We start from the raw sequence: 115,343 nt of genomic DNA on the forward strand, positions 1-115,343 counted from the left end.
CGCCGCGCTGCAAATGGGTAACGAAGGTCATTTTGTCTGGGTTCTGAACGATGAGAACAAAGTCAGCAAGCACACCGTCACGCCGGGTATTCAGGACAGCCTGAAAGTGGTGATTAACGCCGGGCTTTCCGCCGGCGATCGCGTGGTGACCGACGGTATCGACCGTCTGACCGAAGGCGCGAAGGTTGAAGTGGTGGAAGCCCAGGATGCGGCTACCGCCGCCGAGCCGGCGAAAGCCACCAGCCGCGAATACGGTAAAAAAGGAGCGCGCTCCTGATGCAAGTGTTACCGCCGAGCAGTACGGGCGGCCCATCCCGTCTGTTTATCATGCGCCCGGTCGCCACCACGCTGTTAATGGTGGCCATTATGCTGGCCGGGATTATCGGCTATCGTTTCCTACCGGTTTCGGCGCTGCCGGAAGTGGACTACCCAACGATTCAGGTGGTGACCCTCTATCCCGGCGCCAGCCCGGACGTGATGACCTCGTCGGTGACCGCCCCGCTGGAGCGGCAGTTTGGCCAGATGTCCGGCCTTAAGCAGATGTCTTCCCAGAGCTCCGGCGGCGCGTCGGTGGTCACGCTCCAGTTCCAGCTCACGCTACCGCTGGACGTCGCTGAGCAGGAAGTGCAGGCGGCCATCAACGCCGCCACCAACCTGCTGCCTTCGGATCTGCCTAACCCGCCGGTCTACAGCAAAGTGAACCCCGCCGATCCGCCGATTATGACCCTCGCGGTCACCTCTTCCGCCGTGCCGATGACCCAGGTCGAAGATATGGTCGAGACCCGCGTGGCGCAGAAAATCTCCCAGGTTTCCGGCGTCGGGCTGGTGACTCTGGCGGGCGGGCAGCGCCCGGCGGTACGCGTCAAGCTCAACGCCCAGGCGATCGCCGCCCTCGGTTTGACCAGCGAAACGGTGCGCACCGCGATTACCAGCGCTAACGTCAATTCGGCGAAGGGTAGCCTCGACGGCCCGTCGCGGGCGGTCACCCTCTCCGCCAACGATCAGATGCAGTCGGCGGAGGATTACCGCCGCCTGATTATCGCGTACCAGAACGGCGCGCCGATTCGCCTCGGCGACGTCGCCACCGTGGAGCAGGGCGCGGAAAACAGCTGGCTCGGGGCATGGGCCAACAATCAGCGGGCGATCGTCATGAACGTCCAGCGCCAGCCGGGGGCGAATATTATCTCGACCGCCGACAGCATCCGCCAGATGCTGCCGCAGCTCACCGAAAGCCTGCCGAAATCGGTTAAAGTGCAGGTGCTTTCCGACCGCACCACCAATATCCGCGCGTCGGTCAGCGATACCCAGTTTGAACTCATGCTGGCCATCGCCCTGGTGGTGATGATTATTTACGTCTTTCTGCGCAACGTCCCGGCGACAATTATTCCCGGCATCGCCGTGCCGCTATCGCTGGTCGGCACTTTCGCGGTAATGGTGTTTCTCGATTTCTCGATTAACAACCTGACGCTGATGGCCCTGACCATCGCCACCGGCTTTGTGGTCGATGACGCCATCGTGGTGATTGAAAACATCTCCCGCTATATCGAGAAAGGCGAAAAGCCGCTGGCCGCCGCCCTGAAAGGGGCCGGGGAGATCGGCTTTACCATTATCTCCCTGACTTTCTCGCTGATTGCGGTGCTGATCCCGCTGCTGTTTATGGGCGATATCGTGGGTCGTCTGTTCCGCGAATTCGCCATCACCCTGGCGGTGGCGATTCTGATTTCCGCGGTGGTGTCGCTGACCCTGACGCCGATGATGTGCGCCCGCATGCTCAGCCATGAATCGCTGCGCAAGCAGAATCGCTTCTCGCGCGCCAGCGAACGCTTTTTTGAGCGGGTGATCGCCGTCTATGGCCGCTGGCTGAGCCGGGTGCTGAATCATCCGTGGCTGACCCTGAGCGTGGCCCTCAGCACCCTGGCGCTGTCAATTATACTGTGGGTATTTATTCCGAAAGGCTTCTTCCCGATTCAGGACAACGGCATTATCCAGGGCACGCTACAGGCGCCGCAGTCCGCGTCGTTCGCCAATATGGCCGAGCGCCAGCAGCAGGTGTCAGCGGCGATACTTCAAGATCCGGCGGTGGAAAGCCTGACCTCCTACGTCGGCGTCGACGGCACCAACCCGGCGCTGAACAGCGCCCGCCTGCAGATTAACCTCAAGCCGCTCGATGAACGCGACGATCGGGTACAGACGGTGATTGGCCGTCTGCAGAACGCGGTGAGCGGCATCCCCGGCGTCGAGCTCTATCTCCAGCCGACCCAGGATCTGACCATTGACACCACCGTCAGCCGCACCCAGTACCAGTTCACCCTGCAGGCGAACTCGCTGGACGCGCTCAGCAACTGGGTCCCGCAGCTGCTGGCCCGGCTGCAGGCGCTGCCGCAGCTCTCCGACGTCAGCAGCGACTGGCAGGATAAGGGCCTGGCGGCGTATATCAACGTTGATCGCGACAGCGCCAGCCGTCTCGGCATCAGCATGGCGGACGTCGATAACGCCCTGTATAACGCCTTTGGGCAACGTCTGATTTCCACCATCTATACCCAGGCGAACCAGTACCGCGTAGTGCTGGAGCATGATACCCAGGCCACGCCGGGGCTGGCGGCGCTGGACAATATCCGCCTCACCAGCAGCGACGGCGGGATCGTGCCGCTCACCACGATCGCCAAAGTCGAACAGCGTTTTGCTCCGCTATCGATTAACCACCTCGATCAGTTCCCGGTCACCACCATTTCGTTTAACGTCCCGGACAACTATTCGCTGGGCGATGCGGTCGAGGCGATTCTTAGCGCCGAGCAGGCGCTGGAATTCCCGAGCGATATCCGCACCCAGTTCCAGGGCAGCTCGCTGGCCTTCCAGTCGGCGCTCGGCAGTACCGTCTGGCTGGTGGTCGCCGCGGTGGTGGCGATGTATATCGTCCTCGGCGTGCTGTATGAGAGCTTTATTCATCCGATCACCATTCTCTCCACCCTGCCGACGGCCGGCGTCGGCGCGCTGCTGGCGCTATGGCTGGCCGGGAGCGAGCTGGACGTTATCGCCATTATCGGCATCATCCTGCTGATCGGCATCGTCAAGAAAAACGCCATCATGATGATCGACTTCGCGCTGGCCGCCGAACGCGAACAGGGTATGCCGCCGCGCGAGGCGATTTATCAGGCCTGTCTGCTGCGTTTTCGCCCGATCCTGATGACCACCCTCGCCGCCCTGCTCGGCGCGCTGCCGCTGATGCTCAGTACCGGCGTCGGCGCGGAGCTGCGGCGACCGCTGGGGATTGGCATGGTCGGCGGCCTGATGCTCAGCCAGGTGCTGACGCTGTTCACCACGCCGGTTATCTATCTGCTGTTCGACCGCCTGTCGCTGTATATGAAGAGCCGCTTCCCGCGGCGTGAGGAGGAGGCGTAAGTGAAGTTTTTCGCCCTCTTCATTTATCGTCCGGTGGCGACGATTCTGCTTTCGCTCGCCATTACGCTGTGCGGCATCCTCGGCTTCCGCCTGCTGCCGGTGGCGCCGCTGCCGCAGGTGGATTTCCCGGTGATCATGATCAGCGCCTCGCTGCCCGGCGCGTCGCCGGAGACCATGGCCTCGTCGGTGGCGACCCCGCTGGAGCGCTCTTTGGGGCGGATTGCCGGGGTCAATGAGATGACCTCCTCCAGCTCGCTCGGCAGTACGCGAATCATTCTCGAGTTCAACTTTGACCGCGACATCAACGGCGCGGCCCGTGACGTGCAGGCGGCGATTAACGCCGCGCAAAGCCTGCTGCCGAGCGGCATGCCGAGCCGTCCGACCTACCGCAAAGCCAACCCGTCCGACGCGCCGATCATGATCCTCACCCTCACCTCGGATACCTGGTCCCAGGGTGAGCTGTACGACTTCGCCTCTACCCAGCTGGCGCAGACCATTGCCCAGATTGACGGCGTCGGCGACGTTGACGTCGGCGGCAGTTCGCTGCCCGCGGTACGCGTCGACCTCAACCCGCAGGCGCTGTTTAACCAGGGCGTGTCGCTGGACGCGGTGCGAACCGCCATCAGCAACGCCAACGTGCGTAGACCGCAGGGGGCGCTGGAAGACGCAACCCACCGCTGGCAGGTAGCGACCAACGACGAGCTGAAGACCGCCGCCGAATACCAGCCGCTGATCGTGCGCTACAATAACGGCGCGGCGGTGCGCCTCGCCGACGTCGCCAACGTCACCGACTCGGTGCAGGACGTGCGCAACGCCGGGATGACCAACGCCAAACCGGCGATTTTGCTGATGATCCGCAAGCTGCCGGAAGCCAATATCATTGAGACGGTGGACAGTATTCGCGCCCGCCTGCCGGAGCTGCAACGCACCATCCCGGCCTCTGTCGATCTGCAAATCGCCCAGGACCGTTCGCCGACCATCCGCGCCTCGCTGGAGGAAGTCGAGCAAACGCTGGTGATTTCGGTGGCGCTGGTGATCCTCGTGGTCTTCCTGTTCCTGCGCTCGGGCCGCGCGACGCTGATCCCGGCGGTGGCCGTTCCGGTATCGCTGATCGGCACCTTCGCCGCCATGTACCTGTGCGGCTTCAGCCTCAATAACCTGTCGCTGATGGCGCTGACTATCGCCACCGGCTTCGTGGTCGATGACGCCATCGTGGTGCTGGAGAATATTTCCCGTCATCTCGAAGCCGGCATGAAGCCGCTGCAGGCCGCGCTGCAGGGGAGCCGGGAAGTCGGCTTTACCGTCCTGTCGATGAGCCTGTCGCTGGTGGCGGTGTTCCTGCCGCTGCTGCTGATGGGCGGCCTGCCGGGAAGGCTGCTGCGCGAGTTCGCCGTCACTCTGTCGGTGGCGATCGGCATCTCGCTGGCGGTCTCCCTGACCCTGACGCCGATGATGTGCGGCTGGCTGCTGAAAAGCGGCAAGCCCCACGAGCCGACGCGCAAGCGTGGTTTTGGCCGCCTGCTGGTGGCGATTCAGGGCGGTTACGGTAAGTCGCTGAAGTGGGTGCTGAAGCACAGCCGCTTAACCGGCCTGGTGCTGCTCGGCACCATCGCGCTAAGCGTCTGGCTCTATATCTCGATACCCAAAACCTTCTTCCCCGAGCAGGACACCGGGGTGCTGATGGGCGGTATCCAGGCGGACCAGAGCATCTCGTTCCAGGCGATGCGCGGCAAGCTGGAGGACTTTATGAAGATCATTCGTGAAGATCCGGCGGTAGACAACGTCACCGGTTTTACCGGCGGCTCGCGGGTCAACAGCGGGATGATGTTTATCACCCTGAAGCCGCGCGATGAGCGCCATGAGACGGCGCAACAGATTATCGATCGGCTGCGCAAAAAGCTGGCGAAGGAGCCGGGGGCCAACCTGTTCCTGATGGCGGTACAGGATATCCGCGTCGGCGGCCGTCAGGCCAACGCCAGCTACCAGTATACGCTGCTGTCGGACGACCTCGCGGCGCTGCGGGAATGGGAGCCGAAAATCCGCAAAACGCTGGCGGCGCTGCCGGAGCTGGCGGACGTTAACTCCGACAGTCAGAATAACGGCGCGGAGATGGACCTGATCTACGATCGCGATACCATGTCGCGGCTCGGCATCAGCGTGCAGGACGCCAACAATCTGCTGAACAACGCCTTCGGCCAACGGCAGATCTCTACCATCTACCAGCCGCTGAACCAGTATAAAGTGGTGATGCAGGTCGACCCGGCCTACACCCAGGACGTCAGCGCCCTCGATAAGATGTTTGTGATCAACAGCGAAGACAAGCCGATTCCGCTTGCCTATTTCGCTAAATGGCAGCCGGCCAACGCGCCGCTGTCGGTGAACCACCAGGGGCTGTCGGCGGCATCGACCATCTCCTTTAACCTGCCTACCGGCAAGTCGCTGTCGGAAGCCAGCGATGCCATCAACCGGGCGATGACCCAGATTGGCGTGCCATCCAGCGTCCGCGGGTCGTTCGCCGGGACCGCACAGGTGTTTCAGCAAACCATGAACTCGCAGGTGATCCTGATACTGGCGGCCATCGCCACGGTCTATATTGTGCTGGGGATCCTCTATGAGAGCTACGTTCATCCGCTGACTATTCTGTCGACCATTCCGTCCGCCGGCGTCGGCGCGCTGCTGGCGCTGGAGCTTTTCGATGCCCCGTTCAGCCTAATCGCGCTTATCGGGATTATGCTATTAATTGGCATCGTGAAGAAAAACGCCATCATGATGGTCGATTTCGCCCTTGAGGCGCAACGCAACGGCAACCTGCCGCCGGAAGAGGCGATCTTCCAGGCCTGTCTGCTGCGCTTCCGGCCGATAATGATGACCACCCTGGCGGCGCTGTTCGGCGCGCTGCCGCTGGTGCTCTCCGGCGGCGACGGCTCCGAGCTGCGCCAGCCGCTGGGGATTACTATTGTCGGCGGTCTGGTGATGAGTCAGCTGTTGACCCTGTACACCACGCCGGTGGTCTATCTGTTCTTCGACCGTCTGCGGCTGCGTTTTTCGCGAAAAGTCCATCAACCGGTAAGCGAATAACATGACAGACCTCCCCTCCAGCGTGCGCTGGCAGCTATGGATAGTGGCCTTCGGCTTCTTTATGCAAGCGCTGGATACCACTATCGTTAACACCGCTCTCCCCTCGATGGCGAAAAGCCTCGGGGAGAGCCCGCTGCATATGCATATGGTTATCGTCTCCTATGTCCTGACGGTTGCGGTGATGCTGCCCGCCAGCGGTTGGCTGGCGGACCGCGTTGGGGTACGCAATATCTTTTTCTGCGCCATCGTGCTGTTTACCGCTGGCTCCCTGTTCTGCGCCCAGGCCGCCACCCTCGATGGGTTAATACTCGCCCGCGTGCTGCAGGGCGTCGGCGGCGCGATGATGGTTCCCGTGGGCCGCCTGACGGTGATGAAAATCGTCCCGCGCAGCCAATATATGGCGGCGATGACCTTCGTCACCCTACCCGGCCAGGTGGGCCCGCTGCTCGGCCCGGCTCTCGGCGGAATGCTGGTGGAGTACGCCTCGTGGCACTGGATCTTTCTGATCAACATTCCGGTCGGCATTATCGGCGCCATCGCCACGTTGTGCCTGATGCCCAACTACACCCTGCAAACCCGCCGCTTCGATCTCTTCGGCTTTGTTTTGCTGGCCGCCGGTATGGCGACGCTGACCCTGGCGCTGGACGGCAGCAAAGGGCTCGGGATCTCACCTCTGTGGCTGGCGGGGCTGGTGGCGGTCGGCGTGGCGTCCATTCTCTACTATTTGTGGCACGCGCGCGGCAACCGCAATGCGCTGTTTAGCCTTAAGCTATTCAACAACCGCACCTTTTCGCTCGGCCTTGGCGGCAGCTTCGCCGGGCGTATCGGCAGCGGTATGCTGCCGTTTATGACCCCGGTGTTTTTACAGATCGGCCTCGGCTTCACGCCGTTCCACGCCGGTCTGATGATGATCCCGATGGTGCTCGGCAGCATGGGGATGAAGCGCATCGTAGTCCAGGTGGTCAACCGCTTCGGCTACCGTCGGGTGCTGGTGGCCTCGACTATCGGCCTCGCGCTGGTCAGTCTGCTGTTTATGGCCGTCGCCCTCGCGGGCTGGTACTGGCTGCTGCCGGTGGTGCTGTTTATGCAGGGGATGATCAACGCCAGCCGCTTTTCTTCTATGAATACGCTGACCCTGAAAGACCTGCCTGACGATCTGGCCAGCAGCGGCAACAGCCTGCTGTCGATGGTCATGCAACTGTCGATGAGTATCGGCGTGACCGTCGCCGGCATGCTGCTGGGTCTCTATGGCCAACAGCATATCAGCGCCGATGCGGCGACCACGCACCAGGTTTTTCTCTATACCTACTTAAGCATGGCGGTGGTTATCGCGCTGCCCGCGCTGATTTTTGCCCGCGTACCGGACGATACCACGGTCAATACCGTGATTCGTCGCCGTAAAAGGAGTGAGTCTTGAAGTTCTGGCGTCCCGGCATTACCGGCAAGCTGTTTATCGCGATTCTTACCACCTGCATCGTGCTGTTGATCAGCATGCACTGGGCGGTGCGCATCAGCTTTGAACGCGGATTTATCGACTATATCAAGCGCGGCAATGAACAGCGGCTGACGATGCTCGGCGATGCCCTGAGCGAGCAGTATGCCCAGCACGGCAGTTGGACGTTCCTGCGCAACAACGACCGCTTTATTTTTCAGTTGCTGAGAACCTTTGAACGCGACAACGACGACCGCTCGCCGCCGGGCCGCGGTATGGGTCATGGACCGAGGGATGAACTGCACGGTGGCACCGGCCCCGAAGAGATGCCGCCGGGTGCCGCGCCGGACCGGCCGCTCGACGGTCCACGCGGCGATCGTGGCGATCGCGGTCCCGGCCCCGATATGCCTCCCCACGGCTGGCGTACCATGTTCTGGGTGGTCGATCAAAAAGGGCGCGTACTGGTGGGTCCGCGCGAGCGCGTGCCGCAGGACGGGACCCGGCGCAGTATTATGGTCGACGGCGTTGAGGTTGGCGCGGTTATCGCCTCGCCGGTTGAACGCCTGACGCGCAACACCGATATCAACTTCGACCGCCAGCAGAAGCGCACCAGCTGGCTGATTGTCGCCCTCGCCACGTTGCTGGCGGCGTTGGCCACTTTCCCGCTGGCGCGCGGCCTGCTCGCGCCGGTCAAACGGCTGGTTGAGGGGACGCACCGTCTGGCGGCCGGGGATTTCTCCACTCGCGTTGCCGCCACCAGCAGCGATGAGCTGGGGCGTCTGGCCAAAGATTTTAACCAGTTAGCCAGCACCCTTGAGCGCAACCAGCAGATGCGCCGGGACCTGATGGCCGATATCTCCCACGAGCTGCGCACGCCGCTGGCGGTGCTGCGCGGCGAGCTGGAGGCGATTCAGGATGGGATCAGGAAATTCACCCCGGATTCCATCGCCTCCCTGCAGGCGGAGGTCGCCACCCTCACCAAACTGGTCGATGATTTGCACCAGCTGTCGATGTCCGATGAAGGCGCCCTCTCCTACCAGAAAAGCGAGGTGGATATCATCAACCTGCTGGAGGTCGCCGCCGGCGCGTTTCGCGAACGCTTCGCCAGCCGCGGGCTGTCGATCGGCGTTTCGCTGCCGGAAAGCGCGACGGTTTTCGGCGACCGGGATCGCCTGATGCAGCTTTTTAATAACCTGCTGGAAAACAGCCTGCGCTATACCGATAGCGGCGGCGGCCTGCAGATTAACGCCAGTCAGAGCGGCGATAGGCTGATTCTCGATTTCGCCGATAGCGCCCCCGGTGTCACCGATGAACAGCTGGAGCGGCTGGTTGAGCGTTTTTACCGTACTGAAGGGTCACGCAATCGTGCCAGCGGCGGCTCTGGTTTAGGGCTGGCGATTTGCCTTAACATCGTCGCGGCCCACGGCGGCACTTTGCGTGCCGGCCATTCGCCTTTGGGCGGGGTTAGCATTAAAGTAGAACTACCTCTGGAACGTAATTTATCGAGAGACGTATGACTGAATTACCTGTTGATGAAAACACGCCACGCATTCTTATCGTGGAAGATGAGCCCAAGCTGGGTCAGCTGCTGATCGATTATCTTCAGGCGGCGGGCTATGCGCCGACGCTGATTAATCACGGCGATCGGGTTCTCCCGTACGTTCGCCAGACGCCGCCGCATCTGATCCTGCTGGATCTGATGCTACCCGGCACCGACGGCCTGACCCTGTGTCGGGAAATCCGCCGTTTCTCTGAGGTTCCGGTGGTGATGGTGACCGCCAAAATCGAAGAGATCGACCGCCTGCTGGGGTTAGAGATCGGCGCCGATGATTATATCTGTAAGCCCTACAGCCCACGCGAGGTGGTGGCCAGGGTCAAGACCATTCTTCGCCGCTGCAAACCGCAGCGCGATCTGCAGGCGCTGGATGCGGAAAGCCCGCTGATTGTTGACGAGGGGCGCTTCCAGGCCTCCTGGCGCGATAAGCTGCTGGACCTCACCCCCGCCGAGTTCCGCCTGCTGAAAACCCTCTCCCAGGAGCCGGGTAAAGTCTTCTCGCGCGAACAGTTGCTGAATCATCTGTACGATGATTATCGGGTGGTCACCGACCGAACGATCGACAGCCATATCAAGAACCTGCGGCGTAAGCTGGAGTCGCTGGACGCCGATCAGTCGTTTATCCGCGCGGTGTACGGCGTTGGATACCGCTGGGAAGCCGACGCCTGCCGGCTGGCGTAATTGGCCATCTGCCCCATATTTTCCCCGGCTTGCGCTGCGCATAGCCGGGCTACAGACTCACTTCAGTCCGGCCTGGCGGCTAAGCCATAATCTGAGAATACCCTCGCTGATAAGAAATGGCCTGACAGTATGTTATATTGCGCATGGATATTTTCTTATACGTTGGATGGTATAAAAGAATGATAATAAAAGGAAAAATAGGACTTTCCTGTACTCTTCTTCTGCTCTGCGCCGCTGCCAGAGCAGAAATCACCGAGCAGCAGATCGAGGCCGACTGCGCAAAAATCCCGGTCTGGGCCCGCCAGGGCGAGCAGTACTATAAAGCCAAAAACTACCCTAAAGCGCGCAACGCTTTCGAGCAGCAGGCTGCGTGGAGCGAAAGCTGTGCCCTTGATGACAGCGCCATCGCCACGGCCTACAACAACGTGGCGCTGACCTGGATACGCGAAGGCCAATGGCGTAAAGCCCGCGCCTGGCTGATGATAAGGCCGAACGACAGCAAGTCAGTTTACAATCTGGGGCTTATCAAAGATAAGCTGGCCGCCATGCCGCAGCCTGTTTCAGCAGCGGGAGAGTACTGGCGCTATGCCGGGCGCGCCTCCTGGAACGTCCTTAGCTTGAAGCCTTTACCACAATCATCACAGTATTACGTTGATTTTCAAGGCTATTATTTCGGTCTAATGGGAATGTATGCCGGCCCCAACATGGGGGAATTCTCTGAAACGGTTACGCTTAACAACAACCACGCCGTCGTAGCGCTTCGCGAAGGGGATGTTATTCACTGTAATATCTCACTGGCGTTTTCTTCGCAGGCTATCGACGCCAGTACCGATACCCCTGCGGACTGTGGTTTTGGTATGAACGTCAGGGCCGACGGGCGCTATCTGCGCGTTGATTAAACCGGACGGTTTACTCCCCTCTCCCGCAGCGCTACAATGCCCGCCCTTAATGTGGGGGCACTCCCCAACTCGCCGCACCGGGTGCGGCGAATCTGACCTGTCATCAGAACGAGAAAATCATGTTTAAACCGGAACTCCTTTCCCCGGCGGGAACGCTGAAAAATATGCGTTACGCTTTCGCTTATGGCGCAGACGCCGTCTATGCGGGCCAACCGCGCTACTCGCTGCGCGTGCGTAATAACGAATTCAATCACGAAAATCTGCAGCTCGGCATCAACGAAGCCCACGCGTTGGGTAAAAAGTTCTATGTGGTGGTCAATATCGCGCCGCATAACGCCAAGCTGAAAACGTTTATTCGCGATCTGAAGCCGGTAGTGGAAATGGGGCCGGATGCGCTGATCATGTCCGATCCGGGGTTAATCATGCTGGTGCGCGAGAATTTTCCCGACATGGATATTCACCTCTCGGTACAGGCTAACGCCGTCAACTGGGCAACGGTCAAGTTCTGGCAGCAAATGGGGCTGACCCGCGTTATTCTCTCCCGCGAGCTGTCGCTGGATGAGATCGCCGAAATTCGTAGCCAGGTGCCGGAGATGGAAATCGAAATTTTCGTTCACGGCGCGCTGTGCATGGCCTACTCCGGCCGCTGCCTGCTCTCGGGCTATATCAACAAACGCGACCCAAACCAGGGGACCTGCACCAACGCCTGCCGCTGGGAGTATAACGTCCAGGAGGGCAAAGAAGACGACGTCGGCAATATCGTTCACAAGCACGAGCCGATCCCGGTGCAGAACGTCGAGCCGACGCTGGGCATCGGCGCGCCCACGGACCAGGTGTTTATGATTGAAGAAGCCAAGCGCCCGGGCGAGTACATGACCGCTTTCGAAGACGAACACGGCACCTACATCATGAACTCGAAAGATCTGCGCGCGATTGCCCACGTTGAGCGCCTGACCCAGATGGGCGTCCACTCGCTGAAAATCGAAGGCCGCACCAAATCACATTACTATTGCGCCCGTACCGCTCAGGTCTACCGCAAGGCCATTGACGACGCTGCCGCTGGCAAACCGTTCGACACCTCCCTGCTGGATACCCTGGAAAACCTCGCCCACCGTGGCTATACCGAAGGCTTTCTGCGCCGCCATACCCACGACGACTACCAGAACTACGAGCACGGCTACTCCGTATCCGAACGCCAGCAGTTTGTCGGCGAATTTACCGGCGAGCGCAAAGGCCAGCTGGCCGCGGTGGCGGTGAAAAACAAATTTTCCGTCGGCGACAGCCTTGAGCTGATGACCCCGCAGGGCAACGTCAACTTTACCCTTGAGCATATGGAAAACGGCAAAGGCGAAATCATGCCGGTCGCGCCGGGCGATGGCCACACGGTATGGCTGCCTGTTCCGGAAGATATGGCGCTGCAGTATGCGCTGCTAATGCGCAATTTTGCAGGCCAGACGACCAGAAACCCGCACGGTAACTAGTTAATCAGGGTTATTTTTTCACGATGTAAAGATATTAGAAACGGATCACATACCGTTTCGTTCAAAGCAGATATCATCCATTTCGCTGAAAAACATAACCCATAAATGCTAGCTGTACCAGGAACCACCTCCTTAGCCTGCGTAATCTCCCTTACGCGGGCTTATTTTTTATCTCCCCCCCGTCCTTCCCTTTCTTCATGCGGTACACTTTATGCATTACTGAGCAACAAAGGTCCCCTGATAATGTCCACGTTTCCAGCCAGCTTACTGATTCTGAATGGCAAAGGCGCCAATGAACCGTCGCTACGAGAGGCGGTTAAACTGTTACGCGACGAAGGAATCGATATTCACGTCCGCGTGACCTGGGAAAAAGGCGATGCCGCTCGGTTTATCGATGAGGCCCTGAAGCTGAATGTCGAAACGGTGATTGCCGGCGGCGGCGATGGCACCATCAACGAGGTGGCGACGGCGCTGGTTGAGCGCGATGGCGATATGGCGCTGGGAATTTTACCGCTGGGCACGGCGAACGATTTCGCTACCAGCGTCGGTATCCCCCAGGATCTGGCCAGCGCCTTGAAGCTGGCCATCGTTGGCCGCGACGTGGCGATAGATATTGCGCGGGTTAATGATAAGACCGGTTTTATTAATATGGCCACCGGCGGCTTTGGTACCCGAATCACGACCGAAACCCCGGAGAAACTCAAGGCCGCGCTCGGCGGCGTCTCTTATTTAATCCACGGCCTGATGCGCATGGATACGCTTAAGCCGGACCGCTGCGAAATCCGCGGCGAGAACTTTCACTGGCACGGCGACGCGCTGGTCATCGGTATCGGCAACGGACGCCAGGCCGGAGGCGGCCAGCAGCTGTGCCCGGAAGCGTTAATTAACGACGGTCTGCTGCACCTGCGCATCTTCACCGGCGAAGAGCTGATCCCCACGCTGTTCAGCACCCTCGCCAATCCGGAAAACTCACCGAATATTATCGACGGCGTCTCATCGTGGTTTGAGATAACCGCTCCCCACGAGATGACGTTTAACCTCGACGGCGAACCGCTAACCGGCAAAACCTTCCGGATGGAGCTCTTACCGGCCGCGCTGCGCTGCCGACTGCCGCCCGACTGCCCATTGTTACGCTAATCAAGCCTCGCAAAGTAAAGACGGCGCCCGGCTGGTATACAGCAGCCGGGTACGCTCGTTAAGCCGCTGGATGTTCAGGTAAAACGGCACCTGCGGCTGCAGGAAAAACGAGGGCAGGATGCGCTTTATGTGCTCCTCCTGCTCGGTCTCGCCGATGCTGGCCGAGACGGTTTCCGAACGCAGGAAGTAGTGCTGGCCGTCGCGGGTAAAGCTAAACCAGATGTTCTGATTAATGGTAAACGACTCGCCCTGCGGCGGCGTAATTTCCCCGCGAACAATCACCAGCCCGCGGCTGCTATCAAATACGTAGCGTAACGAAATATCGCCCTGGTAACCCGCGTTAAATAACCGCAGCTCCCCGCTACACTGAAAATGGTTGCGCTGCCAGTATTGCCACGATTTTATTGCCACCCCAGTTAATATGCCGATAAATACGATAGTGATTAACCAGTTAATTTCACGCCGGCGCATTGACTACCTCCTTAATGTAATATTTGGTGAGGCATTGATTATCACGCCATTGACTAAATTTTTGCTGACAGCTAATCACAGAAACGCGGGCTTCCCCAGGATAAAGCGTCAAATAAATCCACGAATATTTTTCGCAATCAAATTTGCTACGATTGATAAAAGTCGTATGCCGAACGTGATCTACCACATCGTCATTGGCAAAAAAATGACATTGTTGCGAAAATTTAGCATTAATGGGCACATAAGTTTGCAAATAAGAGTCGAATTCTGTGTGCCACGCAACAAAACCGCCCACCAGACAGCTCAGCAGTGCCGCAAGCCCCCACAGAAGAGAGCTTCGCGGCCTTAACCGCTTTTTTCCAGGCACACTCGCAGCAGCGACCTCCTTATGTACAGGCTCGTCAACATGCGAGCATTGTTCCTCCGCGACCGGCGTCTTTATCGCCTCATCCGGCTGAAATTCCGCCATCGTTAATGTCGCTTCGAGCCTGACCCCCACTCTCGGCACCGTTATAATAATATCTTCCTCGACGCCCAGTTCCTTAAATGCGCGGCGCAGCAGAGAAATATTCTGGTAGAAACCGTTGCTGGTCACCTGAGCACCATGCTTTATCCACACTTCCTCAAAGAAGGTTTCACGGGCTACGGTTTTGCCATCCTGCTGAATAAGCAGCAACAGGCAGCGACTGGCCGGCATATTTAATGATACCGCTTTCGTCTCGTCAGCAATGAGTATTAAAACACTACGTTGCGGAGTAAATTCCACTATTCCATTAATCGTATATTTTTCCATCCTGTTCCCTGAGCGTGGTAATCATGTGGATAAGCGACATGGATACCGTATATTAAATACGATAATCCTCCATGACGGAGATGACAGTTTAAGATTTTTCGCAAGCGAGTTTACTCTATTACTCAGCGGAACTGGAGGCACAATGCGCAGTTTTTCCTTGCTATTAACAAGGTTTAAGTGAATTTACAGAATGGATGATTTTTTACTTTAAACAGAAAATGGTCGTTTATGTCATTAAAAACCATAAATATAAATTATAGTTCCACATAATTTCATTTACACGAAAGATATTATCATTTTAGATCTAAACACCACTTTTACATTAATATACGATATTTATAACTATAAATACATATAGCTTCAATGTTTTATCTAAAAAATGGCGCATACCCCGGTAGAGAATGCGCCATGTTGCCTAGTACATAGACACCGCCCGCGCCATTTCGCGCGTATATTGCTGGCTTGCGTTAACCAGCATCTGCGTATAGGCCGTTTGCGCTTCACCGTTGACCAGCGCGTCCACCGTCAAAGTTTCGAGGATCTTGCCATACTGCATCACCGCCACTTTCTGGCATAAGTGGGCAATAACCCCGAGATCGTGGGTGACCATCAGGTAAGTGAGCTTAGCCTCCTGCTGCAGCTCCGCCAGCAGGTTGAGGATCTCGGCCTGCACCGACACATCCAGCGCCGATGTCGGCTCATCCAACAGCAGCACCTGCGGCTCAAGGATCAGCGCTCTGGCAATTGCCACGCGCTGCCGCTGGCCGCCGGAGAGCTGGTGCGGATAGCGTTCGCGAAAGGCCCGATTTAGGCCCACTTTGTCCAGCAGCATATTCATCCGCCGGTCGCGATCGCGAATGCGATGAATCTGTAGCGGCTCCTCGAGGATGTCGCCAATGGTGTGACGGGGATGCAGCGAACCGTACGGATCCTGAAAAACCATCTGCACCTGCCGGCAGCGCTCGCGGTTAATCTCATGGCCTAAACGCTGACCATCGATTGCCAGCTCCCCCTGCCAGTGGGTAAACAGCCCGGCCAGACACTTCAGCACCGTGGTTTTACCGGAGCCGGACTCGCCCACCAGACCGTAAATCTCGCCGGGCCTGACGTGGAAATTAACGTCGTACAGCACCTGATTGCGCTTCTCCCCTTCGCCGAACGCGAGGTTGAGATGTTTCACTTCAATCATTATCCGCTCCTTATTCCGTTAACCAACTGGCCTGGCGCTGCAGGACCGGCAGAACCGGACGACGCTGCCGAATATCCGGCAGCGAGTTAATCAGCCCCTGCGTATAGGGATGGCGGGCGTTATCGAGATCGCCGGCGGCGATGGACTCCACCACCCGTCCGGCGTACATCACCAGCACGCGGTCGCAGAAGCTGCGCACCAGGTTGATATCGTGGCTGATAAAAATCAGCCCCAGCCCGCGCGACTGAACCAGGTCATCCAACAGGCCCAGCACCTGCAGGCGCACCGACACGTCCAGCGCGGAAGTGGGTTCATCGGCGATCACCAGCTCCGGGTCGGTAATCAGCATCATGGCAATCATGATGCGCTGCCCCTGTCCGCCGGATATTTCATGGGGATAAAGCTGATAAACGCGCTCCGGCTGGCGAATACGCACCACCTCCAGCATCTCCAGCGCCTTTGTTTTGGCCTCATCTTTACGCCCCGGATGATGGGTAAGCCAGGCCTCGGCGATTTGCTTACCCACGCAGACTACCGGATTGAGCGAATATTTCGGGTCCTGCATAATCATCGAGATACGTTTACCGCGTACGTCGCGCATCTGCGCTTCGCTGAGATGCCGCAGGTCGAGGTCGGCAAACTGCATCCGGGCGGCGGTGACGCGGGCTTTTTTCGGATGCAGCTGCAGCAGCGCGCGCCCAACGGTGGACTTACCCGAACCGGACTCGCCGACAATCGCCAGCTTTTCACGCCCCAGCTGGAAGGAGACGCCGCGCACGGCATGGGTCACCGCGCTGCCGTTAACAAAGTCGACGCACAGATCGCGTACGTCGAGCAGCGGAGCATTACTCGCTGCGAGGATCGAGGATGTCACGTAGGCCATCTCCTAAAAAGTTGAACGCTAAGCTGTTGATCAGAATCGCCAGCCCCGGAATCGTAACCACCCACCAGCACTCCATCATGTAAGTGCGCCCGCTGGAGATCATCGCCCCCCACTCCGGCTCCGGCGGCTGCGCGCCGAGGCCGAGAAAGCCCAGACCGGCCGCTGTCAGAATGATCCCCGCCATATTCATGGTGATGCGGATAATCACCGACGGCAGACACAGCGGCACGATATGCCGCCAGAGGACGCGGGCCGATGACGCGCCCTGCAGACGTACGGCGGAGATAAAATCAGCCTGGCGCAGAGAGAGGGTTTCGGCGCGCGCCAGGCGAGCAATCGGCGGCCAGGCGGTAAGCGTGATGGCGATAACCACGTGCTCCAGTCCCGGGCCTAAGGCGGCGACGAACGCCAGCGCCAGAACCAGACTCGGAAAGGAGATGAAAATATCGGTGACGCGCATCAGCACCATATCGACTTTGCCGCCGAAATAGCCGGCGCTGACGCCGAGCAGCAGCCCGAGCGGACCGACGGTCACCGAGACCAGCAGCACGATGTAAAGGGTAATGCGCGAGCCGTACACCAGACGGCTAAAGATATCCCGGCCAAACTCATCGGTGCCGAACCAGTGCTGCGCGTTCGGCGCGACCAGCGCGCTGTTGAGGTCCTGCACCAGCGGGTTGTAAGGCGCAATCAGCGGCGCGAAAATCGCCACCACCAGCAGCAGAAAGATAATTCCGCCGCCGATGGCCGTTAGCGGATTGCGCGCCATTTTGCCAATAAACCCGGCCGCCCGCGACGCCGTGCGCCGCAGCCGCTGGCGGCCTTCGCCCGTGCCGCCGGAAAGCGGCGTATCCAGAGAAACGGTCATGATTTTGTCCTCGGGTCAAAGAATTGATACAGCATGTCGGAGAGCAGGTTGAGCATCACGAAGATCACCCCCACCAGCAGCACGCAGCCCATCACCGCGTTCATATCGCCCAGCAGCAGGCTGCCGGTGAGATAGGAGCCAAAGCCCGGCCAGGAGAAGACGGTTTCAATCAGTACCGCGCCTTCCAGCAGCGCGCCGTAGGCCAGCGCCACCACCGTCAGCAGCTGTACGAGGATATTGCGAAACGCATGGTTCCAGATGACCTGAGGCTCGGTCAGCCCTTTCACCCGCGCGGTAATAATGAACTCCTGCGACAGCTGGGCCAGCATAAAGCTGCGGGTCATTCGGCTGATGTAGGCCAGCGAGTGAAAGCCGAGCAGCGAGGCGGGGAGTATCAGGTGGTTAATGGCGTTCCAGAACACCTGCCCGTTGCCCGCCAGCAGCGCATCGACGGTCATCAGACCGGTACGCCGTGGCACAATACCGTCCAGCCCGAGGTCTACCCGACCGGCGCCGCCCACCCAGCCAAGCCAGGCGTAGAACAGCAACAGCCCCATCATCCCCACCCAAAAGATCGGCGTTGAGTAGCCCGCCAGGCTGATAATGCGCACCACATAGTCGGATATACTGTTACGTCGCGCCGCCGCCAGCACGCCGAGCGGGATGCCCAGCCCGGCGCCGACGATAATCGCCATCGTCGCCAGCTCCATGGTGGCCGGGAACACGCGAATAATATCGTCCACCACCGGTTTCCCGGTCAGCAGCGCGTTGCCCAGATCGCCGTGCAGCAGGTTGACGAAATAGATCCCAAACTGGGTGGTCAGCGATTTATCAAACCCCAGCTGCTGGTAAACCTGCTGATAGGTACTCTGATCAGCGTCCGGGCCGACAATCGCCAGCACCGGGTCGATGGGCATAACGCGGCCAATGGTGAAGGTCAGCAGCAGCAGGCCGAACAGGGTAATGACCACCTGCAGCAGCCGTTTTGATAAGCGCCGGCCGCGTGAGCCGGGCGCAAGGATTGCGGTGCTCATCCTTTCTCTCCTTCGCGGGTTTTATAGACGTCACGCAGAAAAGTGGTGGCGGAGGGGTGCGGCTGATAATCCCGCACCTCGTTGCGCACCACCACCGAATCGACCATCTGCGAAAGCGGAATTAACGCTGGGATCAGCTGGTCGTAGCGCGTCTGAATGGCCTGGTAATCGGCGACCTGCTTTTGCGCATCGCGTTCCAGCAGGGCATGGTCAATCATCGAATTGAGCTGCGGGTCGTAAAAGCCGGTGCGCCAGCCCTGGAAGTTGGTCAGGCGCGCCTCATCGCTGTTATCCGGGTTATAGACCAGCGCACGCAGGCTGGAGTGCGGGTGCGGCTCCATTCCGCTGCCGCCGCGTCCTACCAACAGGTCAAATTTACGCTCGCGCATCGCGCCGTAGATCTGGTTACCGGTGCCGGTGATAATTTTGGCGTTAATCCCCGCCTGCATCAGCGTCGACTGCACGGCGATAGCAATGTTCAGGAACGGCTGATCCGAGAGGACCCGCAGCGTGGTGTCAAAGCCGTTGGGATAGCCCGCTTCCGCCAGCAGCTTTTTCGCCCGCGCCACGTCCAGCTTATAGCCCGGGTCGGGCAGCGTTGACGGCATGCCCGCCTTAATCGGCCGCTGGTGCAGCACCCCGTAGCCCGGCATCAGCGCTTTATTGATACCCTGGTAATCAATCAGATAGCGCACCGCTTCGCGCACTTTCGGGTTAGCGAAGTGCGCCTCTTTCATGCTCATCGCCACGTAGTACATGGTGCCGCGCTGCACCGCGTCGACGGTCAGCTGGGGGTCGCCGCGCAGGGCGTTGATGTCGGAAACCGCCATATTGTTGGCAATATCGAGGTCGCCTTTTTCGATCATCAGGCGCAGGGTTTGCGACTCCTGGAAATGGCGCAGCACCACGCGGCTCATTTTCGCCTCGCCGCGCCAGTAGTCAGGATTGCGTTTCATGCGCAGCACATCTTTAGCCTGCCAGGTTTCCAGCGTGAACGGCCCGGAGCCGGCTTCATGGGTGGTCAGCCAGCGGTTACCCCAGTCGTTATCCTGCTGGTGGCTTTGCACCGTTTTGCTGTCGAGCACTCCGAGGTTGCCCAGCGCCGCCAGCGAGTAGATCACCAGCTGCGGGTCGTTATCTTTCGGTAACACGATTTGTACCGTCACGTCGTCCGGGGCGCTCACCTGGTTATCAATATTTTTCTTACTGAAGCCGTAGGATTTCCACACCGAGGCCTGGGCGAGGTTGAGATGCAAAATACGCCGCATCGACCACACCACGTCAGCGGCGGTCAGCGGGTTGCCGGAATGAAACTTCACGTCGTCGCGCAAATGAAAGGTCAGCGTTTTGCCATCCGGGCTGATGTCCCAGGATTTCGCCAGCGCGGGCCTGACGTTGGTGAGCTGCTCAGGATCAAGCTCCACCAGCGAGTCGTAGAGGTTAACCACGATCCCCACCACTTCGTTCCCGGTCATCGCCGCCGGGTCAAGGGTGAGCAGGTTATTCATATTCATGCCGATGATGAGCTGATCCGGCGGCGTTTTCGCCAACGCCGCCCCGCTCCCCATCGACACGGCGAGCGCGAGTAAGCACGCTGCCAGTCGGGAGGTTTTTTTCATATCTCTGTTTGCCTGTACTGTAGGGTACATGTTGCCGGATGACGGCATTTTCGCCTTATCCGGTCTACCGGGCCGCAGACCCGATAAGCGCAGCGCCATCGGGCATTTATTTTTTTGAATCAGTCGTGGCTAACGGTGTTGGCTTCGATATACGCAAAATTAATGTCTTCGCCGAGACCCGGACGCTGTGACAAATGCACAAAACCCTGGTCATCCATGGGGTCGACAATACTGTTGAGATAGGCCGCCGGCTCATCGTAGTCGAGGAATGGATGCAGCAGGCCGCGCTCGTACCAGCGGCAATTGCGGATCGCGCCGACTACCGCCAGGCTTGCCGCGCCGTTGCCGTGGACTTCGCAATCCATACCGAAGGATTCCGCCAGCGCCGCCACCTTCATGGTGGGGGTAATACCGCCCACGCCGTTGGCCCCGGCGCGCAGGATGTCGCAGGCTCCGGCTTTCACCCACTCGGCGCGCATATGATGCTTGCCGCCGAAGCTCTCCGGTCCGACGATGGGAATTGACAGGTTTTCCGCCAGCCAGGCGTAGGAGGACATCGAATCCTCCTCCATCGGCTCTTCAAACCAGGCGAAGTTGAGTTTTTCCAGTTCTTTGCCAATCCACAGCGCCTCGGCGCGGCTGTACCAGTGATAGCCGTCAATCATCAGGTCGATATCCGGCCCTACCGCTTCGCGCACCGCCGCGCAGGCTTTAATGTCCATCTTCGGATTGGGCGCAAAAGCGATCGGCGGCATCCAGGTGTGCAGCTTGATGGCCTTGTAGCCGCGGGCGACCAGCTTTTCGGCAAAAGCAGCATACTCTTCTGGTGTCGACAGACCGCCAGACAGATCGTCGCCGCACATGGTGCTGCCGTAGGCGGGAACGGTATCGCGATAGCCGCCGAGCAGCTTATACACTGGCATATTGAGCTTGCGACCAATCAGGTCCCACAGCGCCTGTTCCACAAACGACAGCGCGCGCTCGGTCAACTGATGGGCGCTGCCGCGCTGCCAGTGGTTAAGATCCTGCCAGATACGCTCGCGGTTAAACGGGTCCTGCCCCACCATCACCTTGCGAAAAAAGGTGTTCACCACGAACGGGCGTACCACTTCCGGCGGCGCAAACGAAAAACCCCGGGTGCCATCATCGGCGGTAATGGTCAGCATCGCCATTTTCGCCATGCTTTCCGCTCCAGGATGGGAGTGTCCGGCGCTGTCGGAAACCCGACGCGTGGGATACTGGAAAACGGTGACATTTACAGATTCAATTTTCATGCTCGGTCCTTATCACGGCCAAATCCGATCTATAGAGTTAAATCGGTAAAGTGGTTTCACATTATTGAAAATACGTTTCAATATCTAATCTAAGCACAATTACGTAGCAGTGCCTCGGACAAACACCGCTAAGCAAGGCAATAAATTTGGGCATTGGCACAACAGGACGTGACTGTTTTCACAAAAGATGGGCGATATGTGAGAAGGATCGGCATAGTGAAAAAGGGGGCGTGAGCGCAGAAAAGAGAGTGACCGACCGGGTACATCCCGAGATGTTCTGCGCCCACGAAAGAGTCAGTTATTCGACCGCTTCCGCCGCTGCGTTGAGGTTTTCCAGCAGCTCAGGTAAAGCCTGATAGCGGCCAGCGGCGGCCTGGAAGCGCGCATGCTGGCTATCTTCGGCAATAATCACCGTGGCGATACCTGCGGCCTGGGCCGCGCTAAAGCCGTTGAAACTATCTTCAATCACCAGGCACCGGCTGGCGTCGAGATTGAGCTTACGCAACGTCGTCAGATACACCGCCGGATGCGGCTTGCCCTGCGCTTCATCATCCGCGCTGGAGATAACGTCAAAATAGTGCCAGAGCGAGAGCTTGTTCAGCACCGCGGAGATAACCTGACGGGATGAAGAAGTAGCGAGCGCAATCTTATAGCCCGCGTGGCGAAAATAGCGTAACGCCTCGCGCACCCCGCGCATCGGCTCGCCTTCGGCGGCGATCAGGCCGGTGATACGCTGCAGTATGGCGTCTTCAAGCCGCTGCGGGGCGAGGTCAAGCTGACAATACTGACACCAGGTACGGGCAATGTCGTCAAGGCGTTTACCTTTGGTCAGCCTTTCGCACTCCTCATCGCTCGCCGTTGCCCCCCAGCGGGCGAGGGCTTCGATCTGCGCCCGCCGCCACAGGGATTCGGAATCAATAATGACGCCATCCATGTCAAAAATTACTGCCTGAATACTCATCATCCACCTCGTTAAGGCTGGCATGCCGGGCATGCCAGCCGCATTATCTTAAGAGAACTCCACCTGCTCGCCGGCCGGCGCTTCCTTGCGGGTAAAACCCGGCTGCTCGACGTGAATAAACGCGCAGAGGAAAAAGGCCGCCACGTACAGCGCGGTATAGGCGATCACCACCCCGATGGTGCTGAAGAACGGCAGCAAAATCACCGCAATGGCCGGTGCGAGAAAGTTCGACATCCCCGCCGACAGGTTGTAAACCGAAATAGCCGCCCCTTTGTGCTGTGGCTCCAGCGCCGGGAAGACCGCCGCCAGCGGTACGAAGGCGGCGACAAAGATCCCCAGGGCAATGGCCGGAATCATCGCCATCGCGAAATTATGTCCGAAGTGCTGCGGAATGTAGTAAAACGCCAGGCTGGAGAGCGCCATGCCGATGCAGCCAAACCAGCGCACCACCTTCATCCAGCCCAGTTTTTCCCCCAGAATGCCCCACAGCACGTTAGAGAAAATGGTGGTGAAGAAGAATACCGCCCACACCTGCAGCCACTCGGAGGTGGTAAAGCCCAGCTCATCGACAAACATCATCGGCATAATTACCGCAAAGCCAAACAGCGAGAGGGTATTGATAATCCGCACCATGCTCGACAGCAGAATATTGCGGTTGGTATAGAGCAACGTCGCCGCCCGCCCCAACTCGGAAAACTTCTCGCGAGTGGTCAGGTTCTGCATATGGCGCGGCGTTTGAATATGGCGCAGGGAAGCCAGCGCGATGATGCCGCCGGTGACGCAAAAAGCCAGCGCCAGCCATAGCGTCCCCAGCTCGCCGATATGCGGAATGGTAAAGCTCGGAATATAGCTGCCGAAAACGCCGATACCGATCGAGTAAACCGCCCAGAACCAGCCGATCGCCGAGCTAGCGTTATCGCTTTTCACGTTGTGGATAATGGCAACGATAAACGAGTAGAGGAACAGCGGATACGCGAAGCCGCGGATACCGTAGAAAACGAGGATCAGCGCATAGTTCGCGTGGCCGAGGCCGAAGACGAGAAACAGTACGTGGAACACGCACCACAGCACGAAGCCAATCATCATGGTTTTCAGCGGGGTAATGATTTCCGCCACCACGCCGGAGATCCACGCCGACAGCGCGGCGGCCAGGCCGTAGAGGGTAAAAGCAAATGAAGCCTGCGCCGGGGAAAAACCGAGCTCTTTGATGTAATGCGAGAGAAATGCCAGTTCAAAACCGTCGCCGGTCATGAATACGGCAATGGCGATGTATCCCCAGAGCAGGTTCAGGGGTAAGCCGAGCCACTGTTTATTATTGATAGACATAATGACCTCGTTTTAGGGTACAGGAGGCCGTTCCGGTAAGTTCACCGGAACGGTTATCGTGATAAAAATTAGTGCTTCCGGTAGTTCAGATCGTTTAAATACAAGGAGTTAAACTGTGCGTAGCGCTGCATCAGGGTCTGATGGCGTGCCGGGTCAGCGCGCCAGGTCTGCCAGACCTCCGGTTTTTCACACACCGCGGCAAGCGGTTTGCCCGCCGCCAGGCAGGCCAGCCGCGCCGCGCCCAGCGCCCCGCCGGTCTCTCCGCCTTTGTGGGTCACCACCGGCATATCGAGAATATCGGCCAACAGCTGCGCCCAGAACGGACTGCGGGCGCCGCCGCCAACCAGCGAACATTGTTCGATCCGCGTCCCGCTCTCTTTCAGCACCCGCAGGCCGTCATTGATGCCAAAGCTCACCCCTTCCAGCACCGCGTAGCCGAGCTGGGCGCGCAGGCTGGAGTGGGTCATGCCCCAGAACATGCCGCGCGCGTCAGGATCGTTGTGCGGGGTACGTTCGCCGGAGAGATAGGGTAAGAAGAACGGCGCATGGGCCTTCTCCTCCTCGCTAAGTTGGGCAATCTCCTCCAGCAGCGCTACCTCCGTAGTGCCGGTCAGGCGGCAGAACCACTGCAAACAGCTGGCGGCGCTGAGCATGACGCTCATCTGATGCCACAGATTCGGCAGAACGTGACAAAAGGCGTGTACCGCCGACTGCGGCGCTGGACGATAGGCGTCGGTCACCACAAACAGCACCCCGGAGGTGCCGAGCGAAATAAACGCGTCTCCCGGCGAGACCGCGCCGACGCCGATGGCGCTGACCGCGTTATCGCCGCCGCCGCCGGCAACCGCTACCGAGGGGTTCAGCCCCCAGCGCTCGGCCACCTGCGGGTCAAGCGTGGCGGACACCTCGCAGCCTTCGACCAGTGTCGGCATCTGGCTGCGCGCCAGGCCGCACTTATCCAACAGAGAGTCGGACCAGTCGCGCTTCGCCACGTCCAGCCACAGCGTCCCGGCGGCGTCCGACATATCGGAGACTTTCTTACCGGTCATCCGATAGCGCAGATAATCCTTCGGCAGTAGCACCGTGGCGGTGCGCTGAAAGTAGTGCGGCTCGTGGCGGCGAACCCACAGCAGCTTCGGTGCAGTAAAGCCCGGCATCGCCAGGTTTCCCGCCACCTGATGCAGCTCCGGCGCCATCTCTTCCAGCTCCGCGCACTCTGCGGCGCAGCGGGTGTCGTTCCACAGAATGGCCGGGCGAATCACCTCCCCCTCGTCATCCAGTAGGACCGCGCCGTGCATCTGCCCGGAAAGGCCGATGGCTTTAATGGCCGGCCAGTGCTGGGCGCATTTTTCCCGCAGCGTGGCCATCAAATACTCCGTCGCCTCCCACCATGACTGCGGCGATTGTTCTGACCAGTGCGGATGGGGACGCTGAATACTCAGCGGTGCGCTATGGCTGGCGATAACCTCATTGTTCTCATCAATGACCAGCGCTTTGACTTCCGATGTGCCGAGATCGATACCCAGATACATAGCCACCTCTTAGTTAATCAGCGTATAGACTGCGGCGATCTTCTCGCGCATCAGCGCCAGGAAATCGACATTGTCGGCAAGCGTGCCAAACAGCGCTGTATTACGGGCGTACAGGGCCACCGGATCCTGAGCTTCAAACATTTCATGTACCGCCTGAGCGTCGAGGATGCCGTCCTGGTACTGATACGGCAGGGTTCCTTTATGCCACTGTTCCATAAAGACGAAGAACAGCGCGGGCAGCATGGCGGTCGCTTCCGGGCGGACGCCGCGCTGGTAGCACTCCTGCAGGGTTGGCGCGATCATCGCCGGAATTTTCGAGAAGCCATCGGCAGCGACGCGCTGGTTGGTGTCCTGGATATACGGGTTGGTAAAGCGCTTGAGCACCACGTCACGATAGGTCGGCAGGTCAATGCCGTTATCGCCGAGGCACGGAATCACATCCTCGGTGACGTAGCGGTCGGCAATGGCGTAGATGAAGTCGGTCAGCGTACTTTCATGAATATACTGCTGGCCGATTAACGTCCCCGCCCACGCGATGCAGCTATGCGAAGCGTTCAGTATGCGGATTTTCGCCTCTTCATAAGGGATCACCGATGCAACCATCTCCACGCCGACCGCTTCCAGGTTCGGGCGTTCATCGCGGAAGTTGTTTTCCACTACCCACTGGATAAAGGTCTCGCCCATCACCGGCGCTTTATCGTCAATACCGGTTTGCGCTTTGATGCGCGCGGGCAGGTCAGCCGCCGGACGCGGTGTAATGCGGTCGACCATGGTATTCGGACAGGTGGTGTTGACGGCCATCCAGTCAATCACCGCCTGCTTGCCGGTTAGCTGCAGGAACTCAACCATGCCGTCGTGAAAGCGTTCGCCGTTATGGCGCACGTTATCGCAGTTCAGCAGGGTCAGCGGCCCGGCGTTGTCGGCCATGCGCTTTTCCAGAATCCGCGCAAGGGTGCCGTAAATGGTTTTGCACTCCCCTGCCAGATCCGCCTGCAAATCGGGGTTGCTGGTTTCCAGCTGATGGCGGGTATTCAGGTAGTAGCCCCCTTCCGTCACGGTAAAGGCGATAACTTTGGTCTGCGGGTTTGCCCCTTCGTTAATCAGCGGCTGCAGCCCGGCCTGCCACGGCAGCAATTTTTGAATGGAGGTGATTTCTTCATATTCGCGCTCCCCTTCCGGGCTGACGGTTTCCAGCACGTAGCGTCCACCCTGCGCCGCCAGCGCCTGGACCACCTGCTCGGCGTCGTTGCGAATATTCCCCGCCGCGATATGCCAGCGCTTATCTCCGGAAGCGATCAAACGATGCAGATACCACGCCTGGTGAGCGCGATGAAAAGAACCCAGACCAATGTGAAGCCATGTGAATTTATTGTTCATGTTCTGATCTCCTTGAGTTGATGGGCTCACTGTAATTGATCATTTGACCAAAATAAGAGCCATGGATCACAAAAGAACAATTACCCAAACAAATTACAAATGACCAAAAAAGAGCAAAAGCTTGCCAGTTATCCTGACCACGGCCAGAATGCGGGTATTCGCCGGGTGAAATTACGCCGCGGCCAGCAACTTAGGGCGGGAAACCATGAGCAAAGAAGACGATATCCGGCTGGATCAGAAGGTCCGCGCCGCATGGATGTACTACATCGCCGGGCAGAATCAGAGCGAGATCGCCAGCCAGCTTGGCACCTCGAGGCCGGTGGTGCAGCGGCTGATCGCCGCCGCGAAAGAAGAAGGGATCGTGTCGATTAGCCTGCACCATCCGGTGGCTAACTGCCTCGATTACGCACAATTGCTGCAGGAGAAGTACCGGCTCATCGAGTGCAATGTCGTGCCCGCCTTTAACGAAGAAAGCACCCTCGATAGCGTGTCGTTCGGCTGCTATCAGCTGATGGCCCGCTATCTGCAGGATGATAAAGAGAAAATCATCGGTCTGGGTTCCGGCCTGACCCTAAAAAAAGCGCTGCAGCGCATCGATTTCGATAGCCAGAATACCCGCTGCGTGGCGCTAATCAGCGCCATGGACGCCGACGGACAGTGCAACTATTACGATGACGTCCCGCTGCTGCTGACCAGCAAAATTAAGGCCAAATACTATCAGTGGCCCGCGCCGCGCTACGCGCAAACTCAGGAGGAGTACGACATGTGGTGCACCAGCCGGCTGTTCCGCAGCGTTTCCGCCGTCGCCCGCCAGGCGGACGTTATTTTTGTCGGCATTGGGCCATTAGGTACCCAAAGCCCCATCTTCAAAGACGGCTTTATCAATCAGGCGCAGATGGATGAGCTGACCGCCCGCGGCGGCATCGGCGAGATTATGGGGCGCTTTATTGATGCCGAAGGCGGCGTGGTTGACAGCGAAATCAACAGAATGATTACCAGCTATGACATTCGCCAGAACCAGTGCCCGCGCATCGCGGTGGCGTGCGGCGAGTACAAACGTCCGGCGATTCTGGCGGCGCTTAAAGGCGGCTGGATCAATGGCCTGGTGACCGATGAACATACCGCCCGCTGGCTGCTGACGCGCTAACGTCAACCGCCAGAAAGCGGCTTAGCGGCTGCTCATCAACAGCGGCGGAATTTCAATCCGCTGCTGGCTGGCATCGCCGGAATCGATAATCTGAAACACCGCTTCCAGCATCGCCGGTACGTCCTGCTGCACCATGTCGATATCGTGCCCTAGCAGATAGACAAACGGGTCCCAGTCAAAGCAGCCCATCGGCGGCTGTTCGCTACCGGTCAGCCCCGCCTGCGATAGCCAGCGCACCACCCCTTCCAGCGATATCGTCGAGTTGACAAATATCCCCGGCAAGTGGGTCTCCGCTGCGCCAAACCGCTCTTGCAGGCAGGCCTCGACTTTACCTTTCGAATAACCGGGCGCCAGGATGTTCTCCTGCGGCACGCTCAACCCCAGCTCCCGATGCGCATCGTGAAAGCCGCGTAAACGCTCGCTGGTATTATGGTCGCCGCTGCGTCCACCAATAAAGGTCAGCGGCGCAAGCGCCCCCCGGCGGCGAGCGCTATTGGCGAGGATTTTTTGGGTCAGCGCCTTCGCGCCGCCGTAGTTATCCGATATTACCGACGGGGCGACAGACCCCGGCAGGTCGAGATTGACCGTGGGCACGCCTGCCTGCTGGCACAGGGCGGTAATTTTGTCCGGATTGGTTGCCCCGGTCGCCACCACCCAGTCAACCTGCCAGGAGAGCATCGCTTTTACCGCTTCAATTTCCAGCTCCGGGCTACGACGCGTACAGGTGATGATCGGCAGCAGGCCGCGCTCGCGGGCCATCTCCTCAAAGCGCTCGGCGACCGAACCGAAATAGCGGTTATCGTATTTGGGGACAATCATGCCAATGACGTGCGATTTTTTACTGCGCAGCATGCTGGCCTGGCGGTTAATGGCATATCCCTGCTCCTCGGCAATCCGCGTCACCTTTTCGGCAAGCTTTGCGCTGATACGGCGCTTTTTCCAGTTGCCGTTGAGGATAGCGCTCACCGCGCTCGCCGAAACGCCGGAAAGTTCCGCCAGGTCGTAAATCGTGATTTTCTTCATTTTCCCAACTTGCGTCACAAAATCATTTCGCTGTTAATTTCCCCACTTGCTCAATCGATGAAGCTAGCGCAACATGAGCTTCATCGATTGAGCTTCCATTCGACTTTCCGAAGTATTAACGCATTCAGCATTAATATTCCAGAAAAACTCAAGAAATGACGCTCATATTCAATACCTTAACAAGTTTTTGTCTTTAACGTTGAACGCGATGCCCTCGCGCTCGATAGTGCCAACCAAACTCTGTAAAGGATTATAAAATGAACCACTCTGTCTCCTCTATGAATACTTCCCTCAGCGGTAAAGTTGCCGCTATCACCGGCGCGGCGTCCGGTATCGGCCTCGAATGCGCGAAAACCCTGCTCGGGGCTGGCGCAAAAGTGGTGCTTATCGACCGCGAAGGGGAAAAGCTCAACAAACTTGTCGCCGAACTCGGCGAAAACGCCTTCGCCCTGCAGGTTGACCTGATGCAGGCGGATCAGGTTGATAACCTTCTGCAGGGAATTTTGCAGCTCACCGGGCGTCTTGATATTTTCCACGCCAACGCCGGAGCCTATATCGGCGGGCCGGTGGCCGAGGGCGACCCGGACGTCTGGGATCGCGTGCTGCACCTCAATACCAACGCCGCCTTCCGCTGCGTGCGCAGCGTCCTGCCGCATCTTATCGCGCAAAAGTCCGGGGACATTATCTTCACCAGCTCTATCGCGGGCGTGGTACCGGTGATCTGGGAGCCTATCTATACCGCGTCGAAATTTGCCGTTCAGGCGTTTGTGCATACCACCCGCCGCCAGGTTTCCCAGTACGGCGTGCGCGTCGGCGCCGTGCTGCCGGGCCCGGTAGTCACCGCCCTGCTGGACGACTGGCCGAAAGCCAAAATGGACGAAGCGCTGGCCAACGGCAGCCTGATGCAGCCGATTGAAGTGGCCGAGTCAGTGCTGTTTATGGTGACGCGGTCGAAAAACGTCACCGTACGCGACATCGTGATCCTGCCGAACAGCGTGGATCTCTGACCGTTCAACCAGCCTGTGTGAGAGGATTTTATGCAAAGCGATACGCAACATATTATTGGCGTCGATGTCGGTTCGGGCAGCGTTCGCGCCGGAGTGTTCAATCTGCGGGGAGACCTTGTCGCCCACGCGACCCGGGAAATTACCCTATTTCGCAGTGCCGGAAATGTGGTGGAACAGTCAAGCCGAGAGATCTGGCAGGCGGTGTGCTACTGCATTAAAACGGCGGTGGCCAGCGCCGGCGTCGCGCCGTCCTCGGTTGCCGGTATCGGCTTCGATGCCACCTGCTCGCTGGTGGTGATCGGTGAAAACGATGCGCCGCTGGCGGTCGGTCCTTCGGAAGACCCGGATCGCAATATCATCGTCTGGATGGATCACCGCGCCACCGGGCAGGCGGAAAAAATTAACGCCACGGGCCACGCGGTATTGCGGTACGTCGGCGGTAAAATCTCGCCAGAGATGGAAACGCCGAAAATTCTCTGGCTGAAGGAGAACCGCCCGCACACTTATCAGCAGGCGCGCCACTTCTTCGATCTTGCGGATTATCTGACCTGGCGCTCAAGCGGCGATTTAGCCCGCTCGGCGTGCACCGTGACCTGTAAATGGACCTACCTGGCGCATGAACAACGCTGGGACGCCGGGTACTTCCGCCAGATTGGCCTCGAAGAGCTGGCGGATGAAGATTTTGTCCGCATCGGCCAGCGTATTGTCGATCCGGGAACCCCCTGCGGCGACGGCCTCTGCGCCACGGCGGCAGAGGAGATGGGCCTGCCCGTCGGTACTCCGGTGGCGGTCGGTATGATCGATGCCCACGCGGGTGGTATCGGCACCGTCGGCGTGCTTAACGGCGCGGTCAATAACATGGCCTACGTTTTCGGCACCTCCTCCTGCACCATGACCACCACTCAGGAAGCGGTGTTCGTGCCCGGCGTCTGGGGACCATATTACTCGGCGATGGTGCCAGGGTTCTGGCTGAGCGAAGGCGGACAGAGCGCGGCCGGAGCGGCCATCGACCAGTTGCTGAGCTTCCATCCCGCCGCCGCCGAGGCTAAGGCGCTGGCCAAGGCGCGCGGCGTCCCGCTACCGGTTTATCTTGCCGATAGCGTGCTGGCGAAAGTGGAAAGTTCTTCTGCTGCGGTCACACTCGCCGCCGGGCTGCACGTGGTGCCTGAATTTTTAGGTAATCGGGCGCCGCTGGCCGACCCGCACGCGAAAGCAATTATCGCCGGGCTGGGGATGGAGCGGGACCTGGACAACCTGATGGCGCTCTACGTCGCCGGGCTGTGCGGGATCGGTTACGGCCTGCGGCAGATTATTGACGCGCAGAAGGCGTGCGGCATCCGCAGCGAGAATATCATCATTAGCGGCGGTGCCGGACAGCATCCGCTGGTGCGTCAGCTATTAGCCGATGCCTGCGGCGTTACCGTAGTTAGCACCGCCAGCAGCGAGCCGGTACTGTTAGGTTCGGCCATCCTCGGCGCGGTAGCAGGTAAAGTCGCCCCTTCCCTACCGGAAGCGATGAAGCAGTTTACGCGGGTGGATAAAACCTATCGCTGCGTAGAACAATTTAGCGCCGATCATCAGCGGCGCTATGAAGCATATAAAACGCTACAGCACACGGCGCGGCTAATTCGCGAATAAGCGGGATCCTGGAGGCGGCGCTTGGTGCGCCTGTCCGGGCTACCGGCCCGCAGACGGCGTTGAACCGGTAGCCCAGCCAGGCGCAGCGCCGCCGGGGAAGGCAGACGACGCGAGTGCTTAAGCGATCGTGACTTTGCCGTCCAGATAGACATCCTGCACGGCATTGATCAGCTTCACACCGTCGGCCATCGATTTTTTAAACGCCTTACGTCCGAGGATCAGCCCCATGCCGCCCGCGCGCTTATTAATAACCGCCGTGCGCACGGCGTCGGACAGATCGGTTTCGCCGCCCGCCGCGCCGCCGGAGTTAATCAGCCCGGCACGGCCCATATAGCAGTTCGCCAGTTGGTAACGCACCAGATCGATCGGATTATCGCTGGTGAGCTTGCTGTAAACCCGATCGTCGGTATAGCCGAAGTTCACCGCTTTATAGCCGCCGTTATTTTCCGCCATTTTCTGCTTCACGATATCTGCGCCGATGGTCGCCGCCAGGTGGTTGGCCTGACCGGTTAAGTCAGCGGAGACGTGATAGTCGACGCCATCTTTCTTAAACGCCGAATTACGCAGATAGGCCCACAGTACGGTCACCAGACCCAGTTCGTGCGCGCGTTCAAACGCAGCGGAGATTTCTTCGATTTGCCGACGAGACTGTTCGGAACCGAAATAGATCGTCGCCCCGACCGCCACGGCGCCCATATTGAATGCCTGCTCAACGCTGGCGTACAGCGTCTGATCGTATTCGGTCGGGTAGCTCAGCGTTTCGTTGTGGTTTAGTTTGACCAGGAAGGGGATACGGTGCGCATAGCGGCGCGACACCGAGGCCAGCACGCCATAGGTGGAGGCCACGCAGTTACAACCGGCCTCAATGGCCAGTTCGACGATATTTTTCGGATCAAAGTACAGCGGGTTGGCGGCAAATGAGGCGCCAGCAGAATGCTCTACGCCCTGATCGACCGGCAGGATCGACAAATACCCGGTTCCCGCCAGGCGGCCGGTGTTATACAGGGTTTGCATATTACGCAGCACCGCCGGTGGACGATTGTTATCCACCATCACCCGATCGACATAATCCGCCCCCGGTAAATAGAGCTGGTCGGCTGGAATTGTCATACAGCGGTGCTGTAAAAGCGTGTCGGCATCTTTGCCAAGCAACTGCGTAATATCAGTCATAGCTATCTCCCGTAAGTGCCGGTCGAAACCGGCATGCGTTTTCCCAACCCAATTATTTTGGGCAGCAATAAGTCTGGTATCGAAAGTGGGATTTTTCCATTGCAGAGGGATTTTTAAATGTCATCCACTGACATCATCCATAACCGGGAAAATGTTATATCGGTCAAAATTCCACCCCAAAGGTATTTAAAAGGTATTTAAAAGGTATTTAAAAGGTATTATATAATGGTATTGTTATTACGTACCTTACCTATCATGAAGGATTTAAAGATGAAAACTACAGTAAAGCTGTCATTCATGATGTTCATTGAGTGGTTTATCTGGGGCGCGTGGTTTGTCCCTTTATGGTTATGGCTGAATAAAAGCGGATTTACCGCTGGTGAAATTGGCTGGTCCTATGCCTGTACCGCCATTGCGGCGATCCTTTCGCCGATCCTCGTAGGTTCATTGACCGATCGCTTTTTCTCAGCACAGAAAGTGCTGGCCGTACTGATGTTTGTCGGCGCGGTATTAATGTATTTCGCCGCGCAGCAAACCACCTTCAGCGGCTTCTTCCCGTTGTTGCTGGCCTATTCCCTCACGTATATGCCGACCATTGCACTGACCAACAGCATCGCTTTTGCCAACGTGCCGGATGTCGAACGTGATTTTCCCCGCATTCGCGTGATGGGCACCATTGGCTGGATTGTCTCAGGCCTGGTCTGCGGCTTTCTGCCACAAATGATGGGCTATAGCGATATTTCTCCGACCAATATCCCTTTGTTGATCACTGCTGGCAGCTCGGTGCTGCTGGGTATTTTTGCCTTTATGCTGCCCGATACGCCGCCGAAGAGTACCGGCAAGCTGGATTTAAAAGTGATGCTGGGGTTGGACGCGCTCATCCTGTTACGTGATAAAAACTTCCTTGTGTTTTTCTTCTGCTCATTCCTGTTCGCTATGCCGCTGGCTTTCTACTACATCTTCGCCAACGGCTACCTCACGGAAGTCGGAATGCAAAACGCGACAGGATGGATGACGCTCGGCCAGTTCTCTGAAATTTTCTTCATGCTGGCACTACCGTTCTTCACCACACGCTTTGGCATTAAAAAGGTATTATTACTTGGTCTTATCACCGCGGCGATTCGTTACGGATTTTTCGTCTACGGCGGTGCAGATCAATACTTCACCTATGCCCTGCTGTTTCTTGGAATTTTGCTTCACGGCGTAAGCTACGATTTCTATTACGTTACTGCCTATATCTACGTTGATAAAAAAGCACCGGTACACATGCGTACGGCGGCGCAAGGGCTAATCACGCTCTGCTGCCAGGGGTTTGGCAGTTTACTCGGCTATCGTCTGGGCGGCGTAATGATGGAGAAAATGTTTGCTTATCAAGAGCCGGTAAATGGGTTGACCTTCAACTGGGCAGGAATGTGGGGCTTCGGCGCCGCTATGATCGCCGTTATCGCCGTGTTGTTTATGATTTTCTTTCGCGAATCGGATACAGAGATCACCGCTATTAAGGTGCAAAACGACGATTGCGATGCTGCACTGAAACAAGAGGAAGTTAAATGAAAACGGAACGTATTCTCGGCGCGCTCTACGGGCAGGCATTAGGCGATGCGATGGGCATGCCGTCTGAACTCTGGCCTCGCTCACGCGTTAAAGCTCACTTTGGGTGGATTGATCGCTTTCTACCCGGACCGGCTGAAAACAATGCAGCCTGTTACTTTAATCGTGCCGAATTTACGGATGATACATCGATGGCGCTCTGCCTCGCGGATGCCATCATTGAATGCCATGGCAAAATCTCACCAGAAGTTATCGGGCGCAATATCCTTGCCTGGGCTGAAGGGTTCGATGCGTTCAATAAAAACGTGCTGGGTCCGACTTCTAAAATTGCGCTCAATGCCATTCGCGACGCAGTACCGATCGATGAACTGGAGAACAACGGCGTCACGAATGGGGCGGCGATGCGCGTCTCACCGCTAGGCTGCCTGCTCGCACCAACACAGCTAGACAGCTTTATTGATGAGGTGGCGCTGGCTTCCAGCCCCACGCATAAATCCGACCTCGCGATTGCGGGTGCCGTCGTGGTGGCGTGGGCAATCTCTCGGGCTATCGAAGGAGATAGCTGGCAGGCGATTGTCGACTCGCTGCCTGCTGTGGCACGCCAGGCGCAGGAAAAGCGGATCACCACTTTTAGTGCCTCGCTGGCTGCCAGGCTGGAGTTGGCTTTGTGCGTGGTACGTCAGGCAGATGGTATTGAATCAGCCTGTGAGGGGCTCTATCAGCGCGTTGGCGCAGGCACCAGTACCCTTGAATCCGTTCCCTGCGCAATTGCGATGGTTGAGCTGGCTGGAGGCGACCCTAACCGCTGCGCCATTCTGTGCGCAAATCTCGGTGGCGATACCGACACCATCGGCGCAATGGCAACTGCAATTTGCGGTGCACTGAGGGGGATTTCTGCTATCGACGCCACCCTGAAGCAACAGCTTGATGAAGTGAACCAACTCGACTTTACCCGCTACGCCACGGCGCTTGCACACTACCGAGAGCAACGGGAGGCATCATGAATCTGATGCAACGATTACCCACCTTAGGCAACAAGCGTCCCATCACCATCGTCGGCGCGGCGGTCATCGATGTGATTGCTGACGCTTACGCCCTCCCCTGGCGAGGCTGTGATATTGAACTGCAACAGCAAAGCGTCAATATTGGCGGCTGTGCCCTGAATATTGCGGTTGCCCTGAAACGTCTGGGAATGGAAGCCGATAACGCCCTACCCGTTGGACAAGGCGTATGGGCTGATATCATCCGTAATAACATGGCCCGGGAAGGGCTTTCCAGCCGCATCGACGGCGTCACGGGTGACAACGGCTGGTGTCTTGCGCTGGTTGAGCCGGACGGCGAACGCACGTTTATGTCGTTTAGCGGTGTTGAAAACCAGTGGAATCCCGCCTGGCTGGCGCAACTAACTGTTCCGCCGCAAAGCCTGGTGTCACTTTCTGGTTATCAACTGGCATCACCCTGCGGGGAAGTGCTGGTGCACTGGCTGGAATCTCTGCGCGATATTACGCCGTATATCGATTTCGGCCCGCGTATCGCTGATATCCCCGAGACGTTAATGCAGCGAATCATGGCCTGTAAGCCCATTGTTTCGCTGAATCGTCAGGAGGCGGAGATCGCCGCAGAGCGCTTTAGATTACCCGTGGCAACCGAAGCGGTTGGTCAGGCCTGGCTAAAGAAATTCGCAATGCCGTTGATTGTTCGTCATGACGAAGAGGGTGCATGGTACTTCAGCGCGGAAGAACAGGGACTGGCAGCACCGTTCCCTGTGGCGGTAGTCGATACAATCGGTGCAGGTGACAGCCACGCCGGAGGGACGCTAGCCGGACTCGCCTCGGGATGGACGCTGGGCGAGTCGGTACTGCTTGGTAATGCGGTTGCGTCCTGGGTGGTAGGACATCGCGGCGGTGATTGTAGCCCAACGCGCGAAGCATTACTCCTCGCACACAAAAACGTATAGATCGCTACGACAGCGGTTGATGCTGTATTCAATCGGCCGCTGTTGTTGATCGAGTGCAACCTGATTGATAACCAGCACCGGTATTTTTTCATCCATATGAATGTGCGACTGAAATTCGGCATCCGGCATACGTGCACTGACACGCGAGCGCGTACGCTGCGGGAAGATATGCTGACTGCGAAAATAGTCATACAGCGACACGCCGATAGCATCAACATCATGAATCAGTTGGGCAGGAACCCAGGACTCTTCTATGGACACGGCCTCATCATCCACATAGCGAATTCGCTTGAGCAAAAATACATCACTTTGCGGGGCAATCGCCAATTGTGTCGCCACCTCATCCGGGCAGCTCACTATCCGTTTGTTGACCCACAGAGTGTCAGGTTTTTTTCCTCTGAGCACCACCTGCTGCGAAAAACCGCGCGCCTCTTTCAATGAATACTCAAAGATATTATTGATTTGCGTACCGTAGCCGCGAGCTCGGGTCACCACCCCTTCGTCTTCCAGCGTCCGCATCGCTTTGCGAACGGTAATGCGCGACACCCCCGTCAACTGGCTCAGGTCGCGCTCGCCGGGGAGAATATTACCGTGCTCCAGCGCACCACTGCGAACAGCATTTTTAACCGTTTCAGCAAACTTCAGGTACAGCGGCGTGTTATCCGGCGCTGCAATACGCTCGTTCAGTTGTGCGATCAACAGGGTATGCGCTTGTTCCATCGTGTTTTTTCCTGGCGAAAGTCAGGAAACAGTATACTTTTCGCCAGGCATGAAGACTACCACCATACGTGAAAATGGTGTACCGGGCCGATGCCGTGCCCCACTTCCAGTGAATCGGCCTGCGCCAGCGCCGCCGAGAGCCAGCCCTTGGCTTCCGCCACGGTTCGCCCCCAATCATCGTAACGCGGACGCAGGGCCGCCAGCGCCGCCGACAGCGTACAGCCAGTACCGTGGGTATTTTTGGTCTGGACTCTCGGCGCGGTAAAGCGCCGCTCCCCGTCGCGGGTAAAGAGCCAGTCCGGGCTTTCCGCATCATCGAGATGGCCGCCTTTCATTAATACCGCTCCGCAGCCCATTCCCAGCAACGCTCTGCCCTGCTCCAGCATCTCTTTTTCCGTTCTGGCATGCGGCGCATCCAGCAGCGCCGCCGCTTCCGGCAGATTCGGGGTGATCAGCGAGACTTGCGGCAGCAGGCGCTGACGTAGCGTCTCCACCGCCGAGGCTGAGAGCAGCGGATCGCCGCTTTTTGCCAGCATGACGGTATCCAGCACCACGTTGGTTATCCGGTAGCGCGCCAGCCGTTCCGCCACCGCCTCGACGATATCGGTTTCCGCCAGCATCCCGATTTTGGTGGTATCGATGCGCACATCGCTGAAAACCGAATCGAGCTGCGCGGCGACAAAATCAGGCTCGATACGGTACACCGACTGGACGCCACGGGTGTTTTGCGCCACCAGCGCGGTGATGACCGAGCAGCCGTAAGCGCCCAGCGCTGAGAAGGTTTTGAGATCCGCCTGGATCCCCGCGCCGCCGCTCGGGTCGGTGCCGGCGATGGTTAACGCATTAATTCGTTTCACAGATCACCTCCCGCATAGAGTGCATCGAGGAAGGCAGGAGTAAAGCTGCCGGGGCCGCCCTGTCGCGCCGCTTTTCCCCCCGCGCGCTTCATCAGACCGCAGGCTGCGGCCACGTTTTCCAGCCGATCGCCGGGCATCGCCGCAGCGGCGGCAACCACCGCCGATAGCGCGCAGCCGGTGCCCACTACCCGGGTCATCAGCGGATCGCCGCCGGTGACCGCGCGCGTACGCTGGCCATCGGTGATGTAATCGACCTCACCGGTGACCGCGACCACGGTATTCAGTTGGCGGGCCAGCGCCTGGGCCGCGGGCAGCGCGGCGGCGGTGGTATCGGTGGTATCGACGCCGCGCCCGCCGCCGCTCATTCCGGCCAGGGCCATAATTTCCGAGGCATTACCGCGAACGGCGGCAGGCTGCAGCGCCAGCAGCTCCCGGCAAAACTCTGTCCGTAAGGTCAGCGCGCCGACCGCCACCGGGTCCAGTGCCCAGGGCTTGCCCGCCTGCTGCGCGCTGCGCGCCGCCGCACGCATCGCCGCCGCGCGTTCGACGGTCAGCGTACCGACATTTATCAGCAGAGCATCGGCAATAGCGGCAAACTGGCTGGCTTCGTCCGGGTCGATAACCATCGCCGGGGATGCGCCAATCGCCAACAGGACGTTGGCGGTAAAGGTCTGCACCACGTCGTTCGTCATGCAGTGCACAAGAGGGGAATGGTGGTGAAAAAGGTGCCGCAGATGGGCAATATGCGCGGGGTTCAGCAGGTCAGACATCGTTTGCTCCCGCCAGGCGATGAAGAAGCGACGACCCTGCGGTCTCTGACTTCCCTACGCTGGCATTATCCAGATCAGGTGGTACGGGTTTTTCTCAGCCTTCACAAGGAAGGGCACCCCGAGTCATGTAGATTAAATCTCTATACTTTTTGCCAGCTTATGGGAAGTTGCTCGCTGAAGCAAGCCCGCACTTCCGGTTATCGCTTCTTCACGCTGTACCCCAGTTTGTACCCCACTAAATTCACAACCATTGATCAAATACCGACCAATAAAACCAGTGTTATTGTAAGCACGCCTGTTTTAGTTCCACGCATTTTTTGACCCTGGCCCAAATTCAGTGCAGTGCTAAATCAGAGATCCTCGTCTTTCTGACCCTGGCACAAAGTCAGTATAGTGTTCGCGAGTTATGTTGAGAACTTACCGGGCAAGACCTGCGGGGAGCAGGTTATTGCTGGATTCCCCACGACAACGATGACTCATAATTTGTCTGACCACGATATTTTCGGCCACCATGCCACACGGCACTAGTGCGTCCTGGAGCATGTCCACCCCAAAATTCTTTTCCTCGTAGTGAAAGCTCAACATTCTATCTGTTATGACCCTCCCGCTTCCTTCCTGAAGGGGGAGGGTCAGATGGTCAGGAAAAATCATGGCATGATAGCGATCATCCGGGTACGGCTATTGTCTAGCAAGATGGCCAAGAAGGCTCTCATTGAGCCAGCTATAATAGTAACAGCCGTGAGCCATTCAACTGCATTGGCAGGTAAAGCTTATTATCGAGGGCTCAACATGCTGAACTAGACAACAGTCCATAGCCTTCATCGTTGCCAACTCATGTGTTCGAGGTGACAAGTCATTTTCTCCAGGAAAATATCCGATGCCGAAATACCAGAGATTTTCCTTACCATGACGAATCAAATTTCAATTCGTTCGAAAAAAGGTAATAAGCCGGTTTTGGAATGGCAGTTTATATATTCAAAGTGCTGGCTGCCACGCGGCAATACATAAACTTCGTGCCAGGTACGTAATTGGTTGGCTGCACCGTATTTTCGATAGCGTGCAATGGCTGCATGAAAAATGGCCTCATGCGAGGCATGGCCTTCGGCCCAACGTTCCATATGTTTCAGGCTGAGAAAATATGCATGGGCATGAGTCTCCGGTAAAGATTGGCCATGTTCATTCAGTGTTTGTTGGAAACGCAGCGCGCAGCAGCCACTTTGCGCTGGCTGAGTTCGCAGGTAATCCATACCACGAGCCAATGGATCTCGTAGTTTCTGCTCATAGTCTACGCGCTGCTCCTCATCGCAATTCCCCCAAAAACTGGCAGAGCGAATCATCGCCAAATTGTGTGGTGGCACCACAAAATACCTATGACCGGGTTTCGCTTCCGACGCTGGCGGTAAATCATCGGTCCCATCTAGAGGATCACACGCTGCTAAAGGGATGCGGTCACGCATTGCACCGAAATAACCACTGTAGGGTGCGGGCTCGATCGGCAACGCCTTGCTCAGCGCGGCCATATAATCCGACCAATACAGGTTTTCCAGTCGTTCGAGTGGTACTGTCAACATTTCGCGCCAGTAGCCATAAGGACCGGACAACCGTTCTGGACGATCCCACCAACCTCCTTGTTGCTCGCTTTGCCGCCAGCCTGTAAATGCCATGCTATCCGTCCAGTAAGCTGTCACCACAAAGTTAAACATGCCTGATTCATCTTTAAAACAAGCGTGATCCCGTGCAATGGGTGCATACTTACCCTCGAATGCCGCCTTCAGCCAAGTATCAAATGCTGGATCTGTCTTGCTGCAGCCTTCAGGTATCTGCACTGCAAAGAATCCGAGATGTAATGCGCTGCAGCCTGGAGGAAAACGCGTCGACCAGCGCTGCACCTGCGGCGTAAATCCCTCCGGTTTGCGCAAAGGGTAGACTCTGGGATATACCATGTTCATCATTCCTCTACTGTCGGTTGACCGTTGCCAAAATAGGCCTTGCTGACTTCAGGACTCCTTTGCAGCGCAGCAGCTTCGCCACTGGCTACAACCCTTCCCTGTGCAATAACGTATCCATGGTGAGCGACCTCCAGAGTCTGATGCACGTTTTGCTCTATCAACAGGATGGTGCATTTATTAGCGCAAAGCTCGCTGATAAGACGAAAGTTCTCCTTCACATACAACGGAGACAAACCAAGAGAAGGTTCGTCTATCACCAATAGTTGTGGATTGCTCATCAATCCACGGCCGATAGAGACCATCGAACGTTCTCCACCCGATAGTGTGCCGGCAAACTGCTCCCGCCGTTCGCTTAACCGGGGAAAAAGCGCAAATACGCGCTCCAGTCGCTCCGCGATTTTAGTTCTTGATGGTTCCAGGTACGCACCTACCTTAAGGTTATCAATTACCGTCATTCGTGGAAAAACCTTGTTTCCTTCCGGGATCGCCGCAATCCCTTGGCCCACGATACGATGCGTATCCCAATTACTGATGCTTTGTCCTGCGAAGTGTATTGCCCCTGAACGCAGCGGTAGCAGTCCGAAGATTGCCTTAATCAAGGTACTTTTCCCCGCTCCATTAGCGCCTAGCAAACAGGTAATCTCTCCCGCTCTGACGCGCAGCGATACGCCTTCCAATACATTGACGCTGTCGTAACCCGTCACCACATTGTCCACAACCAGCAAATCTTCTCTCATTTGTCGTCTCCCAGATAAGCCTGGCGCACCTGTGGATTACTGATCACATCCCGGTATGGCCCCTCGCATATTTTCTTGCCGAAGTTCAGGACGATGCAGCGATGGGTCATTTTCTCAATGACCTGCATCTCGTGCTCGATCAGGATAATAGCCAGCTGCGGTTCCTCGCGTTGAAATGCAGTGACATCTTCCATTAGCCGGAATGTTTCATCATGCGTCATTCCCGCTGAAGGTTCGTCCAAGAGGAGCAGCCGGGGCTGGCCGAGTAGAGCTCGGCAAAGTTCTATGCGACGCCGATCAATCATGTTGAAACTGCCTGCGGGATCAAATAACCGATCGGCTATTTCCGGATTGAAACGGGCGCAAATATCTCGGGCTCGGCGCTCAAATGCAGAGAGATTCCGGCCAAGAAAGCGCCGCCATAGCAGATTTTTAATTAGACTATGGTCAAACTGATTATGGGCACCCACCATTAGATTATCGAATACGGATAACTCCAGCATCAGTCTGCAACGTTGAAAACTTCGCGCCACCCCTGCCTGGTTAATTTCGCTCGGCGAACGATTGAACAGATTGTTGCCATTAAATGTAATGCTGCCATCCGAGGGTTTATAAAGTCCGGTCAACACATTGAAAAAGGTCGTTTTCCCCGAACCGTTTGGTCCGAGTAAACCGATCACATCGCCACCATGTACATCAATATCGAATGAATCAAGCGCAACCAGCCCTCCGAATTTCATCGTTAGCTCGCGACAGCTTAGCCAGCATCCTTTATTCATGTATCCCCCTTTTGCGCGAGAAATTACGCATTGCACGAGGCACCAGCCCTTTCGGACTGAACATCAGAATAATCACAACCAATACTGAGAAGAGCAGGACGCGATATTCCTGTAAGGCATGCAGCTTTTCCGGCAATAAAATAATGAATGTGGCCGCAATCAGCGTGCCCCAGGTATTGCCTATTCCCCCCAGAACAATAATGGAAATTAGTAGCAGTGATTGTTCGAAAGTTGCCCCAGCAGGGCTTATAAACCCAGTCATGCCGCTATAGAGTGCACCCGCCACGCCGATGACAAAGTTTCCCAGCAAGAAGGCTGTAATTTTCCAGCGCTGTGTACTGATACCAAAGGTCGAGCTCACTAATTCATCATTGCGGGTCGCATCGAGATTAACCCCGATAGCAGACCACTCGATAGCGTGTGCGAGTAAGGACGCCATTAGGAAAACCAGTATCGCCAGCACACAGTAGGCAAAATAAAAAGAAACTTCACCGCCTCCCCATTCAAAGCCTGTACTCATATCCCAGCCAAACAATCTGAGACCTTCTACCTGAAGCCCCTCGCTACCACCCAAATGCTCATTAACTTGAAGAAATGAACTAAACAGAAGACCAAAAGCAATCGTTACCAGAGCCGAATAATATCCACGAGTACGCAGAACCGGCAGTAATAGCAAAATCCCTATAAGTGCCGATATAGCGCCACCGGCCAGAAGAGCCAACTCATGCGGAATAGTTCCTTTTTGCACTAACACCGCCATGGTGTAGCCCCCGCTGGCAAAAAAAGAAGCGCCCGCGAAATTGGCCAACCCCGTTAATCCGGTTTGAATATTGAGGCCGATACCTGCGGTAGTAAAAAGCAGAACCGTCCCGATCATCAGTAATGCGTAATGCTCCTCACGGAAAATCAGAATCAAAATGAAAATACCAAGACAAACCAGCATGTTCGCCGCACCTACTCGGCAGGCCACAGCACTGCCAGCTGCCTGTGCAAGACCCACCCGCCGTACGGTGAACCATAGAACCACCGTCAACAGTAGAAGCAGAAATAGTGCCAGTTGTGATTCCAGCAGCAGTAATAAGCACGCCTCGCCAATACACAGGGCAATAACGATAGCCAGTCCTAACAGACCGTCAGCCCGCATGAATAACAGTTTAAGATTCATACCCGCTCCTGATAACGTTCACGCAGTAAACCGGTCGGGCGTATGGCGATTATTAGGATCATCGCCCCAAAAGCAAAAACATCCTTGTATGCACTGGGGATCGGCAACGCAACGGTCGCTAATACCTGTAGGGCAGAGAATAGAAAGCCGCCCAGTACCGCGCCAAGGAGACTGCCCAGTCCACCAACTACAGCAGAACAAAAACCGATAACCCCAAGCATCAGTCCCATATTGAAAATAATCTGGCGGTAGTATAGGCCGGACATGATGCCTGCCAGGGCCCCCAGGCAAGACCCGATGACAAAAGTGATGATGACAACACGTTTGAAGTTGATTCCAAGAAAGCGAGACGTCTCTTCATCCTGCGCTACGCAGCGGATCGCCATCCCCAAGCGAGTTCGGGTGAGTAGGAGATGTGTTCCTATAATAGCCAGCGCGCCTATCAGCAGCAGAATCAGGCTGCTGACTCGCGCGGAAACGCCGTTAACCACCACTAACGCGTCGGGCAAGACCATAGGAAACGGCGAGGGGTTAGAGCCGCCAGGAACAAAAATCCGCAACGCTTCGCGAATCGCAGTTCCTGTCATCAAGGTAATCAGCAATACATTGATCGGAGACGATCCTTTTAAAGGTAGTACCAGATAGCGCCCAATCAGGGCACCAACGATACCGACTACGACAAATGCGCTGATCAACATTGCTATCAATGCGAAAGCGTTACCAGTCAATCCCAGCGCGGATACCAGTACTATCCCACCTAATCCTGCGAACCCTCCCAGTGTCATTACATCGGGATGCGAAAACTGCACAACATCCACCACCCCAAAATAAAGGGAAAATCCGACCGCTACTAGCGCGTATATCGTCCCCAGCATCAGGAAGTTAAAAAAATGCTGGAATAAAAAACTATATTCCATAAACCATCCTCTCTTGCCTATAACAACGCTTCTGCTAAAAAATGAGTTATTTCTCTATTGCATGCCCATATTTACTGTCAGGCCAGTACACCCACTTACCATCCTGCACCACATATTGATAGGCGTTAGTTAGATTCTGGCGATGGTCATCAAAGTTAATCGTCCCAACTAAGGATTTATAACCCGCGGTGTGATTGAGCACGTCACGCACCTTCTTGCGGTCAGGCCCCACTTTTTCTACTGCATCCATGATCAACGTTGCCGCACTATAAGCAAACGGGCCGTAGGCATCAGGCTCCTCCTTGAAACCGGCCATATTATAGGCTTTGAGGAAGGCTGCACCTTGCGAGTATTTGTCGATCGGTGCACCGTTGTGGAATGACACCACTCCTTCAGCAGCCTCCTTGCCTACACCGTCAATAAAACCGGAGTTCAAAATGCCAGACACGCCCATCATAGGTTTGCTAATCCCCATACGCTGCATTTGTGCACGAAGCGCTACCCCTTGTGGCGTCAGCCCTCCGAAATAGATAATATCAGGGTTGCTCTTTTGTACCGCTGTTAGCTCAGCGGAAAAGTCCTGCTGACTAATGTCCACGCCAAACGAACTGACTACGCTGGCTTGCGGGTTTTCTTTCAGATATTGCAGAAAGTATTTGCTTTGCCCTTTTCCATAATCAGTGGTGTCATAAATTACAGCTATACGTTTAAAACCGCTGTTTTTTACATATTCTGCAGCCAGTTTGCCTTCGTTAATCATCGTGCCATTGACACGATGAATTTCTTTATAATTATTGCCATAGGTGATTTCCGGCAATACAGCGCCCCAGACGACTAGCGGTAAACCAAAACGATGATAGGTATTTACAGTGACAGCAGCCACCGCAGAACAGTAATGACCAATAGCGGCAATAATGGAATTATTCGTGGCCGCTTTGGTGACCACCTGAACTCCTGTGGCGGGTTTGCACTCGTCGTCAAACTTTATCAGCTCAAAGGTATATTTTGCTGCCGGATCGGCATTATGTTGGTTTACCGCCAGCTGAGCTGAGTTTCGGCCACCTAACCCAGTTGCGCTGGCACCGCCAGTTAGTGGACCGATAAAAGCAATTTTCACCGTTTCTTTAGCAAGCAGAGATGTCGATCCTAATAAGGATAAAGCGATCAATGACGAGCGAAATACTTTTAAGACCATAATATGTTTATTCATTAACAAACCCCTAAGTATTTATGTTATTTAACTCAGCAACTTCAATTTCCCTTTGACTCTTTGCAACCCTATTACGATGGTATTCCAAACATCATAATTATTTCCTATACGCATGATTTAAACGTCAGCAATATCGTTCGTTTCAACCTTAAATCCTGACGGCAAGGGGATATTCTCTGCTACGCTTGAGGTTGTAAATGTCGCCGGATTCAAGCGGTTACGATTTACCGTCAGATTAAATACATCGAATCGGTTATAATATCCGACTACATCGTGCAACTGTTTTAACTCGATGATTTTTTTGAGTTGGAATGTCGCATATGCGATCCCTTCTTCATGTTGAAGGATATCGCCAATTGGCGTACCTGTCGGGTCAACAAACATTGTCGCAGCTTGTGGAGTCTGTTCGATGATGTCAGCCACCGAGCTATCCCACTCTGTTAGCATCCGTTTCATTTCTTCGTCCATTAAGGAAGCGCTCATAATACCGAAACATTTAGCTTCGAAAGAATGTGCTCCTGCGCGGATACGGTTTGCTACCTGATTGTCAAAATTTCCACCACAAGATGGTTTCTTGGTCGGCCAGATTGAGGGCCACTGCGAAATATGGATTTGTTCTCCTTGCGCCATCAAAGAATAGCGCGCCAGGGGATTTGTGTTTTCACCGCAGATGAGACTGCCAATGCGACCAATGCGTGTATCAGCCACGAACAAACCAGCCCCATCTCCCGGCGCCCAGACCATTTTTTCATAGAACGTCGGAACAAGCTTTCGGTGATGATTGAGTATTTCGCCCTTTTCACTAATAAGAATGCTTGAATTCCATAAACAGCCCACGCTGACCGCACTTCGTTCACTGAATCCCATGCACACCAGAACATCATATTGGGCAGCGGCGCTGCACAACGCTCGGATTTCCGGCCCGTCGATGAGAAGACTATTTTCGGCCATTGTTTCAAACCACTTGTGATTATGAATAGGTCCCCATAATGCGGCCCATACAGGAAACCCAGGAATAAAAGATTCGGGGAATACGACCAGCTCAGCCCCATTTTTTTTCGCCTCAGCGATATAATCAATGGCTTTCTCAAGAGTGGCTTTGGCATTCATATATACCGGTGCGGCATGAACCGCAGCAACCTTAACTTCGGGTAATTGCATGATTAAAACCTTTTAGCTTTTGATATTTTCGCGAAATGCGCGTCTAACTTCTTTCTTATGTCAAGATACATCTTATATTTGACTATTCATTAGAAAAATGGTTAGAAGATAATTGCTGTCACGTAAACAACCTTGATGGTAGTTATTCATGAAGCAGTTAGCGATATTGAAGACGTTCAGTACCTGACAATATTCTTTACATCGTCAAATATAACTATAATCTATGACTGCAATGTTTTTTGTTTATTACCGGTTTAAGGTTAACGCTGGACATTACACTTATCACCTATAAGTAAGCCCACCACTGCAATAACTAATTCATCCCAGGCCTGACGATGAACGGTAATTTGTCTCCCTAGCGTCGGTTGTATTGCAGCATCAACAATAAATAAAATATGCTCACATAAATTTGATTTCATCCTGCTCACCTCCTGCATACTCACACTACCAAAGCTGATAAGAGGTAAAAACTTGAGATTTTGCATTTGCCCTTGCAAATTTGCAAAGCCAAAAATGCACCTTTATGGTGCGTTCTATTGGTTTTGCAAATAGCTAAAGGGGAAAACGACAGAGAAATTGCTTAACTGGAAATTTCATAACGATGTTTGCATATACCAACATTATTTGGCTTTTTGTGGCGTAGCACTCTTTTAGTGCAATTTTTTTTTCGTCAACAAACTACTCTATTTTGACCCCAACCTGATTGGGGTAATCCGTAGAAAATTGATGAATAAGAAAACTTATAACAGCCTTCATTTTAGGCAGGTAACGCAGATCACGGTGGACGGATAACCACACTACTCTCGAAACGCTAACCGTTTCAGGCAGCACTTTTTGCAATCCAAATTGCTCAGCCTGCATGAATTCGGGCAACAAGACCATGCCTATTCCACCGGTTGCGGCAAACATTTGCGTAACCATGCTGCTTGAACTGAAGGCGATATCAGGCCTTTCGATCACCTCGTACAGCCACCGAACAGTATCCAGTTCGACCAGGTCTTCGATATAGCTAATAAAGCTATGCTGATGCAATTCGGCTCTACTCTCAGGCGTTCCGCACCGGCTAAGGTAGCTCGGTGCAGCATAGAGATACAGGCTAAATTTGCCTATAGGCATTATATCCAGCCCCTTAACTTCATAGGGATAAAAACTCAGGAAAAGATCGGCTTCCCGACGATTGACATGAACCTGATGAGATGATGTCAACAGTTCAACTGATATCTCACTGTATTTTTTACAGAATATGGCAAATTTTTCAGCAAGGTAAAAAGAGGCGATGCCTTCCATTGTACCAATCCTGATTTTCCCTGAAGGCATATTGTTTACTTCTGAAAGATGCGCCCCCATCATCGCCAGGATTTGAGATTCCATGGATTCGACATATTCCAGAATCTCCCGGCCCCGCACTGTTATCTTGAGCCCATTTGAGTGCCTTTCAAAAACAGGCGATGAAAGTGCTCTTTCCAGGCTAGTTATATGTCGACTTGCGGTAGAAACATCTATTTTCAGTTGACGAGATGCAGCAGACAAACTTCCTGTCCGATACACTTCCAAAAAAATGCGCAAATCATTCCAGTTTGGCGTAGTAGGCAGCATGGTGTTTTCTACACAATTTAAACAGTAATGATAACCTTCATATCGGATATGGCTCAGTGTGTAAAGAGTTGTATAAAGGTTGCCATTCACCGCTTTTTACCTTTAGATGCAACTTGCAGGGCCAGAAATCAATCGCTTCCGCTGTGTATTCAATCACATGGAACATATGCTCAAACTATAGGGCAGGATCGTCTACCGGGGCGGGGTCAGTCCAGCCAGTTATCAATACCGTACTTCCTGCGATGGTCTTAATTCACACATTAAAGAGTTCCTGGCGCTACCCTACGTACGTTGTTTGCAATGCAGATCTATCAAGCAAGGTTCCGGAGCGCAGGGAACAACATCCGGATGTACTGTTTTCCGCCAATGCGTAGAGTACTCCACATAGGTCAGAGATCTGACCCTCTATCTGAAGATAAGAATAATCGAATAGAGGCATAACATTACGCCCCCAACTGCTCTTGGGTAAAGTCAAACAAAGGTTAAACGAAACACTTTCTTCACCCCGTCGCTGCATGAAATCATTAAAGATGTAATCACCAGGGATTATATTCTCGCAAGGGACTGAATGGATTCATGACCTGATACTTTATCTGATTATTCAACTTGGGAATCCATCATCCGGAGTAAATATGGCCCTTTCAAACTTATTGATTTTGGCAATCATTCAGGGGTTAGCTGAGCTGTTGCCCGTTTCCAGTTCGGCTCACGTTATTATGGCAGAAAAGATATTGGGGCTTGATCCAAGTGCTCCAGACATGACATTGCTGTTGGTTATGCTTCACTCGGGGACTATGTTTGCCGTTATCGTTCATTTCTGGAAATCCTGGCATTCAACCTATTTTAGTTCCGTTGCGGCGTTTAAACATTATGCTCTACGCATTTTTACTGCCACCATGATGACAGGTATTGTAGGCTTGACCCTACAACATATCATCAAGGTTTATTTCGCTGGCAATACGTCGAATTTCGAAATAGAATCACTGTTCAGCAACAGTAAACTGATTGCTTCTGGGCTTTTCGTTTCGGGCATTCTCATCATTGTTTCGTCACGAATAAAAGAAAGCCACACTGAAAACCTCTCCTTAATCCAGTCAGTGCTTGTGGGTATGGTACAGGGGTTATGTCTGCCGTTTCGTGGGCTTTCCCGCTCAGGCGCAACCATTTCTGCTGCATTATCCATAGGTGTTGCCCGAAAAACTGCAGAAGAATTCAGCTTCGCCCTGGCGGTTGTGCTGACGCCTGTTGTTATCTTCAAAGAAATGGTTCGTGCTTTCCATAACAGTGCTGCACTGTCTGTTTCTTCTATCGTTTTTCCGAGTTTACTAGGTATGGTTTTCAGTTTTATTGCTGGTTTAGTGGCGCTTCGCTGGTTGGCTGGCTGGCTTGAACATGACAAGTGGCACCTGTTTGGCGGTTACTGCCTTCTTGCTGCCTGCGTCATTCTTTGGATAGGATAATCCAATCATGCTTCCTTAGCGGTCTTAACTGCGAGCCAGATGCATTAATTTTCACTTTGGAATGCTTCATTGAGTACCACTCTTTCATCTGCTTTATTTCACAAAAAGTAATACCCGCGCAGTTTGCGCGGGGCGGCTATTGCGACTAATAGTTTTACCAACCAATAATACGGTGCCAGACCTCAGGGGCGTCTTCCCCAGCTTGAAGCACCTGATATTCTTGATGCATAGATGCTGCAGCACAGGCATGATTAGGCAGAATCCTCACGCGCATACCTACAGGAAAATCATCCGGAGTAAGCCCATTGTCAGCGGGTAGAGCGATGATACCGTGCTCCTGGTTTGTGGTAGTAACACAGACGTTGAGTGGTTTACCGCTGATATCACAGACCAGACCGTAACCGTAATCTACCGGGCCTGCAGCTGTACCACGATCGCGGGAAAGCGCCATCCAGCCAGCATCAATAAACACCCAGTTTTTTGCGCGATTATACCCAATGACTGAGGCCACTACCGAAATGGCAATGTCGTCCGTACTGCAAACGCCAACGTTTTTCATCACCAGGTCAAAGCATGTAAACACGCCCGCGCGCACTTCAGCGATACCTTCCAGTTCTTCGGCAAAGTGTGCCGTTGGTGTTGCACCTACGCTGAGTATCGGACAGGCAATGCCCAGTGCTCGTACACGCTCTGCAGCGGTCCTGATTGCTTCACATTCATTACGTGCTGCCTGACGAATTTGTTCTTCAGTCCGGCAGCTGTATGATTCACCGGCGTGGGCCATCAGACCCGTCAGCACGGCACCGTTGCCTTCAACAAGCGTAGCCAGTTCAGTGAGCGCATTACTCCGTGGTGGAAGGCCACCACGATGGCCATCGCAATCAACCTCAATAAATACTGAGAACGTGACGTTGTGCCGCTGGGCAAATTCGGATACTGCAAGCGCCTGTTCCGGGCTATCCAGCAGAATATGTATGTTTATGCCCTGGTTAATCAGGCAGGCAACGCGTGCAAGTTTTTGCGGGGCAATACCTACCGCGTAGAGAAGGTTCGTATAACCTGCTTTGGCAAAACCTTCTGCTTCTGCAAGGGTAGATACGGTTGCCGGAGAATCATTTGTTCTTAGTAGATATCGAGCTGCTTCAGGAGAACGGAGTGTCTTGAGGTGTGGGCGAACGCTACTGCCAAGCCCTTCCACACGTTTGAACAGACGGTCTACATTTCGTTGATATCTTGCTTCATCGATAAGAAGAAAGGGAGTTTCGGTTTGCTGCAGCCAATGGTTGTCAGACATGATGTTTTTACTCCAGTTAGCGGAAAAACTATATTCTCACTGGATGATTCATTTTAAAATTAACCATATCTAAATATATAATTAAGGTCAGGCTTAATGCTTAACAGTGATGACTTGCGTTTTTTCTATACGATAGCCACGCATCCTACTCTGGCTGCTGCAGCACGTTATCTTGGCGTTACGCCTCCTTCAGTGACGCAGCGCCTTCAGGGAATTGAACAGCGTTTGGGTGTCAGATTAATACAACGCCCCTCCCGATTTATTACGCTTACGGATGAAGGCTGCCTGGTAAAAACCAGAGCTGAACGAATCATTGAAGAGCTGGCAGAGCTACAGGAAATCATCAGAAACCGCCGTCATGAGGTCAGCGGGAAACTAAGCGTCCTGGCCCCGTTGGGATTTGGCACTGACTACGTAGCCCCTCTGCTGGGTGAGTACTCAGCCCGGTACCCGCATCTGCAAGTAGAACTTACGCTTTCCGACGATCCGAGTTGGTCTTCATTTCATCAGTGGGATGTCGTGATCTATATTGGCGAACTGAGGGATTCCTCTATGCACTGCACCCCGCTGGCAACCAACCGGAGGTATGTGTGCGCTTCTCCCGCTTATCTGGAACAAAAAGGCATACCCGATTCACCCTCCGCTCTGAGACTGCATGACTGTATAGCGCTAAGAGAGAATAGTGAGGACGTCACGTTATGGCGTTTCAACCGTGGCAATGAAGAATATCCCATTCGAATACACCCCAGGCTTGCCAGCAACGAAGGCCGGGTTGTGACCGACTGGGCCCTGGCGGGAAGAGGTATAATTGTGCGTTCTGAGTGGGATGTAATGCCTCATCTTAACCGTGGTAAACTGGTTCGTGTGTTGCAGGAATTTAATCTGCCTGATGCGCCAGTCGTCGCGCTGACTGGCAGCGATGCGGCTGGCCGTTCTCCACGTACTCATCAGTTTATTCGCTTCCTGAAAGAGTTTCTTTCCTCCCGTCCCTGGGATTGCGAAACTTAACTGTCAGCCTTATGGAGGTCCCATAGCTCAAGAAGCGCCTTTGCAATATACAGATCCTGCACCGACAGGCCTGAACTGTCGAAGATAGTGATATCATCATTCACTGTGCGTCCCTCAGCTCTGCCGGTCAGCACATCACCAATTGCAATAACTTCTGTATCTCCAGGGGCATGTTGAAACTCGCCAATGCGTCGCGACTGAGACGGCAGATCGCAGAACAGGCGCGACTTAGTCAGCAATTCGACTGGCAATTCTTGCTTACCCGCAGCATCTGATCCCATACTCACTACGTGCGTACCCGGACGAACCCACTCTGCCAGGAAAAGAGGGCTGCGTGAAGGCGTAGCGGTGACAATGATGTCAGCTTCCCGGCAGGCTTTTTCAGCATCACAGCAGTGAACAGTCATTCCCTTCTCCCGGAGCTCATCCGCCATTTCCTGAGCACCTTCAGGACTGCGGCCCACAATAAAAACGCTATGGATTGGGCGGATTCTGAGCAGTGCGGCACATTCATAGCGGGCCTGATGTCCTGCACCAAATACGGCCAGTACGGCTGAATCTGGTCTGGCAAGCACGTCAGCTGCTACGGCATTCGCAGCTGCCGTCCGGAATGCATTTACCTTTCCAGCCTCAATTGCAGCATCTATTTTGCCTGTTTCCTGGTCGAATAACAGGATTAAAGAGTTGTGACGCGGTATCCCAATATCACGGTTCCCCGGCCAGTATGAACCGACTTTAAGTCCGGCAAGCTCCGAGGTTGACGATGCTTTGATGCTGAAAGAGTTCACATTATTTGATCCCTTACCGTGAACTACCGGAAAATTCAGGGTTTCCGACTTGCTGGCAGCGATCAGGGATTCCCTAATCGCGTCATAGGCCATTTCATGGCTGATGAGGGCCGCGCTCTCATGTTCAGAAATAAACTTCACTTACTGCTCCTGCTATATCTGGTGATGCATAAAAATCAATCAGACGCCTGCCGGGGCCAGCGCGATAGCTTCTACTTCGACGGCGGCACCGTGGTGCAGCTCAGAAACGCCGGCGACTGCACGTGAGGGACGGTAATCCTCAATCCATTCTGCATAAATGTTATTGAACTCCGGCCACAGCCCGATATCCGTCACGAAGACTCGTACAGAAACCAGTTCTCTGCGAGTAATACCAGCACCGGCAAGGCAGGCATCCAGATTACGGAGAACCTGACGAACCTGTTCTTCAAACGGTGCGCCGGCAATTTTCTCTCCGTTCGGGGTAACAGGTAATTGCCCCGAGATCCAGACGAAGCCCCCTGCCGAGCAGCTGTGTGAGTAATGACCTGCTGGCGGTGCGCTTTCAGCCCCATTCAGTACGATTTCTCTGCCCATGATTTTTTCTCATGCGTAATATGATTTTGTCAGATTGCCTCGTGACACTTACAGGGGTTAATCACGCAGAGCTAATGGAGCAGATACGGCATCTGCACGCTCCTTTCGCCACCACGATATAGCCATAGTGGCTACGCCGTTGCCCAGAACATTTACGGTCGTACGCATGGTGTCCATCAGGCGATCAACGCCAAGGATGAAAGCCAGACCTTCAAGCGGAATGTCAGGAAACATCAGTAAAGTTGCTGATAGTGTCACAAAGGATCCGCCCGTGATGCCAGCAACGCCTTTTGACGTCAGAAGGAAAACAAACAGCAGGCTTGCCTGCTCACCAAAGTTGAGATCAAGCCCGCCCGCCTGGGCGATAAACAGCGCAGCCAGAGTCATATAAATAGAGGCGCCATCAAGGTTAAGGGAATAACCGGCCGGTACAACAAACCCAACCGTTGTGCGCTGGCAGCCCGCCTGCTCAAGTTTTTTCATCAGACCCGGCAGGACAGCCTCGGAGGAGCAAGTGGTAAAGCCAATAATCAGCTCTTCGCGAATGTGTTTAATGAACCAGAAAAGGTTGAATCGGGTCAGACGTGCAACGATCATGAAAATAACGAGCACCATGAAAAGTCCCCCGAGATAGGCCAGCCCTACAAGTTTCAGAAGAGGCATTAAGGCATGGAGGCCATATTTACCCAGCATAAATGCTGCTGCGCCGAAAACACCGATTGGAGCCAGTTTAAGGATGACACCAACAACTTTGAAAGTGGCGTCACTGAGCACATTGACAAAATCCACCACCGGTTTCGCCTTTTCACCCAGGGCGAAGAGTGCATATCCAAACAACAGGGAAACCAGTAGCACCTGCAGCATGATGCCGCTGGCAAGGGCATCCACTACCGTTTTCGGAATAATGCTCAGAATGAAATCCGCTGTTCCGGACGCAGCATGAGGTGTACCTACTGCGGCTGAAGCATCGGCATGTATGTGAAGGCCTTTGCCTGGTTCAAATATATTTCCAAGCACCAGCCCGGTCAGGAGAGCTATCGTGCTGACAATTTCAAAATACACCACTGCAATCAGACCCGTTCTGCCTACGCCCGACCCCTCTTTCATTTGCGCAAAACCACTGACAACTGTCAGACAAACGATTAGTCCGGCCACCATTTTGATCAAGCTGACAAAACCCTTTGCAAGCGGATTTAACTGAACGCCAAAGTCTGGCCATAGCAGTCCGGTTATTCCTCCCATTACCAGACCTGCAACAAGCTGAAAAGTAAGGGAATAATAGAACGGTTTTTTGGTTGGATTTAACAAGGTGGATGAGGACATACACTCTCCGTCGAAATGGGCGCCCAGGGCGTTCTGGTATCAATGATCCGCTGTATAACGGATCGTCTGCTGCGTCCACCTCCGTGTAGTTCATTACAAGTAGTACCCTGACCAACGCATAATACACTATGTATTAAATTAGATTTTTTGTGTAATCTCTCTTTCTTATATCTTGCTGATATGAAACTGCCAGCGGGTAGTCATAAAATTTGATCGGTATTGAGATGTGGATCTTGCTGGTTATCTGGATGGCGGCAAATGCGGTTGTATTTCACCTGACATACTGACAATGATGGTAATGTCGGAGAATAAGCGAGATACTAATAACTATTTTTAATCAGTCACTTGCGGGAGAATGATATGAAGGCATCTGAAAACAGTTTCTTATTGTCTCAGCTGGAATCGATTGCGGAAGGATTGAGCGAAACTTTTGCCCCGTTCTGCGAAGTAGTGGTTCATGATCTGAAAACGCCTGAACATGCCGTTATTTCAATCCGCAACAATCTCTCTGGCCGTCAACCTGGCGATCCGGCAACAGAGCTTGGCCTTGCCCGTATCAGCTCTCCTGATTTTCCGAATATCCTCGCGAATTATGCCAATAAATTTTCCGATGGCAGGCCAGCAAAAAGTACCTCTATTGGTATTAAAAATGAAGCAGGCGAATATGTTGCCGCGCTCTGCCTTAATGTTGATATGACGCTGTTCAGAGGCATGCAAAATGCCCTCGCACAGTTCACAAGCCTCAGCAGTAACAGCGTCAGCGAAAATCTGGAATCAGGCGGAACGGAAATGATCAGGCAACGGATAGAGCAGTACGCTGCGAGGCTCGCAACGACCCCGCGCTCACTCAGTGTGCATGACAGAAAGCAACTGGTTGCTGAATTAAAATCAAGTGGCCTGCTCGAGGTCAGGAGGGCGATGGAGACAGTTTCCCAGCATCTGGGGATATCGCGGGCTACTGCCTATCTGTATGCCAGAAGCGACACAACTCAGTAAATCAATCCACTTTAAGCCGGCTCATTCGGGATTTGGTTTTTTTAGGGATTAACCATTCCAGACATTGAGACTTTTTACTTATAACCTGCCATTTTAGTTGAGATGATATGCAGCAGAAACTTCCCCTATGGGTGACGAGGGACGTAACATTTAAAATTGATTGAAATGGCTTAAGGTGTTCGATTTCAGAGGATATGACGGTACCGATTTTTGTATAGTATCGATACAAAAGCAGCAATATAGCTTCCCTATAAGCTTATGCTTTCCATGCAAGCGAATAAAAGCAGAGACGGCGCTGGGCCGTCTTGCACATCTGTAATATCCAAATCTAGGACCGTACCAGAGACTCAATATCTTGCAACAGCGGATCGAGCGTTGAGCGCTCTATGAAAGGACTCGGCGCACCTACAGGTGCAGTTAATCCAACTCTATTATGCCAGTACGTGGGCAATCCTACCTTTTGCGTCCCAAACATGTCGTAAGCAGAGCCAGCAACAAATATAGCCTCAGCGGGCACACAGCCTGCATTACGCAACGCAAGAAGGTATGGCTCAGGATGCGGTTTGTAAAAACCAGCCAGTTCGGAAGTCACGACGACATCGAAGGGAACGCCTACAAGGTCTGCAGCAATGCGGCCGAGGCGCTGCGAGCAGTTGGTTACCACGCCTAATTTGTAATGTGGTTCAAGCGCCTTTAGTACACGCGTCACTTCAGGCCAGGCTTGTAATTCGGTCCAGCGGGCTTCCAATTCATGAGCGAGTTTAGCTTCAAGCCCGACACTCACCGCAGCTTCCTCAACCAATGTCTCATAGGGTCGATAAGCTCCACATCCATAGGTTGCTTTTAGATAAGCCCCACGCCAAATCCTGCCTTTTTCTTCGGAGCCAGCAACCGAATTCCATAATGTCCAGGAGTCAAGAAGGGCAGTAAGCAAGTCAAAAAGGATAATTTTGACAGGCTCATGCTTATGGATGATATCAAGTGTTTTCATTTAAAATGCCCTTATTCAGATTGATTGAGTTCAGCTGTCCCTGATATCTCTAACAAGGAAGCGTAATGTAGTGGACCAAAAGTAGTGATCTTTCTGGCCGGCAATATATTCCCCCCTTAGAAGATGTCGGTAAACCCGGTATCCAGGAACAGTCCAACCTCAAGTGACGTGAAAAAAGTGATCGGCCCTCTTCAAACAGCAGCTCTTTGAGCTCAAGTCATTTTTTGTCTAAACATGGGGCACAGCCCGACGCCGAATGCCTTCAGTTTTTATACCATCCTACGGATATTCTTATCGACCTTAAGTCGATCTAACGGTGGGTAGTGATTTCAATTTGTTCAAAAAATTGTAAATGTGACTTCCGAACTTATTGCCATTCTATTGTTCTCAACATAGATTGGAATTTAATAATTTTAATTCTAGGATTCAGAGAATTTTAATGAATGAAGTTATTGACCTCCGTTTTCTGCTCACGATCCGTGAAAGCGACAGTTTGCTGGCTGCCTCGCGTAAGCTCGGGTTAACGCCTTCTGCGGTCACTCAACGGCTACAACAGATAGAGCGGCGGCTATCGATACGACTTCTCGACCGCTCGTCTCGTCAGCTTCGCTTCACTGACGAGGGTGAACTACTATGTCTTCGTGGCGCAGGTCTCGTCGAGCAGTTCGATGCGCTTCTGGAGGATCTGCAGGAACGGCGACGTGGCTTCGTTGGCAAGCTGAAAGTCAACGCCCCATTCGGGTTTGGGCGACATCATGTAGCACCAGCGGCCGCGGAATTTCAGCGATTACATCCGGAGATCGAAATTGCTCTCAGTCTGTCGGAACAGCCGATGGTTGAGGTCAATGACCGGTTTGATGTCGTCGTTCATATTGGCCAACTGCGCTCATCAAATATGGTCGCTCACATCATTGCGCCCAATCGAAGATACGTTTGCGCCTCACCCGATTTTATTGAACATTATGGGTCACCCGAACATCCGGAGGATTTGATTTCCCTTCCGTGTATCGCGCTGCGTGAAAACAACGAGGATGTGACACGTTGGTCATTTAGCCGTACAGGGAATACGCTTAATGTCCGAATTCGCCCTGCGTTAAGCTGTAACGATGGCAGTACGATACGAAAATGGGCATGTGACGGTCACGGTATTATCATGCGCTCAGAGTGGGATGTTGCGGAGTCGCTGGCAAATGGCTCTCTCGTGCGATTACTACCCGGCTGGGAGCTACCAGACGCCGATATTGTCGCACTCACGCACCAGCGCGAAGGATTACCTGCCAGGACGACAAATTTCCTTCGATTTCTTCAAGCTCGTTTCCGTCCGCATCCAACCTGGCGGGGATAAAGAAGTTAAGCTTCTTCAAGGCCGTATAAACTTTAGCGAGCACTCGCTCAAGCTCAGTACAACAACGGCTCGGAGTATTTGGATTATCCGTAGCAATTCACCTGGACTTGATATTGCCGCTGTGATTCACCAAGTTAATTTTTCGATTTCGGTACTGTCGCAAATGTTAGGATGGGTAGGCCTCTAGCGCTGCCTCTACCGGTACACTTGTCAGTCCACTCTTTGGCATAATGGGAAATTTTATCCAGCCGTTAGCCTATCTGCGCAGCAACAGAAACAGCTTCTTTAAACCTTATTGCGGATAGCATTCTGCCAGTTTAGTTACGCCACGATCACCGGTTCGTCACGCCGTATATTGGGCTGATAAAATACGCTGCGCCGCTCCGCAATACTGTCCTGCATTCATGTGGTTGTTCATGGAAAATCGTGTTGTCAGATTGCTGACAAGCCATCTCTTTATCTCAAATTTTAAATTTTTTTTCGAGTACGGTAATGACTTGAAGCTCAGTAAATCAGGCTTTGCGCGTGGCGATCTCTCCCAGAAATATAGTCAGTATGCTGGAAGACCTCTGAATTGAATAGTTTTTTGTCGGGACACTTACAAGAATACTGGCATGATATTACAACTGTCGTGCTACGCATGCTCACTATATTGAGGCGTTGTTAATTTTTTTTAGATATATCTTGACTTTTAGTGGTTAATTTGAGAACAATAAAAGCGTTTGATTTCTAATGAGGTGATACAGATGCTTTCAATGTTACATAAAGTTAAAATTACAGGGCCATCAGCAGTCCGTCCAAAAATATTAAATAATCCTATCTTACTCTCTCCTTGACTTACTTAGAAAAATGCCGAGGACTATTATTTTTAGCTCAGGAGAGTAACAAATTCATGTATACCATCAAGATATTAGATTGATGTCAATGAGTGCAATTTCACGCTGAAGATAAAATAGTGTTGGTTCAAACGGAAAAAGGTCACCATAAGATTATCTTTTATTTCAGGGCATTTATTGATTAGTTAATTATTTTTAAAGCTTTCATTTAAAGCTGGAGCGTTTATGAAAAATTATTTAATAATAGTAATTGCATTTTTATTATGTTTCATATCAATATATTCACTTTTTCAGTGGCCATTGGCTTTAGGAACGTTAGCAGCATGGGCAACAACGGGATCGTTCTTTTTACAGGTTTTACATATAATTAAAAATAGAGATACAAGTGGCTTATCCATTAGTATGTGGTCAGCGCTATTTTTTGGAGTAAGTTGCTGGTCAGCGTATGGTGTAAAACTAAATGACATGCCAATATTTGTGGCAAATGGAATAACAGCATTAATGGCTTTTATTGTTATTGCGTTAAAATTATGGAATGAAAGACCAAGAAAAAGAGATTTTACCCCTCGAAAAATTAAAAGAATTCCAGGTGTAATACTTCGACCTAGAATACGAAAGGCAAGACCATTAAAATAGTTAACCAGGTATTCATTGGTATGATTTCGTTCTTTATAATATCTTAAATGAATCCAGGGTATCTATCAAACCCGGAGCAATTCAAGGTATAATATTCAAAGAAGATGTAAAAGGAAGTACATTTTTAACATTCCATCATCAAGTGATACATTACCCGATGAATAGTACATTAGTAATAATTCTGGCATATCTGTGAAAACTGATTTAAGTCTAAAAAATTAAAATTTCAAAGAGAAGGTTATATTCTAACGATACCATTACAACTCGGCAAAACCCTTTAATTTGTTGCCAAGAGATATAGCATAAATTCAAGATTGTTTTTTGTACTCTTATCCATGAACATTCTACAGGTGCTTACCGTATCAGTATCTGGCAATGGTGCGGGTTGCTAATACCAGGCAAAATCATTTATCACTTGCGGAACCGGTAAGACGACACTGCAATAACGCTTCACATCGTTAAATAACATGACTCCATCCGAATTATACAGTAGTCTTCGTGAAGATGAAATTTCTGATATACCACAGCACTAAATTTTGTGCCACGTTCAATAATTCATATCAGAACTGGGGCCATGTAGCTGAATTCTGTTTCATCATTTAGCCAATTCATCATGCTGGCAATGAAGCATATTTTTTTTATTCAACTCCAGCGACGAAGTCGTAAGCCAATCAGTCACTTCTTGAAGGTTTAATACGTCAGCATATCGGGCATTTAGATCCAGTAATGTGAAATCGAGCAATGACTGACTACGATCGCCAATCACTTCGCGAGGTATCATGACGTGAAAACCCATCTGGAAGGCCTCAATAGCGGTTGCGCGAATACTGCCGCTGGCAGTAGCGCCGCCCAAGATAATGGTATCAATACCTTGCTGTTTTAACCATATTTCCAAATCACTACCATAAAAATCAGAAACATAACAAGTTGAATAGTTACGCATAAATGACAAACTCGCCAATGCTTCATCGGGTTGATTAAGGTACGCATCTTCTCTCAGCGTGGTGATAAACGGGTATTTCTTCCCCCATAACCAAGAAAATGAATGATCTGGACGATAAATTGTGCGGGTAAACACCGTGGGCAATCCACACTGAGCTGCGAGCGTCAACAACCGATGTAACCCTTCTTTATCAAAAGGGGTATCAATCGCCAGCGTAGAACCCGAATCCATGTAAGCGTAGGTAACATCGCGCACCAAAATGGCAGCTTTTGTGCCAAAGCCTAACTTATGAGCAAAACCAGTCTGTGTGAAGATCCGCTGAATTTCGTCTGCAAGGTAACGGCGTTGGCCCCCCGGGGTGTAAACCACCTTTAGCCCATAGGTTTTGACTTCCCCATTCTCTTCAAGCCGACGTAGCGTGCTAGCTGAGATACCCAGAAGTTTAGCCGCATCAGAAACCGTTAATAATTTATCGTACATCAAATATGTATCCCATTGACTGGAAGAGCATGCTAATACTCCCTCCTGCCATCTAATTGTGTGGAGCCTCCGTGACAGAGACTCCACGCAGTTCTAAACCCTTATCCCTGACAGAGTGGCGGGAGACAGGCATGCCAGTCTGTTATCTGTTGATAAAATATACCTAAGTCCGCAAGCGCCTGCTCATTACCGTGACGAGAAACCCACTGTATACCTATCGGCATACCTGTTAAAGAAATCCCTACCGGTAGCGTCAACGTGGGTACACCAGCATTGGTAAAGGGCATATTGTAAGCAGGGGAACCAGTTTCCGCCAGACCACGTGGCGCTAATGTTGGTGTTGCCGGTGTCATTAATATATCAACTTCATCGAACAACGCCGTCAACATTTGGCGAAAACGCAAGCGCACCTGTTGTGCATGTAAGTATTCCTGAGCAGAAATCGTGAGACCCTGTTGCAGAAATTCCTGTAAATATGCCCCGAACAAGGTCGGATTCTGCAGAAAGGTTTCGTGATGATACGCCGCGCACTCTGCTTGCATCACGGTATGATGTGCGCGGCAAGCTTCGTCAAAACAATCTGGCAACGTGATGCGTTTGAGCTTAACGCCGCGCCCGGCCAGCTCGTCCATTGCCCGAAGACAGGCCGCACCAATTTCTGCATCTACACTGGCATAATAGGGATGATCCACTATCCCAACAATATAATCGTGTTTTTCACGCAGTTTCAGCGACGTGTAGGCTAAGGATTGCGTCGTATCATCACGATGGTCCGGGCCGGACAGCGCATTAAAAACCAGTACCGCATCCTCTACAGTATGAGTAAACGCGCCAACATGATCCAATGACCAACTGGCGGGGATTACTCCCGCCTTGCTGATACGCCCATACGTAGCTTTCAGTGCTGTCACACCGTTGAATGCTGCCGGCCGAGACAACGACCCCGCGGTTTGTGTCCCTAATGCCATCAATGCCATACGAGTTCCAACTGCGGCGGCAGATCCGCTACTGGAGCCTCCGGGGGTATGTGCTGGATTCCATGCATTTCCCGTCAAAGGTGGTGTACCCAGATTCGCAAACTCGGTCGTCGTCAACTTTCCTAACAGTAATGCGCCCATACTATCAAGCTTGTCGATCACACTTGCATTTTCACTGGAGATATAACCCTCCAGCACTCTTGACCCCCCTTCTGTCGGCAAACCGCGGGTATGAAAGATATCCTTGGCGCCGTAGGGAATGCCAAACAATGCAGGCTTGCAGGCTATCGCTCCCATCTGCCGGTCTAATTCCAGTGCGCGCTGACGAGCCCCTTCTTTATCGAGATAACGCCATGCTTTGACTTCACCATCACGCTGCTCAATTCGGGACAGAAAATGGCTCAACAGCTCACTTGGGGAAATCTTGCGCGCTTCCAGCAGTCGCCGTGTGGCGGCAATCGTATTGAAGGGGGAGGTATCTAATATTTTCTTCATACACTTATGTCCTTGTTATGGTCTGGCGACAAACTGACCGTCAACGATTTGTGTATAGGGCATATCCTGCGTAATGTTGCCGACAAATTTCTGAATATTAATTGCGGTAGTAAAAGCTTCTTGAGAAATGGCCGCACTGGAGGGATAAACATTGCTGTCAATCATCCTCTGTACAGCGGCATCTACTACACTGCCGTCCAGTCCGGCAAACTCCTCTCGAGCCACTTGTTTTGCAACATCTGGATGTTGATGGATAAAAGCCAGCGATTCATTAATGGATTTAACAAAGTGCGCAACAAGCCGCGGGTTATCCGCAATCATTTTCTCCGAGGTGTTAATGGTGGAGAATGCATATTCAGGATAGTCATGAGTGAAATCGTAAATAATTTTCAGCCCTTGCCTTACCCCCTGATCAGCTTGTGGTTCATACACTACGGCAGCATCGGCACGGCCCGCCAAAAGCGGCCCCAGTTCTGAACCGTTTTGTACTTCACTAATCGTCACATCGGTCTTAGGATTCAATCCATTCTGGCCTAACAAACGTAAAAGCAGCGTGTTAGAGGTCCCTGGAGCCAGGCTAACAGCGATCCGCTTTCCTTTTAAATCCATAGGTGAAGAGAATTTAAAATCTGGTTTAGCCACAATCCATACTGGCGCGCTGTTAGCCACGGCACTGATTGCTTTAGCCTTCCCCCCTTTTTGCTGAGCAAATCCGACATGCTCAGGGCCATGTACGGAAAATTGGGCTTCGCCAGACAGCACTGCTGCCAAAGCAGTTGGGCCAGAACCAGTGGATCGAATAGACGTAACATCAATTTGATTTTTTTCGAAGAATCCCTGATGTTTGCCAACATAAACAGGTAAATACAATAATGAGTGAAATGCTTCCGTTACCAGCACGCGGTCGGGCTTTGCATCATCTGCCAACACACTAAAAGAACAAGTGACAAATAGCGCAGCGCAAACCCATGAAACGATTTTATTCATCCTGCTTTCCTTCTTAAAGTATTAAGAAACAAAATAATGATATTATTAGCGGTGTGTTTTCTTTTGCTCCCAGGGCAGCAATCTGCGTTGCAATTGAACCACAATCAGATAGAGCACAAGTGCAACAACCAGCAGCGTAAAGACGCCCACCCAAACAACATTTAGATTGAAAAGATTGCCAGCGACGAAAATCATTTTTCCCAAACCGTAATCTGAGGAGATAAATTCACCTCCGATGTCAGCAATTAGGGCAAAACCGATGTTCAGACGAAAAGCAGATATAATCCACGGTAGGGTCGAAGGCACTACAACCTTACGAAAAATCTGATTTCGATTAGCCCCCAAGGAGCGCATCAGGTTCACCTGACTATCATCAATCTGGTGCGTACCTTGCCATGCAGAGATTAATGCCACGACGTAGGTAGCAATAAAGGCCAGCGCAATTTTGGAAAATAGACCGGAACCAAACCAAATAATAATGATGGGCGCCAAAGCGATCTTCGGCAGACTATTAAGCGCAATGAAAAAAGGATCAAGAATGCGGGCCAGTATTGGCGTATGCCATAACAGAAGCCCGGAAAAAGAACCAAGCAAACTGCCCAACACAAATCCGGTTATCGTGGCATATACCGTTACACTGGTGTTTTGTAACAGTTCGCCATTACTAATCAAACGTACAAACTCCAGCCAAATCCCTGCTGGCGATCCCATGAGAAAAGCATTCACTAATCCAATACTCACCCCGAACTGCCAAAAAGCCACGATGACGACGACCAGTAATACCCGCCAGCCATTGTCACGCAGCATCGACAGCCAACGCTTTTTACGCTGACGTCCCTGGCGTGAACGATCAACAACAACAGCTGATTTGCTCATACATGTTCTCCTAGTTGAATATCCATATCTGCCCAGATAGCATCAAAAAAGGACTGGAATTCAGGATCCTTACGCGCCCCCATGGCTGATCCGTGCCGCCTGGCAAGACCAATTTCGTAGGTTTTCTTGTTCCACGTTGGTCGCTGTGACATCACGGCAATACGATCAGACATCGCTATCGCTTCGCCAATATCGTGGGTGATCAAGACAACGGTTTTTCCGTATTCTTTGAGTACAGTCAGGATTTCCTCTTCTAATACCAGTCGCGTTTGGTAGTCCAGAGCAGAGAACGGTTCATCGAGCAAAATAATGTCAGGTTCAGTGACAAGCGTGCGGATCAGTGCTGCCCGTTGCCGCATTCCTCCCGACAGCGTAGCGGGATAGGCGTGAGCGAAATCACCTAGTCCGTATTTTTCCAGGTAAGTCATTGCCCGTTCATGACGTTCCTTCTTCGGCATCTCGCTGATTTCCAGACCTAAACAAACGTTGTCCAGAATTGAACGCCAAGGAAACAGCAGATCTTTTTGCAGCATATAACCCACACGTCCTTTACCGGGCAAGGCATAGTACGGATCGAACACTTGAATTTCGCCCGCTGTCGGGGGGAGTAGCCCCGCGATAATGTTAAACATAGTGGTTTTACCGCAGCCACTGGGCCCGACAATGCTGATAAATTCCTGGTGATAAATATCGAGGGAAATATCTTTGATAACGTCTACTTCGTTATCGTCATAATCCAAAAACTGTTTTTTAACACCTTTCATGGCAATAGCTACCGCTGGGGTTGCAGGACTGCCTGAAAGTATTTTTTCTCTTGGTGGTGAAAGGTTCATCATACACTCCGGACTAAAGGTAGATCCGACTGTCAAAAAAGAGGAGCCGGATAACAGGATATCGATTACGCGCTCTTCACCGTGCAATAACTTGTCAAACTTGTCTAATATGACAAACTTATCAAAGTTGTCATTTCTTCCCATACCTTGCAACTGGAGCTCACTGACGAGCGATTGCGTATCCTGCCCTATAGTTTGAGCACACGGGCACACTACAAGTTACACCTGAATTGAAGGAAGAAGCCGTCCGTCAGATAACGGAACGCGGTTATTCCGTTACCGAAGTATCCGACCGTCTGGGCGTTTATGTGCTCAGCATTTACAAGTGGCTATGGGCTATCAGGCGGAATCAGGACCGTGGCGTAATTTCTACCTGACCGGCGCGCAGGAGCTACACAATGGCGTAGTGAAAGGTCCGACGCCGAATACCGCCAGCCCGGATACCGTGCGGGCCATAAACCCGGAAATTTTTTTCGACTATCTTGCGGTCCGTATTAACGGTGAAAAAGCCGGAGCCGCCAAGGCGGTGTTCAATAACGGCCTTGGTAACGATGGCGGTGGAAAACGGCGTGCTCAACCACACCGCTGATGCCGAAGCCAAAGACGCCGACGCTACCATCGCGTTGGATCGCGCCACGCTGAACAAGATCATCCTGGAAGAGGAAACGCTAAAACAGGCGCAGGATAAGGGTGAAGTAAAAGTGACCGGCGACGGCGCGAAGCTGGACGAGATGCTCGGCTATATGGATAAATTTGAGTTCTGGTTCAATATCGTGACGCCGTAAATCAGCCCCCGCGGCGGCCAGCTGCGGGATCTAACCCCCTCCGGAGTTTCATTTGCTTTCCCCTCGCCGCAGGCACAAAATTATCAACAGGTATCCCCCTGCGTCGAGGTATCGTTATGTCCGTTTATCACCATGCTCTGGTGCTGATCAACAGCAGCCTTGACGGCGTTCCGCTGCTGGCGCACGCCGCGAAAATGGCGGAAGAAAACGCGATGCGCATTACTATCGCCCATATCAGTACTGACTATCGGGCGCTAAATTACGTCTCAGATAGCCTGATGAATGACGATGTTTCGCAGGAGGTCATTCAGGCCAAAGCGCTGCTCACTGAGCTGGCCACCACGGTCGCCCTACCGGTGCAGACGCTATCGCTGGTAACCACGCGTCGTTTTGCCGATGTCGAAGAGTGCGTGCATAAGCGGGGAATTGATTTGATTATTGCCGGACACCATAATCGGCTGCTGGGCGTTCTCGCGTCACACTCCCTGGAGTATATTAATCATCTTACCGTCGACGTGTTGATTAAGCATCTTCCCTGACCGCCTTTCCCGCAGGCGGCGCGCTGCGTTCGTCGGGCTCCCCTCCCCGCGCCGGTCAGCGCAGCGAACTCAGTAATAATGCGAAACATTCCTCAATCAGCGGTGGTAGAGGCTGCGGTCCGCGCATCAGCGCCACGGTTCGCGTCAGCGCGGGCTGCTGAAGCTGCGCCACCTTTAACGCCGGATCCTGAAGGTGAGTGGTATAAAGCTCAGGCAGAATCGCCACCGCCAGCCGGGAGCGAACCAGGCCGTAAAGCGTTTCAATATAGTCAACCTGATAACGCGTATTCAACGTAAGACGATGGCTCTCCGCCAGCGCGCCGACCAGCCGCTGAATATTGCCCTTTGAGAATACCGCGATATCGCGCCCTGCCAGCAGCTTCCACGGCAGATGCGGCTGCCCGGCCAGTGGATCGTCGCAGTGCAGCACCGCGACAAACGGATCTTCGCGCAGAGGATAAACCTGCAGCTCTGGCGGTAACGAACGATCTATTGCGCCAATGGCAAAATCTATCTTTCCCGACTGCAGTTCGCAAAACAGGGCGTCGTTGGTCTGATCGTGGAACTCCACCCTCAGGCGCGGAAACGCCTGGGCCAGCGTTTGCGGCAGCAGCGGAAACAGCAGCGAGCTCACCGAGGGCACCAGCCCGATACGCACCGTACCGTCGCCGCCGGCCTCGACTATCTGCTGCATATCCTGAAACGCCAGCTGCGCCACGCTCAACACCCGCCGGGCGTGGGGCAAAATCGCCGCCCCCAGATCGGTTAAGGTGACCGCCGAGGCGGTACGGTTGACCAGCTTGCCGCCCAGCACCGTCTCGATTTGCCGCAACGCGCTGCTTAGCGCCGGCTGACTGATAGCCAACCGGTTAGCGGTGTCGGTGAAGTGACGCAGCTGGGCCAGGGTCACAAAGTACTGAATCTGCTTGAGAGAGAGCGCGGGCAGACGCTGCCAGGGTTCGGTCATCATGTTTTCGTCAACGGTGAGCATGCAGAATAACCCGAGGTTATCGGGCGATAAATTTATTCATCTGGGCAAACGTTTGCTCTGCCCCTAGAGTATCCCCATTATCCTTGTGCCGGAGTTGTTATGTCCAGCAGTGCTGAAACCCGTCGCCGCGCCGTTCAGGCCGCACGCGGTGAATCCCCGTTCGATCTCTTATTAACCGACGCGCAGATTGTCGACATGGCCACCGGCGAAATTCGCGAGGCCGACGTCGGGATCGTCGGCGATAGGATCGCCAGCGTACACCCACGCGGCAGCCGTTCCGATGCCCACGAACGCCGCTCGCTGGCGGGACGCTTTTTATCGCCTGGGCTGATGGATACCCACGTCCATCTTGAAAGCTCTCACCTGCCGCCTGAACGCTATGCCGAAATTGTCCTGGCTCAGGGCACCACGGCGGTATTCTGGGACCCGCACGAACTGGCCAACGTGCTGGGCGTTGAGGGCGTGCGCTACGCCGTCGCCGCCAGCCGCCATTTGCCGCTGCGGGTGATGGTCGCCGCCCCCTCCAGCGTACCGTCAACGCCGGGGCTGGAGATGTCCGGCGCGGATTTCGCCGGCGCGGAAATGGCTACTATGCTGGCCTGGCCGGAAGTTTGCGGCGTCGCCGAAGTGATGGACATGCATGGCGTGCTGCACGGCAGCGAGAGGATGCAGGAGATTATCCAGGCCGGCCTGGACAGCGGCAAGCTGATTGAAGGCCACGCGCGCGGCCTGAGCGGCGCGGATCTGCAGGCCTATCTCGCCGCCGGGGTCTCCTCCGATCACGAACTCACCTCGGCGGAAGATGCGCTGGAAAAGCTGCGCGCCGGGCTGACGATCGAGATCCGCGGTTCGCACCCTTACCTGCTGCCGGATATCGTTAACGCCCTGAAAACGCTGCCGCATCTCTCCTCGCAAATCACCGTCTGCACCGACGATGTGCCGCCGGATATGCTGCTGGAAAAAGGCGGCATTATCGCCCTGCTCAACCTGCTGATTGAGCACGGATTGCCGGCAACAGACGTACTACGTTTCGCCACCTTAAACGCGGCGATCCGGCTGCAACGTAACGATCTGGGGCTGATTGCCGCCGGACGCCGCGCCGATCTGGTGGTTTTCGATTCATTAGAAAAGCTCGCCGCGCGGGAAGTTTACGTCGCCGGGAAGCTGATTGCCCGCGAGGGCGCCCTGCTTGAGTCGATTCCGTCGGCGAGCGGCGTAACCCCGCCGCGCGATACCCTACAGATGCCGCCGCTCAGCCCAGCCGATTTTATCCTCCGCGTCGGCGTGATTCGCCACGGCGTCGCCCGCCTGCGGCATATTCGCGGCGCGCGCTTCACCCAGTGGGGAGACGTTGAGGTACAGGTCCGCGATGGCAAAGTGCAAATACCGGACGGGTTTAGCCTGATTTGGGTTAAGCATCGCCACGGTCGTCACGAAGCAAAACCACAAATTGCGCTATTAGAGGGCTGGGGCGAACTGCGCGGCGCCATCGCCACCAGCTACTCCCACGATTCCCACAACCTGGTGGTGCTCGGCCGCGATCCTGACGATATGGCGCTGGCGGCAAACCGGCTGATCGAATCCGGCGGCGGCATGGCGCTGTCGCAGCAGGGAAAAATCCTCGCCCACGTGGCGATGCCAATTGCCGGGATGCTCTCCGACTTACCCCCCACGGAGCTGGCGCGGCAGTTCCGCGAGCTTCGCGACCTGAGCGCGAAAATTGCCGACTGGGAGCCGCCCTACCGCGTCTTTAAGGCGATTGAAGGTACCTGCCTGGCCTGTAATGCCGGTCCGCATTTGACGGATTTAGGTTTGACCGACGGCGGCACCCGCCAGATAGTCGAGCCGCTGATAGACTGCCGGGAAATTCCGGAACACACAGAACACAACAATAATCTTCAGGGAGCCTGAGCATGGCCGACAATACCCTTCATTCATCCGCGCAAGGAAGCTGGCTGGAGCGCCGTTTTGCCTTGTATTCCCGCGGCAGTACGCTGCGCACCGAATGCCTCGCGGGCATCACCGGCTTTCTCGCCGCCGCCTATCTGCTGGTGGTTATCCCCGGCCTGCTGGCGGTTGGCGGGATGGATAAAGGTGCGGCAACCACCGGCACGATCCTGGTGTTCGTCGGCGGTACGCTGCTGATGGCGTTTTATGCCAACCTGCCGTTTATCGTCGGACCGGGCATCGGCGGCTCAGTGCTGGTCGGCGTCACGCTGGCGGGCAGCGAAGGCATTGGCTGGCAGATCGGTCTCGGTATCGCCTGCTGGTCGGGAATTCTGTTTTTCCTGCTGACCAAATTCGGCCTGCGTGAGGTGGTGACGCGTTCGGTGCCGCAGTCGATCAAACTCGGGCTAACGGCGTCCATCGGGCTGTTCGTCGCGGTGCTGGGCTTCCGTAACGCCGGGCTGGTGCTGGCCAACGCCAAAACCAACGCCTTGATGCTCGGCGATTTTCTCTCGCCGGGTGCGCTGGTGGCGCTCTGCGGGCTGTTTCTGGCCATCGCCCTGCAGGCGAGAAAAATCCCCGGCTCAATTCTGTGGGCGATTCTCTTTGCCACCCTGGTCGGCATTCCGATGGGCGTCACCAGACTCCCGGGCAGCTTTATCGATATGCCGCATTCGCTGACGCCGGTGCTGGGGCAAATCGACATGCTGGGCGCGCTGAATATCGCCTTTTTGCCGTTCCTGTTTGTGTTCTTCGCTTCAGAGTTCTTTTCCACCATGGGCACCACGCTGGCGGTCGGCGGCGAAGCGGGCCTGCTGGATGAAGAAGGTAATATGCCGCATATCAATCGCCCGTTTATGGTTGACTCGATCGCCGCGGCCGTTGGCCCCTGGCTGGGCATTCCGGCGGCGACCGCGCTGATTGAATCCTCGGCGGCAGCGGAAGCCGGCGGTAAAACCGGGCTGACCGCGCTGTCGGCGGCGGTGATGTTCCTCCTGATGCTGCTGTTTACTCCGGTGGCGCTGATGATTCCGAAAGAGGCGACCGCGCCGGCGCTGATCCTGATTGGGCTGAACATGTTCAGCGGCCTGCGCAAAGTGGATCTGGCAAACTTCACCGACGGCCTGCCGGTGCTGATGATGGTGATGATTACGCTGATTGCGAATAGCTTCGGCACCGGGATTGCCGGCGGGCTGCTGTTTTATGTGGTGATCAAAACCATCGCCGGGAAGTGGCGGGAAATCCCCATCGGGCTGTGGATCCTCGCGATTCCGCTGGTGTACTACTTTGCCACGCTGGTGAAGCATTAAGGTTAGCGCCGAACGTTCTCCCGGAGGAGGCGCTGGCGCGCCTTGTCCGGGTTACCGGCCCGCTGAGGGCGTGCAGGAATTAAACGCTTCGCACGCTTCTTTCACCTCTTCGTACAGCAGCCGTACTGCGGGAGAAAGCTGCTTACGGTGCGGGCAAATCATATTCAGCGGCACCACGTCTCCCTGATAGTGCGGCAACAGCACCCGCAGCCGCCCTTCCCGGATATCATCGCCGACGTCGAGTTCAGATTTGAAGGCAATGCCCTCCCCGGCAATCGCCAGGCGGCGTATCACCTCCGCGTCATCGCTCACGATAGTGCCGGAAACCTGCACGTGATGGACTTTCCCCTCCAGGCTCAACGGCCAGCGGTCAAACGCCCTGCCGCGCAGCACGTAGGTCAGCGCGTTGTACCGGGACAAATCCTCCAGCGTCTGCGGTTCGCCGTTTTCAGCTATCCAGCCGGGCGAGGCCACCAGCACCCGGCGGTTATCCGGCGCGACGGGCAGAGAAATAAACGAAGCATCGTCGTTATCGCCGTAGCGAAACGCGACGTCCACCGGGTCTTTAAACACGTCGGTCCGATGATCGGAAAACAGAATCCGCAGGCGCAGCGCAGGATGGCGCTGACGAAAAGCGCGAAACACGCGCAGAAGCAAATTGCGCCCAAGGTCGGACGGCACGGCGATTTGTAACGTTCCGCGAACTTCGTCATCCGGCGTGTGGATTTTTTGCAGCCCGGCGTGCAGCGTATCGATCATCTGCATGGCATAGGGCAGCCAGGTTTCTCCCTCCGGCGTCAGGCGTAAGCTCCGCGTCGAACGGGCGAATAGACGGATATTTAGCGTCGTTTCCAGACGCTTTATCGCCGCGCTGACCTGCGCGGGCTGCAGCCCGGCCTCCCGCGCCGCATCGCTGAAGCTGCTTAACGCCGCCGCGCGGACAAACAATGCCAGATCTTCCAGCCTGAACATACCCACTCCCCACCCCGGATTATTCTCAAAACAGGCGCGCCACGATGAAAAACGCCGCCGCATCACCGTTTGCTTACACTTTTAACCAAACCAACGCTTGCCATTTCCTTGACGTATCAGGAATCATACGAGGCTGCGATTTTGTGTCCAGGATAATAATGGGGAAATTATGCGTAAAACAAAAATGATGCTTCTGGGCGTACTGTTGGCCTGCTCAAGCGGAGCGTGGGCGGCGTCCGGCGAAGGTATACAGAAATATGAGCTGGATGGGGTGACCGCAGACTTCAAACAATTCCATATCGGCGATACCGTCCCGCCGCTGTACCTCACGCCAGAATACAACATCAAGCAGTGGCAGCAGCGCAATTTACCTGCGCCGGATGCCGGGACCCGCTGGACCTATATGGGCGGAAGCTACGTGCTGATTACCGAAACCGAGGGAAAAATCCTCAAAATCTATGATGGCGAGATTTTCTACCATCGCTAAAAGCCGAACGCCAGCGCGCTATCCCTGCCGCTGGCGTTTCCTTTTCCGATGCGATAACGCTATCCGTTAAAGCGGTTTTGTTTATGCATAAATTCCTCGACGGCAATCCCGGAAGCAACCTGCTCATAGAGCATTAAAATACTTAATATCAAATCGCCGCCGCTACGCAGTAAATCATCCGGGGCAGGACGACTCTTCTCATCCGATAAAAAAACAAGCTGTTCAAAAATATCACTGTATTCGCCATAAGCGCCTATCGGAATTTCAACTATCGGGAGATGCTCCTGGCAATAGCGTAACGCGTCTGCGGCTTTCTCCGGCAGCGTGCGCGTATGCATAAAAATAACCAGTAGTTCTCGTAACTTAACGATTAGAGCAATGTTGTTCATCATGCACTCCGGAAATGTATTACAGCGCTACTTTCCTTCCATCGTTTTTATTGACGTCGTACTGATAACTTCCAAATTTCGCCAAATCACACAGCCAAAATTAAACATCGTCACGGCGAATTAAAATACTTCACTTCTATGCTAATTAAGCTCGCATAACCGCCAGAGGAAAACAATGTTAACAATATGTTTTATTGATAAATCTCAACATCGCTAAATGTGAATAAAAACAAGTAATATTTAACGCTAATATTATTCAAGCGGTGATTATTTCAGCGAGAGAAAACGGGCAGGGATATAATAAAAAACCGTACGGCGCAACGCGACGTACGGTTCAAAAGGGAGGAGAAATCAGACCGCGCGGAAGGCTATTTCACCGGGGATAACTTCGCCCTGCCAGTACAACTGAGCCGCGACGCGATCTGCCAGCTGGCGGTAGGTTTCGGTAAACTCGCTTTCCGGGCGCGCCACCACCGTCGGCGTCCCTTTGTCGAGATCTTCACGCAGGGTGATATGCAGCGGCAGCTGGCCCAGCAGCTGGGTATGGTATTTCTCCGCCAGCTTTTGCGCGCCGCCGGTACCGAAGATAGGCTCGTGGTGTCCGCAGTTGCTGCAAATATGCATGCTCATGTTTTCCACAATCCCCAGTACCGGGACCTCGACTTTTTCAAACATCACGATGCCTTTTTTGGCGTCGATCAGGGCGATATCCTGCGGCGTAGTCACCACCACCGCGCCGGTGACCGGAATGTTTTGCGCCAGCGTCAGCTGAATATCACCGGTGCCCGGCGGCATATCCAGAACCAGATAATCGAGATCCGGCCACAAGGTTTCCTGCAGCATCTGCATTAACGCTTTGCTGGCCATCGGGCCGCGCCAGACCATGGCGTTATCGTCGGTGACCAGATAGCCGATGGAGTTGGTGGCGAGACCAAATTTCATAATCGGCGCCATATGGGTGCCGTCCGGCGAGGTTGGACGCTGATCTTCCGCGCCGAGCATGGTCGGAATTGACGGGCCGTAAATATCGGCATCCAGAATGCCGACTTTCGCCCCTTCCGCCGCCAGCGCCAGTGCGAGGTTGACCGCGGTAGACGATTTACCCACCCCACCCTTGCCGGAACTGATAGCGATAATGTTTTTCACGCCGTTGATGCCGGGCTGATTTTTTACCCGCTGCAGCGTGGCGATGCTGTGCGTCAGCTTCCAGTCAATGGCTTTGGCGCCGGTTATGCGCAGAAGCTCGGCGCTGCACTGCTCCTTGAGCACCTCAAACGCGCTATGCCAGACGAACGGCATCTGAATTTCAATGTGTACGGTCTCGTCCAGCCAGGCGACGTGATGCAGCGCCTTCAGCGTAGTGAGGTTATGTTTCAGGGTTGGGTGCTGGAAATTAGCCAGGGTCCCGGCGACCATCGCACGCAGACGCTCGGGGGATTTGGCCTGGGATTGCGAACTCATCCCGACTCCTTTGTTATTGTGAGTTGAATCTTGTGCGTTAAGTTTACCTTAAAGGGAATAATTCCCCCACAATAAGCTTTGGGCTTACCAAATTATTGCCTTTGCGGTAACATCGAAACCCCTTTTTACAATAGAAGATGTAATGCCCACTATGACTCAAGTCGCGAAGAAAATTCTGGTAACGTGCGCGCTGCCGTACGCAAACGGCTCAATCCACCTCGGCCACATGCTGGAGCACATCCAGGCTGATGTCTGGGTCCGTTACCAGCGAATGCGCGGCCATGAGGTCAACTTCATCTGCGCCGACGACGCCCACGGCACCCCGATCATGCTGAAAGCGCAGCAGCTCGGTATCACCCCGGAACAGATGATTGGCGAAATGAGTCAGGAGCATCAGACCGATTTTGCTGGCTTCGACATCAGCTATGACAACTATCACTCCACGCACAGCGACGAGAACCGCGAGCTGTCGGAGCTTATCTATACGCGCCTGAAAGAGAACGGTTTTATCAAAAACCGCACCATCTCTCAGCTCTACGATCCGGAAAAAGGCATGTTCCTGCCGGACCGTTTTGTAAAAGGCACCTGTCCGAAGTGCAAATCACCGGATCAGTACGGCGATAACTGCGAAGTGTGCGGCGCGACCTACAGCCCAACCGAGCTTATCGAGCCGAAATCGGTCGTCTCCGGCGCGACGCCGGTGATGCGCGAGTCTGAACACTTCTTCTTCGACCTGCCGTCGTTCAGCGAAATGCTGCAGGCGTGGACCCGCAGCGGCGCGCTGCAGGAGCAGGTGGCGAATAAAATGCAGGAGTGGTTCGAGTCCGGGCTGCAGCAGTGGGATATCTCCCGCGATGCGCCGTACTTCGGCTTCGAAATCCCGAACGCGCCGGGTAAATATTTTTACGTCTGGCTGGACGCGCCGATCGGCTACATGGGTTCCTTCAAGAACCTGTGCGACAAGCGCGGCGATACCACCAGCTTCGACGAATACTGGAAGAAAGACTCCACCGCCGAGCTGTATCACTTTATCGGTAAAGACATCGTCTACTTCCACAGCCTGTTCTGGCCGGCGATGCTGGAAGGCAGCAGCTTCCGCAAACCGACCAACCTGTTCGTTCACGGCTACGTGACGGTCAACGGCGCCAAGATGTCCAAGTCGCGCGGCACCTTTATTAAGGCCAGCACCTGGCTGAATCATTTTGACGCCGACAGTCTGCGCTACTACTACACCGCCAAGCTCTCGTCGCGTATCGATGACATCGACCTGAACCTGGAAGACTTCGTGCAGCGCGTTAATGCCGATATCGTCAACAAGGTGGTGAACCTCGCCTCGCGCAACGCCGGTTTCATCAACAAGCGTTTCGACGGCATGCTGTCCTCAGAGTTGGCCGATCCTCAGCTGTATAAAACCTTTACCGATGCGGCAACAAGCATTGGCGAAGCGTGGGACAGCCGCGAGTTCGGTAAGGCGATCCGCGAAATCATGGCGCTGGCCGACGTAGCAAACCGCTACGTTGACGAGCAGGCGCCGTGGGTGGTGGCTAAACAGGAAGGGCGCGACGCCGACCTGCAGGCCATCTGCACCATGGGCCTGAATATGTTCCGCGTGCTGATGACCTGGCTGAAGCCGGTCCTGCCGCAGCTGGCCGCCCGCGCCGAAGCGTTCCTCAACGGCGAACTGAGCTGGGATGCTATCCAGCAGCCGCTGCTCGGTCACAAGGTTAACGCTTTTAAAGCGCTCTATAACCGCATCGAGATGAAGCAGGTTGACGCGCTGGTTGAAGCGTCGAAAGAAGAAGTCAAAGCGCTGTCAGCGCCGGTCACCGGCCCGCTGGCGGACGATCCGATTCAGGAAACCATTACCTTTGACGATTTCGCCAAAGTGGATATGCGCATCGCGCTGATTGAAAACGCCGAGTTCGTCGACGGTTCCGACAAACTGCTGCGCCTGACGCTGGATCTCGGCGGCGAGAAGCGCAACGTCTTCTCTGGTATTCGCTCCGCCTACCCGGATCCGCAGGCGCTAATTGGCCGCCTGACGGTGATGGTCGCTAACCTGGCGCCGCGTAAAATGCGCTTCGGCATCTCTGAAGGTATGGTGATGGCCGCGGGTCCTGGCGGGAAAGATATCTTCCTGTTAAGCCCGGACAGCGGCGCTCAGCCGGGCCAGCAGGTCAAGTAATGACGCATAAAGCGCTGCTCCGGCAGCGCTTTTTTTATTTTATGAATTCTGAAAATTGTATTCTTGCTACCCCCACCCTCGGTGTTCCTGTCAATAGCTGTTAGCATCAACGCCAGGCTGGATAAAAACACAGGGACGTTGATGAAAACCTTTATTTATCATGACGAAAAATCACATAAATTCTGGACGATTGAGCAACAGGGCCACGAGCTGCATCTAAGCTGGGGCAAGGTTGGCACAAACGGGCAGAGCCAGATCAAAACCTTTGCCGACGCGGCGGCGGCCAGCAAGACTGAAGTCAAATTGATTAACGAAAAAATCCGCAAAGGCTACGTTGAAGATACTCACACCGAGCGGCCTGCCTTACCCGCATCTCCATCAGCCGCCCCGCAGCCCGAATACGCCTTAACGCCTGCGGACATCACCCGCCCGTGGCTGGCGGACGATGGCGAACTGCTTTTATCCGATGAGCTGCTTGAAAAAGCGCTCCCTTCTCGCCTCTTTCCCGGTAACCCCATCGCGGCCCCGGAAGATAACGAACTAATGGACCTCGGGAAAGCGATTCATCAGCAATCAGGAAAAACCGTCACCTTCAACTGCGCCGACTGCTCGGCCTACTGGCAGCAAACCATCAACGACGCCCTTACCGATGGCCCGCTCTCGCCTGCGGCGCTGGCGATACAGGTTGCCGTTGCGACCCGCCGGGGCTGGCGCAGCGGCGATAATGCCAACCTGATGGACGAAATTGTTTACGTCTACGGTCTGGAATATGCCGTCGACACGTTTATCGCCCTGCAGCACATTGAATTTGAATATAATTATCAAACCGTGCAGGTGACCTTCCATTCAGAGCCTACCGTCGCGAGGGGGCCGAGCTTACTCGACGTTCGTCTGCGCGCCCATCTGGCCCAGGCCGAAGAGCCGCTCTGGCAAAAGTGCGTAGATAAACTGATCGCCGCCCTGGCGGATATGCCCGTCGGGCAGCTGCCTCTGGTCGCCATCTTATTGCCAGAGCGCCAGGATATTGTTGACGACATTGCGCGTCGGGTGCTGGCGCATAAAAATGTCCGCACCGCGGAATGGCTTAAGCTGGTGGTCCGCGACCCGCAGCTGGTAAAAGCGCTGGAGCCTTATCAGGCGGAAAATTTGTTTAACGATTACTACCACGGCAGCATCTGGAACGCGACGGTGATGCGCGAACAGGGCGTTGCCGGCATCGCCCGCTTCGCCCCCTACGTGCACGATGACCTGTGCGGAGAACTGGTCAGCGAGGTAAACCATCCGCAGGCGCTGATGCAACTGATCCGCGTGAGCGAACAAGGAAAACGCTGCCACGAACGGATGTCTCAGGCCAGCCTCCGCTTCCCCCACGCGGCGATGGCGGCACTGGCCGAACTGCTGACGCAAAAAGAAGAGAAACGCTGGCGCATCATGCTGATGACCCTGCTGAGCACCCATCGGCAGCTGGCCGGGCAAATTTTGCCGTGGCTCTCGGCGCGGGCCGTCACGCTGCTGGAATCCTGCCTGCAGCAATTAAACCAGCAGGCCGATTGCGCCAGCGCCGATATGCTGCCAGCGGTACTGGTATCCCCACCATGGATAGCGAAAAAGAAAAAATCCCCTGTTCCCCAGTTGAGCTTAACGCCGCTTACTATAGAACCGGTCTGTATGCTGACGGAAGAAGCAAGCAAGCAGCTCCTCAAACAACATAGCTGGTACGCACATCAGGTGGAGATGGGCACAGGAAAGGGAGAAAAAAAATACCTGAGCCAGTTAGGCTTCCAGCGCTGGAATGGTCACCGTTTTGAAGACATATCCGACGCCATTGTGGATGCCTGGCAGCGGCAGGACTACCCGGCACTGATTACGGAATTTAAAAGTTCCCGTACTTTTCGCCAGGAAGAGTGGAATCTTTATATGCTCGCCGCGCTGCCCGCTGAGCAGGCGCTTCAGGCCTGGAACGCGCTCAGTAAAGAACCGCACACCGGGGCGGAATATGTGATGACGTACCTGCGTCTTGCCGGGCTGCCGGGTTTTATCCATTCTCTTTCACGCTATCCGCAGGAAAATTTACCGGTCGCTATCTGGTTTGCCGCCAGCGAAATCGCCCCGATGATCGCCCGCGCCTTTAACAAGCTCAAAACGCTGCGTGAAGGCGCGCGCGAGTGGCTACTGGCCTATCCGGAACACGCCATTACCGGCCTGCTGCCCGCCGCCTTCGGCAAAGCGGGCGAAGCGCAGGATAGCGCGCGTCTGGCAATCCGTATGCTGGTAGAGAAGGGCCATCAGCCGCTGCTTGAAGAGGTCGCGCGGCGCTATCACCAGCCGGAGGTAGCGGAGGCCGTCGGCGCCCTGCTGGCGCTCGACCCGCTGGATAACTATCCGACCAAAATTCCGCCCCTCCCGGCGTTTTACCAGCCAGGGCTGTGGGCACGGCCGCTGCTGCGGGGAAATGGCCTGGCTCTCCCGGATACGGCGTTAAAATCGCTTGGTGAAATGCTGCGCTTCCCGTTAGAGGAAGGTATTTATCCCGGGCTGCAGCAGGTTAAAGATTTCTGCACCGCGGAATCACTCGCCGCCTTCGCCTGGGATCTGTTCAGCGCCTGGCAAACCGCCGGGGCACCGTCGAAAGAGAGCTGGGCCTTTACCACGCTCGGTATCTTCGGCAACGACGATACCGCCCGGCAGCTGACGCCGCTGATCCGGGCGTGGCCGGGAGAATCTCAACATAAACGCGCCACTGTCGGGCTGGATATTCTCGCCGCCATCGGTAGCGATATCGCCCTGATGCAGCTAAACGGTATCGCCCAAAAGCTGAAATTTAAGGCGCTGCAGGCGCGCGCGGGAGAAAAAATCGGTGAGATCGCCGAAAGCCGCGGGCTCACCGTGGAAGAGCTGGAAGATCGCCTCGCTCCGGATCTGGGGCTCAACGATGATGGAACGCTCACCCTCGATTTCGGCCCGCGGCGCTTTATCGTGAGCTTTGATGAAGCGCTTAAACCCTACGTGCGCGATGAAAACGGCAGCCGCCTTAAAGACCTGCCGAAACCGAATAAAAGCGACGATAGCGCGCTGGCCGCCGAGGCCGTTAATCGCTACAAGGCTCTGAAAAAAGACGCCCGTACAATTGCCGCCCAGCAAATTGCGCGGATGGAGTCAGCCATGTGCCAGCGTCGTCGCTGGACGGTGGAAAACTTCAACCTGTTCCTGGTTAATCATCCGCTGGTGCGCCATCTCACCCGTCGCCTTATCTGGGGCGTATACGGTGAGGAAAACAACCTGCTGGCCTGCTTCCGCGTGGCGGAGGACAACAGCTACGGTAACGCCGATGACGACCTCTTCACCCTGCCGGAAGGCAACATTCATATCGGCCTTCCGCACCTGCTGGAAATGTCCCCGGAGGATGCAGCCGCCTTTGGCCAGCTGTTTGCCGACTATGAACTGCTGCCGCCGTTCCGTCAGCTCGATCGCAACTGTTATACCCTGACCCCGGACGAGCTGACGGCCAGCGAACTGACCCGCTGGGCCGGGCGCAAGTGCCCGAGCGGCCGGGTGATCGGGCTGGCGAATAAAGGCTGGCTGCGCGGCGACCCGCAGGATGCGGGCTGGATCGGCTGGATGCTAAAACCGTTGGGACAGTGGGCGCTGGTGATGGAGATTGACGAAGGTTTCGCCGTGGGTATGCTGCCTGATGAACTCAGCGCGGAGCAGCAGTTAACGAAAGTCTGGCTTTTTTCCGGAAGCGCCCGGCAGTACGGATGGGGCAGCAACGGCCATCAGCAGGCAACCTTTTCGGTGCTGGATAAAGTCACCATTAGCGAATTGATTAACGATATTGACGGACTGTTTGAGTAACACAAGGAACGTTTATGCACAACACAGCACTCCCGCCATGGCTGGCGGATGACGCGCAGCTGGAGCTGTCCTTTAAAAAGGGCAAACAACCGTTAAGCCATCGCCGCTGGTCTGGCGACCCGGTACCGCCGGTCGAAGAGGGACGCCTGCAACGACTGGCGAACGATATTCCCTCGCGCTATCAACATATTCAGGCCCTTACGTGGGACTATGAAACATGCACTGCCGAATGGCGGCAGGCTATTGCACAGGCGTTCGGCTATGTGGGCGTAGCCAAACCGGCAATGCCCGCCCGCGCGCTGGCGGCGATCTCCAGGCTGGCGCTATACGCGTACCGGGATGACTGCGGCAGCCTGCTGGCGCAAATTAACCATCCGCAGGCTATCCGGCTGCTGCTGCTGGTGGCGGATAAAAACAAATCCAGCCAGCAGCGCGTGTCAACATTCGCTAAGAAATATCCCCACGCCGCTCTGGCCGCTGTAGCGGAATTGCTGGCGCTGCCGGAACCGCCCGCGTGTCCGGGCTATCCTGAGATCGCAGAGAAAAAGCGTGAAGAGAGCTGGAGAACGCTGCTGCGGACGCTGCTCAATACGCATCCTCAGCTGGCTGAGCAGGTTACGCCCTGGCTAAGCACGAAGGCACAGGAACTTCTGGCGGCCAGCCGACCATCGATGCCTTCAGACGTTACGCTGGCAACCGATCGCTCCTGCCTGCCGGAGATCCTGCGCTCGCCGCCGTGGCGCAGCAAAAAGAAAAAAGCCGCGTCCCCGCGTTTTGCGCTAACGTCGCTAACCGTTGCGCCGCAGGAGTACTGGCAGCCAGGAGAGCGGGAAGCGCTGGCTGCCAGCAAACCCGCCTGTTTCTTTAATAACCTTCCACTCGATGAACGTCTCGCCAGCATAGGTAGCACTATCGTCATGCAGGAGCTGGGCTTTCAGAGCATTGAATACCTGTTCCACCAGTACACGTTATGCGGCAAGCGGGACCATTTCGATACGGAGAAATATTTTCATCGATATGTCTGGTGGGGCAACGCCTGCCACGCACTGCAAAACTTCGATATCGCTACGCTACTGGAGGCATGGGGGGATTACCTGGTAAAAGCCTACAACCCCAACGACTGCTGGAATCTTTATCTGCTTATGCAGCTGCCTCGCGAACGGGCGCTGGCGGCCTGGCAGGGCATCAATGACGCGAAATTTAGATTTGTCGGCACCGAATATGCGCTGAGTATTCTTGGGACCGATGCCCTACCCGGCCTGCTGCTGGCGTTGCAGCATCGGCCAAAGGAGATCTTCCCCCTGCTGACGCATCTCGGCGCAACGGAGCTGGCGCTACCGATGGCCCGCGTCTGGCGACGCTTGCAGGCGCACAGCCAACTGGCTCGTCAGTGGCTCCTGCAGTGGCCGGAGCACGCAGCCGCCGCGTTAATCCCACTGGCGTTCGATAAAGCGGGCGATAGCCGCGAGGCGGCTATTAACGCGCTGCGTCTGCTGTACCAGGAAGGCCACCATGAACGGCTGAAAGCGGTAGCACAACGCTGGAACGAACCGGCGCTGTGGGCGGAGCTGGAACAGCTGCTGACGCAGGATCCGCTGGACAACTACCCTGTTCGCATTCCCAAAGCGCCTGACTTCTGGCAACCGACGCTCTGGCGCAGGCCGCGGCTTATCGGCACCGACCAGCCGTTGACCGACGATGCGCTGGAGATCTTCGGCGAAATGCTGCGCTTCGCCCAGGGCGGCCATCATTACGGCGGACTGGATTTAGTCAAAGCCGCCTGCCAGCCCCAATCGCTGGCCGCTTTCGTCTGGGATTTATTTAGCGCATGGCAGACTGCCGGAGCCCCGGCCAAAGAGAACTGGGCGTTTCAGGCGCTGGGGATTTTTGGCGATGAAGCGACGGTGCGTGATTTAACCCAGCTTATCCTGGCCTGGCCGCAGGAAGGGAAATCCGCCCGCGCCGCCAGCGGGCTGCATCTTCTCACCCGCATCGGCAGCGATATGGCGCTGCTGCAGCTGCACCACATCGCGCAGCGCGCCAAATCCCGCCCGCTGCGCGAAAGCGCCGGGCAGTCTCTTAAAGAGGTCGCCGAAGCCCGCGATCTCAGCGAAGAGCAGCTGCAGGATCGGCTAACGCCTACGCTGGGGCTGGACGATCCCCAAACGCTGGCTTTTGATTTTGGTTGCCGCGGCTTTTATGTCCGTTTTGATGAAAATCTGCTGCCGGTGATTTACGACCAGCAGGGAGCGCGGCAAAAGAGCCTGCCGCGCCTGCGCGCCGAAGATGACCAGGTAAAAGCTGCGGAAGCGCTGGCCAGGCTGAAAGGCCTGAAAAAAGACGCAGCCCAGGTAGCCAAACGCCTGCTGCCGCATCTGGAAAACGCCCTGCGGCTGGCGCGGCGCTGGACGCGAACGGAGTTTCAATCGCTGTTTGTCGATCATCCGCTGACCAACAATCTGACCCGGCGCCTGGTATGGGGAATCTACGCCGCCAGTGAACCCCGTCGTCTGCTCAACGCCTTTCGCGTCGCCGCGGAAGGGGAATTCTGCGATGGCCAGGATGACCCTATCGCTCTACCGGAACAGGCGCTGTTCGGTCTTGCTCATCCGCTGGAAATGGATGACGCAACGCAGGCAGCATTTAGCCAAATTTTTGCCGATTATCAGCTATTGCCACCGTTCCGCCAGCTGACGCGCCAGACGGTGCAGCTGCTGGCGGAAGAAACCGCCCGCAGCGAGCTTACGCGCTGGCAGGGAAAATCAACAACCTGCGGGCAATTATTGGGCATCCGCAGCCGCGGCTGGTGGCAGGGCGCTGAAAACCGTTTCTGCTACGATGTCGGGCGGCATCGACTGATTCTGGAAGTCACGCCAGGGTTCGTGCACTACAACATGGATGCGAAGGCTCCTCAGCGGTTTGCCGCCATCAGACTCTATGATGGCGAACGACCCGCTGCGTTCTCACAGCTCGATCCACAGGATCTCAGCGAGGCGCTAAGCACGATTGAGATCATTTTCCGTGGATAAGCAAAGCGCATTTACGCTATTCGCTGCACATAGGATAAAAACGCTCCCATTACCGCGGTCTCTTTAAGGAAGAAACGATGATACAACAGGAACAACATCTTCAGCGTCCCCCAGCCGCCGTCCTGTACGCCGATGAGCTCGCGCGGCTGCAACAGAATGACCCCTTCCCCTGCCCGCCCGGCTGGCAGCTAAGCCTGCCTGCGGCGCGCGCGTTTATTCTTGGCGATAGCGCACGCGACATCAGCCGTAAAGTGGTCATCAGCCCGGCCGCCGTCGAACGCATGCTGGTGACGCTGGCGACCGGGCGGGGTCTGATGCTGGTGGGAGAACCAGGTACGGCAAAATCGCTGCTCTCTGAGTTGCTGGCTACCGCTATCTGCGGCGACGCCGGGCTCACCATTCAGGGCGGTGCGGCGATTACCGAAGATCAAATCAAATATGCCTGGAACTATGCGCTGCTGATAAACCAGGGCCCGTCGACGCAGGCGCTGGTTCCCGCCCCGCTGTATCAGGGCATGCGCGATGGCAAAATCGTCCGCTTTGAAGAGATTACCCGCACGCCGCTGGAGGTTCAGGATTGCCTGCTGGGGATGCTTTCTGACCGCGTGATGGCGATCCCGGAACTCACCGGCGACGATAGTCAGCTGTACGCCCGCGCCGGGTTTAATATTATTGCCACCGCCAATACTCGCGATCGCGGGGTTAACGAAATGAGCGCGGCGCTGAAACGCCGCTTCGACTTCGAAACCGTCTTTCCGATTATGGACTTTCAGCAGGAGCTGGAGCTGGTGGCTAACGCTTCGGCCCGCCTGCTGGAGCATAGCGGCATCCCGCACAAAGTTCCTGATGCGGTACTGGAACTGCTGGTCCAGACCTTCCGCGATCTGCGCGCCGAAGGGAGTAAGAAAACCTCGATGGACACCCTCAACGCCATTATGTCCACCGCCGAAGCGGTCAACGTCGCCCACGCCGTCGGCGTGCGAGCGTGGTTCCTGGCCGGTCGCGCCGGCGAACCCGCCGACCTGGTAGACTGCATCGCCGGTACCATCGTCAAAGATAACGAAGACGATCGCGCCCGCCTGCGCCGCTATTTTGAACAACGCGTCGGCTCGCACAAAGAAGCCCACTGGCAGGCCTACTATCAGGCCCGCCACCGCCTGCCGTGAGGGAACACGCATGCCAGAGCAGCCGTTAATTATCGGCGTTCGCCACCACAGTCCGGCCTGCGCCAGGCTGGTGAAAGAACGCATAGAACATACGCGTCCGGGCTACGTTCTGATTGAAGGTCCGGTGGATTTTAACCAGCGTCTGGATGAGCTGTTTTTATCTCATCAGCTGCCTATCGCCATTTATAGCTACTGTCAGTCTCAGGATGGCGGCGCGGCGGGACGCGGCGCCTGGACGCCGTTCGCCGAATTCTCCCCGGAGTGGCAGGCCCTGCTGGCCGCTCGAGCGGTCGGAGCTCAAATCCGCTTTATCGATTTGCCTGCCTGGGCGCAGGAACAAGACGACAGCGATGTCTCCGACGCTCGCCGCGTCGATGAGCAGCAGCGTCTGCTCGAAGCCAGCGGAATGGAGAATAGCGACACGCTGTGGGATCATCTGTTTGAAGATGAAACCCAGAGCGCCGAACTGGAGCAGGCGCTGGAGACGTACTTTATCCAGCTGCGCGGCGACAGCAGCGGCGGCGAAAACAGCCGGCAGCGGGAAGACTATATGGCCCGCTGGCTGGCATGGGCAATGCAGCAAAATAATGGCCCGGTGGTGGCGATCTGCGGCGGCTGGCACGCGCCGGCGCTGAAAGCTCTTTGGCGCAATTGCCTGGCGCAGGAGAGGGAGCCGGAATCTCCGCCCCCTCCAACGCCCGGTAGCGTCACCGGCAGCTATCTGACCCCCTATAGCGAAAAGCGGCTGGACGTGCTGGCGGGCTATCTTTCCGGTATGCCGGCGCCGGTGTGGCAAAACTGGTGCTGGCACTTCGGCCAGCGGCGGGCCGGGGAACAACTGCTGAAAACCATCCTTACCCGCCTGCGTCAGCATCGTCTTCCGGCCTCAACGGCAGATCTGGCTGCCGCCCACCTGCGCGCTATGGCGCTGGCGCAGATGCGCGGCCATGCCTGGCCGCTGCGCTGCGACTGGCTTGACGCGCTGGCAGGTTCATTGATTAAAGAAGCGCTGAACGCCCCGCTGCCGTGGAGCTACCGCGGCGTGATACATCCGCAAACCGATCCTATTCTGCTGACCATCGTTGACGCGCTGGCGGGAGCCGGTTTCGGCAAGCTCGCTCAGGAAACACCGCTGCCGCCGCTGCCGCAGGACGTCGATCGCGAGCTGACGCGGGTCGGAATTTCCCTACCTTCAAACCTGAATCTCAACCGCTTTGAGCCCGGTGGATTAGCCAAAAGTCAGGTGCTGCACCGCCTGTCTATCCTCGAGATCCCCGGGTTCCAGCAGCGAACGGGCAGCGCTGTGACGCTTTCCGGCGACGGCGAAGAGCGCTGGGCTCTGTTTCGGACCATGGAGCAGCATGCTGTCCTGATTGAAGCCTCCCGCTACGGCGCGTCCCTTGCGGAGGCCGCGCGCCAGCGGCTGGAAGCGGATATTCTCGCCTCTTTTGGCATCAAAAGCCTCGCCGCCAGCCTGAATCAGGCAGCGCTGGCGGGGCTCTCCACCTTTAGCCAGCAGCTGCTGGAACAGCTGGCGCAGCTGATTGCCGAAGAGAGCCGGTTTGCGGAAATGGGTCCGGCGCTGGAGGTGCTTTACGCCCTGTGGCAGCGGGATGACAGCAGCGGCATGCAGAACGCCGAGGTGCTGGAGATCGCGCTCTGCGCGGCCCTTGACCGGACGCTGTGGCTCTGCGAATCCAGCGGCGTTGCCGACGAAAAGCAGTTTCACGCCCATCTGCATAGCTGGCGGGCCCTGTGCCATATCCTGCGCGATATACATAGCGGTACCGTTTTACCCGGGATTTCACTCAACGCCGCCATGGCGCTGTTTGAGCGGCGTATTCACGCGTTTGACGCCGCACCGCTTGACCGCGGGGCGGCGCTCGGCGCGCTGATTCGCCTTGAACATCCCGCCGCCTCCGCCGAAACGGCGCTGACCCTGCTAACGCAGCTCCCTCCGGCATCGTTGGGGGAAGCGGCCCACGGTTTGCTGGCGCTGGCGCGCCACCAGCTTGCCTGTCAGCCCGCCTTTATCGCCGGATTCAGCGAGCTCCTCGCCAGGCTGACGGAGGATGAGTTTATTCTCGCGCTGCCGGATTTACGAGCGGCGATGGGCTGGCTACCGCCCCGGGAACGCGGCGATCTGGCCCGCCTGGTGCTGGATCACTATCACCTGACCATGCTGCCGGCGCATGCCCTACAGGCGCCGGTTTCCTGCTCGCCAGGGCAGCTAATCTATCACCAGCAGCGGGAACAGCAGGCGCTGGCAGCGCTAAGCCGCTGGGGAGCACGCTAATGAATACGCTATCCGATATTCTGACCATCCGAGAACTCCAGCGCTGGCGGCTGATTCTGGGCCAGGCCGCCGAGAATAGCCTCGGCGGCCTTGATGAGCACGCCCGCCGGATGGACCAGGCGCTTGAGTGGCTTTATGGCCGCGATCCGCAACGGCTACAGCGGGGCGAGCGTCAGGGCGGACTGGACGAGTCCAGTCTGACGACGCCGGACTGGATCAACGCCATCCATACACTTTTTCCGCAGCCGGTTATCGAGCGGCTGGAGAGCGATGCGGTGCTGCGCTACGGCATCGACGAAGTGGTGACTAATCTGGAGGTGCTGGAACGCATCGAGCCTTCCGAAAGCCTGCTGCGCGCGGTGCTGCATACAAAGCATCTGATGAATCCTGAAGTGCTTAACGCCGCCCGTAAGCTGGTACGTCAGGTGGTCGAGCAGATTATGGCCAGGCTGGCAAAAGAGGTTCGTCAGGCGTTTTCCGGCACGCGCGACCGGCAAAGACCCTCGCGCATTCCGCTGGCGCGCAATTTCGATTTCAAACAAACCCTGCGCGCCAATCTCAAGCACTGGGATCCGCAGCGCGGCAAGCTGTACATTGAAGCGCCAAAATTTATCAGCCGCGTTAAACGTCACAGCGAAAAATGGCAGCTGATTTTACTGGTCGATCAGAGCGGTTCGATGGTGGATTCGGTTATCCATTCGGCGGTCATGGCCGCCTGCCTGTGGCAGTTGCCCGGCATTCGCACCCACCTTGTGGCATTTGATACCAGCGTGGTGGATCTGACCGATGACATTGCCGACCCGGTTGAACTGCTGATGAAAGTCCAGCTTGGCGGCGGCACCAATATCGCTCAGGCCGTAGAATACGCGCGTCAGCTGATTGAACAACCGCACAAGAGCGTCATTGTACTGGTGAGCGACTTTTTTGAGGGCGGCGCGAACTCGCTGTTGATAAACCAGGTGAAGCAGTGCGCGCAAAGCGGCGTCAAAGTCCTCGGGCTGGCGGCGTTAGACAGCTCGGCGTCTCCCTGCTATGACCACGATATGGCCCAGGCGCTGGTCAACGTCGGGGCGCAAATTGCCGCCATGACTCCCGGTGAACTGGCCTCCTGGCTGGCGGAGAATTTACAATCATGACTCCTTTACGCCCTGAACTACTGGAACTTACGCCGCAGGCGCTCATGGCGTTGAGCAACGCCGGTTTCGTCAAGCGCGGTCAGAAAGAGCTGGATAACGGCAATATCCCCGAGCTGGAGCAGGATGACGACGGTACGCTTACCGCCGTGTTTAGCGACGGCACCTGTACCCGGCTGGCAAAAGATCAGGCCCTCAAAGAGTCCAGCTGTACCTGCGGCGCCAGCGGAATGTGCCGTCACCGGGTGATGCTCATCCTGAGCTATCAGCGCGCCAACGCCGGCAATGCCCTCGCCGAAGCGGAACCGGAAAGCGCCGAACGCTGGCATCCCGGACAGTGGCAAAAAGAACTGGCCACCCTGCCCGAATCGATTCTGAAGCGGGCACAACAGCTGGCGGATAAAGGGATAACGGTGGAATTATTCTGCCGACCAAACGAAGCGCCGTCGGCAAAGCTGCCGATGAGCGACGTGCGTTTTTATTCCCGCAGCAGCATCCGTTTTGCCCGCTGCGACTGCGTGGACGGTTCGCTGTGCGAGCACGTGGCGCTGGCGGTGCAGGCCTTTACCGATGCTGAAGCCCAGCAGCCCGGCTTTACGCATCTGGTATGGCAAACGCGCAGTCGTAAAATAGCCGCCCGCGGCGGGCCTTTTGATACGCCCGAGGGCGAGACCTGTCGACTTCGCCTGCGCCAGCTCAGTCAGTTGCTGTGGCATAACGGCGTCAGCCAGCCGCCGATCGGCTTTGAGGCCGCGTTCACCCGCGCGCGGCGCGCAGCCCAGGCGGCTAACTGGCGCTGGGTCGTCTCCGCGCTTGCCGAGCTGCGTGAAGGCGTCACGGCTTTTGAGCAGCGCGCCAGCCATTACCATCCTGAACAACTGCTCGCCCAGCTTGCAGGCCTTAACGCCCGACTTGAGAGCGCCGCCCACATGGCGCAGCTTGCCGATACCGGCCAGACCCCGCCTCTGCCGTGGCGTACCGTCGTCGGTCTGGGGATCGCCGGCGAAGCCCAGCTCGACCATCTGCGGCTTATTTCACTGGGCATGCGCTGCTGGCAGGATAACCATCGCTACGGCTTATGCATCTGGTTTAGCGATCCCGATACCGGCAGCGTTATGCATCTGTCGCGCAGCTGGCCGCTGGCTGAAAGAGCGCAAAGTCCGCTATGGCAACGCCGTCTGTTTAGCTTTCAGGCCAGTACGCTGGCGGGCGGGCAAATTATTACGCAATCCGCGAGCCGTAACGCCGGCGGCGAACTGCTGCTGGGCGCGCGCCACCGCCTGAGCAGCAACGTTCCGCTCAGCGAAGATGCCTGGCTTTTGCTCAGCGCGCCGCTGCGCCAGCCGGGCGCCGCAGCGCTGCGCGAGCATCTGCGCCAGCGCGATCCGGCCTGGGTGCGCCCGCTAGACCAGGTTGATAATCTGTTTATTTTACCCGTGGATTCCTGCGTAGCCGTTGGGTGGGACGCCGCCCGACAAACGCTGGATGCGCTAGTGCTCAGCGGAGAAGGACAAGACAACCTTTTGCAGCTGTCTCTCCCCGTCTGCGCCAGCGCGCCGTATGCCGTTGAGCGAATGGCGGCGCTGCTACAACAACAGGACGATCCGGTGGTGATGGTTTCCGGGCTGGTCACCCTTAGCGGCGGGATGCTTTGTCTGGAGCCGCTGGTCATGATGACCCGCAGCCGCGCCTGGGCGCTGAACGCCGAACCGCTTTCCGTCGGGCCACTGCCTGCTGGTAATATATTACCGCCGCCTTCGCTGGCCCAAAGTCTGCTGCAGCGCGCCCGAACGCTGCTGATCCAGATACTGCACAACGGCCTGCGCTATCAGCAAAAGAGTCTGTTTCGCGAGGCTCAAACGCTGAGCGTCGATTTGGCAAACGCTGGTTTTAGCCATCTTGCGCGCCTGCTCCGCCAACTGGGCGAGAGCGAAACGGCCACCTCCGAGGATACGCTCAGCACCATCGCGCAACTCTGTATACAATTAGAGATGATGATTGATTAACAAGGAATGATAATGAAATTTAACCGCAGGATTATCGCCGCTCTGGGCGCAACGCTATTGATGGCCACGCTTGTCGGCTGCGATAACAACAAAGATGAGGTCAAAACGTTCAACAACACGATCAACGGCGTTGACCTGACCTACACCTATCACTACAAAGGCGATGTCGTCACCCGCCAGGACGCGGATAACATTATCCCCTATCAATCGCTCGGGGTAAGTAACGAAGAGCAGGCACGTAAAGTCATCGACCCTATCGGCGCGGCCTACAGCAAAATCAAAGGCGTCACCCACAGCGTCGACTATAAAGAGCACGCTGCCCAGGAGCACCTCTCCATCGACTTTAATCAGGCTAAAATCAGCGAGCTGTGTCACCTGCCGGGGGCCAGTTTTACCGACTGTTCACAAAAGTTTATTTCACTGAGTGAGTCGGAGAAATTGCTGAAATCGCAAGGATTTAAAGAAGTGAAATAGCCCTGCCTGGTTTGGAAAATTCCCGGCTAGCGCTACGCGAGCCGGGTGACGGGGCTGTGTCTTCGGGTAGCCCGGCTCAAGCGTTTACGCCGCAAGCTGGGGGGAGGCATATCAGGATTTCGCGTGTTCGCGCTCGGTCAGCCCGCGCAGGAAATAGCGCAGGAACTGGTCGCCGCATTCGCGGAAGTTTTTATGCTCCGGGGCGCGCATCATGGCGGTGATTTCCGGCATGGAGACGCGGAATTTCTGCTGGGTGAGGATAGCGAGAATATCATCCGTCTTCAGGGAGAAGGCGATTCGCAGCTTTTTCAGCACGATGTTGTTGTTGACCCGGCGCTCGACCGCGAGCGGCGGCGCGGATTCATCTTTACCGCGCTTCGCGTAAATCAGGCCGTTAAGGAAATTGGACAGCACAATATCCGGGCAGCGCGCAAACCCCTCTTCGTCTTCTTTTTTCAGCCAGGGAACCAGCTGTTCCGCGCTCACTGGCGCATCCGCCAGCGCAAAAATACTGACCAGGCCGTTGTTGTTGGTTTTCAGGGTGTAGCGCAGGCTACGTAAGATATCGTTACTGATCATATTGCCTTCATGATGAAAAAATCTGCCGCTCAGTCTATCACGATTCCGCCATTTTACAGCCCAATCGCCTCTTTCAGGCTCTTCAGATAGCGGCGGCTGACCGGTACCGTTTGCCCGGCGCGCATCAGCAGCTCCGCCTGGCCGTTCTCCTCAAAGCGGATCTCCTTGAGATGGGACATGTTCACCAGGTACTGGCGATGGCAGCGCAGCAGCGGCGTACGGCTCTCCAGGGTGCGCAGGGTCAGCTCGGTAAAGCCCTCCTTCCCTTCGCGGTCGGTGACGTAAATACCGCTCATCCGGCTGCTGACGAAGGCCACATCTTCCATCTGCAGCAGCCAGATCCGGCTGTGTCCCGTACAGGGAATGTACTTCAGCGCCTGCTGAGTATCGTCGAGGACGGTCATATCCTGCAAGCTGCGCTCCTGGCGCAGACGAACCAGCGTTTTTTCCAGCCGGGTGGATTCAATCGGCTTCAGTAAATAATCAAACGCGTGCTCTTCAAAGGCCTTCACTGCGTACTCGTCGAACGCGGTGAGGAAGACAATATAGGGGCGATGCTCGGGATCGAGCATGCCAACCATCTCCAGACCGCTGATGCGCGGCATCTGGATATCCAGGAACAGCACATCGGGACGCAGTTTGTGCACCGCGCCAATCGCTTCGACGGCATTCCCGCATTCGCCGACGATCTCAATATCAGGCTGTGTCTCCAGCAAAATACGCAGATTTTCACGCGCCAGCGGCTCGTCGTCGACAATTAATACTTTTAACATGCGTTGTCCTCCACAGGCAGTCTCAGCGTGACGCGGGTAAAACATTCCGGCTCGCAGGTTACGGTGATCCCGCAGTCGGCGCCGAAGCGCGCCCGCAGCCGGCGGTCGACCAGGTTCATACCCAGCCCGCTGGCGCTGGGTTTGTCCTGGTACAGCCCGGCATTATCTTCAATATCCAGCTGCAGCCAACGTTCGTGTTGACTGGCGCGGATGTTGATCTCGCCCACCCCGAGGTGCTGCGAAGTCCCGTGTTTAATGGCGTTTTCGACGATTGGCTGCAGGGTAAACGCCGGAAGCTGATGCTGTCCCAGCGCTTCGGGCACCAGCATCTGAATCTGTAAATTGGCCTGAAAACGCGCTTTCTCAATCTGCAGATAGGCGTTCACATGCTCAATTTCATCCGCCAGGGTAACAATTTCCGCAGGCCGCTTCAGGTTTTTGCGAAAAAAGGTCGACAGATACTGCACGAGTTGCCCGGCTTGGTCGCTATCGCGGCGAATCACCGCTTTTAGCGTATTCAGCGCGTTGAACAGGAAGTGCGGGTTCACCTGCGCGTGCAGCAGTTTGATTTCCGATTGCGTCAGCAACGCTTTTTGCCGTTCATACTGACCAGCCAGGATCTGCGCCGACAGCAGCTGCGCAATCCCCTCTCCCAGCGTACGGTTGATCGAGCTGAACAGGCGGTTTTTGGCTTCATAGAGCTTAATGGTGCCGATCACCCGCTGATTTTCGCCGCGCAGCGGGATAACCAACGTCGAGCCCAGCTTACAGTTGGGATGAATCGAGCAGCGGTAAGGCACTTCGTTGCCGTCGGCGTAAACGACTTCGCCGGTATCTATCGCCTTTTGGGTATACAGCGAAGAGATGGGTTTCCCGGGAAGGTGGTGATCGTCGCCGATTCCGGTAAACGCCAGCAGCTTGTCGCGATCGGTTATCGCCACCGCGCCAATATCCAGCTCCTGGATCAACACCTGCGCGACCTTCATACTGTTCTCTTCGTTAAATCCCTGACGCAGGATCCCCTCCGTCGACGCGGCAACCTTCAGCGCCGTGGCTGAGAAAGCCGAGGTATATTTTTCAAACATCGCCCGCTTATCCAGCAGGATGCGCATAAACAGCGCCGCCCCGACGGTGTTGGTAACCATCATGGGCGCGGCGATGCTCTGTACCAGATGCAGCGCATCTTCGAACGGGCGAGCGATAAGCAGAATAATCAGCATCTGCACCATTTCGGCGAAAAAGGTAATCGCGCCGGCGGTAAGCGGGCTGAAGACTTTATCCGGCCGCCCGCGTTTGACCAGAATGCTGTGCACCAGGCCGCCAAGTAGCCCCTCAACGATGGTGGACACCATGCAGCTCAGCGCCGTCATGCCGCCCAGCGAATAGCGGTGAAGCCCGCCGGTCAGCCCCACCAAACCGCCGACTACCGGGCCGCCCAGCAGGCCGCCCATCACCGCGCCGATGGCCCGCGTATTGGCGATCGAGTCTTCGATATGCAGGCCGAAGTAGGTGCCGAGGATGCAGAAAATGGAAAAGGTCACGTAGCACAGCAGCTTGTGCGGTAGTCGGACGGTGACCTGCATTAACGGGATGAACAGCCGCGTTTTGCTCATCAGCCACGCGATGACCAAAAACACGCACATCTGCTGAAGCAGCAGCAACACCAGATCGAACTCGTACATACCCGCAGACCACACTTCATTTGAAAGCGCGTAACATACACTGCTTGCTTATAACTTTCTTTGAAGCAATACATGAAAATGATAATTCATGGTTAAGATCACATTTTTCAGCGTCTCGCCGGTTCGTCACTGTACAAAAAACAGACAAAAATTCCCGCTTCGGCAAACAGCTTCTACAGTTAATAGAGGAGAACACTGCGGGAGGAGAAAATGGCGCTTTATACAATCGGCGAAGTTGCCCAGCTTTGCGATATCAATCCCGTGACGTTACGCGCCTGGCAGCGGCGCTACGGATTACTGAAACCTCAGCGTACCGACGGCGGTCATCGCCTGTTCAACGAATATGAAATAGACCGCATTCGCGAAATTAAACGCTGGATTGATTCCGGCGTGCAGGTCGGGAAAGTGAAAACGCTGCTGATGGATAACGAGCAGGAGGTTGCCGACGGCTGGCGCGCTCAACAGGAGATCCTGCTCGATTATTTACAAACCGGTAGCTATCATCGCCTGCGCATGTGGCTTAAGGAGCGCAACCACAGCGACTCTGCGCACATTCTGGTCAAGCACCTGATTAATCCTTTGCGCCAGCGCCTGCTTAGCCCGCAGCCGACGTTGCTGGCGCTGCGTGGCATCCTTGACGGTATTCTGATTAATCATATCGCGCGCAGTCTCTCATCCACGGCAAAATACCCCGGCAACCATGCGCTGGTTATTGGCTGGAACGTTAGCGATATTACCCGGCTATGGCTGGAGGGATGGATAGCCAGTGAGCAGGGCTGGCGGGTGGATATTCTCGCCCATTCGCTAAACCAACTCCGGCCGGAGCTTTTCCCCGAGAGTACGCTGATGGTCTGGTGTGGAGAAGCGCCCTGTAGCGCTCAGGTCAACCAAATGCGTCTCTGGGAGCAGCAGGGCCAGATTATCTGGCTCAATCACGCCACCGCCACGTCTCCCGGAGGCGGCGCCTGACGCGCCTGTCCGGGCTACGGGTTACCCGCAATCTGTGGCCCGGTAGCCCGGCTAATCGCAGCGCAAGCCAGGTAGCAGCCGCAGCAATGCTACGTCGCGGCACATTCCCCGGGTTGCGGCGTAAACGCCTTACCCGGGCTACCGGCCCGCAGACGGTAATGAACCGTAGCCCGGCTAAGCGCAGCGCAAGCCGGGGTTATTGTCGTCGCTAAAAAGCAATTAATGTTTTATTAACACCTGCGCTTCACCGTATAATCCCTGCGTTAACATCAGGAGCCTATTATGAAGCCAGCGAAAATTGCGGTAATTACCCTGTTCTTATTTATGGCCATCAGCGGCATCGGCGGCGTGATGCTGGCCGGTTATTCATTTATTGTTCGCGGTGGTGTCGGCTGACTCGCCGGTTCAGCCGTTCAAACCCCCGGTCGACGATAATCGCCGCCAGCGCCACCAGCAGCGCCCCCTGAATCACATAAGCGGTATTAAATCCGCTGAGGCCGATAACAATCGGCGTACCGAGCGTATTCGCACCAACGGTTGAAGCAATGGTCGCCGTACCGATATTAACGATCGTCGAGGTACGAATTCCGGCCAGCATCACCGGCGCCGCCAGCGGCAGCTCAACCTTCATCAGCCTCTGCCAGCCGCTCATCCCCATCCCCTGCGCGATAGTTAACACCCCGGACGGTACCGCCCCAATCCCGGCCAGCGTGCCCTGCAAAACCGGCAATATGCCATACAGCGCCAGCGCGATAAGCGCGGGCTGCCAGCCAAACCCCATCACCGGAACCGCAATCGCCAGCACCGCGACCGGCGGGAACGTCTGCCCCATTGCGGCGATGGTCTCCACCAGCGGACGAAACTCATCTCCACCCGGACGGGTGACCGCAATCCCGGCCCCGACGCCTACGATCGTCGCCGCGAGGCTGGAGAGCGCCACCAGCCAAAAGTGCGCCAGGGTGAGAGAGACAAAACTCTCCTGCTGATAAACCGGACGCGGCAGCTCGGGAAACAGCGCGCTGAACAGCGGCGCGCTGTAGGGCAACGCCAGCAGCAGCGCGATAAACATGGCGCTGAGCCACAGCAGCGGATCACGCAGCGCCTTCACGCCGGGCCTCCTCGCGCAGCAGGTCGGCAAAATGCAGCGTCCCGCAGGCCTCTCCCTGCTCATCAACCACCGGCAGCACCTCGCGGCGATGGGCAACGAACTGCGACAGCGCCTCGCGCAGGGTCATCGCCACGTTTAACGCATCCCCTGCCAGGCGCTCGTCGCGGCGCAGATAATCACCGACGCCGCGCAGCGATAACAGACGTACGCCCAATTCGCTGCGGCCAAAGAAGGTCTGCACAAACGCATTTTTCGGCTCAAGCAGCATATGCAGCGGCTCCCCCTGCTGTACCACTTCGCCGCCATCCATCAACACCAGATGGTCCGCCAGCCGCAGCGCCTCATCGATATCGTGGGTCACCAGCACTATCGTGCGTCCCAGCAGGCGATGAATACGGATCATCTCCTGCTGCAAGGCTTCGCGCGTCACCGGATCGAGCGCGCCGAAGGGTTCATCCATCAGCAGCACTTCCGGGTTGGCCGCCAGGGCGCGCGCCACGCCGACGCGCTGCTGCTGCCCGCCGGACAGCTGATGCGGGTAGCGTTCGCGCAGGCCGGGCTCCAGCCCCAGCAAGGCCATCAGTTCATCGACCCGCGCCTGAGTTTTCTGTCGCGACCACTTCTGCAACTGCGGAACGGTGGCAATGTTCTGCGCCACCGTCCAGTGGGGAAACAGGCCGATGGACTGGATGGCGTAGCCCATTTTGCGGCGCAGTTCGAGCACCGGCTGCTGGCGGATATCCTGCCCGGCGAAACGGATCGTCCCGCTATCGTGTTCCACCAGACGATTAATCATCTTCAGCGTGGTCGACTTCCCCGAACCGGAGGTGCCGATCAGCACCGAAAATGCCCCCTCACGCAGGTGCAGATTGAGGTTTTTCACCGCAGGCTGTCCGGCAAAGGCTTTATTGACGCCGTCAAACTCAATCACCGGCCGCTCCTTTCAGTAATGCGCCCCACAGCGCGAATAACGCATCCACCACCACCGCCAGCGCGATGGTCGGGATTACCCCCAGCAGCACCAGATCCAGCGCGCTGCTGAGCAGCCCCTGGAAAACCAGCGCGCCGAAACCGCCCGCGCCGATCAGGGCCGCCACTACCGCCATACCGACGGTTTGCACGCTGACCACCCGCAGGCTGCGCAACAGTACGGGCAAGGCCAGCGGTAGCTGTATCTGGCGAAAGCGCTGCCCGCCGCTCATCCCCATCGCCGCCGCGCTCTCCAGCGCTTCACGCGGCACCTGCTGCAGGCCGGTCGTCACCCCGCGCACCAGCGGCAATAGGGCATACAGCACCAGCGCGATCAGCGCTGGCGTCATACCGGTCCCGGAAACGCCGATCTGCGCCAGCGTCGGAAACTGCCGCGCCAGCCCGGCCAGCGGCGCGATAAGCAGGCCAAATAGCGCGACGGAGGGAATGGTTTGAATCACGTTGAGAACCGCAAAAACCGGCGATTGCCAGCGGGGATACCGCCAGAGCCAAACGCCAACAGGTATACCAATCAGCAGCCCCGGCAGCAGTGTGCCGAACAGCAGGATCAGATGCTGAGACAGCGCATCGTCAAAAACATCGCGGCGATTGACATACTCTTTCAGCAAAGAGAGGTCATTGAGCGCGCCGAGCCCCAGCAGCAGCGCGGGCAGCAGCCAGATTTGCGCATTTAGCAGCCAGCGCCACAGGGTGCGGGAGGTCAGGCGACGAACCGCATCGCTGGCGATAAGCAGGCAAAGCGCCAGCGCCAGCCACAGACCGCTGCCCGGCGAGGTGCGGGCCAAAGAAGAACCGTTCTGGGCCAGCTGCACCGCCGCCCTGCCGGCCCCCCACAGCAATAGAGGCAGCAGCAGATCCGCCAGTAGGAAGATAAACAGCAGCGGGAGGCGCCCGGAACGCCAGCTCAGCAGCGCTATCAGCAGCGCGACCGCCGCCTGCCCCCCCGCCAGCCACGGCCAGACCTGCCATAGCCAACGCCCCTCGCCGGATAATAGACGGTTAGGCGCATAACTAATAAACGGCAGCGCCATCGCCAATAGCAATAGCCATGCAAGCAGCAGCGCAACCCGGTTACCGCAACGAATCGTCACGCGCGCGCTACTTCAGCAGCCCTTTTTGTTGCAGATAGTCGGCGGCGACTTTCTTCGCATCCAGCCCCTCTACCGCAATGCTGGCGTTCAGCTTTTGCAGCGTCTTTTCATCCAGGCTGGCAAATACCGGCTGTAGCCAGTCGGCTATCTGCGGATACGCCTTTAACACCGCTTCACGCACGACCGGCGTGGGCGCATAAATCGGCTGCACGCCCTTCGGGTCGCTCAGGGTTTGCAGACCCAGCGCGGCGACCGGGCCATCGGTACCGTAGGCCATCGCCGCATTCACGCCGGAGGTTTGCTGCGCCGCCGCTTTGATGGTGACCGCCGTATCGCCGCCCGCCAGCGACAGCAGCTGATTTTGCTTGAGCGTAAAGTCGTAGGCTTTTTCAAACGCCGGCAGCGCGTCCGGCCGTTCAATAAATTCCGCCGAGGCGGCCAGCTTAAAGTCGCCGCCCTTTTGCAGATAGCCGGCGAGGTCGCTTAATGAGGCGAGGTGGTTTTTCTCCGCCAGATCCTGACGAACGGCGATAGTCCAGGTATTGTTGGCCGGAGCCGGGGTGAGCCAGATGAGCTTATTCTTTTCCGCGTCCAGCTTTTTGACTTTTTCGTATCCCTGCTGCGCGTTTTTCCACGCCGGGTCGTTCTCCTCTTTGAAGAAGAACGCGCCGTTGCCGGTATATTCCGGGTAAATATCCAGCTCACCGGCGGTTATCGCCCCGCGCACCACCGGGGTGGTGCCAAGCTGGATTTTATTGACGGTTTTTACCCCATGACTTTCCAGCACCTGCAAAATAATATTGCCGAGCAGCGCCCCTTCGGTGTCAATTTTTGAGCCGACCTTAACCGGCTCGGCCGCCTGCAGCGGCAGGCTAATCAGGGCCGCCAGCGCCAGCGCGCCTGACCAAACACTTGCCTTTATCATCCTCGCGTCCCTCTTTAATTTGCGCTCCATTAACAGGAGCTTAAGAGAAAAGCGTAGTTCATTTAGGGCGGAGCGGAAAAAGAAAAGGCCGATTAATCGGCCTTTAGGATAACGGAAAGCGTGTTCCCGGGTGGCGGCTGACGCCTTACCCGGGCGACAAATCGCCATTACAGCAGTTCAAACTCGCTCTGCTGCACGCGGGCGGAATCGACGCCGATAAAGACGTTGAATTTACCCGGCTCGGCATCGTACTTCATCTGCTGGTTCCAGAACTTCAGCGCCTCAACGTCAATCGGGAAGCTGACGGTTCGCGTCTCGCCCAGCTTGAGGGTCACCTTCTTGAAGCCGCGCAGCATTTTCACCGGACGGCTCATGGAAGCGGTGACGTCCTGCAGATAAAGCTGAATCACCGTCGCTCCTTCACGCTTGCCGGTATTGGTCACCTGCACGCTGGCGGTCACTTTGCCGTCACGTTGCAGGGTCGGCGCCGACATTTTTACGTCGGAAACGCTAAAGGTGGTGTAGCTGAGGCCGTAGCCAAACGGATAGAGCGGACCGTTGGCCTCGTCAAAGTAGCGCGAGGTGTACTTGTTCGGCTTATCCGCATTGTACGGACGACCGGTGTTGAGATGGCTGTAGTAGGTAGGGATTTGTCCAACCGAGCGCGGGAAGGACATCGGCAGCTTGCCCGACGGGTTGTAGTCGCCGAACAGCACATCGGCAATCGCGTTGCCGCCTTCGGTACCGGCAAACCAGGTTTCAAGGATCGCATCGGCCTGCTGATCCTCTTTCACCAGCGCCAGCGGACGGCCGTTCATCAGCACCAGCACCAGCGGCTTGCCGGTCGCTTTCAGGGCGCTAATCAGGGCGCGCTGGCTCTGCGGCAGGGTGATGTCGGTACGGCTGGAGGCTTCGTGGGCCATGCCCTGCGCCTCACCCACCACGGCAACCACCACGTCAGACTGCTTCGCTGCCGCCACCGCTTCGTCAATCATCTCCTGCGGCGAGCGCGAGTCAACCTGCACCGCTTTCTCGTACAGATTGAGGAAGTCGACGATGCCTTTATCGTCGGTCACGTTGGCGCCTTTGGCATAGATAATCTTGCCTTTGTCGCCCAGCGCGTTCTGCATACCGGTCAACACGGTCACCGACTGATCGGCCACGCCCGCCGCCGACCAGCTGCCCATCATGTCGCGCTTGCTGTCGGCCAGGGCGCCAATCACCGCGATAGTGCCCGATTTTTTCAGTGGCAGCGTATCGAGACGGTTTTTCAGCAGCACCAGGCTTTCGCGCGCAACTTCGCGCGCTTCTTTGCGATGCAGGCGGCTTTCAGCGTTAGTATCCTGCGGGTCGGAATCTTTCGGCCCCAGGTGGCTATACGGGTCATTAAACAGGCCCATATCGTATTTGACGTTCAGCACGTGGCGGGTCGCGTCATCCAGCTCCGCCATCGTTACCTTCCCGGACTTCACCAGGCCGGGCAGATACTTGCTGTAGTACTCGTCGCTCATGCTCATGTTGATGCCGGACTTCAGCGCCACGCGCACCGCGTCTTCCGGGTCCGACGCCACCCCGTGTTTAATCAGCTCTTTGATGGCCCCATGGTCGGAGACGGTAATGCCTTTGAAGCCCCACTGGTCGCGCAGCACGTCCTTGAGCAGCCAGGCATCGGAGGTCGCCGGGGTGCCGTTAAGCGAGTTAAGGGCCACCATGACCGCGCCGCTGCCCGCATCCAACCCCGCTTTGTACGGCGGCATATAGTCGTTGAACAGGCGCTGCGGACTCATATCAACGGTGTTGTACTCTTTTCCGCCTTCAACCGCGCCGTAGGCGGCAAAGTGCTTGACGCTGGTCATCACCGAATAGCGCTCGGCCGGGCTTTTCCCCTGCATCGACTCGACCATCGCCCTGCCCATCTCGGTGGTCAGATAGGTATCCTCCCCGAAGCCTTCCGAGGCGCGGCCCCAGCGCGGGTCGCGGGAGACGTCGACCATCGGCGCCCAGGTCATGTTCAGGCCATCATCGGCCGCTTCGTACGCCGATACTCGCCCGACGGTATTCACTGCGTCGAGGTTAAAAGAAGAGGCCAGACCAAGGCTAATCGGGAAAACGGTGCGCTGGCCGTGGAGCACGTCATAGGCGAAAAAGAGCGGGATTTTCAGGCGGCTGAGTTCCATCACCTGATCCTGCATAGTGCGGATATCATGGCGGGTCACGGTGTTAAAAATCGCCCCCACCTGACCTTCTTTGATCATTTCGCGGATGGCCTCTTTCGGGTTATCCGGGCCGACGCTAATTAAGCGCAGCTGACCGATTTTTTCATCCACCGTCATTTTCGTCAGCAGTTCCGTCACAAACGCATCCCGCGCCTGCGGCGTTAGGGGATGATTGCCGAACAATTCATCCGCCAGCGCGGGTTGCAGCGCCAGGCTCACAGCGACGCCTACAGTACAAAGCCATTTCATTTTTATCCCTCATTGTTCCAGTCGACCAGATCGGCGAAAAGATAGCAAAAATCGAAGTCTGCCATAAACATAAACGAGACGCCTGAATAAAGCGCGCGTTGTTCTCTGATTTTTCGAAACATTGATGCATCAAATTGTCATACAAAGCGCTATTCTTATTTTTGATAATTTTGTACCACCACAAGGAGTGGAACATGTCATCTGCAACAACCCATAACAACGCTTTTCTGGCTGAACTCACCCGTCTGGTCGGCTCGTCCCATCTGCTCACCGACCCGGCTAAAACCCAGCGCTACCGTAAAGGCTTCCGCTCCGGCCAGGGCGACGCGCTGGCGGTGGTCTTTCCCGGTACGCTGCTGGAGCTGTGGCGCGTACTGAGCGCTTGCGTCAACGCCGACAAAATCATTCTGATGCAGGCGGCGAATACCGGCCTGACCGAAGGCTCAACGCCGAACGGCAACGACTATGACCGCGATATCGTGATTATCAGCACCCTGCGCCTGGATAAACTGCATCTGCTGGGTAAAGGCGAGCAGGTGCTGGCCTATCCCGGCACGACGCTCTATTCGCTGGAGAAAGCGCTGAAGCCGCTGGGCCGCGAGCCGCACTCGGTCATTGGTTCATCCTGCATCGGGGCATCGGTGGTCGGCGGGATCTGCAACAACTCCGGCGGCTCGCTGGTCCAGCGCGGCCCGGCGTACACCGAAATGTCGCTATACGCGCAGATCGATGAAAACGGCAAGCTCAGCCTGGTGAACCACCTCGGCATTGACCTCGGCGCCACGCCGGAGCAAATCCTCAGCCGCCTCGACGACGAGCGGGTTAAAGATGAAGATGTCCGCCACGATGGTCGCCACGCCCACGATCATGATTACGTCACCCGCGTGCGCGACGTAAATGCCGATACCCCGGCGCGCTACAACGCCGACCCGGATCGCCTGTTTGAATCCTCGGGCTGCGCCGGCAAGCTGGCGGTGTTCGCCGTGCGCCTCGATACCTTCCCGGCGGAAAAACGCCAGCAGGTCTTCTATATCGGCACCAACCGCCCGGAAGTGCTGACCGAAATTCGCCGCCATATTCTCGCCGAATTCAACCATCTGCCGGTAGCGGGCGAGTACATGCACCGCGATATTTACGATATCGCCGAGCAGTACGGGAAAGATACCTTCCTGATGATCGACAAGCTCGGCACCGATAAAATGCCGTTCTTCTTTACCATGAAGGGCCGTACCGACGCGATGCTGGAGAAAGTGTCGCTGTTTAAGCCGCACTTCACCGACCGCTTTATGCAAAAACTGGGTCACGTCTTCCCGGCGCATCTGCCGGAGCGAATGAAAACCTGGCGCGATAAATACGAACACCATCTGCTGCTGAAGATGGCGGGTGACGGCATCGAAGAAGCCCAGGCCTGGCTCGGGGAATATTTTAAGAACGCCGAAGGCGATTTCTTCGTCTGCACCGCGGAAGAAGGCAGTAAAGCCTTTCTGCACCGCTTTGCCGCCGCGGGCGCGGCGATCCGCTACCAGGCGGTTCACGCCGATGAGGTGGAAGATATTCTGGCGCTGGACATCGCCCTGCGCCGTAACGACACCGAGTGGTTTGAGCATCTTCCCGCCGATATTGATAGCCAACTGGTGCATAAGCTCTATTACGGCCACTTTATGTGCCACGTTTTCCATCAGGATTACATCGTGAAAAAAGGCGTCGATGCCCACGAACTGAAAGAGAAAATGCTGGTGCTGCTGAAGGAGCGCGGCGCTCAGTATCCGGCCGAGCATAACGTCGGCCATCTGTATGAAGCGCCGGAAAGCTTAAAACGCTTCTATCGCGAAAACGATCCCACCAACAGCATGAATCCGGGGATCGGTAAAACCAGTAAGCAAAAATACTGGGGCGAAGCGCCGGATAAAACGACAAGCGCCGCCGAACGGCAATAATCCGCACGGGGGACTGTTCAGCCCCGGGGCTTCTGTATTACGCTGCACGCCGGAGAATTCTCCTCTCCGGCAAAACCGTTTAAGGAACCCACCCATCATGCCCGCAGTGGATAAGCTACATGACGCTGACATAGAGATCCGCGAAGCGCTGCCCGATGACGCCCACGCCATCGCCGCGCTGTACGTCTGGCACGTACTCAATGGACGCGCCTCGTTTGAAGAGATCCCGCCAACCGTCGATGAGATGCGCAAGCGTATCAAAACCGTGCGCGATAGCGGTCTGCCGTGGCTGGTAGCCCTGTGGCGCGGAACCATCGTCGGCTACTGCTACGCCACCTTTTACCGCCCGCGTCCGGCCTATCGCTACACGCTGGAAGAGTCGATTTACGTTGAAGCGGGAATGGGCGGACGCGGTATCGGCAGCGCCCTGCTCTCGCGGTTAATTGCGAAATGCGAACAGGGACCGTGGCGGCAGATGCTGGCGATTATCGGCGACGGGCACAGCAACGCCGGGTCGATCGCGATTCATAAAAAGTTCGGTTTTAGCGTGGCAGGTCAGCTGCGCAGCGTCGGCTATAAGATGGGCGACTGGCGGGATACCTTGATTATGCAGCGCCCGCTCGGCGATGGCGACTGGACGCTGCCGGAGTAACCCCTTAGCGTCGCGGGTAAACGGTAGCCCGGACAGGCGCGCCAGCGCCGCCGCCGGGAAAATTCCCCGGCTCGCACTGCGCTTAGCCGGGCTACAGGTATCCAGCAATCTGCGCGCCGCAAGCCGGGGAAATGGGGTTAATCGTTCTGCGCGGTCTGCGCGCCGCCTTTCAGCATCGCATCGGCCATTTGCGCTTCACGCTGCTTTTTATAGCTGAGCGCGGAAGCCGGAACCGGCATCACTTTTCCCGTTTCAATCCACGTTCTCAGACGGCTGGCGTCGGCAAAGTGGGTATATTTACCAAACGCATCCATCACCACCAGCGCCACCGGGCGCTGATTAATTACCGTCCGCATAATCAGGCAGTGGCCCGCCGCGTTAGTAAAGCCGGTCTTGGTCAGCTGTATATTCCAGTTGTCGCGGTAGACCAAATGGTTGGTATTGCGGAACGGCAGCGTGTAGGCCGGGTGGGCGAATGTCGCCATATCTTCTTTGGTGGTGCTCAGCTGGCCAATCAGCGGATACTGCTCGCTGGCGATCAGCAGCTTAGTCAGATCGCGCGCGGTAGAGACGTTATGAATCGACAGGCCGGTGGGCTCGACGTAACGGGTACGGGTCATCCCCAGCGCCTGCGCCTTGGCGTTCATCGCGCGAATAAACGCGTCGTAGCCGCCCGGATAATGGTGCGCCAGGCTGGCGGCGGCGCGGTTTTCCGACGACATCAGCGCCAGTAGCAGCATATTGCGGCGGCTGATTTGGCTGTTCAGGCGAACGCGCGAATAGATCCCTTTCATCTCAGGCGTCTGGCTGATATCAACGGTCAGCATTTCATCAAGAGGCAGATGGGCGTCAAGCACCACCATCGCGGTCATCACCTTGGTGATCGACGCCATCGGGCGAACCAGATCCGGCTGGCTGGCATAGATGATTTTTTTGCTGGCAAGATCGACAATCATCGCGCTGCCGGAAGCGATATCCGGCTGGGAGGCGGTCATCGCCGTGGAAGTTTTAGCCATCGCCTGGGGCGCAAAAGGCACAGCCAGCAGCAACGTCAGGCTGAGCAAAGAAACTCGAAATTTGGTCATCGTGAACATTCTGAAAAGTATTTTTGCACGTTATGAACGTACGCCGCGGCGCTGGGGTGATGACGCCGCTGGCAAAAATCATCATACCCTGTCAGAACGCGAGCTGGCTAATAAGAATCGTGAACAAATGCTGCATTGCCGACATAAAAATCTATTTATGCCGGCAATGAGTTAAATCAGAAGAGTCGGTAGCCGTATCCCCAGAGAATGACGGTGATAGCCAGCAGTACTTCCAGCACCAGCACCCCGATCGCCAGGGTCGAGCTGGCGAAGCTCAGCCCCTCTTCTTTATTGATCCCAAGGAAAGTCGGAATACCGAGATACAGCAGATAGCCGGTATACAGCAGCGCAACGGTTCCCACCAGCGCACACAGCCACACTAGCGGATAGAGCGCCACGAGCCCGCTGAGGAAAAGCGGCGTGGCGACATAGCCGGCGAAAACCATACAGCGCTTAAGCGATGGCCGCTGCGGATAGCTTCGCGCCATCCACCAGATAACCCGCCCCATCACCGCCACCCCGGCGAGCATGACGGCATAAAACAGCACCGCCAGGGCCAGCCCGGTCATCAGCGACAGTTTTACCACCGTGCCGTCGCCGAAGTTCCAGCCCAGCTGCGTGGTGCCGATAAAGGCGCAGATAACCGGAACCGCCGCCATGACCAGCACATGGTGCGTATAGTGATGCGAAACGGTTTCGTTTTCACTTTTAATAACGCTCATCTCTTGATTAGGATGAGAGAAGAGCCCCCAGACATGGTTCATAGCGTCCCCCTTGTCACGGCGTGGTACAGCATTGATCCAAGTATAATTCACCTTGTAGATTATTTTGTGTACAGCGAGAAAAATGCGCTTCCCCCGCATTTTTATCATCAGGGTGTATGATTAAGGGACTGACGTTTTATGGAGTTAATCTTTATATGGATATCAATAACCTGATTTCCCAGTACGGCTACGCGGCGCTGGTCATTGGCAGCATGGCGGAAGGCGAAACCATTACGCTGCTCGGCGGCGTGGCGGCACATCAGGGATTATTGAAGTTCTGGCTGGTGGTTATTTCGGTCGCCCTCGGGGGCATGATTGGCGATCAGCTGCTTTATTTGCTCGGCAGGCGCTTTGGCGGACGGATCCTGCGGCGGTTTGCGCGCCAGAAAAAACGGATCCAGAAAGCCCAGCGCATGATCCAGCGTCGCCCCTACCTGTTTGTCATCGGCACCCGCTTTATGTACGGCTTCCGGGTTATCGGCCCACTGCTGATTGGCGCCAGCCGCCTGCCGCCGAAGGTGTTTCTGCCGCTGAATATTCTCGGCGCGATTATCTGGGCGCTTATCTTTACCACGCTCGGCTATCTCGGCGGCGAAGCGATTGGCCCGTGGCTGCATCATCTGGACGCGCATCTCAAGCACTGGATCTGGCTGATTCTGGCGGTGGCACTGGTGGTTGCGGCGCACTGGTGGCTAAAGCGCCGCGAGGCAAAGAAGAAAGAGTAACGAGAGTTCCCGGATGGCGGCGTAAACGCCTTATCCGGGCTACAAACCCCATGGACTACGCAATCTGTAGCCCGGCTAAGCGCAGCGCGAGCCGGGGAAACAGAACTACTTCGCCGCCTGATGATATCCGCCGCCCAGCGCGGAAGTCAGCTGAATACTGGCATCAAGCCACTGGCCGTGCAGGCGCAGCGCGGCAATCCGCTCCTGCAGCGCCGGCAGCTTCGCCAGGCTGACGCGCGAGCCGGAAATGATCCCGGCATTCATTCGCGCCTGGGCCAGCGCGACCATCCGCTGAGCATCTTTTTCAACCTGCTGCTGCTGCTGATTTTTCGCCATCAGCGTTTCCATCTGGCTGGCGGTTTTCGCCACCTGGTTCACCGCATCGACCACCGCTTTGTTGTACTTCGCTATCGACAGGGCGTTTTGCGCGCTGGCGATATCCAGGTTCGCGTTCAGGCGGCCGCTATCAAAGATCGGCAGGGTCAGCCCGGCGGTGACGCCCATCTGCTGGGCAGAGTGGCGGAACAGATCGCTGAGATGCAGAGCATCCTGCTGCAAGAAGGCCATCAGGTTGATATCCGGATAAAACGCGGCTTTCGCGGCATCAACTTCGCTTAATGAAGCCTCGATATACCAGTGCGCGACCTGCAGGTCCGGGCGTCGCGCCAGCAGCTCATAGCCCAGTTGGCTGGGCATTTGCGCGCTGACGGCGGGTAAATCCGCCGGATGAAGATTCAGCGCCTGGCTCTGGCTGTTGGTCAGCGCCATCAGCCGCGCTTCGATCTCTTTCATATTACCCGCTACGTCGGCGAGCTGCTGATCGGTTTTACTGACGTTAATATCGTTCTCCGCCCCTTCGGCCGAGTTGGTGATCCCGCGCTGGTACAGCGCAGTATCCACGGTGACGACATTACTTTGTTCCTGCTTCACCTGCGTCAGCACGTTTTTAATGGCCGCTTCGGTCTGCCACTGCCAGTAAAGGCGGGCGACGCTGCCGGCCAGCAGTTCGCGGGTCTGGGCCTCTTCGGCGACCTGGGCTTTGACTTCACCGATGCGCGCTTTAAGCAGCGCGCGGTTTTTACCCCACAGGTCCAGATCCCATCCGGCGGTCAGTCCGAAGGTGCCGTTGGTATACCACGGCCCGGTGTTGCCCTCGGTATCGGTGGCAAACGGCCCCATCAGCCCCTCGGAGGACATTCTCTGCCGTTCGATATCGGCGGAAAAATCCAGGTTCGGTCCCAGGTTAGACTTCGACATCCGCGCCTGCGCTTCCGCCAGCCTGATGCGCTGTTCGGCAATCTGCATATCCGGGGCGTTGGCTAAGGCACGCTGAATCAGGCTATTGAGCTGAGGGTCATGATAATCCTGCCACCAGTTGCTCTGCGGCCAGCCGTTTTTCACGGCGGCGGGCAGTTCCATTGCGACGTGGGATGCCGGGGTTTGCTGCTGGAGCGGCTTGCCAGTATCGTGCGATGGCGCGCAGCCCGCCAGCGCGATAACCAGTGGCAGGCCAGCCAACGCGCGTTTGCTCAAAGTCAGGTTCATGAAATCGGTCAGATGATTAAATAAGGTCGGGTATATTAAGCTACTTGCATCCTTGCCGTTTAGTAAAGCGTGTGCCGTAACTATTAGCAGGCTAAAAATAAACTTCTCATGGAGTGAAAATGAGTCAGAACATCTATGACGATCCCGCTTTTTTTGCCGGATACGCCACCCTCGACCGTTCAGTCAAAGGGTTGGAAGGCGCGCCTGAGTGGCCAACTCTTCAGCAAATGCTTCCACCGTTATCCGGTTTACGCGTCGTCGATCTTGGCTGCGGCTACGGCTGGTTTTGCCGCTGGGCCCGTGACCAGGGCGCCGTGCAGGTGGACGGGCTGGATCTCTCCAGCCGTATGCTGGATCGCGCCCGCGAAATGACCCACGGCGAAGGTATTCGCTATCGCTGCGAAGATCTCCAGACGCTTACCCTGCCCGCCGATAGCTGCGAGCTGGTCTATAGCTCGCTGGCGCTGCACTATCTGCCCGACGTCGCGCCGCTGTTCGCCACCGTTTACCAGGCGCTGACGCCCGGCGGCACGCTGCTGTTTTCCGCTGAACATCCCATCTACACCGCCCCGCCGCAGCAGGGCTGGCAGGTGGATGAGAACGGACAGAAAAGTTGGCCGGTGAGCCACTACCAGCAGGAGGGCGAGCGCATCAGCAACTGGTTTGCCGACGGAGTGAAAAAACAGCACCGCAAGCTATCCACCTGGATAAACCAGTTGATCGCCGCCGGTTTTATCATCGAGCATCTGGATGAGTGGGGACCGACGGCGGAGCAGATTGCCGCTCAGCCGGCGCTGGATGAAGAAAAAGAGCGGCCGATGATTTTCCTCCTGCGCGCGCGCAAGCCGGCGTAATACGCAAAATGGCCCGGAGGTTATCCGGGCCATAAGAATGATGTCAGCTTCCGTGCTCGCATTTTATTAGCTGGCAGCTAACGCTTTACCTGTCCAGAGCAATCACTCTTTTAAGCTGCCGCCGTTGGTGGCAATCACCTCTTTATACCACCAGAAGCTCTTCTTGCGGCTGCGCGCCAGGGTGCCGTTGCCTTCATCGTCGCGATCGACATAGATAAAACCGTAGCGTTTGGACATCTCCGCCTTCGACGCGCTCACCAGGTCGATAGGCCCCCAGCTGGTGTAGCCCATCAGCTCAACGCCGTCCTCTATGGCCTCACGAACCTGCACCAGATGGTCGTTAAGGTAGCTGATCCGGTAATCGTCGTTGATGCTGCCGTCGGCTTCCACCTTATCCTTGGCGCCCAGGCCGTTTTCCACGATAAACAACGGTTTCTGATAGCGATCCCACAGCACGTTCAGCAGCGTGCGCAGACCGAGCGGGTCAATCTGCCAGCCCCATTCCGAGCTTGCCAGGTGCGGGTTCGGCACCATGCTGAGAATATTGCCGCGCGCTTTTTTGTTCAGCTCTTCGTCGGCGGTCACGCAGCCGGTCATATAGTAGCTGAAGGAGATAAAGTCGACGGTCTCTTTCAGGGCGGCGCGATCGGCATCGGTTATTTCGAGATTAATGCCGTTGTCGCGGAAATAGCGCAGCATATAGCCCGGGTAAGCGCCGCGGCACTGGACATCGCCAAAGAACTGCCAGCTGCGGTTCTGCTGCAGGGTTTCAAAAATATCGTCCGGTTTGCAGCTGAGCGGATACATCAGGCCGCCGAGCAGCATATTGCCGATTTTGCCCTCTGGCACGATGTCATGACAGGCCTTTGCCGCCAGCGCGCTCGCCACCAGCTGATGGTGAATAGCCTGGTAGACTTCCGCTTTGCTGCTGTCGGCCGGCAGACCGACGCCGGTCATCGGCGCGTGCAGGGACATATTGATTTCATTGAAGGTCAGCCACAGTTTGACCTTCGCCTGGTAGCGCTCAAACACCGTACGGGCATAGCGCTCAAAGAAGCCAATCACTTTGCGATTGCCCCAGCCGCCGTAGTTTTTTACCAGCGCCCACGGCATCTCATAGTGGGACAGGGTCACCAGCGGAGTAATATTGTGCTTCGCCATTTCATCAAACAGCTTATCGTAAAAGGCCAGCCCGGCTTCGTTTGGCTGCGCCTCATCGCCGTTAGGGAAAATACGCGCCCAGGCAATTGATACGCGCAGGCAGTTAAAGCCCATCTCGGCAAAGAGGCTGATATCTTCCGGATAACGGTGGTAAAAATCGATGGCGACATCCTTAATGCCGCTATCGCCGGGTACGCGCTCTACCACATCGCCAAATACGCCGCGCGGCTGGACGTCAGAAGTGGTTAATCCCTTCCCGTCTTCCAGATAAGCGCCTTCGACCTGATTTGCCGCGGTCGCGCCGCCCCATAAAAACGCCTGCGGGAATCTCTTCATTCATCTCTCTCCTGTGATTAACGGGTTATAGACAACAGCGGCTGACCGGCTTCCACCGCGCTGGCGGAGACCATGTCGAGAGCACGATAATCATCGCTGTTGCTGATAATAATGGGCGTCGCCAGATCATAGCCGGCGTCCAGGATCGCCTGGCGGTCAAACTCCAGCAGCAGGTCGCCCGCTTTGATTTTGTCGCCCTCTTTTACATGGGCGGTAAACGGCACACCATCGAGCTTAACGGTGTCGATGCCAACGTGGATGAGCAGCTCAATGCCGCTGTCACTCAGCAGACCGATGGCGTGTTTGGTTTGAAAAATGGAAGCGACTTCGCCCGAGAACGGCGCGATAACCTTGCCCACTGAGGGAATAATCGCCACGCCCTTGCCCAACAGACCACTGGCGAAGGTACTGTCAGGCACCTGATCCAGCGCCAGAACGCTGCCGGTCATCGGCGCCAGGATATCGTTTTCCGAGGCCGGAGCCACGACAACCGCAGCCTGCTCAGCGCTGCTGCGCGGCAGTCCGGCGACGAGGGTGAGTACGCAGGCGATGATTAACGAGGCAAACATCCCCGCCGCGCCGCCCCACACCGTAGCGTCAATGCCCTCCGGCGGGATCATTTGCGCCAGCGTGAAAATGTTACCGAAACCAAAAGAGTAGACGTGACTGTCGCTAAAACCAACCATCGCGCCGCCGATGGCGCCAGCAACGCAGCCGAAGATAAAGGGACGGCGTAAAGGCAGGTTCAGACCATAAATCGCCGGCTCGGTCACGCCGAAGATCCCGGCGGAAACCGCAGAACCCGCCAGCACTTTTTGCCGCGCATCGCGAGTGCGCAGGAAAATCCCCAGCGCGGCGCCCACCTGGCCCATCACCGCAGGCAGCAGCATCGGCATCATCGAATCATGGCCCAGCACGGCGAGGTTGTTAATCATTAACGGTATCAATCCCCAGTGCAGGCCGAAGATAACGCATACCTGCCACAGCGCCCCCATCGCCGCTCCGGCAAGCCAGGGCGCAACCTGATAGATAAGCTGATAACCATTGGCCAGCAGCTGGCTCAGCCAGGTGGCTACGGGGCCGATAATCAGAAACGTGAGCGGTACGACGACGGCGAGGCAAATCGCCGGCGTGAAGAAGTTCTTCATTGAGGAAGGCAGTATCGCGTTGCTGCGTTTTTCAATCCAGCAGCTGACCCACGAAGCGAGGATAATCGGAATGACCGAGGAGCTGTAATTGATAAAGGTCACGGGAATGCCGAGAAAATACTCCGTCGCGGCGCCGGGCGCCATGCTGGCGTCAAACGCTTGAATCATCAGCGGATGGGTTAACGCGCCGCCGATCACCATGGTAATAAAGGGGTTGCCGCCAAATTTCTTGCCTGCGGTATAGCCGAGAAACAGCGGGAAAAAGAAGAACAGCGCATCGCTGGCGGCAAACCAGATTTTGTAGGTTGCCTGCTGCGTCGTTAACCAGCCGCAAACCACCGCCAGCGCCAGCAAGCCTTTGAGGATCCCCGAGGCCGCCAGGACGCCGATAAACGGGGTGAAAATACCGGAAACAATGTCGATAAGCTGGCCGATAATCGACACTTTTTCGCCTTTTACCGCCACCGGCTCACTGTCATCCGTCAGGCCGGCTTCGCCGCGCACCGCCAGCCAGACATCGTGCACGTGATTACCGATAACCACCTGAAACTGGCCGCCGCTTTCGACGACCATAATGACGCCAGGGTTCGCCTTCAGTCCTTCGGCATCCGCCTTCTTGCTATCTTTGAGCTTAAAACGCAGCCGTGTAGCGCAGTGAACCAGACTCACAATATTCTCTCTGCCGCCTACCCGAGTGAGAATATCCTGCGCGAGTGCTTTATATTCCATGCTGTTTTTCCTTACTTCCGCTGCCCGCAGGCATCGTTAACTGAGTATTAAAAATAAAAAAACCCGAGAACAACGCCGTGTAGGCGTTGCGCTCAGGTTTTGCCTGCGTAATGCAGTAACAATCCAGTTGTAGAGTGGGAGCTATGCGCCAGGCCCGATCGGCGCTTAGCGTCCCTCTTTTCTCACCCGTTCAATATGAATGGCGAGAAACATAATCTCTTCCGTCGTCAGCGGCCGCTGATAGCTCTTTTGCAGGTGCCGGGCGACGGTTTCCGCACACTTCCACGCTTTAGGGTAGTTATCCTTTACCGCGCTGTGCAGCGTCACATCATCATCTTCAACCACCGTTCGCGTCAGCATACGCTGGGCGAAAAACTTGAGATGGGTGACAAAGCGCTGGTAGCTCAGCGACTCTTCGTCGTAGTTCAGCGTCAGCTGATACTTCACCAGCTGCAGGATCTCCTGCATGACCCGGGTCACGTGCATCACTTCCGGCATTTCGCTGTTGAGCTGCGCCGTGACCAGATGCAGGGCGATAAAACCCGCTTCATCTTCGGCCAGTTCAACCCCGAGCCGTTTGCTGACGATCGCCCGCGCCTCCTGCCCTAACTCAAATTCCTTCGGATACAGCCGCTTTATTTCCCACAGCAGCACATTACGAATGGCGATGCCCTTCTTCTGCCGCTCAATCGCAAAGTGGCAGTGGTCGGTCAGGGTAATGTACAAACTATCCTGTAACTTACCGAGACGACCGCGCGCCAGATCGATGATCCGATCGCAGGTCGTTATCACTTCTAACGGTATTTGACTGAGTAATTCACCTAAACGGCCAACCAGTTCATCGCTCTGTAGCGCGAAGACCTTTTCAATTTTACTTTCATCAAGAGAGTCACCAACGCGTTTTTGAAAGGCAAGCCCTCGGCCCATGACTACCTGTTCGCGCTGCTGCTCATCAACAACCACCACTACATTATTATTAAGTACTTTGGCGATTTGCATATGAACCCCAAAAACAAAAAAACCTGACCCCGACGGATGCCAGGAAATCAGGTTTTGCCTGCCGGAGCAGTAACAATCGGTAGTGAGTATTTCACTGTCCGCCGGGTAATCTCAATGGGACAAGCTAAAAAATGTGATGCCGGTCAGATAGTTTAGCTACGCCAGTCGTTAATCGTGCGCGCAATGCTGGTTGAATCCTGTAGGGTGCGTACCGCGCTGAACAGCTCAGCAGCCTCAAGGTATTCTTTACGCAAATAGCTCAGCCACTGTTTGATACGCGCGACGTGATAAAGGCCGGTGTCGCCCTGCTTTTCCAGACGGGTGTATTTTTGCAGCAGTTCGACCACCTGCGGCCAGGGCATACGCGGTTCGTTATATTTTATCACCCGGCTCAGGTTTGGAACGTTCAGGGCGCCGCGACCAATCATCACCGAGTCGCAGCCGGTCGCGGCCAGGCAATCCTGGGCGCTTTGCCAGTCCCAGATTTCGCCGTTGGCCACCACTGGAATAGTCAGGCGCTGACGGATTTCGCCAATGGCCTGCCAGTCGATGCGCTCCGCTTTATAGCCGTCCTCTTTGGTGCGGCCGTGCACCACCAGCTCGCTGGCTCCGGCCTGCTGGACCGCATCGGCAATTTCAAATCGCCGCTCGCCGCTGTCCCAGCCAAGCCGTACTTTTACCGTGACCGGCAGATGGCCGGGAACCGCCTCGCGCATCGCTTTCGCGCCGCGATAGATAAGCTCAGGGTCTTTAAGCAGCGTCGCCCCGCCGCCGCTGCCGTTTACCAGCTTTGACGGGCAGCCGCAGTTGAGGTCAACGCCCCAGGAACCGAGCTCGACCGCGCGAGCGGCGTTTTCCGCCAGCCACTGCGGATACTGCCCGAGCAGCTGCACGCGCACGCGGGTGCCGGACGGCGTCAGGCTGTTGTTATGCAGTTCCGGACACAGTCTGTAGAACGATTTTACCGGCAAGAGCTGATCCACCACGCGCAAGAATTCAGTGATGCAGAGATCGTAATCATTCACTTCGGTCAGCAGCTCGCGCACCAGCGAATCGAGCACGCCTTCCATCGGCGCCAGTAGTACACGCATATTGTTTTTCATTGCCCGGAAAAAAGAGGCGCTATGTTAGCGCCTCTGGATGCGGGTTGAAAGGGGCCAATATCGGTTTTCCCTGCCGCGGCTCTGCTGCTTCCCGGCTTGCACTGCGCTTAGCCGGGCTACAAGGTCACCTCTGTTTGCGACCCGGGAAATGCAAAGCCGCTTAACGTGCTTCCAGGCAGTTATCCTCTTTCCAGCCGTACAGCCACTCGATGCCGCGATAAAACTCGCTCTGGGTTTTGCCTTTCCACAGCAGGTTGCGTACCTGGCGCTCAACGCCGGCGGCGTGATAGACCCGCCCCATTTCACGCGTCGACCAGACGATCCGCGCGGTACGCGGAATACGAACCGACTCATACAGCGCGAAAGCGCGGGCGGCGTCGCCGTCGCACTGCGCCAGCGCTTTACCCAGCGTCACCGCATCTTCCAGCGCCATACAGGCCCCCTGGGCCATATACTGCGCCACCGGATGCGCGGCATCGCCGACCAGCGTAATACGATCGTTGCCCCATTTCTCTACCGGCTCGCGGTCGGCGGTGGACCAGCGGCGCCAGGAGGTCGGCTTATCCAGCATCTGCCGGGGACGCGGGTGGATACCTTTAAAGTAGGAGAGCACCTCTTCTTTACTGCCGTCGCGCACGCCCCACTCTTCTGTTTCCCGGCTGTGAAAGGTCACCACCAGGTTGTACTGCTTGCCGCCGCGCAGCGGGTAATGTACCAGGTGGCAGTGCGGACCGGCCCACAGCACCGGCGCATTGATGCGTAAATCATCCGGCATGTCGGCGGCATCGACGACCGCACGATAGACCACGTGGCCGGTGACCCGCGGCGAATCGCCCAGCAGGCTTTGGCGCACCACAGACTTACCGCCGTCGCAGCCGATCAGAATATCCGCCGTCCAGCTGTTGCCTTTATCATCAAAAACCGTCACGTCATCGGCGGTCTGGCGGATATCCACCACCTGCGTCGAGGTGCGATACTCGACAGCCGGGTGGGTCAGCGCGGCTTCCCAGACGGTGGCGTGGATGTCCACCCGGTGGATCACCGCATACGGCCCACCAAAATGGTCGCGGAACGCCTGTCCGGTCTCAATATGCACCACCTCTTCACCGTTGACCGCATCCATCATGGTGATATGATCGGTAAAGACCGCACGCTGACGGGCGACTTCGCCGACGCCGAGGCTGTCCAGCGCCGAGAACGCGTTAGGGCCAAGCTGGATCCCGGCGCCGATTTCGCCGATTTCATGGGCCTTTTCCAGCAGCATGACCTTGATGCCCTGGCGCGCCAGAGAGAGAGCGGTAGCTGCCCCGCCAATCCCACCGCCGACAATGATTGCTCGCATTACTTTTGCCATGTTGCCTCCTAAGCCGGGATCTTATCTTGTTGGTTTTCCGGCGCAGCGGCGATAAACGCAGGCAGCCGGGTGCAGGCGTCATAGACCGCCTGACAGCGTGGATAGTGGCTGAGATCGCAGCCCATCCTCAAGGCGTTGGCCCACTGCGGTACCAGAC

Annotated in this window: 94 protein-coding genes, 3 pseudogenes and 1 riboswitch (2 of these 98 cut by a window edge); of the genes and pseudogenes, 40 read left to right on the forward strand and 57 right to left on the reverse strand. The window is 56.0% G+C overall.

Going from position 1 to position 115,343, the window contains the following annotated elements; translation table 11 throughout:
* The 9 genes from IYV58_RS18275 to yegS all read left to right on the forward strand — a co-directional run.
* Nucleotides 1-277, forward strand: the 3' portion of a protein-coding gene (locus IYV58_RS18275; protein WP_087829102.1) for an MdtA/MuxA family multidrug efflux RND transporter periplasmic adaptor subunit. 968 nt of this gene lie to the left of the window's left edge; only the last 277 of its 1,245 coding nucleotides appear in the window; the start codon falls outside the window, past its left edge; its stop codon occupies nucleotides 275-277.
* The gene (locus IYV58_RS18280; RefSeq protein WP_004122635.1) at nucleotides 277-3,399 is read left to right on the forward strand and encodes an MdtB/MuxB family multidrug efflux RND transporter permease subunit; all 3,123 of its coding nucleotides are present in this window, start codon (nucleotides 277-279) and stop codon (nucleotides 3,397-3,399) included. Before IYV58_RS18275 ends, IYV58_RS18280 begins: the two co-directional genes overlap by 1 nt.
* Nucleotides 3,400-6,477 (forward strand): multidrug efflux RND transporter permease subunit MdtC, encoded by a 3,078-nt coding sequence (mdtC, locus tag IYV58_RS18285; RefSeq protein ID WP_195729180.1) that lies wholly within the window; start codon nucleotides 3,400-3,402, stop codon nucleotides 6,475-6,477. It abuts the gene before it with no gap.
* Nucleotide 6,478: 1 nt separating this feature from the next.
* Nucleotides 6,479-7,894: an MFS transporter gene (locus IYV58_RS18290; protein WP_142983529.1), complete on the forward strand. Its 1,416-nt coding sequence runs from the start codon at nucleotides 6,479-6,481 to the stop codon at nucleotides 7,892-7,894.
* Nucleotides 7,891-9,426, forward strand: a complete 1,536-nt coding sequence (gene baeS, locus IYV58_RS18295; protein WP_195729181.1) for an envelope stress sensor histidine kinase BaeS — start codon at nucleotides 7,891-7,893, stop codon at nucleotides 9,424-9,426. Before IYV58_RS18290 ends, baeS begins: the two co-directional genes overlap by 4 nt.
* Nucleotides 9,423-10,145 carry an envelope stress response regulator BaeR gene (baeR, locus tag IYV58_RS18300; protein ID WP_004122643.1) on the forward strand — a complete coding sequence of 241 codons (723 nt, stop codon included), beginning with the start codon at nucleotides 9,423-9,425 and terminating at the stop codon, nucleotides 10,143-10,145. Before baeS ends, baeR begins: the two co-directional genes overlap by 4 nt.
* Before the next feature lie 179 nt (nucleotides 10,146-10,324).
* The gene (locus tag IYV58_RS18305; protein ID WP_142446780.1) at nucleotides 10,325-11,044 is read left to right on the forward strand and encodes a tetratricopeptide repeat protein; all 720 of its coding nucleotides are present in this window, start codon (nucleotides 10,325-10,327) and stop codon (nucleotides 11,042-11,044) included.
* Nucleotides 11,045-11,163: 119 nt separating this feature from the next.
* Nucleotides 11,164-12,525: a prephenate-dependent tRNA uridine(34) hydroxylase TrhP gene (gene yegQ / locus IYV58_RS18310; RefSeq protein WP_004122648.1), complete on the forward strand. Its 1,362-nt coding sequence runs from the start codon at nucleotides 11,164-11,166 to the stop codon at nucleotides 12,523-12,525.
* Between the two features lie 243 nt (nucleotides 12,526-12,768).
* Nucleotides 12,769-13,662 carry a lipid kinase YegS gene (gene yegS / locus IYV58_RS18315; protein WP_004122651.1) on the forward strand — a complete coding sequence of 298 codons (894 nt, stop codon included), beginning with the start codon at nucleotides 12,769-12,771 and terminating at the stop codon, nucleotides 13,660-13,662.
* On the opposite strand, the gene IYV58_RS18320 is transcribed toward yegS, so the two are convergent.
* The 12 genes from IYV58_RS18320 to dalD all read right to left on the reverse strand — a co-directional run bounded on the left by IYV58_RS18320 (nucleotide 13,663) and on the right by dalD (nucleotide 26,989).
* On the reverse strand, nucleotides 13,663-14,133 hold the full coding sequence (locus IYV58_RS18320; protein ID WP_004122654.1) for a hypothetical protein: 471 nt from the start codon (nucleotides 14,131-14,133) through the stop codon (nucleotides 13,663-13,665).
* Complete coding sequence (locus IYV58_RS18325) at nucleotides 14,120-14,926, reverse strand: winged helix-turn-helix domain-containing protein (RefSeq protein ID WP_004122656.1); 807 nt, start codon at nucleotides 14,924-14,926, stop codon at nucleotides 14,120-14,122. Before IYV58_RS18325 ends, IYV58_RS18320 begins: the two co-directional genes overlap by 14 nt.
* A 415-nt stretch (nucleotides 14,927-15,341) precedes the next feature.
* Nucleotides 15,342-16,115: an ABC transporter ATP-binding protein gene (locus IYV58_RS18330; protein ID WP_004122658.1), complete on the reverse strand. Its 774-nt coding sequence runs from the start codon at nucleotides 16,113-16,115 to the stop codon at nucleotides 15,342-15,344.
* A gap of 10 nt (nucleotides 16,116-16,125) precedes the next feature.
* Complete coding sequence (locus IYV58_RS18335) at nucleotides 16,126-16,989, reverse strand: ABC transporter ATP-binding protein (protein WP_004122665.1); 864 nt, start codon at nucleotides 16,987-16,989, stop codon at nucleotides 16,126-16,128.
* Nucleotides 16,961-17,866, reverse strand: a complete 906-nt coding sequence (locus IYV58_RS18340; RefSeq protein ID WP_004122667.1) for an ABC transporter permease — start codon at nucleotides 17,864-17,866, stop codon at nucleotides 16,961-16,963. Before IYV58_RS18340 ends, IYV58_RS18335 begins: the two co-directional genes overlap by 29 nt.
* Nucleotides 17,863-18,900: an ABC transporter permease gene (locus IYV58_RS18345; RefSeq protein WP_195729182.1), complete on the reverse strand. Its 1,038-nt coding sequence runs from the start codon at nucleotides 18,898-18,900 to the stop codon at nucleotides 17,863-17,865. Before IYV58_RS18345 ends, IYV58_RS18340 begins: the two co-directional genes overlap by 4 nt.
* On the reverse strand, nucleotides 18,897-20,519 hold the full coding sequence (locus IYV58_RS18350) for an ABC transporter substrate-binding protein (protein WP_087829106.1): 1,623 nt from the start codon (nucleotides 20,517-20,519) through the stop codon (nucleotides 18,897-18,899). The genes IYV58_RS18345 and IYV58_RS18350 overlap by 4 nt, the downstream gene beginning before the upstream one ends.
* A gap of 119 nt (nucleotides 20,520-20,638) precedes the next feature.
* A complete protein-coding gene (locus IYV58_RS18355; RefSeq protein ID WP_142471430.1) occupies nucleotides 20,639-21,793 on the reverse strand; it encodes a mandelate racemase family protein in 1,155 nt (384 codons plus the stop codon).
* Nucleotides 21,794-22,091: 298 nt separating this feature from the next.
* Nucleotides 22,092-22,754 (reverse strand): HAD family hydrolase, encoded by a 663-nt coding sequence (locus tag IYV58_RS18360; RefSeq protein ID WP_004122675.1) that lies wholly within the window; start codon nucleotides 22,752-22,754, stop codon nucleotides 22,092-22,094.
* A gap of 48 nt (nucleotides 22,755-22,802) precedes the next feature.
* A complete protein-coding gene (gene dalT / locus IYV58_RS18365) occupies nucleotides 22,803-24,080 on the reverse strand; it encodes a D-arabinitol transporter (protein WP_004122677.1) in 1,278 nt (425 codons plus the stop codon).
* 68 nt (nucleotides 24,081-24,148) lie between these two features.
* On the reverse strand, nucleotides 24,149-25,612 hold the full coding sequence (xylB, locus tag IYV58_RS18370; protein WP_004122679.1) for a xylulokinase: 1,464 nt from the start codon (nucleotides 25,610-25,612) through the stop codon (nucleotides 24,149-24,151).
* Between the two features lie 9 nt (nucleotides 25,613-25,621).
* The gene (dalD, locus tag IYV58_RS18375; protein WP_004122681.1) at nucleotides 25,622-26,989 is read right to left on the reverse strand and encodes a D-arabinitol 4-dehydrogenase; all 1,368 of its coding nucleotides are present in this window, start codon (nucleotides 26,987-26,989) and stop codon (nucleotides 25,622-25,624) included.
* Nucleotides 26,990-27,194: 205 nt separating this feature from the next.
* On the opposite strand from dalD, the gene IYV58_RS18380 reads away from it, so the two are divergent.
* Nucleotides 27,195-28,136, forward strand: a complete 942-nt coding sequence (locus IYV58_RS18380; protein ID WP_004122682.1) for a sugar-binding transcriptional regulator — start codon at nucleotides 27,195-27,197, stop codon at nucleotides 28,134-28,136.
* Between the two features lie 21 nt (nucleotides 28,137-28,157).
* On the opposite strand, the gene IYV58_RS18385 is transcribed toward IYV58_RS18380, so the two are convergent.
* Nucleotides 28,158-29,159 (reverse strand): LacI family DNA-binding transcriptional regulator, encoded by a 1,002-nt coding sequence (locus tag IYV58_RS18385; protein ID WP_087829107.1) that lies wholly within the window; start codon nucleotides 29,157-29,159, stop codon nucleotides 28,158-28,160.
* Between the two features lie 257 nt (nucleotides 29,160-29,416).
* Between IYV58_RS18385 and IYV58_RS18390 the strand changes: the two genes are divergently transcribed.
* Together IYV58_RS18390 and IYV58_RS18395 are read left to right on the forward strand one after the other, a co-directional pair.
* Entirely contained in the window at nucleotides 29,417-30,166 is a 750-nt protein-coding gene (locus tag IYV58_RS18390; protein WP_004122684.1) for an SDR family oxidoreductase, read from the forward strand.
* Nucleotides 30,167-30,196: 30 nt separating this feature from the next.
* Nucleotides 30,197-31,804, forward strand: a complete 1,608-nt coding sequence (locus IYV58_RS18395) for an FGGY-family carbohydrate kinase (protein WP_004122686.1) — start codon at nucleotides 30,197-30,199, stop codon at nucleotides 31,802-31,804.
* A gap of 117 nt (nucleotides 31,805-31,921) precedes the next feature.
* On the opposite strand, the gene fbaB is transcribed toward IYV58_RS18395, so the two are convergent.
* Nucleotides 31,922-32,974: a class I fructose-bisphosphate aldolase gene (gene fbaB / locus IYV58_RS18400; RefSeq protein WP_004103793.1), complete on the reverse strand. Its 1,053-nt coding sequence runs from the start codon at nucleotides 32,972-32,974 to the stop codon at nucleotides 31,922-31,924.
* 270 nt (nucleotides 32,975-33,244) lie between these two features.
* Between fbaB and IYV58_RS18405 the strand changes: the two genes are divergently transcribed.
* From IYV58_RS18405 to IYV58_RS18415, 3 genes are read left to right on the forward strand one after another with little or no spacing between them, the layout of a single operon-like run.
* The gene (locus IYV58_RS18405) at nucleotides 33,245-34,528 is read left to right on the forward strand and encodes a nucleoside permease (protein WP_032741899.1); all 1,284 of its coding nucleotides are present in this window, start codon (nucleotides 33,245-33,247) and stop codon (nucleotides 34,526-34,528) included.
* Complete coding sequence (locus IYV58_RS18410) at nucleotides 34,525-35,529, forward strand: ADP-ribosylglycohydrolase family protein (RefSeq protein WP_004122690.1); 1,005 nt, start codon at nucleotides 34,525-34,527, stop codon at nucleotides 35,527-35,529. Before IYV58_RS18405 ends, IYV58_RS18410 begins: the two co-directional genes overlap by 4 nt.
* Nucleotides 35,526-36,482 carry a PfkB family carbohydrate kinase gene (locus tag IYV58_RS18415; protein ID WP_004122691.1) on the forward strand — a complete coding sequence of 319 codons (957 nt, stop codon included), beginning with the start codon at nucleotides 35,526-35,528 and terminating at the stop codon, nucleotides 36,480-36,482. Before IYV58_RS18410 ends, IYV58_RS18415 begins: the two co-directional genes overlap by 4 nt.
* Here the strand turns inward: IYV58_RS18415 and IYV58_RS18420 are convergent.
* From IYV58_RS18420 to IYV58_RS18475, 12 genes are all read right to left on the reverse strand, one after another.
* Nucleotides 36,456-37,202, reverse strand: a complete 747-nt coding sequence (locus IYV58_RS18420) for a GntR family transcriptional regulator (protein WP_004122693.1) — start codon at nucleotides 37,200-37,202, stop codon at nucleotides 36,456-36,458. The genes IYV58_RS18415 and IYV58_RS18420 overlap by 27 nt on opposite strands.
* A gap of 56 nt (nucleotides 37,203-37,258) precedes the next feature.
* Complete coding sequence (gene thiD, locus IYV58_RS18425) at nucleotides 37,259-38,059, reverse strand: bifunctional hydroxymethylpyrimidine kinase/phosphomethylpyrimidine kinase (RefSeq protein ID WP_049113110.1); 801 nt, start codon at nucleotides 38,057-38,059, stop codon at nucleotides 37,259-37,261.
* The gene (thiM, locus tag IYV58_RS18430; RefSeq protein ID WP_049113112.1) at nucleotides 38,056-38,829 is read right to left on the reverse strand and encodes a hydroxyethylthiazole kinase; all 774 of its coding nucleotides are present in this window, start codon (nucleotides 38,827-38,829) and stop codon (nucleotides 38,056-38,058) included. Before thiM ends, thiD begins: the two co-directional genes overlap by 4 nt.
* 34 nt (nucleotides 38,830-38,863) lie before the next feature.
* A riboswitch (TPP riboswitch) is annotated at nucleotides 38,864-38,960 on the reverse strand.
* A 783-nt stretch (nucleotides 38,961-39,743) separates the two neighbouring features.
* Nucleotides 39,744-40,781 carry a phenylacetaldoxime dehydratase family protein gene (locus IYV58_RS18435; protein ID WP_049113114.1) on the reverse strand — a complete coding sequence of 346 codons (1,038 nt, stop codon included), beginning with the start codon at nucleotides 40,779-40,781 and terminating at the stop codon, nucleotides 39,744-39,746.
* Nucleotides 40,778-41,515 carry an ABC transporter ATP-binding protein gene (locus IYV58_RS18440; RefSeq protein ID WP_087829110.1) on the reverse strand — a complete coding sequence of 246 codons (738 nt, stop codon included), beginning with the start codon at nucleotides 41,513-41,515 and terminating at the stop codon, nucleotides 40,778-40,780. The genes IYV58_RS18435 and IYV58_RS18440 overlap by 4 nt, the downstream gene beginning before the upstream one ends.
* On the reverse strand, nucleotides 41,512-42,294 hold the full coding sequence (locus IYV58_RS18445) for an ABC transporter ATP-binding protein (RefSeq protein WP_004122703.1): 783 nt from the start codon (nucleotides 42,292-42,294) through the stop codon (nucleotides 41,512-41,514). The genes IYV58_RS18440 and IYV58_RS18445 overlap by 4 nt, the downstream gene beginning before the upstream one ends.
* Complete coding sequence (locus IYV58_RS18450; protein WP_053088650.1) at nucleotides 42,287-43,459, reverse strand: branched-chain amino acid ABC transporter permease; 1,173 nt, start codon at nucleotides 43,457-43,459, stop codon at nucleotides 42,287-42,289. Before IYV58_RS18450 ends, IYV58_RS18445 begins: the two co-directional genes overlap by 8 nt.
* Nucleotides 43,456-44,376, reverse strand: coding sequence for a branched-chain amino acid ABC transporter permease (locus IYV58_RS18455; RefSeq protein WP_004122708.1), 921 nt, complete (start codon nucleotides 44,374-44,376; stop codon nucleotides 43,456-43,458). Before IYV58_RS18455 ends, IYV58_RS18450 begins: the two co-directional genes overlap by 4 nt.
* A 46-nt stretch (nucleotides 44,377-44,422) precedes the next feature.
* The gene (locus IYV58_RS18460) at nucleotides 44,423-45,586 is read right to left on the reverse strand and encodes a branched-chain amino acid ABC transporter substrate-binding protein (RefSeq protein WP_004122710.1); all 1,164 of its coding nucleotides are present in this window, start codon (nucleotides 45,584-45,586) and stop codon (nucleotides 44,423-44,425) included.
* Nucleotides 45,587-45,703: 117 nt separating this feature from the next.
* On the reverse strand, nucleotides 45,704-46,747 hold the full coding sequence (locus IYV58_RS18465) for a carbon-nitrogen hydrolase family protein (RefSeq protein ID WP_049113116.1): 1,044 nt from the start codon (nucleotides 46,745-46,747) through the stop codon (nucleotides 45,704-45,706).
* Nucleotides 46,748-47,007: 260 nt separating this feature from the next.
* Nucleotides 47,008-47,166 carry a hypothetical protein gene (locus IYV58_RS18470; protein ID WP_004122715.1) on the reverse strand — a complete coding sequence of 53 codons (159 nt, stop codon included), beginning with the start codon at nucleotides 47,164-47,166 and terminating at the stop codon, nucleotides 47,008-47,010.
* Between the two features lie 259 nt (nucleotides 47,167-47,425).
* Entirely contained in the window at nucleotides 47,426-48,433 is a 1,008-nt protein-coding gene (locus IYV58_RS18475) for a LysR family transcriptional regulator (RefSeq protein WP_199900564.1), read from the reverse strand.
* A gap of 542 nt (nucleotides 48,434-48,975) precedes the next feature.
* Here IYV58_RS18475 and IYV58_RS18480 point away from each other — a divergent pair.
* A complete protein-coding gene (locus IYV58_RS18480; protein ID WP_049113119.1) occupies nucleotides 48,976-49,803 on the forward strand; it encodes an undecaprenyl-diphosphate phosphatase in 828 nt (275 codons plus the stop codon).
* A gap of 154 nt (nucleotides 49,804-49,957) precedes the next feature.
* Here the strand turns inward: IYV58_RS18480 and IYV58_RS18485 are convergent, their stop codons facing one another.
* Nucleotides 49,958-51,097, reverse strand: coding sequence for a DSD1 family PLP-dependent enzyme (locus IYV58_RS18485; RefSeq protein ID WP_049113120.1), 1,140 nt, complete (start codon nucleotides 51,095-51,097; stop codon nucleotides 49,958-49,960).
* Between the two features lie 96 nt (nucleotides 51,098-51,193).
* On the opposite strand from IYV58_RS18485, the gene IYV58_RS18490 reads away from it, so the two are divergent.
* Nucleotides 51,194-52,105, forward strand: coding sequence for a LysR family transcriptional regulator (locus IYV58_RS18490; RefSeq protein WP_195729183.1), 912 nt, complete (start codon nucleotides 51,194-51,196; stop codon nucleotides 52,103-52,105).
* On the opposite strand, the gene IYV58_RS18495 is transcribed toward IYV58_RS18490, so the two are convergent.
* Genes IYV58_RS18495 through IYV58_RS18505 form a run of 3 tightly spaced genes read right to left on the reverse strand, consistent with a single transcriptional unit; the run spans nucleotide 52,102 to nucleotide 54,792 of the window.
* Entirely contained in the window at nucleotides 52,102-53,034 is a 933-nt protein-coding gene (locus IYV58_RS18495; RefSeq protein WP_004122724.1) for an ornithine cyclodeaminase family protein, read from the reverse strand. The genes IYV58_RS18490 and IYV58_RS18495 overlap by 4 nt on opposite strands.
* A gap of 39 nt (nucleotides 53,035-53,073) precedes the next feature.
* On the reverse strand, nucleotides 53,074-53,469 hold the full coding sequence (locus IYV58_RS18500) for a RidA family protein (protein ID WP_195729184.1): 396 nt from the start codon (nucleotides 53,467-53,469) through the stop codon (nucleotides 53,074-53,076).
* 57 nt (nucleotides 53,470-53,526) lie between these two features.
* Nucleotides 53,527-54,792, reverse strand: coding sequence for a cation:dicarboxylate symporter family transporter (locus tag IYV58_RS18505; RefSeq protein ID WP_049113123.1), 1,266 nt, complete (start codon nucleotides 54,790-54,792; stop codon nucleotides 53,527-53,529).
* Nucleotides 54,793-55,152: 360 nt separating this feature from the next.
* Between IYV58_RS18505 and IYV58_RS18510 the strand changes: the two genes are divergently transcribed.
* The gene (locus IYV58_RS18510) at nucleotides 55,153-55,788 is read left to right on the forward strand and encodes a helix-turn-helix transcriptional regulator (RefSeq protein WP_049113125.1); all 636 of its coding nucleotides are present in this window, start codon (nucleotides 55,153-55,155) and stop codon (nucleotides 55,786-55,788) included.
* A gap of 328 nt (nucleotides 55,789-56,116) precedes the next feature.
* Here the strand turns inward: IYV58_RS18510 and IYV58_RS18515 are convergent, their stop codons facing one another.
* Entirely contained in the window at nucleotides 56,117-56,779 is a 663-nt protein-coding gene (locus IYV58_RS18515; protein ID WP_004122730.1) for an HAD-IA family hydrolase, read from the reverse strand.
* A gap of 439 nt (nucleotides 56,780-57,218) precedes the next feature.
* Here IYV58_RS18515 and IYV58_RS18520 point away from each other — a divergent pair, with 439 nt between their 5' ends.
* Both IYV58_RS18520 and IYV58_RS18525 read left to right on the forward strand, forming a co-directional pair.
* Nucleotides 57,219-58,124 (forward strand): LysR family transcriptional regulator, encoded by a 906-nt coding sequence (locus IYV58_RS18520; protein WP_004122732.1) that lies wholly within the window; start codon nucleotides 57,219-57,221, stop codon nucleotides 58,122-58,124.
* A 1,061-nt stretch (nucleotides 58,125-59,185) separates the two neighbouring features.
* The gene (locus IYV58_RS18525) at nucleotides 59,186-59,596 is read left to right on the forward strand and encodes a SemiSWEET family sugar transporter (protein ID WP_195729185.1); all 411 of its coding nucleotides are present in this window, start codon (nucleotides 59,186-59,188) and stop codon (nucleotides 59,594-59,596) included.
* 595 nt (nucleotides 59,597-60,191) lie between these two features.
* Here the strand turns inward: IYV58_RS18525 and IYV58_RS18530 are convergent.
* The 5 genes from IYV58_RS18530 to IYV58_RS18550 all read right to left on the reverse strand — a co-directional run bounded on the left by IYV58_RS18530 (nucleotide 60,192) and on the right by IYV58_RS18550 (nucleotide 65,331).
* A complete protein-coding gene (locus tag IYV58_RS18530; protein WP_049113126.1) occupies nucleotides 60,192-61,019 on the reverse strand; it encodes an isochorismatase family protein in 828 nt (275 codons plus the stop codon).
* A 101-nt stretch (nucleotides 61,020-61,120) separates the two neighbouring features.
* A complete protein-coding gene (locus IYV58_RS18535; RefSeq protein WP_004122736.1) occupies nucleotides 61,121-62,491 on the reverse strand; it encodes an amidase in 1,371 nt (456 codons plus the stop codon).
* Nucleotides 62,492-62,506: 15 nt separating this feature from the next.
* Nucleotides 62,507-63,478 carry an ABC transporter substrate-binding protein gene (locus IYV58_RS18540; protein WP_004122743.1) on the reverse strand — a complete coding sequence of 324 codons (972 nt, stop codon included), beginning with the start codon at nucleotides 63,476-63,478 and terminating at the stop codon, nucleotides 62,507-62,509.
* Nucleotides 63,479-63,523: 45 nt separating this feature from the next.
* Nucleotides 63,524-64,354, reverse strand: coding sequence for an ABC transporter permease (locus tag IYV58_RS18545; RefSeq protein ID WP_049123234.1), 831 nt, complete (start codon nucleotides 64,352-64,354; stop codon nucleotides 63,524-63,526).
* A complete protein-coding gene (locus IYV58_RS18550) occupies nucleotides 64,351-65,331 on the reverse strand; it encodes an ABC transporter ATP-binding protein (protein ID WP_224325866.1) in 981 nt (326 codons plus the stop codon). The genes IYV58_RS18545 and IYV58_RS18550 overlap by 4 nt, the downstream gene beginning before the upstream one ends.
* An 86-nt stretch (nucleotides 65,332-65,417) precedes the next feature.
* Between IYV58_RS18550 and IYV58_RS18555 the strand changes: the two are divergent.
* The 3 genes and pseudogenes from IYV58_RS18555 to IYV58_RS18565 form a co-directional block, all read left to right on the forward strand.
* Nucleotides 65,418-65,531 (forward strand): annotated as a pseudogene (locus IYV58_RS18555) (transposase); the annotation flags it as partial.
* Nucleotides 65,519-65,972: pseudogene (locus IYV58_RS18560) on the forward strand (alkyl sulfatase C-terminal domain-containing protein); the annotation flags it as partial. The pseudogenes IYV58_RS18555 and IYV58_RS18560, both read left to right, overlap by 13 nt.
* Nucleotides 65,973-66,088: 116 nt before the next feature.
* Nucleotides 66,089-66,511, forward strand: coding sequence for a universal stress protein (locus IYV58_RS18565; protein WP_004122753.1), 423 nt, complete (start codon nucleotides 66,089-66,091; stop codon nucleotides 66,509-66,511).
* Between the two features lie 55 nt (nucleotides 66,512-66,566).
* On the opposite strand, the gene IYV58_RS18570 is transcribed toward IYV58_RS18565, so the two are convergent.
* Nucleotides 66,567-67,481, reverse strand: coding sequence for a LysR family transcriptional regulator (locus IYV58_RS18570; RefSeq protein ID WP_176690180.1), 915 nt, complete (start codon nucleotides 67,479-67,481; stop codon nucleotides 66,567-66,569).
* 120 nt (nucleotides 67,482-67,601) lie between these two features.
* On the opposite strand from IYV58_RS18570, the gene IYV58_RS18575 reads away from it, so the two are divergent.
* Nucleotides 67,602-69,413, forward strand: coding sequence for an adenine deaminase (locus IYV58_RS18575; RefSeq protein ID WP_123829092.1), 1,812 nt, complete (start codon nucleotides 67,602-67,604; stop codon nucleotides 69,411-69,413).
* Nucleotides 69,414-69,415: 2 nt separating this feature from the next.
* The gene (locus IYV58_RS18580) at nucleotides 69,416-70,759 is read left to right on the forward strand and encodes an NCS2 family permease (protein WP_112165660.1); all 1,344 of its coding nucleotides are present in this window, start codon (nucleotides 69,416-69,418) and stop codon (nucleotides 70,757-70,759) included.
* Nucleotides 70,760-70,810: 51 nt separating this feature from the next.
* Here the strand turns inward: IYV58_RS18580 and IYV58_RS18585 are convergent, their stop codons facing one another.
* Nucleotides 70,811-71,731 (reverse strand): LysR family transcriptional regulator, encoded by a 921-nt coding sequence (locus IYV58_RS18585; RefSeq protein ID WP_004122762.1) that lies wholly within the window; start codon nucleotides 71,729-71,731, stop codon nucleotides 70,811-70,813.
* Nucleotides 71,732-71,900: 169 nt separating this feature from the next.
* Here IYV58_RS18585 and IYV58_RS18590 point away from each other — a divergent pair, with 169 nt between their 5' ends.
* Nucleotides 71,901-72,218 (forward strand): RcnB family protein, encoded by a 318-nt coding sequence (locus IYV58_RS18590; RefSeq protein WP_024359184.1) that lies wholly within the window; start codon nucleotides 71,901-71,903, stop codon nucleotides 72,216-72,218.
* A gap of 59 nt (nucleotides 72,219-72,277) precedes the next feature.
* On the opposite strand, the gene IYV58_RS18595 is transcribed toward IYV58_RS18590, so the two are convergent.
* Both IYV58_RS18595 and apbC read right to left on the reverse strand, forming a co-directional pair.
* A complete protein-coding gene (locus IYV58_RS18595) occupies nucleotides 72,278-72,607 on the reverse strand; it encodes a hypothetical protein (protein WP_004122766.1) in 330 nt (109 codons plus the stop codon).
* Nucleotides 72,608-72,958: 351 nt separating this feature from the next.
* Complete coding sequence (gene apbC, locus IYV58_RS18600; protein ID WP_004122768.1) at nucleotides 72,959-74,068, reverse strand: iron-sulfur cluster carrier protein ApbC; 1,110 nt, start codon at nucleotides 74,066-74,068, stop codon at nucleotides 72,959-72,961.
* Between the two features lie 151 nt (nucleotides 74,069-74,219).
* On the opposite strand from apbC, the gene metG reads away from it, so the two are divergent.
* The 8 genes from metG to IYV58_RS18640 all read left to right on the forward strand — a co-directional run bounded on the left by metG (nucleotide 74,220) and on the right by IYV58_RS18640 (nucleotide 90,212).
* Entirely contained in the window at nucleotides 74,220-76,253 is a 2,034-nt protein-coding gene (metG, locus tag IYV58_RS18605) for a methionine--tRNA ligase (protein ID WP_032741907.1), read from the forward strand.
* A 141-nt stretch (nucleotides 76,254-76,394) separates the two neighbouring features.
* Complete coding sequence (locus tag IYV58_RS18610) at nucleotides 76,395-80,108, forward strand: WGR and DUF4132 domain-containing protein (RefSeq protein WP_195729186.1); 3,714 nt, start codon at nucleotides 76,395-76,397, stop codon at nucleotides 80,106-80,108.
* Between the two features lie 14 nt (nucleotides 80,109-80,122).
* Nucleotides 80,123-83,137: a DUF4132 domain-containing protein gene (locus IYV58_RS18615; RefSeq protein ID WP_195729187.1), complete on the forward strand. Its 3,015-nt coding sequence runs from the start codon at nucleotides 80,123-80,125 to the stop codon at nucleotides 83,135-83,137.
* 77 nt (nucleotides 83,138-83,214) lie between these two features.
* Entirely contained in the window at nucleotides 83,215-84,303 is a 1,089-nt protein-coding gene (locus IYV58_RS18620; protein ID WP_004122781.1) for an ATP-binding protein, read from the forward strand.
* Between the two features lie 10 nt (nucleotides 84,304-84,313).
* On the forward strand, nucleotides 84,314-86,599 hold the full coding sequence (locus tag IYV58_RS18625) for a DUF5682 family protein (RefSeq protein WP_123829089.1): 2,286 nt from the start codon (nucleotides 84,314-84,316) through the stop codon (nucleotides 86,597-86,599).
* Nucleotides 86,599-87,735 carry a vWA domain-containing protein gene (locus IYV58_RS18630; RefSeq protein ID WP_004122786.1) on the forward strand — a complete coding sequence of 379 codons (1,137 nt, stop codon included), beginning with the start codon at nucleotides 86,599-86,601 and terminating at the stop codon, nucleotides 87,733-87,735. Before IYV58_RS18625 ends, IYV58_RS18630 begins: the two co-directional genes overlap by 1 nt.
* On the forward strand, nucleotides 87,732-89,738 hold the full coding sequence (locus IYV58_RS18635) for an SWIM zinc finger family protein (RefSeq protein WP_195729188.1): 2,007 nt from the start codon (nucleotides 87,732-87,734) through the stop codon (nucleotides 89,736-89,738). Before IYV58_RS18630 ends, IYV58_RS18635 begins: the two co-directional genes overlap by 4 nt.
* A 12-nt stretch (nucleotides 89,739-89,750) precedes the next feature.
* Entirely contained in the window at nucleotides 89,751-90,212 is a 462-nt protein-coding gene (locus tag IYV58_RS18640) for a YehR family lipoprotein (protein ID WP_004122790.1), read from the forward strand.
* Nucleotides 90,213-90,323: 111 nt separating this feature from the next.
* Here IYV58_RS18640 and IYV58_RS18645 read toward each other — a convergent pair whose 3' ends face one another.
* From IYV58_RS18645 to IYV58_RS18655, 3 genes are read right to left on the reverse strand one after another with little or no spacing between them, the layout of a single operon-like run.
* Complete coding sequence (locus tag IYV58_RS18645) at nucleotides 90,324-90,791, reverse strand: YehS family protein (RefSeq protein ID WP_004138601.1); 468 nt, start codon at nucleotides 90,789-90,791, stop codon at nucleotides 90,324-90,326.
* A 53-nt stretch (nucleotides 90,792-90,844) separates the two neighbouring features.
* Nucleotides 90,845-91,564 (reverse strand): two-component system response regulator BtsR, encoded by a 720-nt coding sequence (btsR, locus tag IYV58_RS18650; protein ID WP_049113730.1) that lies wholly within the window; start codon nucleotides 91,562-91,564, stop codon nucleotides 90,845-90,847.
* Nucleotides 91,558-93,246 (reverse strand): sensor histidine kinase, encoded by a 1,689-nt coding sequence (locus tag IYV58_RS18655; protein ID WP_195729189.1) that lies wholly within the window; start codon nucleotides 93,244-93,246, stop codon nucleotides 91,558-91,560. Before IYV58_RS18655 ends, btsR begins: the two co-directional genes overlap by 7 nt.
* A gap of 210 nt (nucleotides 93,247-93,456) precedes the next feature.
* On the opposite strand from IYV58_RS18655, the gene IYV58_RS18660 reads away from it, so the two are divergent.
* Together IYV58_RS18660 and IYV58_RS18665 are read left to right on the forward strand one after the other, a co-directional pair.
* A complete protein-coding gene (locus tag IYV58_RS18660; protein WP_004122800.1) occupies nucleotides 93,457-94,215 on the forward strand; it encodes a MerR family transcriptional regulator in 759 nt (252 codons plus the stop codon).
* 282 nt (nucleotides 94,216-94,497) lie between these two features.
* On the forward strand, nucleotides 94,498-94,611 hold the full coding sequence (locus IYV58_RS18665) for a protein YohO (RefSeq protein WP_004103838.1): 114 nt from the start codon (nucleotides 94,498-94,500) through the stop codon (nucleotides 94,609-94,611).
* On the opposite strand, the gene IYV58_RS18670 is transcribed toward IYV58_RS18665, so the two are convergent.
* The 5 genes from IYV58_RS18670 to bglX form a co-directional block, all read right to left on the reverse strand.
* A complete protein-coding gene (locus IYV58_RS18670) occupies nucleotides 94,586-95,323 on the reverse strand; it encodes an ABC transporter permease (RefSeq protein WP_004122802.1) in 738 nt (245 codons plus the stop codon). The genes IYV58_RS18665 and IYV58_RS18670 overlap by 26 nt on opposite strands.
* Nucleotides 95,307-96,254 carry an ABC transporter ATP-binding protein gene (locus tag IYV58_RS18675; RefSeq protein WP_004122804.1) on the reverse strand — a complete coding sequence of 316 codons (948 nt, stop codon included), beginning with the start codon at nucleotides 96,252-96,254 and terminating at the stop codon, nucleotides 95,307-95,309. The genes IYV58_RS18670 and IYV58_RS18675 overlap by 17 nt, the downstream gene beginning before the upstream one ends.
* On the reverse strand, nucleotides 96,247-97,404 hold the full coding sequence (locus IYV58_RS18680) for an ABC transporter permease (protein WP_004122807.1): 1,158 nt from the start codon (nucleotides 97,402-97,404) through the stop codon (nucleotides 96,247-96,249). Before IYV58_RS18680 ends, IYV58_RS18675 begins: the two co-directional genes overlap by 8 nt.
* A gap of 7 nt (nucleotides 97,405-97,411) precedes the next feature.
* The gene (locus IYV58_RS18685) at nucleotides 97,412-98,329 is read right to left on the reverse strand and encodes a glycine betaine ABC transporter substrate-binding protein OsmF (protein WP_123829087.1); all 918 of its coding nucleotides are present in this window, start codon (nucleotides 98,327-98,329) and stop codon (nucleotides 97,412-97,414) included.
* Nucleotides 98,330-98,496: 167 nt separating this feature from the next.
* Nucleotides 98,497-100,794 carry a beta-glucosidase BglX gene (gene bglX, locus IYV58_RS18690; protein ID WP_195729190.1) on the reverse strand — a complete coding sequence of 766 codons (2,298 nt, stop codon included), beginning with the start codon at nucleotides 100,792-100,794 and terminating at the stop codon, nucleotides 98,497-98,499.
* Nucleotides 100,795-100,988: 194 nt separating this feature from the next.
* Here bglX and dld point away from each other — a divergent pair, with 194 nt between their 5' ends.
* Together dld and IYV58_RS18700 are read left to right on the forward strand one after the other, a co-directional pair.
* Nucleotides 100,989-102,731, forward strand: coding sequence for a D-lactate dehydrogenase (dld, locus tag IYV58_RS18695; protein ID WP_004122812.1), 1,743 nt, complete (start codon nucleotides 100,989-100,991; stop codon nucleotides 102,729-102,731).
* 97 nt (nucleotides 102,732-102,828) lie between these two features.
* Nucleotides 102,829-103,383 carry a GNAT family N-acetyltransferase gene (locus IYV58_RS18700; RefSeq protein WP_004122814.1) on the forward strand — a complete coding sequence of 185 codons (555 nt, stop codon included), beginning with the start codon at nucleotides 102,829-102,831 and terminating at the stop codon, nucleotides 103,381-103,383.
* A gap of 137 nt (nucleotides 103,384-103,520) precedes the next feature.
* Here the strand turns inward: IYV58_RS18700 and pbpG are convergent, their stop codons facing one another.
* Nucleotides 103,521-104,468 carry a D-alanyl-D-alanine endopeptidase gene (pbpG, locus tag IYV58_RS18705; protein ID WP_004122816.1) on the reverse strand — a complete coding sequence of 316 codons (948 nt, stop codon included), beginning with the start codon at nucleotides 104,466-104,468 and terminating at the stop codon, nucleotides 103,521-103,523.
* A gap of 176 nt (nucleotides 104,469-104,644) precedes the next feature.
* A complete protein-coding gene (locus IYV58_RS18710) occupies nucleotides 104,645-105,232 on the reverse strand; it encodes a Yip1 family protein (protein ID WP_004122818.1) in 588 nt (195 codons plus the stop codon).
* Between the two features lie 155 nt (nucleotides 105,233-105,387).
* Here IYV58_RS18710 and IYV58_RS18715 point away from each other — a divergent pair, with 155 nt between their 5' ends.
* Nucleotides 105,388-105,957: a DedA family protein gene (locus IYV58_RS18715; protein WP_004122820.1), complete on the forward strand. Its 570-nt coding sequence runs from the start codon at nucleotides 105,388-105,390 to the stop codon at nucleotides 105,955-105,957.
* Nucleotides 105,958-106,062: 105 nt separating this feature from the next.
* On the opposite strand, the gene mdtQ is transcribed toward IYV58_RS18715, so the two are convergent.
* Nucleotides 106,063-107,502 carry a multidrug resistance outer membrane protein MdtQ gene (gene mdtQ, locus IYV58_RS18720; protein ID WP_139529108.1) on the reverse strand — a complete coding sequence of 480 codons (1,440 nt, stop codon included), beginning with the start codon at nucleotides 107,500-107,502 and terminating at the stop codon, nucleotides 106,063-106,065.
* A 119-nt stretch (nucleotides 107,503-107,621) separates the two neighbouring features.
* On the opposite strand from mdtQ, the gene IYV58_RS18725 reads away from it, so the two are divergent.
* Nucleotides 107,622-108,356, forward strand: a complete 735-nt coding sequence (locus IYV58_RS18725) for a class I SAM-dependent methyltransferase (protein WP_049112290.1) — start codon at nucleotides 107,622-107,624, stop codon at nucleotides 108,354-108,356.
* A gap of 102 nt (nucleotides 108,357-108,458) precedes the next feature.
* Here IYV58_RS18725 and IYV58_RS18730 read toward each other — a convergent pair whose 3' ends face one another.
* The 6 genes and pseudogenes from IYV58_RS18730 to maiA form a co-directional block, all read right to left on the reverse strand.
* Nucleotides 108,459-109,853 (reverse strand): glycoside hydrolase family 1 protein, encoded by a 1,395-nt coding sequence (locus tag IYV58_RS18730; protein WP_004122826.1) that lies wholly within the window; start codon nucleotides 109,851-109,853, stop codon nucleotides 108,459-108,461.
* Nucleotides 109,854-109,870: 17 nt separating this feature from the next.
* Nucleotides 109,871-111,842 (reverse strand): annotated as a pseudogene (gene bglF / locus IYV58_RS18735) (PTS beta-glucoside transporter subunit IIABC).
* A 53-nt stretch (nucleotides 111,843-111,895) separates the two neighbouring features.
* A complete protein-coding gene (gene bglG / locus IYV58_RS18740; protein WP_142470168.1) occupies nucleotides 111,896-112,729 on the reverse strand; it encodes a transcriptional antiterminator BglG in 834 nt (277 codons plus the stop codon).
* Between the two features lie 152 nt (nucleotides 112,730-112,881).
* Nucleotides 112,882-113,820 carry a tRNA dihydrouridine(16) synthase DusC gene (gene dusC, locus IYV58_RS18745; RefSeq protein WP_032742166.1) on the reverse strand — a complete coding sequence of 313 codons (939 nt, stop codon included), beginning with the start codon at nucleotides 113,818-113,820 and terminating at the stop codon, nucleotides 112,882-112,884.
* 172 nt (nucleotides 113,821-113,992) lie between these two features.
* Nucleotides 113,993-115,186: a 3-hydroxybenzoate 6-monooxygenase gene (locus IYV58_RS18750; RefSeq protein WP_004122835.1), complete on the reverse strand. Its 1,194-nt coding sequence runs from the start codon at nucleotides 115,184-115,186 to the stop codon at nucleotides 113,993-113,995.
* An 8-nt stretch (nucleotides 115,187-115,194) separates the two neighbouring features.
* Nucleotides 115,195-115,343: the end of a maleylacetoacetate isomerase gene (gene maiA, locus IYV58_RS18755; protein WP_049112284.1), read on the reverse strand. 496 nt of this gene lie beyond the right edge of the window; 149 of the gene's 645 nt are visible here — the last part of the coding sequence; the start codon falls outside the window, past its right edge — the gene reads right to left on this strand; its stop codon occupies nucleotides 115,195-115,197.

The sequence above is a fragment of the Klebsiella sp. BDA134-6 genome, from assembly GCF_015601345.1.
Taxonomy (GTDB): Bacteria; Pseudomonadota; Gammaproteobacteria; order Enterobacterales; family Enterobacteriaceae; genus Klebsiella; species Klebsiella grimontii.

Excerpts from the sequence above, each read along its gene's own strand:
- IYV58_RS18750 (WP_004122835.1), bottom strand. The coding sequence starts at position 115,186 with ATGGCAAAAGTAATGCGAGCAATCATTGTCGGCGGTGGGATTGGCGGG.
- IYV58_RS18710 (WP_004122818.1), bottom strand. The coding sequence starts at position 105,232 with ATGAACCATGTCTGGGGGCTCTTCTCTCATCCTAATCAAGAGATGAGC.
- thiM (WP_049113112.1), bottom strand. The coding sequence starts at position 38,829 with ATGTCTGACCTGCTGAACCCCGCGCATATTGCCCATCTGCGGCACCTT.
- IYV58_RS18305 (WP_142446780.1), top strand. The coding sequence starts at position 10,325 with ATGATAATAAAAGGAAAAATAGGACTTTCCTGTACTCTTCTTCTGCTC.
- IYV58_RS18380 (WP_004122682.1), top strand. The coding sequence starts at position 27,195 with ATGAGCAAAGAAGACGATATCCGGCTGGATCAGAAGGTCCGCGCCGCA.
- IYV58_RS18635 (WP_195729188.1), top strand. The coding sequence starts at position 87,732 with ATGACTCCTTTACGCCCTGAACTACTGGAACTTACGCCGCAGGCGCTC.
- IYV58_RS18505 (WP_049113123.1), bottom strand. The coding sequence starts at position 54,792 with ATGTCCTCATCCACCTTGTTAAATCCAACCAAAAAACCGTTCTATTAT.
- IYV58_RS18435 (WP_049113114.1), bottom strand. The coding sequence starts at position 40,781 with ATGATGAACATGGTATATCCCAGAGTCTACCCTTTGCGCAAACCGGAG.
- IYV58_RS18540 (WP_004122743.1), bottom strand. The coding sequence starts at position 63,478 with ATGAATAAAATCGTTTCATGGGTTTGCGCTGCGCTATTTGTCACTTGT.
- baeR (WP_004122643.1), top strand. The coding sequence starts at position 9,423 with ATGACTGAATTACCTGTTGATGAAAACACGCCACGCATTCTTATCGTG.
- IYV58_RS18385 (WP_087829107.1), bottom strand. The coding sequence starts at position 29,159 with ATGAAGAAAATCACGATTTACGACCTGGCGGAACTTTCCGGCGTTTCG.
- IYV58_RS18340 (WP_004122667.1), bottom strand. The coding sequence starts at position 17,866 with ATGACCGTTTCTCTGGATACGCCGCTTTCCGGCGGCACGGGCGAAGGC.
- btsR (WP_049113730.1), bottom strand. The coding sequence starts at position 91,564 with ATGTTAAAAGTATTAATTGTCGACGACGAGCCGCTGGCGCGTGAAAAT.
- yegS (WP_004122651.1), top strand. The coding sequence starts at position 12,769 with ATGTCCACGTTTCCAGCCAGCTTACTGATTCTGAATGGCAAAGGCGCC.
- IYV58_RS18410 (WP_004122690.1), top strand. The coding sequence starts at position 34,525 with ATGAAAACGGAACGTATTCTCGGCGCGCTCTACGGGCAGGCATTAGGC.
- dld (WP_004122812.1), top strand. The coding sequence starts at position 100,989 with ATGTCATCTGCAACAACCCATAACAACGCTTTTCTGGCTGAACTCACC.
- IYV58_RS18615 (WP_195729187.1), top strand. The coding sequence starts at position 80,123 with ATGCACAACACAGCACTCCCGCCATGGCTGGCGGATGACGCGCAGCTG.
- IYV58_RS18450 (WP_053088650.1), bottom strand. The coding sequence starts at position 43,459 with ATGAATCTTAAACTGTTATTCATGCGGGCTGACGGTCTGTTAGGACTG.
- IYV58_RS18620 (WP_004122781.1), top strand. The coding sequence starts at position 83,215 with ATGATACAACAGGAACAACATCTTCAGCGTCCCCCAGCCGCCGTCCTG.
- IYV58_RS18470 (WP_004122715.1), bottom strand. The coding sequence starts at position 47,166 with ATGAAATCAAATTTATGTGAGCATATTTTATTTATTGTTGATGCTGCA.
- IYV58_RS18420 (WP_004122693.1), bottom strand. The coding sequence starts at position 37,202 with ATGGAACAAGCGCATACCCTGTTGATCGCACAACTGAACGAGCGTATT.
- IYV58_RS18515 (WP_004122730.1), bottom strand. The coding sequence starts at position 56,779 with ATGAAAACACTTGATATCATCCATAAGCATGAGCCTGTCAAAATTATC.
- IYV58_RS18530 (WP_049113126.1), bottom strand. The coding sequence starts at position 61,019 with ATGTACGATAAATTATTAACGGTTTCTGATGCGGCTAAACTTCTGGGT.
- IYV58_RS18405 (WP_032741899.1), top strand. The coding sequence starts at position 33,245 with ATGAAAACTACAGTAAAGCTGTCATTCATGATGTTCATTGAGTGGTTT.
- IYV58_RS18500 (WP_195729184.1), bottom strand. The coding sequence starts at position 53,469 with ATGGGCAGAGAAATCGTACTGAATGGGGCTGAAAGCGCACCGCCAGCA.
- yegQ (WP_004122648.1), top strand. The coding sequence starts at position 11,164 with ATGTTTAAACCGGAACTCCTTTCCCCGGCGGGAACGCTGAAAAATATG.
- IYV58_RS18725 (WP_049112290.1), top strand. The coding sequence starts at position 107,622 with ATGAGTCAGAACATCTATGACGATCCCGCTTTTTTTGCCGGATACGCC.
- IYV58_RS18535 (WP_004122736.1), bottom strand. The coding sequence starts at position 62,491 with ATGAAGAAAATATTAGATACCTCCCCCTTCAATACGATTGCCGCCACA.
- metG (WP_032741907.1), top strand. The coding sequence starts at position 74,220 with ATGACTCAAGTCGCGAAGAAAATTCTGGTAACGTGCGCGCTGCCGTAC.
- IYV58_RS18590 (WP_024359184.1), top strand. The coding sequence starts at position 71,901 with ATGCGTAAAACAAAAATGATGCTTCTGGGCGTACTGTTGGCCTGCTCA.
- IYV58_RS18640 (WP_004122790.1), top strand. The coding sequence starts at position 89,751 with ATGAAATTTAACCGCAGGATTATCGCCGCTCTGGGCGCAACGCTATTG.
- IYV58_RS18565 (WP_004122753.1), top strand. The coding sequence starts at position 66,089 with ATGTCCGTTTATCACCATGCTCTGGTGCTGATCAACAGCAGCCTTGAC.
- IYV58_RS18595 (WP_004122766.1), bottom strand. The coding sequence starts at position 72,607 with ATGAACAACATTGCTCTAATCGTTAAGTTACGAGAACTACTGGTTATT.
- IYV58_RS18490 (WP_195729183.1), top strand. The coding sequence starts at position 51,194 with ATGCTTAACAGTGATGACTTGCGTTTTTTCTATACGATAGCCACGCAT.
- dusC (WP_032742166.1), bottom strand. The coding sequence starts at position 113,820 with ATGCGTGTACTACTGGCGCCGATGGAAGGCGTGCTCGATTCGCTGGTG.
- IYV58_RS18510 (WP_049113125.1), top strand. The coding sequence starts at position 55,153 with ATGAAGGCATCTGAAAACAGTTTCTTATTGTCTCAGCTGGAATCGATT.
- IYV58_RS18715 (WP_004122820.1), top strand. The coding sequence starts at position 105,388 with ATGGATATCAATAACCTGATTTCCCAGTACGGCTACGCGGCGCTGGTC.
- IYV58_RS18685 (WP_123829087.1), bottom strand. The coding sequence starts at position 98,329 with ATGATAAAGGCAAGTGTTTGGTCAGGCGCGCTGGCGCTGGCGGCCCTG.
- IYV58_RS18665 (WP_004103838.1), top strand. The coding sequence starts at position 94,498 with ATGAAGCCAGCGAAAATTGCGGTAATTACCCTGTTCTTATTTATGGCC.
- IYV58_RS18350 (WP_087829106.1), bottom strand. The coding sequence starts at position 20,519 with ATGAAAAAAACCTCCCGACTGGCAGCGTGCTTACTCGCGCTCGCCGTG.
- IYV58_RS18320 (WP_004122654.1), bottom strand. The coding sequence starts at position 14,133 with ATGCGCCGGCGTGAAATTAACTGGTTAATCACTATCGTATTTATCGGC.
- bglX (WP_195729190.1), bottom strand. The coding sequence starts at position 100,794 with ATGAAATGGCTTTGTACTGTAGGCGTCGCTGTGAGCCTGGCGCTGCAA.
- bglG (WP_142470168.1), bottom strand. The coding sequence starts at position 112,729 with ATGCAAATCGCCAAAGTACTTAATAATAATGTAGTGGTGGTTGTTGAT.
- IYV58_RS18390 (WP_004122684.1), top strand. The coding sequence starts at position 29,417 with ATGAACCACTCTGTCTCCTCTATGAATACTTCCCTCAGCGGTAAAGTT.
- IYV58_RS18700 (WP_004122814.1), top strand. The coding sequence starts at position 102,829 with ATGCCCGCAGTGGATAAGCTACATGACGCTGACATAGAGATCCGCGAA.
- IYV58_RS18330 (WP_004122658.1), bottom strand. The coding sequence starts at position 16,115 with ATGATTGAAGTGAAACATCTCAACCTCGCGTTCGGCGAAGGGGAGAAG.
- IYV58_RS18520 (WP_004122732.1), top strand. The coding sequence starts at position 57,219 with ATGAATGAAGTTATTGACCTCCGTTTTCTGCTCACGATCCGTGAAAGC.
- IYV58_RS18455 (WP_004122708.1), bottom strand. The coding sequence starts at position 44,376 with ATGGAATATAGTTTTTTATTCCAGCATTTTTTTAACTTCCTGATGCTG.
- IYV58_RS18645 (WP_004138601.1), bottom strand. The coding sequence starts at position 90,791 with ATGATCAGTAACGATATCTTACGTAGCCTGCGCTACACCCTGAAAACC.
- IYV58_RS18625 (WP_123829089.1), top strand. The coding sequence starts at position 84,314 with ATGCCAGAGCAGCCGTTAATTATCGGCGTTCGCCACCACAGTCCGGCC.
- IYV58_RS18660 (WP_004122800.1), top strand. The coding sequence starts at position 93,457 with ATGGCGCTTTATACAATCGGCGAAGTTGCCCAGCTTTGCGATATCAAT.
- IYV58_RS18525 (WP_195729185.1), top strand. The coding sequence starts at position 59,186 with ATGAAAAATTATTTAATAATAGTAATTGCATTTTTATTATGTTTCATA.
- IYV58_RS18580 (WP_112165660.1), top strand. The coding sequence starts at position 69,416 with ATGGCCGACAATACCCTTCATTCATCCGCGCAAGGAAGCTGGCTGGAG.
- IYV58_RS18445 (WP_004122703.1), bottom strand. The coding sequence starts at position 42,294 with ATGAATAAAGGATGCTGGCTAAGCTGTCGCGAGCTAACGATGAAATTC.
- IYV58_RS18545 (WP_049123234.1), bottom strand. The coding sequence starts at position 64,354 with ATGAGCAAATCAGCTGTTGTTGTTGATCGTTCACGCCAGGGACGTCAG.
- mdtQ (WP_139529108.1), bottom strand. The coding sequence starts at position 107,502 with ATGAACCTGACTTTGAGCAAACGCGCGTTGGCTGGCCTGCCACTGGTT.
- IYV58_RS18480 (WP_049113119.1), top strand. The coding sequence starts at position 48,976 with ATGGCCCTTTCAAACTTATTGATTTTGGCAATCATTCAGGGGTTAGCT.
- IYV58_RS18415 (WP_004122691.1), top strand. The coding sequence starts at position 35,526 with ATGAATCTGATGCAACGATTACCCACCTTAGGCAACAAGCGTCCCATC.
- apbC (WP_004122768.1), bottom strand. The coding sequence starts at position 74,068 with ATGAGTTCGCAATCCCAGGCCAAATCCCCCGAGCGTCTGCGTGCGATG.
- IYV58_RS18395 (WP_004122686.1), top strand. The coding sequence starts at position 30,197 with ATGCAAAGCGATACGCAACATATTATTGGCGTCGATGTCGGTTCGGGC.
- IYV58_RS18440 (WP_087829110.1), bottom strand. The coding sequence starts at position 41,515 with ATGAGAGAAGATTTGCTGGTTGTGGACAATGTGGTGACGGGTTACGAC.
- IYV58_RS18550 (WP_224325866.1), bottom strand. The coding sequence starts at position 65,331 with ATGGGAAGAAATGACAACTTTGATAAGTTTGTCATATTAGACAAGTTT.
- IYV58_RS18460 (WP_004122710.1), bottom strand. The coding sequence starts at position 45,586 with ATGAATAAACATATTATGGTCTTAAAAGTATTTCGCTCGTCATTGATC.
- IYV58_RS18465 (WP_049113116.1), bottom strand. The coding sequence starts at position 46,747 with ATGCAATTACCCGAAGTTAAGGTTGCTGCGGTTCATGCCGCACCGGTA.
- IYV58_RS18585 (WP_004122762.1), bottom strand. The coding sequence starts at position 71,731 with ATGTTCAGGCTGGAAGATCTGGCATTGTTTGTCCGCGCGGCGGCGTTA.
- IYV58_RS18345 (WP_195729182.1), bottom strand. The coding sequence starts at position 18,900 with ATGAGCACCGCAATCCTTGCGCCCGGCTCACGCGGCCGGCGCTTATCA.
- IYV58_RS18575 (WP_123829092.1), top strand. The coding sequence starts at position 67,602 with ATGTCCAGCAGTGCTGAAACCCGTCGCCGCGCCGTTCAGGCCGCACGC.
- IYV58_RS18280 (WP_004122635.1), top strand. The coding sequence starts at position 277 with ATGCAAGTGTTACCGCCGAGCAGTACGGGCGGCCCATCCCGTCTGTTT.
- IYV58_RS18655 (WP_195729189.1), bottom strand. The coding sequence starts at position 93,246 with ATGTACGAGTTCGATCTGGTGTTGCTGCTGCTTCAGCAGATGTGCGTG.
- pbpG (WP_004122816.1), bottom strand. The coding sequence starts at position 104,468 with ATGACCAAATTTCGAGTTTCTTTGCTCAGCCTGACGTTGCTGCTGGCT.
- IYV58_RS18485 (WP_049113120.1), bottom strand. The coding sequence starts at position 51,097 with ATGTCTGACAACCATTGGCTGCAGCAAACCGAAACTCCCTTTCTTCTT.
- IYV58_RS18360 (WP_004122675.1), bottom strand. The coding sequence starts at position 22,754 with ATGAGTATTCAGGCAGTAATTTTTGACATGGATGGCGTCATTATTGAT.
- dalT (WP_004122677.1), bottom strand. The coding sequence starts at position 24,080 with ATGTCTATCAATAATAAACAGTGGCTCGGCTTACCCCTGAACCTGCTC.
- IYV58_RS18630 (WP_004122786.1), top strand. The coding sequence starts at position 86,599 with ATGAATACGCTATCCGATATTCTGACCATCCGAGAACTCCAGCGCTGG.
- IYV58_RS18570 (WP_176690180.1), bottom strand. The coding sequence starts at position 67,481 with ATGATGACCGAACCCTGGCAGCGTCTGCCCGCGCTCTCTCTCAAGCAG.
- IYV58_RS18730 (WP_004122826.1), bottom strand. The coding sequence starts at position 109,853 with ATGAAGAGATTCCCGCAGGCGTTTTTATGGGGCGGCGCGACCGCGGCA.
- IYV58_RS18290 (WP_142983529.1), top strand. The coding sequence starts at position 6,479 with ATGACAGACCTCCCCTCCAGCGTGCGCTGGCAGCTATGGATAGTGGCC.
- IYV58_RS18610 (WP_195729186.1), top strand. The coding sequence starts at position 76,395 with ATGAAAACCTTTATTTATCATGACGAAAAATCACATAAATTCTGGACG.
- dalD (WP_004122681.1), bottom strand. The coding sequence starts at position 26,989 with ATGAACAATAAATTCACATGGCTTCACATTGGTCTGGGTTCTTTTCAT.
- fbaB (WP_004103793.1), bottom strand. The coding sequence starts at position 32,974 with ATGACTGATATTACGCAGTTGCTTGGCAAAGATGCCGACACGCTTTTA.
- IYV58_RS18355 (WP_142471430.1), bottom strand. The coding sequence starts at position 21,793 with ATGAAAATTGAATCTGTAAATGTCACCGTTTTCCAGTATCCCACGCGT.
- xylB (WP_004122679.1), bottom strand. The coding sequence starts at position 25,612 with ATGTATCTGGGTATCGATCTCGGCACATCGGAAGTCAAAGCGCTGGTC.
- IYV58_RS18325 (WP_004122656.1), bottom strand. The coding sequence starts at position 14,926 with ATGGAAAAATATACGATTAATGGAATAGTGGAATTTACTCCGCAACGT.